The 112,194-nt window shown below is 64.2% G+C and carries 112 protein-coding genes and 1 tRNA gene (1 of these 113 running past the window's edge); 54 read left to right on the forward strand and 59 right to left on the reverse strand.

The genetic code is table 11. The annotated features are described in order from the left end of the window. The 4 genes from WDX12_RS05570 to WDX12_RS05585 all read left to right on the forward strand — a co-directional run. Positions 1–110: the final stretch of a queuosine precursor transporter gene (locus WDX12_RS05570; protein ID WP_434724204.1), read on the forward strand. It extends 577 nt beyond the left edge of the window; 110 of the gene's 687 nt are visible here — the last part of the coding sequence; the start codon falls outside the window, past its left edge; the stop codon is at positions 108–110. Between the two features lie 85 nt (positions 111–195). Beyond that, the gene (locus tag WDX12_RS05575; RefSeq protein WP_434724205.1) at positions 196–870 is read left to right on the forward strand and encodes a hypothetical protein; all 675 of its coding nucleotides are present in this window, start codon (positions 196–198) and stop codon (positions 868–870) included. Positions 871–952: 82 nt separating this feature from the next. After that, positions 953–2,728: a GtrA family protein gene (locus WDX12_RS05580; protein ID WP_434724206.1), complete on the forward strand. Its 1,776-nt coding sequence runs from the start codon at positions 953–955 to the stop codon at positions 2,726–2,728. A 223-nt stretch (positions 2,729–2,951) separates the two neighbouring features. After that, a complete protein-coding gene (locus WDX12_RS05585; RefSeq protein WP_434724207.1) occupies positions 2,952–3,761 on the forward strand; it encodes a hypothetical protein in 810 nt (269 codons plus the stop codon). 45 nt (positions 3,762–3,806) lie between these two features. Here the strand turns inward: WDX12_RS05585 and WDX12_RS05590 are convergent, their stop codons facing one another. The 4 genes from WDX12_RS05590 to WDX12_RS05605 form a co-directional block, all read right to left on the reverse strand. Further along, the gene (locus tag WDX12_RS05590) at positions 3,807–4,823 is read right to left on the reverse strand and encodes an esterase-like activity of phytase family protein (protein WP_434724208.1); all 1,017 of its coding nucleotides are present in this window, start codon (positions 4,821–4,823) and stop codon (positions 3,807–3,809) included. Beyond that, positions 4,820–6,718: a cobaltochelatase subunit CobT gene (gene cobT / locus WDX12_RS05595; protein WP_320296657.1), complete on the reverse strand. Its 1,899-nt coding sequence runs from the start codon at positions 6,716–6,718 to the stop codon at positions 4,820–4,822. The genes WDX12_RS05590 and cobT overlap by 4 nt, the downstream gene beginning before the upstream one ends. A gap of 54 nt (positions 6,719–6,772) precedes the next feature. Continuing rightward, positions 6,773–7,759 (reverse strand): cobaltochelatase subunit CobS, encoded by a 987-nt coding sequence (gene cobS / locus WDX12_RS05600; RefSeq protein WP_320296656.1) that lies wholly within the window; start codon positions 7,757–7,759, stop codon positions 6,773–6,775. Positions 7,760–7,883: 124 nt separating this feature from the next. Next, positions 7,884–8,507: a J domain-containing protein gene (locus WDX12_RS05605; RefSeq protein ID WP_320296655.1), complete on the reverse strand. Its 624-nt coding sequence runs from the start codon at positions 8,505–8,507 to the stop codon at positions 7,884–7,886. A gap of 136 nt (positions 8,508–8,643) precedes the next feature. Here WDX12_RS05605 and WDX12_RS05610 point away from each other — a divergent pair, with 136 nt between their 5' ends. After that, positions 8,644–8,946, forward strand: coding sequence for a BolA family protein (locus WDX12_RS05610; protein ID WP_320296654.1), 303 nt, complete (start codon positions 8,644–8,646; stop codon positions 8,944–8,946). Between the two features lie 4 nt (positions 8,947–8,950). Here WDX12_RS05610 and WDX12_RS05615 read toward each other — a convergent pair whose 3' ends face one another. Continuing rightward, positions 8,951–9,757 carry an alpha/beta hydrolase gene (locus WDX12_RS05615; RefSeq protein ID WP_434724209.1) on the reverse strand — a complete coding sequence of 269 codons (807 nt, stop codon included), beginning with the start codon at positions 9,755–9,757 and terminating at the stop codon, positions 8,951–8,953. 288 nt (positions 9,758–10,045) lie between these two features. Between WDX12_RS05615 and WDX12_RS05620 the strand changes: the two genes are divergently transcribed. Genes WDX12_RS05620 through WDX12_RS05630 form a run of 3 tightly spaced genes read left to right on the forward strand, consistent with a single transcriptional unit; the run spans position 10,046 to position 14,881 of the window. Continuing rightward, positions 10,046–11,995: a PrkA family serine protein kinase gene (locus WDX12_RS05620; RefSeq protein ID WP_320296652.1), complete on the forward strand. Its 1,950-nt coding sequence runs from the start codon at positions 10,046–10,048 to the stop codon at positions 11,993–11,995. Between the two features lie 19 nt (positions 11,996–12,014). Beyond that, the gene (locus WDX12_RS05625; protein WP_434724210.1) at positions 12,015–13,325 is read left to right on the forward strand and encodes a YeaH/YhbH family protein; all 1,311 of its coding nucleotides are present in this window, start codon (positions 12,015–12,017) and stop codon (positions 13,323–13,325) included. An 11-nt stretch (positions 13,326–13,336) separates the two neighbouring features. Then, entirely contained in the window at positions 13,337–14,881 is a 1,545-nt protein-coding gene (locus WDX12_RS05630) for a SpoVR family protein (RefSeq protein ID WP_320296650.1), read from the forward strand. 171 nt (positions 14,882–15,052) lie between these two features. Here WDX12_RS05630 and WDX12_RS05635 read toward each other — a convergent pair whose 3' ends face one another. Genes WDX12_RS05635 through WDX12_RS05645 form a run of 3 tightly spaced genes read right to left on the reverse strand, consistent with a single transcriptional unit; the run spans position 15,053 to position 17,717 of the window. Further along, positions 15,053–15,949: an HlyC/CorC family transporter gene (locus WDX12_RS05635; RefSeq protein ID WP_434724211.1), complete on the reverse strand. Its 897-nt coding sequence runs from the start codon at positions 15,947–15,949 to the stop codon at positions 15,053–15,055. Next, entirely contained in the window at positions 15,946–17,091 is a 1,146-nt protein-coding gene (gene aroB / locus WDX12_RS05640) for a 3-dehydroquinate synthase (RefSeq protein ID WP_434724212.1), read from the reverse strand. The genes WDX12_RS05635 and aroB overlap by 4 nt, the downstream gene beginning before the upstream one ends. Beyond that, positions 17,088–17,717, reverse strand: coding sequence for a shikimate kinase (locus WDX12_RS05645; protein ID WP_434724213.1), 630 nt, complete (start codon positions 17,715–17,717; stop codon positions 17,088–17,090). The genes aroB and WDX12_RS05645 overlap by 4 nt, the downstream gene beginning before the upstream one ends. 292 nt (positions 17,718–18,009) lie before the next feature. Here WDX12_RS05645 and WDX12_RS05650 point away from each other — a divergent pair, with 292 nt between their 5' ends. The 5 genes from WDX12_RS05650 (at position 18,010) to WDX12_RS05670 (ending at position 22,038) form a co-directional block, all read left to right on the forward strand. Next, on the forward strand, positions 18,010–18,162 hold the full coding sequence (locus tag WDX12_RS05650) for a hypothetical protein (protein WP_042643428.1): 153 nt from the start codon (positions 18,010–18,012) through the stop codon (positions 18,160–18,162). 10 nt (positions 18,163–18,172) lie between these two features. Continuing rightward, the gene (locus tag WDX12_RS05655; RefSeq protein ID WP_434724214.1) at positions 18,173–19,087 is read left to right on the forward strand and encodes a site-specific tyrosine recombinase XerD; all 915 of its coding nucleotides are present in this window, start codon (positions 18,173–18,175) and stop codon (positions 19,085–19,087) included. Between the two features lie 100 nt (positions 19,088–19,187). After that, positions 19,188–20,138, forward strand: a complete 951-nt coding sequence (locus WDX12_RS05660) for an acetyl-CoA carboxylase carboxyltransferase subunit alpha (protein WP_434724215.1) — start codon at positions 19,188–19,190, stop codon at positions 20,136–20,138. 359 nt (positions 20,139–20,497) lie between these two features. Continuing rightward, entirely contained in the window at positions 20,498–21,787 is a 1,290-nt protein-coding gene (locus WDX12_RS05665) for a L,D-transpeptidase family protein (protein WP_434724216.1), read from the forward strand. A gap of 11 nt (positions 21,788–21,798) precedes the next feature. Continuing rightward, a complete protein-coding gene (locus tag WDX12_RS05670) occupies positions 21,799–22,038 on the forward strand; it encodes a sulfurtransferase TusA family protein (RefSeq protein ID WP_434724217.1) in 240 nt (79 codons plus the stop codon). Positions 22,039–22,055: 17 nt separating this feature from the next. Here the strand turns inward: WDX12_RS05670 and WDX12_RS05675 are convergent, their stop codons facing one another. After that, positions 22,056–23,228 (reverse strand): CobW family GTP-binding protein, encoded by a 1,173-nt coding sequence (locus tag WDX12_RS05675; RefSeq protein WP_434724218.1) that lies wholly within the window; start codon positions 23,226–23,228, stop codon positions 22,056–22,058. A gap of 8 nt (positions 23,229–23,236) precedes the next feature. Beyond that, complete coding sequence (locus tag WDX12_RS05680; protein WP_434724219.1) at positions 23,237–24,403, reverse strand: D-alanyl-D-alanine carboxypeptidase family protein; 1,167 nt, start codon at positions 24,401–24,403, stop codon at positions 23,237–23,239. A 222-nt stretch (positions 24,404–24,625) separates the two neighbouring features. Between WDX12_RS05680 and WDX12_RS05685 the strand changes: the two genes are divergently transcribed. Together WDX12_RS05685 and WDX12_RS05690 are read left to right on the forward strand one after the other, a co-directional pair. Then, positions 24,626–25,789 (forward strand): M20 aminoacylase family protein, encoded by a 1,164-nt coding sequence (locus WDX12_RS05685; RefSeq protein ID WP_320296640.1) that lies wholly within the window; start codon positions 24,626–24,628, stop codon positions 25,787–25,789. A gap of 141 nt (positions 25,790–25,930) precedes the next feature. Next, a tRNA-Arg gene (locus tag WDX12_RS05690) sits at positions 25,931–26,007 on the forward strand. Between the two features lie 170 nt (positions 26,008–26,177). On the opposite strand, the gene WDX12_RS05695 is transcribed toward WDX12_RS05690, so the two are convergent. The 7 genes from WDX12_RS05695 to WDX12_RS05725 form a co-directional block, all read right to left on the reverse strand. Continuing rightward, positions 26,178–27,584 (reverse strand): NAD(P)-dependent oxidoreductase, encoded by a 1,407-nt coding sequence (locus WDX12_RS05695; RefSeq protein ID WP_434724220.1) that lies wholly within the window; start codon positions 27,582–27,584, stop codon positions 26,178–26,180. A gap of 331 nt (positions 27,585–27,915) precedes the next feature. Further along, positions 27,916–28,479, reverse strand: coding sequence for an FMN reductase (gene msuE, locus WDX12_RS05700; RefSeq protein ID WP_434724221.1), 564 nt, complete (start codon positions 28,477–28,479; stop codon positions 27,916–27,918). Positions 28,480–28,740: 261 nt separating this feature from the next. Further along, positions 28,741–29,421: an SGNH/GDSL hydrolase family protein gene (locus tag WDX12_RS05705; protein ID WP_434724222.1), complete on the reverse strand. Its 681-nt coding sequence runs from the start codon at positions 29,419–29,421 to the stop codon at positions 28,741–28,743. 56 nt (positions 29,422–29,477) lie between these two features. Beyond that, a complete protein-coding gene (locus WDX12_RS05710; protein WP_434725575.1) occupies positions 29,478–30,404 on the reverse strand; it encodes an ABC transporter permease in 927 nt (308 codons plus the stop codon). Between the two features lie 27 nt (positions 30,405–30,431). After that, entirely contained in the window at positions 30,432–31,394 is a 963-nt protein-coding gene (locus tag WDX12_RS05715; RefSeq protein ID WP_434724223.1) for an ABC transporter permease, read from the reverse strand. Continuing rightward, positions 31,391–32,920, reverse strand: a complete 1,530-nt coding sequence (locus WDX12_RS05720; protein WP_434724224.1) for a sugar ABC transporter ATP-binding protein — start codon at positions 32,918–32,920, stop codon at positions 31,391–31,393. Before WDX12_RS05720 ends, WDX12_RS05715 begins: the two co-directional genes overlap by 4 nt. A gap of 80 nt (positions 32,921–33,000) precedes the next feature. After that, positions 33,001–34,026: an ABC transporter substrate-binding protein gene (locus WDX12_RS05725; protein ID WP_434725576.1), complete on the reverse strand. Its 1,026-nt coding sequence runs from the start codon at positions 34,024–34,026 to the stop codon at positions 33,001–33,003. Positions 34,027–34,469: 443 nt separating this feature from the next. Here WDX12_RS05725 and WDX12_RS05730 point away from each other — a divergent pair, with 443 nt between their 5' ends. Next, a complete protein-coding gene (locus WDX12_RS05730) occupies positions 34,470–35,120 on the forward strand; it encodes an SGNH/GDSL hydrolase family protein (RefSeq protein ID WP_320296633.1) in 651 nt (216 codons plus the stop codon). 47 nt (positions 35,121–35,167) lie between these two features. Next, positions 35,168–36,271 (forward strand): ROK family transcriptional regulator, encoded by a 1,104-nt coding sequence (locus WDX12_RS05735; RefSeq protein WP_434724225.1) that lies wholly within the window; start codon positions 35,168–35,170, stop codon positions 36,269–36,271. 3 nt (positions 36,272–36,274) lie between these two features. Here WDX12_RS05735 and WDX12_RS05740 read toward each other — a convergent pair whose 3' ends face one another. From WDX12_RS05740 to WDX12_RS05750, 3 genes are all read right to left on the reverse strand, one after another. Next, complete coding sequence (locus tag WDX12_RS05740) at positions 36,275–37,117, reverse strand: DeoR/GlpR family DNA-binding transcription regulator (RefSeq protein ID WP_320296631.1); 843 nt, start codon at positions 37,115–37,117, stop codon at positions 36,275–36,277. Between the two features lie 98 nt (positions 37,118–37,215). Continuing rightward, the gene (locus WDX12_RS05745; protein ID WP_434724226.1) at positions 37,216–37,989 is read right to left on the reverse strand and encodes an SDR family NAD(P)-dependent oxidoreductase; all 774 of its coding nucleotides are present in this window, start codon (positions 37,987–37,989) and stop codon (positions 37,216–37,218) included. Between the two features lie 12 nt (positions 37,990–38,001). Further along, a complete protein-coding gene (locus tag WDX12_RS05750; RefSeq protein WP_434724227.1) occupies positions 38,002–39,270 on the reverse strand; it encodes an ADP-dependent glucokinase/phosphofructokinase in 1,269 nt (422 codons plus the stop codon). Between the two features lie 385 nt (positions 39,271–39,655). On the opposite strand from WDX12_RS05750, the gene WDX12_RS05755 reads away from it, so the two are divergent. The 6 genes from WDX12_RS05755 to WDX12_RS05780 all read left to right on the forward strand — a co-directional run bounded on the left by WDX12_RS05755 (position 39,656) and on the right by WDX12_RS05780 (position 45,831). Further along, positions 39,656–40,672 carry a hypothetical protein gene (locus tag WDX12_RS05755; RefSeq protein WP_434724228.1) on the forward strand — a complete coding sequence of 339 codons (1,017 nt, stop codon included), beginning with the start codon at positions 39,656–39,658 and terminating at the stop codon, positions 40,670–40,672. Between the two features lie 125 nt (positions 40,673–40,797). Beyond that, positions 40,798–42,084, forward strand: coding sequence for an ABC transporter substrate-binding protein (locus WDX12_RS05760; RefSeq protein WP_320296627.1), 1,287 nt, complete (start codon positions 40,798–40,800; stop codon positions 42,082–42,084). 100 nt (positions 42,085–42,184) lie between these two features. Then, the gene (locus tag WDX12_RS05765) at positions 42,185–43,126 is read left to right on the forward strand and encodes a carbohydrate ABC transporter permease (RefSeq protein WP_320296626.1); all 942 of its coding nucleotides are present in this window, start codon (positions 42,185–42,187) and stop codon (positions 43,124–43,126) included. Beyond that, the gene (locus WDX12_RS05770) at positions 43,126–43,959 is read left to right on the forward strand and encodes a carbohydrate ABC transporter permease (protein ID WP_434724229.1); all 834 of its coding nucleotides are present in this window, start codon (positions 43,126–43,128) and stop codon (positions 43,957–43,959) included. Before WDX12_RS05765 ends, WDX12_RS05770 begins: the two co-directional genes overlap by 1 nt. A 3-nt stretch (positions 43,960–43,962) precedes the next feature. After that, a complete protein-coding gene (locus WDX12_RS05775; RefSeq protein ID WP_320296624.1) occupies positions 43,963–45,069 on the forward strand; it encodes an ABC transporter ATP-binding protein in 1,107 nt (368 codons plus the stop codon). A 33-nt stretch (positions 45,070–45,102) separates the two neighbouring features. Beyond that, entirely contained in the window at positions 45,103–45,831 is a 729-nt protein-coding gene (locus WDX12_RS05780) for an SDR family oxidoreductase (protein WP_320296623.1), read from the forward strand. Positions 45,832–45,902: 71 nt separating this feature from the next. Here the strand turns inward: WDX12_RS05780 and WDX12_RS05785 are convergent, their stop codons facing one another. The 4 genes from WDX12_RS05785 to WDX12_RS05800 all read right to left on the reverse strand — a co-directional run bounded on the left by WDX12_RS05785 (position 45,903) and on the right by WDX12_RS05800 (position 48,116). After that, complete coding sequence (locus tag WDX12_RS05785) at positions 45,903–46,304, reverse strand: hypothetical protein (protein WP_320296622.1); 402 nt, start codon at positions 46,302–46,304, stop codon at positions 45,903–45,905. A 121-nt stretch (positions 46,305–46,425) separates the two neighbouring features. Next, positions 46,426–47,334, reverse strand: a complete 909-nt coding sequence (locus WDX12_RS05790) for an anti-sigma factor family protein (RefSeq protein WP_434724230.1) — start codon at positions 47,332–47,334, stop codon at positions 46,426–46,428. After that, a complete protein-coding gene (locus WDX12_RS05795; RefSeq protein WP_320296620.1) occupies positions 47,321–47,890 on the reverse strand; it encodes a sigma-70 family RNA polymerase sigma factor in 570 nt (189 codons plus the stop codon). The genes WDX12_RS05790 and WDX12_RS05795 overlap by 14 nt, the downstream gene beginning before the upstream one ends. A 16-nt stretch (positions 47,891–47,906) precedes the next feature. Next, positions 47,907–48,116, reverse strand: a complete 210-nt coding sequence (locus WDX12_RS05800; RefSeq protein WP_434724231.1) for a hypothetical protein — start codon at positions 48,114–48,116, stop codon at positions 47,907–47,909. 336 nt (positions 48,117–48,452) lie between these two features. Between WDX12_RS05800 and WDX12_RS05805 the strand changes: the two genes are divergently transcribed. Next, positions 48,453–49,565 carry a helix-turn-helix transcriptional regulator gene (locus WDX12_RS05805; RefSeq protein WP_434724232.1) on the forward strand — a complete coding sequence of 371 codons (1,113 nt, stop codon included), beginning with the start codon at positions 48,453–48,455 and terminating at the stop codon, positions 49,563–49,565. Here the strand turns inward: WDX12_RS05805 and WDX12_RS05810 are convergent. Beyond that, on the reverse strand, positions 49,559–49,996 hold the full coding sequence (locus WDX12_RS05810) for a hypothetical protein (protein ID WP_434724233.1): 438 nt from the start codon (positions 49,994–49,996) through the stop codon (positions 49,559–49,561). The genes WDX12_RS05805 and WDX12_RS05810 overlap by 7 nt on opposite strands. Before the next feature lie 153 nt (positions 49,997–50,149). Here WDX12_RS05810 and WDX12_RS05815 point away from each other — a divergent pair, with 153 nt between their 5' ends. After that, complete coding sequence (locus WDX12_RS05815) at positions 50,150–50,527, forward strand: hypothetical protein (RefSeq protein WP_434724234.1); 378 nt, start codon at positions 50,150–50,152, stop codon at positions 50,525–50,527. 34 nt (positions 50,528–50,561) lie between these two features. On the opposite strand, the gene chrA is transcribed toward WDX12_RS05815, so the two are convergent. The 3 genes from chrA to WDX12_RS05830 form a co-directional block, all read right to left on the reverse strand. Continuing rightward, positions 50,562–51,950 (reverse strand): chromate efflux transporter, encoded by a 1,389-nt coding sequence (chrA, locus tag WDX12_RS05820; protein ID WP_434724235.1) that lies wholly within the window; start codon positions 51,948–51,950, stop codon positions 50,562–50,564. Next, positions 51,947–52,765 (reverse strand): chromate resistance protein ChrB domain-containing protein, encoded by an 819-nt coding sequence (locus WDX12_RS05825; RefSeq protein ID WP_434724236.1) that lies wholly within the window; start codon positions 52,763–52,765, stop codon positions 51,947–51,949. The genes chrA and WDX12_RS05825 overlap by 4 nt, the downstream gene beginning before the upstream one ends. 178 nt (positions 52,766–52,943) lie before the next feature. Then, the gene (locus WDX12_RS05830; protein ID WP_434724237.1) at positions 52,944–53,732 is read right to left on the reverse strand and encodes a 3-hydroxybutyrate dehydrogenase; all 789 of its coding nucleotides are present in this window, start codon (positions 53,730–53,732) and stop codon (positions 52,944–52,946) included. Between the two features lie 249 nt (positions 53,733–53,981). On the opposite strand from WDX12_RS05830, the gene WDX12_RS05835 reads away from it, so the two are divergent. Continuing rightward, complete coding sequence (locus WDX12_RS05835) at positions 53,982–54,770, forward strand: acetoacetate decarboxylase (RefSeq protein ID WP_434724238.1); 789 nt, start codon at positions 53,982–53,984, stop codon at positions 54,768–54,770. Beyond that, a complete protein-coding gene (locus tag WDX12_RS05840) occupies positions 54,763–55,923 on the forward strand; it encodes a patatin-like phospholipase family protein (RefSeq protein WP_434724239.1) in 1,161 nt (386 codons plus the stop codon). Before WDX12_RS05835 ends, WDX12_RS05840 begins: the two co-directional genes overlap by 8 nt. 167 nt (positions 55,924–56,090) lie before the next feature. On the opposite strand, the gene WDX12_RS05845 is transcribed toward WDX12_RS05840, so the two are convergent. Continuing rightward, positions 56,091–57,701: an inorganic phosphate transporter gene (locus tag WDX12_RS05845; protein ID WP_434724240.1), complete on the reverse strand. Its 1,611-nt coding sequence runs from the start codon at positions 57,699–57,701 to the stop codon at positions 56,091–56,093. A 130-nt stretch (positions 57,702–57,831) separates the two neighbouring features. Continuing rightward, complete coding sequence (locus WDX12_RS05850; RefSeq protein WP_320296609.1) at positions 57,832–58,365, reverse strand: TetR/AcrR family transcriptional regulator; 534 nt, start codon at positions 58,363–58,365, stop codon at positions 57,832–57,834. Between the two features lie 141 nt (positions 58,366–58,506). Here WDX12_RS05850 and WDX12_RS05855 point away from each other — a divergent pair, with 141 nt between their 5' ends. After that, positions 58,507–59,790, forward strand: coding sequence for an efflux RND transporter periplasmic adaptor subunit (locus WDX12_RS05855; RefSeq protein WP_434724241.1), 1,284 nt, complete (start codon positions 58,507–58,509; stop codon positions 59,788–59,790). Further along, a complete protein-coding gene (locus tag WDX12_RS05860; RefSeq protein ID WP_320296607.1) occupies positions 59,787–62,870 on the forward strand; it encodes an efflux RND transporter permease subunit in 3,084 nt (1,027 codons plus the stop codon). The genes WDX12_RS05855 and WDX12_RS05860 overlap by 4 nt, the downstream gene beginning before the upstream one ends. A 206-nt stretch (positions 62,871–63,076) precedes the next feature. Here WDX12_RS05860 and WDX12_RS05865 read toward each other — a convergent pair whose 3' ends face one another. After that, positions 63,077–63,532 (reverse strand): L,D-transpeptidase, encoded by a 456-nt coding sequence (locus WDX12_RS05865; protein ID WP_434725577.1) that lies wholly within the window; start codon positions 63,530–63,532, stop codon positions 63,077–63,079. Between the two features lie 349 nt (positions 63,533–63,881). Here WDX12_RS05865 and WDX12_RS05870 point away from each other — a divergent pair, with 349 nt between their 5' ends. Continuing rightward, the gene (locus WDX12_RS05870; RefSeq protein ID WP_434724242.1) at positions 63,882–64,214 is read left to right on the forward strand and encodes a hypothetical protein; all 333 of its coding nucleotides are present in this window, start codon (positions 63,882–63,884) and stop codon (positions 64,212–64,214) included. Positions 64,215–64,247: 33 nt separating this feature from the next. Continuing rightward, positions 64,248–64,412 carry a hypothetical protein gene (locus tag WDX12_RS05875; RefSeq protein ID WP_434724243.1) on the forward strand — a complete coding sequence of 55 codons (165 nt, stop codon included), beginning with the start codon at positions 64,248–64,250 and terminating at the stop codon, positions 64,410–64,412. 57 nt (positions 64,413–64,469) lie between these two features. Here the strand turns inward: WDX12_RS05875 and WDX12_RS05880 are convergent, their stop codons facing one another. Further along, entirely contained in the window at positions 64,470–65,171 is a 702-nt protein-coding gene (locus WDX12_RS05880) for a winged helix-turn-helix domain-containing protein (protein WP_434724244.1), read from the reverse strand. Positions 65,172–65,216: 45 nt separating this feature from the next. Between WDX12_RS05880 and WDX12_RS05885 the strand changes: the two genes are divergently transcribed. Then, complete coding sequence (locus WDX12_RS05885) at positions 65,217–65,993, forward strand: response regulator transcription factor (protein ID WP_320296602.1); 777 nt, start codon at positions 65,217–65,219, stop codon at positions 65,991–65,993. 251 nt (positions 65,994–66,244) lie between these two features. Then, a complete protein-coding gene (locus WDX12_RS05890) occupies positions 66,245–68,347 on the forward strand; it encodes an ATP-binding protein (RefSeq protein ID WP_434724245.1) in 2,103 nt (700 codons plus the stop codon). Positions 68,348–68,582: 235 nt separating this feature from the next. On the opposite strand, the gene WDX12_RS05895 is transcribed toward WDX12_RS05890, so the two are convergent. Beyond that, positions 68,583–68,993: a hypothetical protein gene (locus WDX12_RS05895; RefSeq protein ID WP_434724246.1), complete on the reverse strand. Its 411-nt coding sequence runs from the start codon at positions 68,991–68,993 to the stop codon at positions 68,583–68,585. 178 nt (positions 68,994–69,171) lie between these two features. Between WDX12_RS05895 and WDX12_RS05900 the strand changes: the two genes are divergently transcribed. Continuing rightward, on the forward strand, positions 69,172–69,447 hold the full coding sequence (locus WDX12_RS05900; protein WP_320296599.1) for a hypothetical protein: 276 nt from the start codon (positions 69,172–69,174) through the stop codon (positions 69,445–69,447). Positions 69,448–69,474: 27 nt separating this feature from the next. Beyond that, a complete protein-coding gene (locus WDX12_RS05905; protein ID WP_320296598.1) occupies positions 69,475–70,677 on the forward strand; it encodes an aromatic ring-hydroxylating oxygenase subunit alpha in 1,203 nt (400 codons plus the stop codon). A gap of 42 nt (positions 70,678–70,719) precedes the next feature. Here WDX12_RS05905 and WDX12_RS05910 read toward each other — a convergent pair whose 3' ends face one another. Beyond that, complete coding sequence (locus WDX12_RS05910) at positions 70,720–72,138, reverse strand: aminotransferase (protein WP_434724247.1); 1,419 nt, start codon at positions 72,136–72,138, stop codon at positions 70,720–70,722. Here WDX12_RS05910 and WDX12_RS05915 point away from each other — a divergent pair. The 4 genes from WDX12_RS05915 to WDX12_RS05930 are packed head-to-tail and all read left to right on the forward strand — an operon-like array spanning position 72,127 to position 75,278. Next, positions 72,127–72,435: a hypothetical protein gene (locus tag WDX12_RS05915; protein ID WP_434724248.1), complete on the forward strand. Its 309-nt coding sequence runs from the start codon at positions 72,127–72,129 to the stop codon at positions 72,433–72,435. The genes WDX12_RS05910 and WDX12_RS05915 overlap by 12 nt on opposite strands. Continuing rightward, positions 72,432–73,349, forward strand: a complete 918-nt coding sequence (locus WDX12_RS05920; RefSeq protein ID WP_434724249.1) for an ABC transporter permease — start codon at positions 72,432–72,434, stop codon at positions 73,347–73,349. Before WDX12_RS05915 ends, WDX12_RS05920 begins: the two co-directional genes overlap by 4 nt. Beyond that, the gene (locus WDX12_RS05925) at positions 73,346–74,167 is read left to right on the forward strand and encodes an ABC transporter permease (protein ID WP_434724250.1); all 822 of its coding nucleotides are present in this window, start codon (positions 73,346–73,348) and stop codon (positions 74,165–74,167) included. Before WDX12_RS05920 ends, WDX12_RS05925 begins: the two co-directional genes overlap by 4 nt. A 37-nt stretch (positions 74,168–74,204) precedes the next feature. Further along, positions 74,205–75,278, forward strand: coding sequence for an ABC transporter ATP-binding protein (locus tag WDX12_RS05930; RefSeq protein WP_434725578.1), 1,074 nt, complete (start codon positions 74,205–74,207; stop codon positions 75,276–75,278). Here WDX12_RS05930 and WDX12_RS05935 read toward each other — a convergent pair. The 4 genes from WDX12_RS05935 to WDX12_RS05950 form a co-directional block, all read right to left on the reverse strand. Further along, a complete protein-coding gene (locus tag WDX12_RS05935; RefSeq protein WP_434724251.1) occupies positions 75,242–76,540 on the reverse strand; it encodes a flavin monoamine oxidase family protein in 1,299 nt (432 codons plus the stop codon). The genes WDX12_RS05930 and WDX12_RS05935 overlap by 37 nt on opposite strands. A gap of 195 nt (positions 76,541–76,735) precedes the next feature. Beyond that, entirely contained in the window at positions 76,736–77,818 is a 1,083-nt protein-coding gene (locus WDX12_RS05940; RefSeq protein WP_434724252.1) for an ABC transporter substrate-binding protein, read from the reverse strand. Positions 77,819–77,932: 114 nt separating this feature from the next. Next, entirely contained in the window at positions 77,933–78,619 is a 687-nt protein-coding gene (gene betI, locus WDX12_RS05945) for a transcriptional regulator BetI (protein WP_434724253.1), read from the reverse strand. 6 nt (positions 78,620–78,625) lie between these two features. Further along, entirely contained in the window at positions 78,626–79,420 is a 795-nt protein-coding gene (locus WDX12_RS05950) for a class I SAM-dependent methyltransferase (protein ID WP_434724254.1), read from the reverse strand. A 279-nt stretch (positions 79,421–79,699) separates the two neighbouring features. Here WDX12_RS05950 and WDX12_RS05955 point away from each other — a divergent pair, with 279 nt between their 5' ends. From WDX12_RS05955 to WDX12_RS05970, 4 genes are all read left to right on the forward strand, one after another. Next, a complete protein-coding gene (locus WDX12_RS05955) occupies positions 79,700–81,319 on the forward strand; it encodes a phytoene desaturase family protein (protein WP_434724255.1) in 1,620 nt (539 codons plus the stop codon). Further along, positions 81,306–82,880 carry a phytoene desaturase family protein gene (locus WDX12_RS05960; protein WP_434724256.1) on the forward strand — a complete coding sequence of 525 codons (1,575 nt, stop codon included), beginning with the start codon at positions 81,306–81,308 and terminating at the stop codon, positions 82,878–82,880. The genes WDX12_RS05955 and WDX12_RS05960 overlap by 14 nt, the downstream gene beginning before the upstream one ends. 211 nt (positions 82,881–83,091) lie before the next feature. After that, positions 83,092–84,336: an aminomethyltransferase family protein gene (locus tag WDX12_RS05965; RefSeq protein WP_434724257.1), complete on the forward strand. Its 1,245-nt coding sequence runs from the start codon at positions 83,092–83,094 to the stop codon at positions 84,334–84,336. A 1-nt stretch (position 84,337) separates the two neighbouring features. Then, the gene (locus tag WDX12_RS05970; protein ID WP_434724258.1) at positions 84,338–84,595 is read left to right on the forward strand and encodes a hypothetical protein; all 258 of its coding nucleotides are present in this window, start codon (positions 84,338–84,340) and stop codon (positions 84,593–84,595) included. Between the two features lie 6 nt (positions 84,596–84,601). Here WDX12_RS05970 and WDX12_RS05975 read toward each other — a convergent pair whose 3' ends face one another. From WDX12_RS05975 to WDX12_RS05990, 4 genes are all read right to left on the reverse strand, one after another. After that, positions 84,602–85,660 (reverse strand): dipeptidase, encoded by a 1,059-nt coding sequence (locus WDX12_RS05975; RefSeq protein WP_434724259.1) that lies wholly within the window; start codon positions 85,658–85,660, stop codon positions 84,602–84,604. A 262-nt stretch (positions 85,661–85,922) separates the two neighbouring features. Beyond that, complete coding sequence (locus WDX12_RS05980) at positions 85,923–86,222, reverse strand: GNAT family N-acetyltransferase (protein ID WP_027166574.1); 300 nt, start codon at positions 86,220–86,222, stop codon at positions 85,923–85,925. Beyond that, positions 86,215–86,850 carry an alpha/beta hydrolase gene (locus WDX12_RS05985; protein WP_434724260.1) on the reverse strand — a complete coding sequence of 212 codons (636 nt, stop codon included), beginning with the start codon at positions 86,848–86,850 and terminating at the stop codon, positions 86,215–86,217. The genes WDX12_RS05980 and WDX12_RS05985 overlap by 8 nt, the downstream gene beginning before the upstream one ends. 4 nt (positions 86,851–86,854) lie before the next feature. After that, positions 86,855–87,787: a VOC family protein gene (locus WDX12_RS05990; protein ID WP_434724261.1), complete on the reverse strand. Its 933-nt coding sequence runs from the start codon at positions 87,785–87,787 to the stop codon at positions 86,855–86,857. Positions 87,788–87,999: 212 nt separating this feature from the next. Between WDX12_RS05990 and WDX12_RS05995 the strand changes: the two genes are divergently transcribed. After that, complete coding sequence (locus tag WDX12_RS05995; RefSeq protein ID WP_434724262.1) at positions 88,000–89,553, forward strand: alkaline phosphatase family protein; 1,554 nt, start codon at positions 88,000–88,002, stop codon at positions 89,551–89,553. 179 nt (positions 89,554–89,732) lie between these two features. On the opposite strand, the gene WDX12_RS06000 is transcribed toward WDX12_RS05995, so the two are convergent. Continuing rightward, entirely contained in the window at positions 89,733–91,088 is a 1,356-nt protein-coding gene (locus WDX12_RS06000) for a PRC-barrel domain-containing protein (RefSeq protein WP_434724263.1), read from the reverse strand. Between the two features lie 236 nt (positions 91,089–91,324). On the opposite strand from WDX12_RS06000, the gene WDX12_RS06005 reads away from it, so the two are divergent. After that, positions 91,325–92,245, forward strand: a complete 921-nt coding sequence (locus tag WDX12_RS06005) for a diacylglycerol/lipid kinase family protein (RefSeq protein WP_434724264.1) — start codon at positions 91,325–91,327, stop codon at positions 92,243–92,245. An 8-nt stretch (positions 92,246–92,253) separates the two neighbouring features. On the opposite strand, the gene WDX12_RS06010 is transcribed toward WDX12_RS06005, so the two are convergent. The 4 genes from WDX12_RS06010 to WDX12_RS06025 form a co-directional block, all read right to left on the reverse strand. Further along, positions 92,254–92,457, reverse strand: coding sequence for a hypothetical protein (locus WDX12_RS06010; protein WP_434724265.1), 204 nt, complete (start codon positions 92,455–92,457; stop codon positions 92,254–92,256). 263 nt (positions 92,458–92,720) lie between these two features. Continuing rightward, positions 92,721–93,182, reverse strand: a complete 462-nt coding sequence (locus WDX12_RS06015; RefSeq protein WP_434724266.1) for a hypothetical protein — start codon at positions 93,180–93,182, stop codon at positions 92,721–92,723. A 6-nt stretch (positions 93,183–93,188) separates the two neighbouring features. Continuing rightward, complete coding sequence (locus WDX12_RS06020) at positions 93,189–93,515, reverse strand: DUF883 family protein (RefSeq protein WP_320296578.1); 327 nt, start codon at positions 93,513–93,515, stop codon at positions 93,189–93,191. 104 nt (positions 93,516–93,619) lie between these two features. Continuing rightward, on the reverse strand, positions 93,620–94,381 hold the full coding sequence (locus WDX12_RS06025) for a Crp/Fnr family transcriptional regulator (protein ID WP_320296577.1): 762 nt from the start codon (positions 94,379–94,381) through the stop codon (positions 93,620–93,622). A gap of 152 nt (positions 94,382–94,533) precedes the next feature. Between WDX12_RS06025 and WDX12_RS06030 the strand changes: the two genes are divergently transcribed. Then, positions 94,534–94,914, forward strand: a complete 381-nt coding sequence (locus WDX12_RS06030; RefSeq protein WP_320296576.1) for a response regulator — start codon at positions 94,534–94,536, stop codon at positions 94,912–94,914. Between the two features lie 137 nt (positions 94,915–95,051). On the opposite strand, the gene WDX12_RS06035 is transcribed toward WDX12_RS06030, so the two are convergent. After that, a complete protein-coding gene (locus WDX12_RS06035) occupies positions 95,052–95,603 on the reverse strand; it encodes an RNA polymerase sigma factor (RefSeq protein ID WP_040985057.1) in 552 nt (183 codons plus the stop codon). 3 nt (positions 95,604–95,606) lie between these two features. After that, complete coding sequence (locus WDX12_RS06040) at positions 95,607–95,810, reverse strand: NepR family anti-sigma factor (RefSeq protein WP_320296575.1); 204 nt, start codon at positions 95,808–95,810, stop codon at positions 95,607–95,609. A 217-nt stretch (positions 95,811–96,027) separates the two neighbouring features. Between WDX12_RS06040 and WDX12_RS06045 the strand changes: the two genes are divergently transcribed. The 7 genes from WDX12_RS06045 to WDX12_RS06075 all read left to right on the forward strand — a co-directional run bounded on the left by WDX12_RS06045 (position 96,028) and on the right by WDX12_RS06075 (position 99,658). Further along, positions 96,028–96,822, forward strand: coding sequence for a response regulator (locus tag WDX12_RS06045; protein ID WP_320296574.1), 795 nt, complete (start codon positions 96,028–96,030; stop codon positions 96,820–96,822). 170 nt (positions 96,823–96,992) lie between these two features. Continuing rightward, entirely contained in the window at positions 96,993–97,157 is a 165-nt protein-coding gene (locus WDX12_RS06050; RefSeq protein WP_018429836.1) for a DUF1328 domain-containing protein, read from the forward strand. Between the two features lie 231 nt (positions 97,158–97,388). Next, positions 97,389–98,360: a sensor histidine kinase gene (locus WDX12_RS06055; protein ID WP_320296774.1), complete on the forward strand. Its 972-nt coding sequence runs from the start codon at positions 97,389–97,391 to the stop codon at positions 98,358–98,360. 42 nt (positions 98,361–98,402) lie between these two features. Continuing rightward, positions 98,403–98,549, forward strand: coding sequence for a hypothetical protein (locus WDX12_RS06060; RefSeq protein ID WP_434724267.1), 147 nt, complete (start codon positions 98,403–98,405; stop codon positions 98,547–98,549). A gap of 77 nt (positions 98,550–98,626) precedes the next feature. After that, positions 98,627–98,797: a hypothetical protein gene (locus WDX12_RS06065; protein WP_434724268.1), complete on the forward strand. Its 171-nt coding sequence runs from the start codon at positions 98,627–98,629 to the stop codon at positions 98,795–98,797. 205 nt (positions 98,798–99,002) lie between these two features. Next, a complete protein-coding gene (locus WDX12_RS06070) occupies positions 99,003–99,329 on the forward strand; it encodes a hypothetical protein (RefSeq protein ID WP_434724269.1) in 327 nt (108 codons plus the stop codon). 83 nt (positions 99,330–99,412) lie between these two features. Then, entirely contained in the window at positions 99,413–99,658 is a 246-nt protein-coding gene (locus tag WDX12_RS06075; RefSeq protein WP_027166589.1) for a YMGG-like glycine zipper-containing protein, read from the forward strand. 40 nt (positions 99,659–99,698) lie between these two features. Here the strand turns inward: WDX12_RS06075 and WDX12_RS06080 are convergent, their stop codons facing one another. The 4 genes from WDX12_RS06080 to xylF form a co-directional block, all read right to left on the reverse strand. After that, on the reverse strand, positions 99,699–101,366 hold the full coding sequence (locus WDX12_RS06080) for a CHASE domain-containing protein (RefSeq protein ID WP_320296571.1): 1,668 nt from the start codon (positions 101,364–101,366) through the stop codon (positions 99,699–99,701). Between the two features lie 126 nt (positions 101,367–101,492). Then, positions 101,493–102,293, reverse strand: coding sequence for an ATP-binding cassette domain-containing protein (locus tag WDX12_RS06085; protein WP_320296570.1), 801 nt, complete (start codon positions 102,291–102,293; stop codon positions 101,493–101,495). An 11-nt stretch (positions 102,294–102,304) separates the two neighbouring features. Next, positions 102,305–103,657, reverse strand: coding sequence for a sugar ABC transporter permease (locus WDX12_RS06090; protein ID WP_434724270.1), 1,353 nt, complete (start codon positions 103,655–103,657; stop codon positions 102,305–102,307). Positions 103,658–103,910: 253 nt separating this feature from the next. After that, on the reverse strand, positions 103,911–104,951 hold the full coding sequence (gene xylF, locus WDX12_RS06095) for a D-xylose ABC transporter substrate-binding protein (RefSeq protein WP_320296568.1): 1,041 nt from the start codon (positions 104,949–104,951) through the stop codon (positions 103,911–103,913). Between the two features lie 366 nt (positions 104,952–105,317). On the opposite strand from xylF, the gene WDX12_RS06100 reads away from it, so the two are divergent. Beyond that, a complete protein-coding gene (locus WDX12_RS06100; RefSeq protein ID WP_434724271.1) occupies positions 105,318–106,559 on the forward strand; it encodes an ROK family protein in 1,242 nt (413 codons plus the stop codon). Positions 106,560–106,887: 328 nt separating this feature from the next. Here WDX12_RS06100 and phoB read toward each other — a convergent pair whose 3' ends face one another. The 6 genes from phoB to pstS form a co-directional block, all read right to left on the reverse strand. Next, a complete protein-coding gene (phoB, locus tag WDX12_RS06105) occupies positions 106,888–107,577 on the reverse strand; it encodes a phosphate regulon transcriptional regulator PhoB (protein WP_010911896.1) in 690 nt (229 codons plus the stop codon). Between the two features lie 16 nt (positions 107,578–107,593). Beyond that, complete coding sequence (phoU, locus tag WDX12_RS06110; protein ID WP_320296566.1) at positions 107,594–108,301, reverse strand: phosphate signaling complex protein PhoU; 708 nt, start codon at positions 108,299–108,301, stop codon at positions 107,594–107,596. A 20-nt stretch (positions 108,302–108,321) separates the two neighbouring features. After that, positions 108,322–109,125: a phosphate ABC transporter ATP-binding protein PstB gene (gene pstB, locus WDX12_RS06115; protein ID WP_320296565.1), complete on the reverse strand. Its 804-nt coding sequence runs from the start codon at positions 109,123–109,125 to the stop codon at positions 108,322–108,324. Next, positions 109,122–109,973 carry a phosphate ABC transporter permease PstA gene (gene pstA / locus WDX12_RS06120; RefSeq protein ID WP_320296564.1) on the reverse strand — a complete coding sequence of 284 codons (852 nt, stop codon included), beginning with the start codon at positions 109,971–109,973 and terminating at the stop codon, positions 109,122–109,124. Before pstA ends, pstB begins: the two co-directional genes overlap by 4 nt. A 3-nt stretch (positions 109,974–109,976) precedes the next feature. Next, complete coding sequence (gene pstC / locus WDX12_RS06125) at positions 109,977–110,963, reverse strand: phosphate ABC transporter permease subunit PstC (RefSeq protein ID WP_320296563.1); 987 nt, start codon at positions 110,961–110,963, stop codon at positions 109,977–109,979. Between the two features lie 66 nt (positions 110,964–111,029). After that, entirely contained in the window at positions 111,030–112,088 is a 1,059-nt protein-coding gene (pstS, locus tag WDX12_RS06130; RefSeq protein WP_320296562.1) for a phosphate ABC transporter substrate-binding protein PstS, read from the reverse strand. Positions 112,089–112,194 lie beyond the last annotated feature (106 nt).

Below are 112,194 nucleotides of genomic sequence, written 5' to 3' on the forward strand. Positions count from 1 at the left end.
GGGCGCTTGGCGACCTTTCGGTCAAGCTGATCATCGCCGTCGTGGCGCTGATCCCCTACCGGCTGCTCGCCGCCCGCTGGAGCCAGCCGGCCGTCGCGGTCGGAGCATGATCCCAAAAAGTGGAACCCGGTTTTTGGAAAAGATCATGCTCCAAACAAAAAGAGAGAGCATGATCCCAAAAAGTGGAATCAGGCCGTGATCCCCTGGATTCAGGTTGATTCCGCCCGCACGCCTGATGGCGGCCAGGAACTTCGCCTGAAGCGGCGCGGCGATGAATTCTCGATCATGCTCGGCACCAACGAGCTGATGAACAGCCGCCTCAGCGGCTCCGAGGAAGCGCTCGCCAGGTTTTCCTGCGAGCGGATCGCCGGGCGCAACCAGCCAGATATCCTCATCGGCGGGCTCGGCATGGGTTTCACCTTGCGCGCCGCCCTCGCCGCGCTTGACGAGGACGCAACCATCACCGTCGCCGAACTGGTTCCCGCAGTCGTCGCCTGGGCGCGCGGCCCGATGGCGAAAATCTTCGACGGCTGTCTCGACGATCCGCGCGTCACCATTCAGGAAGTCGATGTCGGTCAGTTGATAAGGGCGGAGAAGGCTATCTGGGACGCCATCCTGCTCGACGTCGACAACGGCCCCGAAGGCATCGTCTACAAGGGCAATGATACGCTCTATGACGCGGCCGGGCTGGCGGCCACCCATGCCGCCTTGAAGCCCGGTGGCGTTCTGGCGGTCTGGTCGCAGGGGCCGGACAGCCGCTTCACCCGGCGCCTGACGCAGGCCGGTTTCGCGGTCGAGGAGATCAACACGCGGGCCAACGGCAAGCGCGGCGCCCGTCACGTGATCTGGGTTGCAACCAGGACGCCGTAATCCGGATTGCCTCTGCCGCTTTACGCTTTGTTACGCCCGATGATGCAGGATCGCGAAAACTCTCCAGGGCATTGCGACCAGTATGACCGTGCAAGGCACCGGTTGGAAAAACAATCTCCTGCTTGCGTTGTGCGCCACGCTGGTGGTGCTGGCGATCAACGCGGTGTCCGGCTTCCCCACCCTTGCCAACTATGGCGCCGACAATGACAGCATGCTGCGGCTGGTCGAGGTCCGCGACCTGCTCGGCGGCCAAAGCTGGTTCGATCTCCATCAATACCGGATGGGCGCCTCGGGCGGCTTCGTCATGCATTGGTCGCGGCTGGTGGACACGCCGCTCGCGCTGATCATCATGGCCTTCGATGCGCTCGGCGCCGGCCCCGCGACCGCCGAACGTGCCGCGCAGATCATCTGGCCGACCTTGCTCTACGGGCTGACCATATTCGTGCTGATGCGCGCCTCGCAGCGTTTCGCCGGCGCGAATGTCGCGATGCCGGCGGTCATCCTGTCGACGGCAGGGCTTTTCTTCCTGGTGATCTACAGCCCGGGCGTGATCGACCACCACAATGTCCAGCTGTTGCTGACGGCGGCCAGCCTCTGGCTCTTGATGAAAGCGCCCTCCTGGCGGCCCGCTGCCCTTCTGTCGGGCATCTGCGCCGGCCTGACGCTGGCTGTCGGCATGGAGACCGCCCCCTATGTGGCGGTGCTCGGCATCTGTACCGCCGTCCTGTTCGTCCTCGACGACAGGGAGCGCATCACCGCACGAGGCTTCGGCCTCGGATTTGCCGGCATCGCCTTGCTGGTCTTCGTGGCGACCATCCGGCCGGCCGACTGGAGCGCGGCCCAATGCGACGCCTTCTCGTCCTTCCAGTTCGCGGTGGCGGCGCTGTCCGGCTTCGGCCTCGCGATCGCCGCTGCATTGGCTGCGTCGACCGCTCGGGCGCGGCTGGTTTCGATGCTGGCGCTGGCGGTGGTGGTCGCGGCCGCAGTGGTCGTGTTCTTCCCGCAATGCCTGGCATCGCCCTATGCGGGCATGGACGACCGCATCCGCACCTACTGGCTGGCCGACGTGGTCGAAGCGCAGCCCTTCTCGAGCGTCGCCATCCACCAGCCGAAGCTGATGGCGGCGCGCTATGTGACGCCCTTCATCGCGATCCTGCTGATCGGCTTTCAACTGCGAAGCCGCCGCCTGCGCCGCGAGGAAATTCTCGCCGCCATCCTGCTTGTCGTTGCCTTCGGCGTCAGCCTCTGGCAGGTGCGCGGCTCGACCTTCTCCGTCGCCTTCGCCGTATTGCCGCTGTCGGCCTGGATCGCGAAAATCCGGCTGCGGGCGGACGCCGCGCCCTCATGGCGCCTTTCCACCGGCATCGTCATGGCGTGGCTGGTCTCGCTCAACGCGACCTGGGCCGGGGTCGCGGTGGCGGCGCAGTCCGTGGTCCAGAAAGCGCCGCAGCGGATCAATTCCGATCCCGACCATGCCGTGACCTGCGGCAAGCCGGACGACTTCCGCGATCTTGCCGCCATGCCAGCAACGACGGTGCTTGCCTCGTCCAATCTCGGCTCGGGAATATTGATCTTCACCAACCACCGGGCGCTGGCCGGCCCTTACCATCGCAATATCGGCGGCAACCTCGCCATGCTCGACGCTTTCATGGGAACGCCGGACGCCGCCCGTGCTGTCATCGAGCGCGAGCATGTCGGGCTGATCGCGATCTGCCGCGGCAACACGGAAGAGATATCGCTGGGCCTGGACGCGCCGAACGGCCTTGCCGCGACGTTGCTGCGGGGCGACCTGCCGGAGTGGCTCGAGCTGGATCAGTCTACCGCGGGAAAACCGATCGAGATCTACAAGGTCCGTTGAATATCGGCCTGCGGCCATATCAGCATCGTCGGCCGCGCTCCTCGCAACGCGCTTGCTTTGCGCCGATGCAACGTTACTCCTTGATTTAAAGGACCGCGATCGAAATCGGCCTGGTGGATCGTTGCAATCCAGCCTGTGCTTTGGTTAGCATTCCGCGCGGTCAGCGATATATCTATTCAAGAAATTTGGATTCGGGGTTCTTTAGATTGGGGAAAGGGTATCCATGTCGGCCATAGGCGGCGCGGTGGCGCCAGCATCGGCGAAACAAACGCTGCAGCATGTTGTCTCCCACATGGTCGAGGCCGTGAACCGCGCCACGTTTGTGGAAAAGCCCTTCTGGCATCTTGAGATGACGGATGTCTTTCCGGCGGACCTCTACCTGCGCATGCGCGCCGCCATGCCCGAGGCGCGCGAATATCGCGCGCTCAAGGGACGCAACAACGTCAACATTCAAGCCGACGGCACCGCGACGCGGATCAAGATCGACCTCTACCCGGAATACATCCGTCACCTGCCAGACGAGAAACGGGCCGTCTGGTCTCTGGTCGGAAAGGCACTGCATGCGCCGCAACTGAAGGACGCGTTCATGCGCCGCCTTGCCCCGGGCCTGGAGCGCCGGTTCGGATCGGATTTCATGAAAGTCGGCATGTATCCGGTGCCGATGCTGACGCGCGACGTGGCGGGCTACAAGATCGGCTTCCACACCGACACGGAATGGAAGGGCATCACAGTCCAGTTCTACCTGCCGGAGGACGACTCGATCAACCACGTCGGCACCCGCTTCGCCGAGCGCAAGCCGGACGGGCGTTTCGAGAATTCGCACCGGATGTCGTTTTCCCCGAACACCGGCTATGCCTTTGCGGTCGGCACCGACACCTGGCACGCGGTCGACACCGTCGGGCCGGAGGTCCGCACCCGCGACAGCATTCTCCACACCTATTTCGTGGACAACACCGCGACACTCAAGATCCGCAACCGGAGCAAGCGCGCGGCCAATTTCGTGATGAACGAAGTCCGCCACGTCGGCCGGTAGTCTCTCGGCCGGCGGCGCAGCTGAAACCGTGCCGACCAGCCGTCTTCAGTCCTGGTGCAGGATGAATTCCAGATAAAGGTTGCGCTGCAGGATCGAATGGTTGTCGTCGGATATCAGCGACACCATCAGCGCGCCGTCGTCGCGGGTCCAGACGTCGAGCCCTTCCATATTGTCGATCTGGTAGCCCATGTCGGCCTCCATCAGCACCGGCCCGTCGGCGACCGCGCCCTTCTCGACGCTTTCGCCATAGATGCGCCGCAGCCGCATCTTCACCCCGCGCGCGAGCGAGAAGCTGCGCTCCAGGAGCAGCAGGTCGCCGTCCGGCAGGAAGGTGCCGTCGGTTGTGTCGAATTCGCCGTCGCGCCTGACGGTGAAGATGCCCTTGTGCGGCCCCTCGATGATGGCGGCGTAGACGTTGCCGGCCTCGTCGAGGCTCCTCTCCGAGACAACCACCAGGCCTCCCGCATGCTGCCCATAAGGGTTGGCGTGAGTGACGGTCTCGAAGCCGCGATTCTGGCGCAGCTCCTTGGCGGGAACCAGGTAGTCGAGCTGCCGTACAGGCGCTTTCATATTGCCGGGATCGATTTTGAACTGGGCGACACGCTGGTCGCGCTCGAAGCCGACGGTGGCGATGCCGTCCTTGACCGCGAGCCCTTCCGCGTCGACCTCCCACTTCCGGTCGATTGGCTGGCCCGAAGCATCGACCATCTGCTGCATGCGGAAATTGGAAACGCCCGACGGGCGCTTGTCGGCGCCATGCGTGATCGCGCCGAAGAACCAGAAGCCGGTGTCGGCGACGCCGATGAAGTCGCTGCCCGGCTTCAGGAAACGAAACGCCGACAGCGCGCCGAAATCGCGCGCCGGCGACGTCATCTCCAGTCCACCGACGAATTCGAGCGGCCCGAAGCGCGTCTCGTCGTGGCCGACATGGAACTGGCTGATCGGCCGCGCCGAAATCTCGACCGTCTCGACAGCAACTCCCGCGACAGCGATGGCAGGCGAGGCGCAGGCCAGCACGCAGGCGAAAAGCGTCCGCCGCGCGCGCCACCCCGAAAAAATCATCCGGCGCGCCGCAATCCACCGCGCCGCGTGTCGCGCGCGCTCTCCTCGCCGAACAGCGAGGCGAGCTGCTCGGTCATGGCGCCGGCCAGTTCCTCGGCATCGACGATGGTGACGGCGCGGCGATAATAGCGCGTGACGTCGTGGCCGATGCCGATCGCCAAAAGCTCGACCGGCGAGCGCGTCTCGATCAGCTCGATCACCGCCCGCAGATGCCGCTCCAGATAATTGCCCGGATTGACCGAGAGCGTGGAATCGTCGACCGGCGCGCCGTCCGAGATCATCATCAGGATCTTGCGCTGCTCGGGCCGGCCGATCAGGCGGCTATGTGCCCAAAGCAGTGCCTCGCCGTCGATATTTTCCTTGAGCAGGCCCTCGCGCATCATCAGCCCGAGATTGCGTCGCGCGCGCCGCCACGGATGGTCGGCGGACTTGTAGATGATGTGGCGCAGGTCGTTGAGCCGGCCGGGGTTAGGCGGCTTGCCGTCCTTCAGCCATTTCTCGCGCGCCTGCCCGCCTTTCCACGCCCGCGTCGTGAAGCCGAGGATTTCCACCGAAACGCCGCAACGCTCCAGCGTGCGCGCCAGGATGTCGGCGCAGGTCGCGGCAACGGTGATCGGCCGGCCGCGCATCGAGCCCGAATTGTCGAGCACCAGCGACACCACCGTGTCGCGGAACTTGGTGTCGCGCTCCTGCTTGAAGGACAGCGGCTGCATCGGATCGATGACGACGCGCACCAGCCGGGCCGGATCGAGATAGCCTTCCTCGAGGTCGAAATCCCAGGAGCGGTTCTGCTGCGCCATCAGCCGGCGCTGCAGCCGGTTGGCGAGCCGTCCGACGACGCCGGAAAGGTTGGCAAGCTGCTTGTCGAGGAAGGCGCGCAGCCGGTCGAGCTCCTCTTCCTCGCAAAGGTCCTCGGCGCCCACCGTCTCGTCGAAGGCGGTGGTGAACACCTTGTAGTCGATCTCTTTCGGCAGGTTGAGGAACGGATTGTCGTTGCGCTTGGCCTCGCCCGGCGTCTCGGCGTCGGAATCGTCCTCGTCGGAAAGGTCATCGGACGTGGCGTCGGTCGCTTCGGTCTCGGCCGACTCTTCGTCGTCGGCGGAAGCTTCGGCATCTTCCGACTGCGACTGCTCGGAGCCTGAATCCTCCTCGCCGCCCTCCTCGCTCTGGTCCTCGCCCTGCTGCTCGTTCTCTTCGTTTTCCTCCGAGTCGTCGGTTTCCTGGTCGTCGCCGAGCTCCTCGGCCATTTCCATGGAAACCAGCATGTCGCGCACGACGCGGGCAAAGGCCTGCTGGTCCTCGAGCTTGGCCGACAGACCGTCGAGGTCGCCGCTCGCCTTCTCCTCGACCCAGGGGCGCCATAGATCGACCAGCCGCTCGGCGCTCTTCGGGATCGCGCGGCCGGTGAGCTTCTCGCGCACGATCAGCGCGATCGCTTCCTCAAGCGGCGCGTCCGCCTTGTCCCTGACGTCGACAAGGTTGGCCTTGGTGTATTTGTCCTCGAGCATCGAGCCGATATTGTCGGCCACGCCCTGCATGGCGCGGCTGCCGATCGCTTCGACGCGCGCCTGCTCGACGGCATCGAAGATGGATCGCGCCAGCTTGCCTTCCGGCGCCAGCTTGTTGTGGATGCGCTGATCGTGGCAGGCGCGCTTCAGCGCCATCGAGTCGCCCAGGCCGCGCGTGATCGCGATGTCGTTGCGCGAGGCCTTTTTTGGCAGTTCCGGCAGGCGCGCGCGGTTGCCCGCCAGAGCCGGCCGGTCCTTGGCGAAACCGACCTCGAGGTCCTTGTCGCCGGCCACCGCGCGCATGCACACGGTGACGGCGCGCTTGAAGCTGTCGGCTTCAGAACCCGTCTTCGGCTTGTTGCGCGTGTTGTCGCCCGGACCCGCCATGATCATTCCCTGCGCGATTCATGCTGAAAGGCTGGAGGCCTTTCGGCTGCGCGCCTAGCCCAGCACCACGTTGGCGGCGCTCTCCGGCAGATCCTCGCCGAAGGCGCGCTGGTAGAACTCGGCCACCACCGAACGCTCCAGCTCGTCGCACTTGTTGAGGAAGGTCAGCCGGAACGCCATGCCGATATCGCCGAAGATCTCGGCGTTTTCGGCCCAGGTGATGACGGTACGCGGGCTCATCACGGTCGACAGGTCGCCATTGATGAAGGCCGAGCGCGTCATGTCGGCGACGCGCACCATCTTGTTGACGATGTCCTTGCCCTTGCTGTCGCGATAGTGCTTGGCCTTGGCGAGCACGATGTTCACTTCATTGTCGTGCGGCAGGTAGTTGAGCGTGGTGACGATCGACCAGCGATCCATCTGCGCCTGGTTGATCTGCTGCGTGCCGTGATAGAGGCCGGTGGTGTCGCCGAGGCCGACCGTGTTGGCGGTGGCGAACAGCCGGAACGCCGGATGCGGGCGGATGACGCGGCTCTGGTCGAGCAGCGTCAGCCGGCCCGATGATTCCAGCACGCGCTGGATGACGAACATTACGTCCGGGCGGCCGGCGTCATACTCGTCGAAGCAGAGCGCGACATTGTGCTGGTAGGCCCAGGGCAGGATGCCGTCGCGGAATTCGGTGATCTGCAGGCCTTCCTTGACGACGATGGCGTCCTTGCCGACGAGGTCGATACGACTGACATGGCTGTCGAGGTTGACGCGCACGCAGGGCCAGTTGAGCCGCGCCGCCACCTGCTCGATATGCGTCGACTTGCCGGTGCCGTGATAGCCCGACACCATGACGCGGCGGTTGTAGGCAAAGCCGGCGAGGATCGCCAATGTCGTCGCCTTGTCGAACAGATAATCCGGGTCGATGTCCGGCACATGCTCGGTCGCCGCCGAATAGGCGGGCACGATCATCTTGGAATCGAAACCGAATTTCTCCTTCACCGACACTGTCGTGTCGGGCAGGTTGGCGATGTCGCGATCGACCTTGTTCATCACTATCAACGTCTCCACGGGCGAAACGCCGCGTTTCGCCGGCAATCGATTTTGTCCGGGGGCGGTCTTAGAGCCTTTTCCAACCTTATGAAAGTTGGAAAACGACACGGGACCGTAGGGCTGCTCAGCACAATCCCGCTTGCTTGAGCACGCGATAGGCCTGCAGCACATCGCGGAACCGGTCTTCCGAACCTCTGTCGCCGCCATTCGCATCCGGATGGTGGCGCTTAACGAGTTCCTTATAACGCGCCTTGATGTCCTGACCAGTCGCCTTTGTATCAAGGCCAAGCGTTTCCAGCGCCTTGGCCTCAAGCGGCTTTGCCTTGCGCTCGCGCGGCTCGCGCGCTCCGGCGCCGAACAGGTTGAACGGATCGCGCATGCGGTTGTAGTAGCCGGCGCGCCCCGAACGCTGCTGCGCGAAATCCGGCGCCGAGCGCGTCCCGCCGCCATTGGCGCCCATGCGCCATGTCGGCCTGTGCCCGGTCAGCGCCTCTTTCTGGAAGCGGGCGATCTCGCTGTCCGTCACGCCTGAGAAATAGTTGAAGCCCTTGTTGTATTCGCGCACATGCTCGAAGCAGAAGTGGAAATATTCGCCTTCCTTGAGGCGCCCGACCGGCGCGCGATGCGTGCCGGCCTCGTTGCAGCCGTCCCACTGGCAAACCGGCGCGCGCGACTTCAGCTCCGCGTCCTTCTCCGGCCGGATACGAATTTTCTCGAAATATTTGGGATACGCTTTCATCTCACCCATTTATGGGCTGTTCGCACGTGCGAAACAAGAATTGACATTTCGCCGATGATCGCCCTAACCGCTGAATCGCGGCTTAAAAGCGGTCAAAAAGATGGATTTTGCAGCTGTGCCGCAGATGTGGTGAAGGGAAGCCAGGATGTCCATACAGTCGACGATGGAAAACAAGCTGAAAGCGGCGTTTTCGCCCGAAAGGCTCGCCGTCATCAACGAAAGCCACCTTCACGCCGGCCATCATCACGTCGAGTCCGGCCATCATGCGACGTTCGCCGGCACCGGCGAGACGCATTTCCGCGTCCGCATCGTTTCGCCGAACTTTGCCGGCATGGGCCGCATCGAGCGCCACCGCGCCGTCAACGAACTGCTCGCGGACGAATTGAAAGCCGGCGTTCATGCGCTGGCGATCGAGCCGGCGGCGCCTGGCGAGAAGACGCGCTGGTAAGCGTTCAGCCGACGGTCGCCTTGAGAAACGCCAGCGCCGCCGCGGTCAAGGCGTCTCCGTCCTTGCCGAAATCGCCATTGATCGACATGTGCGTATAGGCGCTGCCGTCGAACAGCGTGACCTTGGTGCCGGTGGCACGCAGGCGTTCCGCGAACGCTTTCGATTCTTCGCCTCGCCCGGATGCCCGCGAATAGGCGATGAAAGTCGGCGGATGTTTCTTGCCGTCGACATAGCTCGACGGCGACAGCGCCGCCCATTGCGCCGGGTCGGAGAAGACACGCGCATAGGCCCGAACCATGCCGCCATTCCTGGATAACGCCGCAAGATCATAGGCTCTGGTGTCGTCGAGGATCAGCGCGGCGACACCGGGCAGTCCGCCGCGCATGCCGGTCAGCGCAATCAGATGGCAGCCGGCCGAATGGCCCATGCCGACGATGCGATCCGGATCGCCGCCATGCCGCGCGATGTTGGCGCGCACGTAGGCGTAGGCCTTTTCGACGTCGCCGGCCTGGGTAGCGACATCGGCTTGCGGCAGCATGCGGTAATCGATCGAGACGAAGACGAAGCCATTGGCGAGCAGGAAGTCCGGCTTGGCGCCGACCTGGCTGCGCTTGCCGAACCGCCAGGCGCCGCCATGGACGAAAAACACCACCGGCAGCTTGTTCGCGCCGTCGACTGCATAGACATCGAGCTTGGCCGGACCGTAATCGAGGGTTTGCGGTTCCGCCTGGCCCGGACGCCCGGCGGCCGAAGCACCTGGCGGCAACAGTGCCGCCAGCGATGCCGCAATGAGGCTGCGTCGATCGATCATCGTCATCTCCGGCCAAGTTGCGGCGACAGCGCGCGGACGCTCGCCACGCAGCTCATTTACGGACCAAAAATGACAACTTTCGGTGCGAAAACAAATCCGCTCCTTGACGCTCCGCCAGCAATCACCACGTATCTTATCAGGTGAGCATTTTCGGCCGAATCGGGCGTCCCGAGGGCCGATGTCGGAGTGCGGTGCGCTCTCCCTTCACGAGAAGGGAACCACATTGCTTTCCGGCAGTTGATGGAGCGATGAGCCGATTGGCTGCCGGTCGGCTCCGAGGCAAGCATCATGCGCGAGAATCAATCAGACGTCTTCGACCTGTTTTCGGAGATTTATTCCAACGCGGCCCAGGAAGAGATCAGTCTCCAGCAATATCTGCTTGCCTGCCGCGAGGACAAATCCATGTATGCCTCGGCGCCCGAACGCATGGTTGCGGCAATCGGCGAGCCGAACCTGATTGACACCAGCAAGGACGAGCGGCTCGGCCGCATTTTCTCCAACCGCACCGTCAAGGTCTACCCCTCCTTTTCCGACTTCTACGGAATGGAGGACACGATCGAGCGCATCGCCGGATATTTCCGCTACGCCTCGCAGGGCCTCGAGGAGCGCAAGCAGATCCTCTATCTCCTGGGACCGGTCGGCGGCGGCAAGTCCTCGCTGGCCGAACGGCTGAAGAAGCTGATGGAGGAACGCCCGATCTACACGCTCAAGGTCGGCAACAAGATCAGCCCGGTCTTCGAATCGCCGCTTGGCCTTTTCCATCCCGACCGCATGAGCGATCTGCTGGAGGATAAATACGGCATCGCCCGCCGCCGCCTGAACGGGCTGATTTCGCCCTGGGCGGCCAAGCGCCTCGACGAACTGTCGGGCGACATCTCCAAATTCAGCGTCGTCAAGCTGATGCCGTCGCGGCTGCGCCAGATCGCCATCGCCAAGACCGAGCCCGGCGACGAGAACAATCAGGACGTCTCGGCGCTGGTCGGCAAGGTCGACATCAGGCAGTTGGAGCATTTCAGCCAATCCGACCCGGACGCCTACTCCTACAGCGGCGGCCTGAACCGGACCACGCAAGGGCTGCTCGAATTCGTCGAGATGTTCAAGGCGCCCATCAAGGTGCTGCACCCATTGCTGACGGCAACTCAGGAAGGCAGCTACAACGGCACCGAGAATTTCGGTGCCTTCCCCTATCAGGGCATCGTCGTTGCCCATTCGAATGAATCGGAATGGCAGCAATTCAAGAACAACAAGAACAATGAGGCCTTCCTCGACCGCATCCTCGTGGTCAAGGTTCCGTATTGCCTGCGCATCACCGAGGAAAGGCAGATCTACGAGAAGCTGGTGCGCGAAAGCGAACTGGCAAACAGCCCCTGCGCGCCGGAGGTGCTGGACATTCTCAGCCGCTTCACCGTCTCGACCCGCCTTGCCGAGCACGAGAACTCGCCGCTCTACACCAAGATGCGCGCCTATGACGGCGAGAACCTCAAGGAGGTCGACCCGAAGGCCAAGTCGGTCCAGGAATATCGCGATGCCGCCGGCGTCGACGAGGGTATGACCGGGGTCAGCACGCGCTTCGCCTTCAAGATCCTGTCGCAGACGTTCAACTACGACACCAAGGAGGTGGCGGCCGATCCCGTGCACCTGATGTACATCCTCGAAGAGGCGATCAAGCGCGAGCAATTCCCGAAGGAAACGGAGGCCGCCTATCTCGAATTCATCAAGTCGGAACTCGCGACGCGCTATGCCGAGTTCATCGGTCACGAGATCCAGAAGGCCTATCTGGAATCCTACAGCGAGTACGGTCAGAACCTCTTCGACCGCTACATCGCCTATGCCGATGCCTGGATCGAGGATCAGGACTACAAGGACCCCGACACCGGCCAGATCCTCAACCGCGAGGTCCTGGAGAAGGAGTTGTCGCAGGTGGAGAAGCCGGCCGGCATCGCCAACCCCAAGGACTTCCGCAACGAAGTGGTCAAATTCACCTTGCGTGCCCGGGCGCGCAACCATGGCCGCAACCCGTCCTGGACGAGCTACGAAAAGCTTCGCGAGGTCATCGAGAAGCGCATGTTCGGCCAGGTCGAGGACCTGCTGCCGGTGATCAGCTTCGGCTCCAAGCAGGACAGCGTCACGGAGAAGCGGCACAACGAATTCGTACAGCGAATGGTGGAACGCGGCTATACCCAGCGGCAGGTGCGCCGGCTGGTCGACTGGTATATGCGCGTGAACAAGGCGGGCTGAGCAAAGCCGGGACGGTTCCATGCCGATCTTCATCGACCGCCGCCTGAACCCGAAGGACAAGAGCCTTGGCAATCGCCAGCGCTTCCTCAGGCGCGCCCGCGAAGAGCTCAAGCGCAGCATCCGCGACAAGGTCCGCGCCGGCGGCATCGCCGAGCTCGACCGCGAGCATGCCGTGCCGATGCCGCGCAAGGGCATCGGCGAACCGACCTTCGGCGACGACAAGGAAAGCGGCCGGCGCCAGCACATCCTGCCCGGCAACCGGACGTTCAGCCCTGGCGATCTTATCGACAAGCCTGGCGGCGGCGGAGGCTTCGGCTCGGCTCCGGGAACCACGGAATCCGAGGACGACTTCCGCTTCATGCTGTCGCGCGAGGAAGTGCTCGACCTCTTCTTCGAGGACCTCGAACTGCCGGATCTGGTCAAGCTCAGTCTCAAGCAGATACTCAGCTTCAAGCCGAAGCGGGCGGGCTTCGCGGCAAGCGGCGCGCCGACCAACATCAATGTCGGGCGCACGATGCGAAACAGCCACGGGCGCCGCATCGCGCTCAGGCGTCCAAAGCAGGCTGACGTGGACGCCATCGCCGGGCAGATCGCCGAGCTGGAATCCAGGCCGCTGAATGCAAAGACGCGCGAACGCATCGAGGCTCTGCGCGAAGAGCTCGACCGGCTGGAGCGCCGGCGCAGGCGGATCGCCTATGTCGATCCGGTCGACATCCGCTTCAATCGCTTCGACCCTCAGCCGCGGCCGAATGCCAGTGCCGTCATGTTCTGCCTCATGGACGTCTCCGGATCGATGGGCGAGCGAGAGAAGGATCTGGCCAAACGCTTCTTCGTGCTGCTGCATCTGTTCCTGACGCGACGATACGAGCGCACCGAGATCGTCTTCATCCGCCACACCCACGAGGCCAAGGAGGTGGACGAGCACACGTTCTTCTACCACACCCAAAGCGGCGGCACCGTCGTTTCCACGGCGCTCGAGGAGATGCATCGCATCATCGAAGAGCGATATCCGGCCTCTGAATGGAACATCTACGCCGCCCAGGCCTCCGACGGCGACAATTTCGCCACCGACTCCGAGCGCTGCATAGAGCTGCTCGACCGCAAGCTGATGCGACTTTGCCAGTACTTCGCCTATGTGGAGATCATCGACGAGCGGGAAAGCCATATTTTCGGCTCGACCGAGAACGGCACATCGCTCTGGCGCGCCTACAACGCCGTCGACGGCAAATGGCCGAACTTCCAGATGAGGCGCATTGCCGCGCCGGCCGACATATACCCGGTCTTCCGCGAGCTCTTCGCCAGGCAGCCCAACCTGCGCAAGACCGCTTGAGGGCCTCGGCAATGGTCAGCCAGGCGCGCAAGTCCGAACTGCTGTTTTCTGGGTCCGACTGGGATTTCAACAAGCTGTCCCGGGTCTATGACGAGATCGAAGCCATCGGCCGCGAGGAGCTTCGCCTCGACATCTACCCGGTGCAGATGGAGATCATTTCCTCCGAGCAGATGCTCGACGCCTATTCGTCGATCGGCATGCCGCTGATGTACCGGCATTGGTCGTTCGGCAAACGTTTTCTCCACGACGAGCTTCTCTACCGCAAGGGCGCGCGGGGTTTGGCCTATGAGATTGTCATCAACTCCAACCCCTGCATCGTCTACCTCATGGAAGAAAACACCATGGCCCTGCAGGCCTTGGTGACGGCGCATGCCGCGCTTGGGCACAATCATTTCTTCAAGAACAATCATCTCTTCCGGCAATGGACGGATGCCGGCGGCATCCTGAGCTATCTGGACTTCGCCAAGAGCTACATAGCCCGATGCGAGGAACGGCATGGCCTGGCCGCCGTGGAGGCAATCCTGGATTCCGCGCACGCGCTGATGGAGCAAGGCGTGTTCCGCTACCGCCGGCCGCCGAAACTGTCATCGGAACAACAGCGCGAAGGGCTGCGCGAACGCCTTGAATACGAGGAACGCTCCTTCAACGATCTATGGCGAACGCTGCCGCCCTCGCCGGGCAAGAGCAAGCTGGAAGCAGGGGACGAAATCCTTGCCGAGCGGAAGAAATCGCTCAATCTGCCGGAGGAAAACCTGCTCTATTTCCTCGAGAAGAACAGCCTGGTGCTCGAGCCCTGGCAGCGCGAGATCGTCAGGATCGTGCGTGTCATCGCGCAATATTTCTACCCGCAACGGCAAACCCAGGTGATGAACGAAGGTTGCGCCACCTTCGTGCATTACACGCTCATGAACACGCTGTTCGACCGTGGCCGCATTGGCGAGGGCGCCATGCTCGAGATCCTGCGTAACCACTCGAACGTCATCTTCCAGCCGGCCTATGACGATCCGCGCTTTTCCGGCATCAATCCCTATGCGCTGGGTCTCGACATGATGCAGGACATCCAGCGCATTTCGACCGCGCCGACCGCCGAGGACCGCGACTGGTTTCCCGACATCGCCGGCCGCGGCGACTGGCGCGACACCCTGCTCGACGCCTGGGCCAACCACCGCGACGAATCCTTCATCCGCCAATATCTGAGCCCGACGCTGATCCGCAAATGGCGGCTCTTCGTGCTCGCCGACGGCGCCGACGAGCCGCACTATGAGGTGGCCTCGATCCACAATGAGCGCGGCTACGCCAGGATACGGTCGGCGCTCGCGCAAAGCTACGATATCGGCGCCAGCCGTCCCGACATCCAGGTGGTCGACGTCGACCTCCTGGGCGACCGGCATCTGCGGCTCCAGCACAAGGTCAAGGACGGCGTCATGCTAGAGGCCCAGGGCCGCGACGCGACCTTGCGCCATATCCGCAACCTTTGGGGCTACGACGTCAGCCTGGCGGCAATCGATGCCGGAACCGGCGCGATGCTCAGCGAGCGTTCGACCAAGGAACTGTGAGATCGCGAATGAGCACTGGAAGCGCAGGAAACCGCCGTTCGCGGGCCGGCATCACCTGAATATAGCACGCCTAGAGCAATTCCAGGAAAAGTGTGAGCGGTTTTCCGTCCGGAATTGCGTCAAAACAAGGAGATAGGGCGTTTCGCCGTTTCCATGAAACGGTGAAACGCACTAGCCCTCGCTGGCGGGCCGTATCCTCAACCGCGCAATGCGGTTCTTGTCGCGCTTCATGACCACGAAACGCTTGCCGTGGAAGGTGAAGGCCTGCTTCTCCTCCGGGATCGACTGCGTCTCATGGATGACGAGGCCGGCGATCGTCGTTGCCTCCTCGTCGGGCAGGTCCCAGTCGAGCGCGCGGTTCAGGTCGCGGATCGGCACCGTGCCGTCGACGACGACGGAGCCGTCGGCTTCCTTCTTCACGCCCTGCATGTCGACATCGTGCTCGTCGGCGATCTCGCCGACGATCTCCTCGATGATGTCTTCCAGCGTCACCAGCCCTTCGACCTCGCCATATTCGTCGACGACGATGGCGAAATGCGCCTTGCGGCGCAGGAAGGCGTTGAGCTGTTCCTGCAAGGTGGTGGTGTCCGGCACGAACCACGGCTTCGCGGCGATCTTCATGACGTCGATCCGCGAAAAATCGTTGCCGACCTCGTTGAGGGCCCTGAGCAGATCTTTCGCGTGCAGCACGCCGACGATGTTGTCGAGCGAGTCCTTCCACAACGGCATGCGGGTGTGCGGGCTCTGCAGGATCTCGCGCACCACCGCCTCCGGTGCATTGTCGGCATTGACCGAGCGCATATTGGTGCGGTGGACCATGATATCCGACACTTCGAGCTCTTCGAGGTCGAAGAGGCCCTCGAGCCGATTGCGCTCCGCGCGGACAGCATCGCCATCGCGGCGGAGATCGCCGTTGTCTTGATCCTTGCCGCTGCGCTCGGATCGCTGCGGCGGTTCGATCGGCCGCAGCGCGTAGCCGAAGGCGGCAAGCAACCGGGTGCGCAACAGAAGCGCCGAAAGCAGGATGACGGCGAGGACGGCGGCGACGATCCAGCCGGCGTCGGTCATCCGGAACGGCTCCTCTTGGACCGTTCGGGATGGCTCGTCTTGAGGAAGGAGAGCACTTCCGACGCCGGCACGTCCTTGGCGATGAAGGCCTGGCCGATGCCGCGCGTCAGGATGAAGGTCAGCGCGCCGCGCGAGACCTTCTTGTCCTGGGTGATGAAGCCGAGCAACGCTTCGGCATCCGGCAGCTCGCCCGGAATATCGGCCATGCGCCAGGGCAAGCCGACGGCGCGAAGATGCGCTTCGACACGGCTTGCATCGTCGGGGCTCGCCAGGTTGAGACGCGCCGAGAAGCGATGCGCCAGCGCCATGCCGATGGCCACACCCTCGCCATGGACAAGGCGCGCGCCGTCATAGCGCGTGGCGGCTTCCAGCGCATGGCCGAACGTGTGGCCGAGATTGAGCAGCGCGCGGTCGCCGGTCTCGAACTCGTCGCGGGCAACGACATCGGCCTTGGCGCGGCAGGCCTCGGCGATCGCGTCGACCCGCGCCGGGCCGCCGGCAAAGACTTGCCCCCAGTTCTGTTCAAGCCAGGCGAAGAAGGCCGGGCGGTCGATCAGCCCGTATTTGGCAAGCTCGGCATAGCCGGCGCGGAACTCGCGGATCGGCAGCGTGTCGAGCACCTGGGTGTCGGCAAGCACCAGCTTGGGCTGGTGGAAGACGCCGACGAGGTTCTTGCCACGCGTGCTGTTGATGCCGGTCTTGCCGCCGACGGAGGAATCGACCTGCGCCAGGAGCGAGGTCGGGACCTGCACGAAATTCATGCCGCGCCGCACGATGCCGGAAGCGAAGCCTGCCAGGTCGCCGATGACGCCGCCGCCGAGCGCGATGACCACGTCGCGGCGTTCGAGTTTCGCCGCGAGCACGCCATCGACCACCTCTTCGAGATGGGCAAAGCTCTTGGTCTTTTCGCCGGCGGGCAGCGTGATGACGGCGGACTGGATGCCGCCTTTGTCCAACCCCGCCTTCAGCGCGTCGAGATGCGCGGCGGCGACATTCTCGTCGGTGACGATGGCCGCGCGCGTGCCGGGAAGCCGGCGCGCGATCTCCTCGCCGGAGCGTGCCAGCAGCCCGGAGCCGATCAATATGTCATAGGCGCGGTCGCCGAGCCCGACCTCGACCTTCACCGGTTCGGCATCGCTCACGACTGCACCCCGTCGGTTGTGGCGCTTGTAGCGCCTGTCGCGATCGCATCGACGCCGAGATGGGCGCAGAGCGCCGCGACGACTTCGCCAGCGATGATCTCCTTGCGGTCGTCACGGGTCGGCACGGTCAGGTCCGCGGTGGCGTAGACCGGGTAACGCTCGCCCATCAGCCGCTCCAGCACGCCGCGCGGATCGGGATTCTTCAAGAGCGGCCGGTTCTGTTTCTTGGAGACCCGTTCCATCAAGAGGTCGAGGTCGGCTTCCAGCCAGACAGACACGCCATAAGCCGCGACCGCCTCGCGCGTCTGCGCGTTCATGAAGGCGCCGCCGCCGGTCGACAGCACCTGCGGTCCGTTCTCCAGCAGGCGCAGGATAACGCGCTGCTCCAGCGCGCGGAATTCCGGTTCGCCATAGCGCTCGAACAGCTCCGGCACCGTCATGCGCGAGACGCTCTCGATCTCCTGGTCGCTGTCCATGAAGGGCAGCGACAGCATCGCCGCCACCTTGCGGCCGATCGCGGTCTTGCCGGCGCCCATCAGCCCGACGAAGACGATTGAGCGGCTGCCGAGCGCTTCGATCAGCGCGGCGCGGCCTTCGTCCGTCGAATTTGGTGGCAGAGCGTTCATCGGGGCCTCTTTGCGCCGTATCGACATCAAAAGCCTGTTTGCGTCAAGCGCGGCCGGGCAAAGGCCCTAAGCAGGTTCCGCAAAAGTGTCCCACGGTTTTGCGAAGAGAACCTGCGAATAACAACAATCCCTAAGCAGGCATTCGTGGGGTTGCGCACGAATGCCTGCTTAGGAGCTTTTCCGGCAAAACCTGCATCGAGCCGAATCCTTCGTCCTTGAATTGGCCGGATTGGCGTCCCATAAGGGCACAGGGCTTTGGAAACGCAGAACAAGAAGACGGGCGAAAATTTGAATGCCGACTTTGTTTCGCTTCGTCGTGACGCTGGCGGTTCTTGCAGGCATTGCCTATGGCGCGATGTTCGCGCTGGCGATGTTCGTGGAGCCGAAAAAGGCGGAAATGAGCATTCGAATTCCTGCCGAGAAGCTCAATCCGAAGAAGAATTGATCCCGGCCAGATGAAGAGCGCGGCCCGCATCGAAGCCTTTCTGGAGATGATGAGCGCCGAACGCGGCGCGGCCGAGAATACGCTTTCCTCCTACCGCCGCGACCTGGAAGACGCCTCCGAAGCCATCAATGGCGGACTGGCGGGCGCGGGACCGGCCGACATCCGCGCCTATCTCGACGACGTTGCCGCGCGCGGCTTCGCGCCGACCTCACAGGCGCGCAAACTGTCGGCGATCCGCCAGTTCTTCAAATTCCTCTATGCCGAAGGCCTGCGCGGCGACGACCCGACCGGCACGCTGGACAGCCCGCGCAAGGGCCGGCCGCTGCCGAAGACGATGAGCGAGGCCGAGACCGGACGCCTGCTCGACCGCGCGGCCCTGGAAGCCGGTGAAGCCGGATCGGACGGCGACAGTCTGGCCGCGTTGCGCCTGCACGCGCTGGTCGAGGTGCTCTACGCCACGGGCCTGCGCGTGTCGGAGCTGGTCGGGCTGCCGGTCACGGTGGCGCTTCGCGACGACCGCTTCTTCATGGTGCGCGGCAAGGGCGACAAGGAGCGCATGGTGCCGCTCTCGACCAAGGCGCGCGCCGCCATGCGCGCCTGGCTCGCGGCAAGGGCCGAGCGGCCGGCCTTTGCCGAGAGCCCGTTCCTGTTTCCGGCCTCCTCCGACAGCGGTCATCTCTCCCGGCAGGTTTTCGCCCGCGATCTCAAGGGGTTGGCCGCGCGGTCGGGAATAGCCGCGGCAAAAATCTCGCCGCATGTGCTTCGCCATGCTTTTGCCAGCCATCTCCTGCAGAACGGCGCCGATCTCAGAGCCGTTCAGCAACTCCTTGGCCATGCCGACATCTCGACCACGCAGATCTACACCCATGTGCTGGAGGAGCGGCTGGTGCGGCTGGTCAACGATCATCATCCGCTTGCCGACTAGGCCTCATATCGCTATGTGAGGGCGACGTTCCACCGCCCGGGGCCGGCATTTCAGCGGTTCCGCCAGCCATTTGCCTTCCGACGGACCGGTCCACCCAAGCATGTACAACTACCTCGACTTCGAAAAGCCGGTGCAGGATCTGGAGCTCAAGATCCTTGAGCTGAAGAAGCTTGCCGAGAACGGCGAGGCGGTCGATGTCGCCGAAGAGATCAGCAGGCTGGAAAAGCGTTCGCGCGACGCATTGCGCGACCTCTACAAGGCGCTCACGCCCTGGCAGAAGGTACAGGTCGCGCGCCATCCCGACCGCCCGCATTGCGTCGATTACATCAAGACGCTGTTCACCGATTTCACGCCCTTGGCCGGCGACCGCAATTTCGGCGACGACCAGGCGATCGTCGGCGGCTTCGCCCGCTTCCGCGGCGAGCCGGTGGCAGTGATCGGCCAGGAAAAGGGCTCGGACACGGCAAGCCGCATCAAGCACAATTTCGGCTCGGTGCGGCCCGAGGGCTACCGCAAGGCGGTGCGCCTGATGGAATTGGCCGACCGTTTCAATATCCCGCTTTTGACGCTGGTCGACACCGCCGGCGCCTATCCCGGCGTCGGCGCCGAGGAGCGCGGCCAGGCCGAAGCGATCGCCCGTTCGACCTCGGCCTGCCTGGCACTGAAAGTGCCCTCGATCTCGGTTGTCATCGGCGAAGGCGGCTCCGGCGGCGCCATTGCGATTGCCACCGCCAACCGCGTCTACATGCTGGAACATGCCATCTATTCGGTGATCTCGCCCGAGGGTGCCGCCTCGATCCTGTGGCGCGACACCACCCGTTCCAAGGATGCGGCGACCAACATGAAGATCACCGCGCAGGATCTTCTCGAGATGAAGATCATCGACGCCATCATTCCCGAGCCGATGGGCGGCGCCCAGCGCGCGCCGGAAACGGTGATCGCCTCGACCGGCGACCTCATCGCCAGGACGATGAAGGACTTTGCCGGCGCCAACACCGATTTCCGCGAGCAGCGCCGCGAGAAGTACCTGTCGATGGGCCGCAGCCTCTAAGGCGGATGACCGATCATCCCGTGGTTGGCCTTGGGCCGCCATGGACATGGCAATAGTGGCGGCAATAACCAGGGTGGCAGCGTTATCTGGTTCCGTCAGAACCGGCCCCCTCAACGTGTGATCGTCCGGAATTGCCTTGGCCACCACACGGCAAAGTGGCGGCAGGGCACGATTCCGCCACAAAAATGCCGCCGCTTTCGGCTCAATGGAATTGTCGCGAGGGGTTGGCCCGGATTTGTGGCGAAGGCTTGCGGTAAGGAATTTTCAAGGTTAACGGGCTTACGGTCCACTGGTGTTCAGCCTGCGGGCCCGGCCATGCAGAGAGCCGTCGGCCCGAGAGAAGAGACGTAGCCATATCGATGTTTGCCAAGCTTGCCCGCACCGGAGTCCTGATCGCCGCCATCGGCGTCGCCGGCTGCAACGATTCCTCGATGAAGGATTTCGCGCCGGAGGCCAACAAGCCGCTGCCGGACAAGATCCTTGCCGACATGCGGGCCAAGGGCATGATCCGCACCTCCTCGGTGATGGCGCGCATCTTCAAGGAAGAAGGCAAGCTCGAGATCTGGAAGGCCAAGACCAATGGCCGCTACGATCTCGTCGCCAGCTACGACATCTGCAAATGGTCGGGCAAGCTCGGTCCCAAATACACCGAGGGCGACCGCCAGGCGCCGGAGGGCTTCTACACGGTACGTCCCTCGCAGATGAACCCGCGCTCGAACTACCATCTGTCCTTCAACATCGGCTTCCCCAATGCCTATGACCGCGCCAATGGCCGCACCGGCCAGAACCTGATGGTCCACGGCGCCTGCTCGTCTTCCGGCTGTTATTCGATGACCGATGCGCAGATCGAGCAGATCTATGCTTTCGGCCGCGATGCCTTCCAGGGCGGCCAGACCGAGTTTCAGATCCAGGCTTTCCCCTTCCGCATGACCGCCGCCAACATGGCGCGCTACCGCAACGACCCGAACTACGACTTCTGGAAGATGCTGAAGGTCGGCTACGACAATTTCGAGATCACCAAGGTGCCGCCGAAGGTCGACGTCTGCGAGAAACGCTACGTCTTCAACCAGGTCGCGCCTGAAGGCACCACCTTTGATCCGACCGGCCCCTGCCCCGCGACGACCCAGCCGGATTCGCTGAAGACGGCCTTCGCCAATTACGAGAAGAGCTACGACGCGGCCTTCAATTCGGCCGTGAACTCGAGCACGCCGCCGCCGAAGCCGACGATTGCCGGCGTCAAGGAAGCCAGCATCGTTTCGGACTGGTCGAAGCGCCGCGCCCGCGGCGAGCGCGTGCCGATCGACCCGCCGTCGATGAATTCCGACGGTTCGGTGACCGAAACGACCCGGATGGGCCGCATCGATTCCCCGCTTGGCCGCAAGATGGCCGCAGCCGACGCGGAAAAGGAAGCCAAGCGCAAGGCCGAGGAGCAACGCCTGGCGGCGATCGAGGCGGCCAAAGCCGCCAAGGAACAGGCAAAAGCCCAGGCGCTGGCCGAAAAGGAAGCCGCCAAGCAGGCGGCGCAGCAGCCGGTCGTCACCGCCGGCGTCGAGGCAGCGCCCGCGCAGGAAACGCAGCAGGCCGCCGACGCCGACCAAGGCACCGTGTCGAAGCTGAAGAAGAAGCTGCTCGGCATGTTCGGCGGCTGAGAGCCCTCAGCTTGGCAAAAAAGGCCGCCATCTACGACCTGAAAGGGCTGAATTGTCCGCTGCCGGTGCTGAAAGCCCGCAAGCGGCTGGCCACGATGCGGCCCGGCAGCCGGCTTTGGCTGGAAACCACCGATCCGCTCGCGGTCATCGATATCCCGGCCTTCTGCGCCGATGCCGGTCACCAATTGGTCGAGACGGCCGCGGTCACCGGCGGCCACCGCTTCCTGGTCGAGCGCGGCAACGCGGCCTGAGCCGGCGCCTTTTCGGCTTATAACCCGGCTATCGCCAGCGGATTGGCTTCCAGCGCCGCGCGGTCCGGCGTGTCGATCGACGGCTTGTTGGTGAGAGCGGCGAACAGCCGCCGAATATAATCCTCCGGCATGTCGAGCGTGATCAGCACCAGCCTGGTGCCGCGCTGGCCGTCGGGCCAGGCCGGCAGTCTTGCCGGCGGATGCAGGACCTTCTGCACGCCGTGGATGACCAGCGGCCGCGAGGGATCCTCGGCGAGCTCGATGACGCCCTTCATGCGCAAGAGTTTCTCGCCATGTGTCGAGCGCAGGAGGTCGAGGAACATCTCGATCGCCGAGAATGGCACCGGGCCGTCATGGACAAGCGAGTGCGAGCGCACGCGCGTATCATGGCGATGCGCATGGTGATGATGGCCATGATCATGGTCGCCGTCATGGTGATGATGGTCGTGGCGATGATCATGGCGATGATCCTGATCATGGTGATGATCCTGATCATGGTGATGATCTTGATCATGCGCCGCCTCTTCGCCAAGCCAGCGCCGCACGTCGGCGGACTTGGTCTGAGGATCATAGAGGCCGCAATTGAACAGCGCCGCGGCGCCCGTGCCGGCCTCATTGACATCGAGGACGACGGCGCCCGGATTGAGCTGCTTGAGCCTCGCCCGCAACGCCTTGATCCCGGCCGCGCCGGCAAGGTCCGTCTTGGTCAACACGATACGGTCGGCCACCGCGGCCTGTTTGACCGCCTCGACATGGGCATCGAGCGTCGCCTCGCCGTTGACGGCGTCGACCAGCGTGATGACGCCGTCGAGCCGGAAGGCCTGCACCAGCGCCGGATGCGCCATGATCGACTGCAGCACCGGTGCCGGATCGGCCAGGCCCGTCGTCTCGACGACGACGCGGGCCAATTTCGCGATCCGGCCGGTCTGCAGCCGGTCGACGAGATCGGCGAGCGTGTCGACCAGATCACCGCGCACCGTGCAGCAGAGGCAACCGTCGGAAAGCTGGATGATGCCGTCGGACGCCTGCTCGACCAAAAGATGGTCGATCGCCACCTCGCCGAACTCATTGATGATCACCGCCGTGTCGGCAAGCTCCGGATCCTTGAGCAGCCGGTTGAGCAGCGTCGTCTTGCCGGCGCCGAGAAAGCCGGTGAGCACGGATACGGGAAGGGGAAAGCCGCTACCCATAGCAGGGGTCAGTTCGCCGTCTTGGCCGGTTGGTCGCCCTGCGCCCCGGCAGCGGCGGTTGCCAGCGGTTCGGCGCCGGTCGGCGCCGGCCTGTCGGGCCGCCAGTTCGGCAGCGGCACATCGGCATAATTCTGATCGACCTGGTCGACGAAAGCCTTCGGCGCCGGACCGGTGGCGCCGCCGAGACCGACCGCAACCAGCGCGGGGTGGTCGAGCTTCACCTGGTAGGGCGATTTCGGCTTATCCTTGGCTGCGACCTCGGGGGCTGCCTCGGACTGCTCCTCCTTCGGCTTCTTCTTGCAGATCTCGTCATGCATGTCGTTGGGCGACAGCGTGTCGCCATAGGGCTTGAGTGCGGCCAGCGTGGTCGAACCCGCCGCCGGCATATCGAAACCCTGGTCGAGCAGCTTTGCCGCCGCTTCGGCGCGGCTGACTGCCGATTTCTCGCCGAGCACCACGGCGACCAGCGTGCGACCGTTGCGCGTCGCCGAGCCGATCATGTTGAATCCGGAAGAGCAGACGAAACCGGTCTTCATGCCGTCGGCCCCGGGATAGCGGCCGATCAGCAGATTATAGTTCGGAAGGGCCTTCTTGCCGACGGCAAGGCCCTCGATCGAGAACCAGGGCGCATATTGCGGAAAATCATTGCGCAGCGCCGCCACCAGAACGGCAAGGTCGCGCGCGGTCGTGTATTGTTCCGGCGAATAAAGCCCGTTCGGGTTGACGAAATGCGTTCCAACCATACCGAGCCGGGCCGCCTCGGCGTTCATGCGGTCGGCGAAGGCGGCCTGCGACCCTCCTATATTCTCGCCGACGGCCATGGCGATGTCGTTGGCCGACTTGACCAGCATCATCTTCAGCGCATTGTCGAGCCGCATCACCGAGCCCGGTTTGAAGCCCATCTTGCTCGGCGGCTCGCCGGCCGAATGCTTCGTCACCTTGATCGGCGAATCGAGCGCCACCTCGCCCGCCTGGATGGCGCGAAAGGTGACATAAGCCGTCATCAGCTTGCTGAGCGAGGCCGGATACCAGCGCTTGAACGCGTCCTGATGCTCCAGGATGGAGCCACTCTTCAGATCGAATAGGACCACCGGATTGGCGTGCGCAGCGCCGGCAAACACCGGAAGCGCCAGCGCGCTAGCCAGCAACAGGTTGAGGAAATGCCTTTGCCGCATGATCAAATCCGAAAATCGCCTCTTGCCGTAATCGCCGCTGGGTCCGTAAGATTTCGTTACCCATCGCCAGCACAAATTCGGCCCGACCCTCGATCCCGGACCGCATTGTTGCCGTGCTATTTACCCTATGTGACGCCAAAATGGCAAAGTGCCATACATTCACAATTGCTGAGCAGCGGCTCTGAACCGATTGCCGCCAGTCAACCAAGAGATGGAACGATCATGCCGATTCTGAACCGCGCCGCGCAAATGCAGGAAGAAGTTGCCGGCTGGCGACGACATCTGCACCAGACACCGGAGCTGAATTTCGACGTCTTCCAGACCGCCGGCTTCGTCACCGAAAAGCTGAAGGCCTTCGGCTGCGACGACGTGGTGACCGGTTTGGGCAAGACCGGCGTCGTCGGCATCATCCGCGGCCGCAACGGCGATGGCCCGACCATCGGGCTCCGGGCCGACATGGACGCGCTGCCGATCGACGAGATCACCGGCAAGCCATGGGCCTCGACCGTGCGCGGCAAGATGCACGCCTGCGGCCATGACGGCCATACCGCGATGCTTTTGGGCGCCGCCAAATATCTCGCCGAAACGCGCAATTTCGCCGGCACCGTGGCGGTGATCTTCCAGCCGGCCGAGGAAGGTGGCGGCGGCGGCAACGAAATGGTCAAGGACGGCATGATGGAGCGCTTCGGCATCGAGAAAGTGTTCGGCATGCACAACATGCCCGGCCTGCCGGTCGGCCAGTTCGCCATCAAGCCCGGTCCGATCATGGCCGCCACAGCCGAGTTCACCATCACCGTCAAGGGCCGCGGCGGCCATGCCGCGATGCCGCACGGCACGATCGACCCGATCGTCATCGCCAGCCAACTGGTCGGCGCGCTGCAGACCATCGCCTCGCGCAGCACCGATCCGGTCGAGGCCGTGGTGGTGTCGGTGACAAAGTTCCACGCCGGCGACGCCTATAACGTCATTCCCGAAAGCGCCGAGATCGCCGGCACAGTGCGCACGCTGAAGAAGGAAGTGGCCAAGAAATCGGAAGAGCGCATCCGCGCGCTCTGCGCCGGGCTCGCCTCCGCCTTCGGCGCCACCATCGAGGTCGACTACGACACCAACTACCCCGTCACCTTCAACCATGCTGAGGAAACCGTGTTTGCCGGCGATATCGCGGCCAACATCGCCGGCGACAGCCACGTCCACCGCGCCATCCAGCCGGTGATGGGCGGTGAGGATTTCTCCTATATGCTGGAAGCCCGCCCCGGCGCCTTTATCTTCATCGGCAATGGCGACACGGCCGGCCTGCATCACCCGGCCTACGACTTCAACGACGAGGTCATCCCGCACGGCATGAGCTATTGGGTGAAGCTGGCCGAGACCGCGCTGGCCGCTTGAGCGGCCGTGGCGAAGGCGGCGAGTGTCCCGCCGCCATACGGCTTGGCCGGCTCGGTCCGGCCGAGATAGGATATCCGGCTCATGGGAGGTCAGCATGCCCCTTGGCGAACCGGCCCGAAGCGTCTATGTGTCGGGCCGCGTGGTCCCGTAGCTCAGTAGGATAGAGCGGCAGATTCCTAATCTGTAGGTCACAGGTTCGATTCCTGTCGGGATCACCAAGTTTTTCAAAGGCTTGGCGAGCAGCTCGCCGCACTCTTTCTGAAATCTGATACGACGAGTTCCTGCGGATCCGACACGTCGATTTCACCGACGGCGCGGCGCGGACCGCTCCGTCGCCAGGATTTGCCGAGGCGATGCAAGCGTGCCAGCCCCCACACGATGGTGAGCGTCAGAGCGATCCTGAAGAGAACGGCCCGGAAAGGTGGTGCCTGCGTATAAGTGTGGAGAGACGGTTCGCGGCCTCGGCGAGTGCTTCGCCTCCGGAAGCGATCAGCGCCGGTCGTTCCTGCTCGGACGCGGCCAGGACGCGTTCCCAGAACGCGGCAACGAGAGCGCTTGAGCGGGCGAGGTCGGCGGCCGCGTCCCGATCGGCGGCCAGCGTCGCCAGATGCCGGAGATCGATGCCGCCGATACCCGGCGGGGTTTTCGCTCCCATGTCGACAAAACCCGAAGGCAGCGATCCTTTCAGATTGTGGACGCGATGCTCGACGATGGCGGCGTGGATCTGATCGACCGCTTGCTTGGCGCCCGCGACGCGGGAGGGATGATCGGTGTCGGCCGCGGCATGCGGCAGAAGCTCCAGATGCTGGCCATGGCGCTCGACCAGCTTGAGATAAGGCAGCATCGGCCCTGAAAGTGTGCCGCCGTCATTGAACAGGTCCGCGTCGATCGCCGCATGGGAAACGCGCCCTGACTCCAGTGCGCGCTCCAGCGCCGCAACGTCGACCAGTTCGCCGCGGTCGTAGTTGATGAGCACGGCGCCCGGGTTGAGGGCGGAGAGCAGCTCGTCTCCGATCAGTCCGGCGTTGGCGTATTTTTTCTGGCCGGCATCGAAGGCACCCAGGCCGAGATGGACCGAAAGCGCGTCCGCGCCACGCGCCGCGTCCTCCATGCTTGCGGCGTAGTCGAAGCCCTCAAGCTCGATCCATTTGCGGTGACGGGGCCGCGCATGGATTGTGACCCGCATGCCGAAGGCCTGGCCGAGCCTGGCGAACTCCCGACCGATGTTGCCATAGCCGATCACCGCCAGTCTTTTGCCTTCGAGCTTTTCGGTCGGGTAATGCCGCAGGTCTTTTCCCGTGTCGAACTGCCCGCCGGCGACCAGGGTGTTGAGCCTGTCCACGGGCAGATCCGGCCTGACTTTCAGCAGCGCCTTCATGGCCATTTGCGCGGTGGCGCGGCTGTTGATGCCCGGCGTGTTCATGAGCGGCGCTTCGCCGCCCTCTCCGCTGCCCCCACCCCACGAGGTAGAGCCCATATTGCCAGTGCCCGTTCCGATGCGCACGCCGCCGAGGCGGAACCTGGCCTCCGCCGGAATGAAGGTCGCGGCTGCGATAACGGCGTCGTAGCGGCCGTCGCCAGCCTCGGCCAACAATTCCTCCCGCGTGCTCAATTGCGGCAGGTAGAAGAAATGCAGCCTGCCTGGATCAAGAGGGCCGGCCCCACCGATACCTGTCTGATGGAATGCGCCGCCCTTGGCTTCGATATGAGCCTTGACCTCGCTGTGGTCTGGATTGCCGTCGGCGCCGAAGCGGAGGCCGACAAAGTCGCAAATCAGAATATTGGCTGATGTCATGGAACGTCTTTTCCCTGCAACTGTCTCCAGCTACACCAATCGGCAAATCGATGGCCAAGCGTGAAGCGGCATATCCAGGTCGCAAGCGAGAGATTTGCCCAGGGAGCTAGAACCTGTCGGCCCTGAATGGCGACAGGTCGACCATCGTCGGCAACCCGGCGGCAAACTCGACGACGAGCTTGCCGATGACCGACCCGCCGATCGCCCCTGATGTCCATGGCCGAATGCGTAGATGACGTTGCGCGCGCTTTGCGCGGTCGATGACGGGCCGGCGTCCCCGGCCGATGGCCCATCCTGATGCGTGCCGTCGAAATCTCGCGGGTTGCTTCGGCTATTCCGCCGCGATCCGGTGGCCGGCGGCGCGGCGCGAGAGCGCATAGCCTGCATCGTCGACCGCCTGCGCGACACGCTTGCGGATCGCTTCGGAAACCAGCACGCCGTCGGCGAAGTCCTTGTCCGTCGCATAGACTGCCGTCGGCAAGGCGAGAGCCTCGAAGAAACCGAACAGCGGCCGCAGTTGATGCTCGACGATCAGCGCATGCCGCTCACCGCCCCCGGTTGCAAGCAGCAGCACCGGCTTGCCCCTCAGCGAGGCCGGATCGAGCAGATCGAAGAAGTGCTTGAAGAGACCGGTATAGCTGCCCTTGTAGGTCGGCGATCCGACCACCAGCACATCGGCGTTGACGACCCTGTTGAGAATATCGAAGGCCTGCTGATCGAGATCGCGGGCCCATTTGGCGCTGCCGAGTGAAGGTCCAACGTCTTCGATGTCAAAGGTGCTCGCGGACAGGTTGTTGCGGGCCGCGATGTCCCTGACCACCAGCTCGACAAAGCCGCGCGTCTTCGACGGCCGGGTGAAATTTCCGGAGAAACCGACAACGGTTGGGTTGGGCATGCTGTGGCACTTCTCGGTAAGTCGACGCCAGATCTAATGTCTATAATTTTTATAGACTCTGGCCTGCCTTAGAAGGAACGATCCGCCTTTCGAAGGCGTCTCCCCGAACAATTTTTCCATGGATCGGACCGATCGTGGTTTCCATGGTCGGGACGAGGCCCGCTCGGCCCGCTTACCGAAATTGCGGGCCGGCGGTGCCGCGCCGGTCCCGCAATCGGCGCATCGATCTGGAGGGGGCCGATGCGCCGTCATACTTGAACCTCAGGCAACCTTGCGATCGGGCTGACGCGCGAAGATCTCCTGAACCTTGCCCGCTATCGCCTTGCCGAGATCGCGATTGTTCTCAGGCGTGAAGTGGATGCCGTCGCAGCCGTCGGTGGTGATGAAATCCCCGGCATTGAGGAAATCGACCTTCGCGAAATCGGCCATGGCGCGATATTCGGCCGCCAGCGCCGCCGTCTTCTCATGGCCGCCGGCGAACATGCCCTGGAAGAAGGGATGCGGCATCGGGGTCAACGGCGGCGGCGCGACCACCAGCGCCTGCGGCGCAGGATAGGGTGTGCCCACGCCGCCGGCGCTGGTGAGGATCTGGCCGACGAGCTTGGCCATGCCGTTGGCGATCTCATAGGGCGTGCGGCGGAAGAACGACTTGGTGTCATTGGTGCCGAGCATGACGATGACGAGGTCGAGCGGCAGGTGGCTGGCGATGGCCGAGGGCAGATAGGCGCTGCCGTTCAGTCGCGGATCGTTGGGATCGTCGAGGCTGGTGGTGCGGGCGCTCAAACCTTCCTCGATCACATGGTACCCGTCACCCAGATGCGAGGCCATCACGCCCGTCCAGCGGTCCTCATAGGCGTAGCGATGCGTCGGCGATCCCTCGATGACCGGAATCCAGCCCCAGGTCAGCGAATCTCCAAAACACAGGATCGATCTTTTGGTCATGTCTCCAATCCATTTCCCTATGCGATTAACTTGTTGGCAGTTCCGAACTTGCCGGCTCAGCTCGACCTGCCCGTGATGCCGTAGAAGATCGCCGCGAGCAGGATGATGAGGCCCTGCGCGATCAGCTTGCCGGGCTCGTCGACGCCGAAGGTCGTCATCACGACGAACAGCAGCGCAAACGACAGCACGCCGAAGAAAGGTCCCCAGACCCCGCCTTCCCCGCGCCCGAAGACGACGCCGCCGAGGATGGTTGCTGCGACCGCCATGATCGGCAGGTCGAGCCCGACCCTGACGCTGCCGACGGCGATCGACGCCGTCTGCACCAGCGCGGCAATCCCGGCGAACAGGCCCGCCAGCGTGTGTGCAAGCACCACGGTGCGGGCGACCGGAACGCCGGAGAAATGCGCCGCCTGCACGTTCTCGCCGACCGACATCACGTAGCGGCCGAAGACCGTGCGCGACAGGAACAGCGACAGCGCCGCCGAAACCGCCACCCAGAAGATCACCGGCGTCGGCGCCGGGCCGAGCTTGGTGTTGTAGATGTCGGCGAACATGCCGGGCACATCGCCGGGCGGCTTGCCGCTCGAAAGGTACTGCACGACCCCGACCAGAACGATGCCGACCGCGAGCGTGACGATGACGGCCGAGACCCGCCTCACCCCGACCATCAGGCCGTTGAAGAGTCCGACCGCGAGACCGATGCCCAGCGCCAGGGCAATGAAGAAAGCCATGGAGGCGCCGGGGAAGACGCCGGACGAGATCGCATAGTTGATGAGCAGGATGACGCCACCGCCCGACAGGTCGATGCTTCGCACCCGCATCACCAGAAGCTGGCCGAGCACCAATATGCCGAGTGGCACGACCTGGCGCACGAATATGCCCATGATGTTGAGATTGAGCATGTTCGGCCGCGCGATCCACAGGACCAGGAGCAGCACGGCAAAGACGTAGTAGGCCGGCGGGACGCGCAGCACGCGGCGCATGACGGGATTGGCGAGCGCAGCAGCCACTTACAACCCCATCTTCTTGCGCGACTGCAGGGCGACCACCAGAAGCAGGATCGCACCTTTGATGGTGGTCTGGATGAAGGGCGACACGTTCGTCAGGTTCATGCCGTTGGCGAGCAGCGCCATGACGAGCGCGCCGATGACGGTCCCGTGCAGGCTGCCGATGCCGCCGGAAAGCTGGGTGCCGCCGATGGCGACGGCCGTGATCGCGTCGAGCTCGAAGAGCAGTCCGACATTCGGGTCGCCCGAGACGATGCGCCCGGCGAGGAAAATGCCGGCAAGCGCCGCGAAGCAGGCGCAGATCACATAGGCCAGCACGATGTTGCGCCGGTCGGCGATACCGAAATTATGCGCCGCGTCCTCCACGCCGGACGACACGCCGCCGCCGATCGCGAAAAGATGCAGTCCGAAGCGGGAACCGTAGAGCAGCTTCCAGGCGACGAGGAGGGTGAATATCCCCCAGAATACCGGCATGGGTACTCCGAGGAAGGAGCCGGCCACGGCGCTGATGACGATATCCGGCACCGTGCCGCCCGAAACCGGCCGCAGCACCCGCGTGATCCCGAGCAGGATGTATTGCGTCGACAGCGTCGCGATGATCGGATGCACGTTGAAGCGGGTGATGATGAAGCCATTGCTGAAACCCACCAGCGCGGCCAGCACGAACACCGCCGGGATCAGCACCCAGGCGGGTCCGCCGAGGGCGAGCACTGCCGTCGTGAAGCTGATCATCGATCCGACCGAAAGGTCGAGCCCACCAAGCAGGATGACGAACATCTGGCCGACCGCCGTGATGACGAGCGGCATCGCCTGCGGCACCAGATTGAGCAGGTTCTCCCCGTTGAGGAACTGCGCCGTCTCGAGGCTGAGCCAAAGCGCGATGGCCAGCGCGATCAACAAGGGCAGCACCCACATGCCCTGCCGCGATCCTGTCGCGCCCGTCAGGCGTCTGCTGATGGCTGTCATCGGCGCTCACCTCCCGCCCCGTTGGCCTCCCCGTTGGCGCTGAGCGCGGCGTCGAGGATGTTGTGCTCCGTGGCGTCGACCGCCGGCATTTCCTTCACGATCGTGTCGTTGTGGACGACGCAGATGCGATCGCAGAGCCCGATCAGCTCGACCGTCTCGCGCGACAGCACCAGCACCGCGCCGCCTTTGCGCGCAAAGTCGCGCAGCAGCCGGTAGATCTCGGACTTTGCGCCGATGTCGACGCCGCGCGTCGGCTCTTCGACGAGCAGGATGTCGATGTCGGCGGCAAGGTAGCGGCCGAGCAGCACCTTCTGCTGGTTGCCGCCGGACAGCGTGCCGACGGCGGCGCTCGGGCCGCTCGCCTTCACCGCGAGGCTCGACATCGTGTCGGCGATCCGCCGCTGGTAGCCGGCGGCCAGCGCCAGTTCCGACCGTTTCGAATGGAGCGCGGCGGCAATGTTGTGCGCCACGGAAAGGCCGAGGAAGAGCCCGTCCTCCTTGCGATCCTCCGGAACGAAGCCGACGCCCATCGCCTGCAGCCGGCGCACGCCGCCGCCCGGCGGCACCGGCAAGGGCAGCGACTTGCCCTTGATCGTCACACGGCCGGCAAAGGGATGGTACTGACCGACCAGCGAGCGCAGGAAACGTTGCTGGCCCTGTCCTTCCAGGCCCGCCAGCGCGACGATCTCGCCGCGGCTGAGCTCCAGCGAAAACGGTTTGGAGCGCTCGGTGATGCGGAAATCCTCGACCGAAAGCATGGCGGGGCCAGGGGCATCGCCGCGCTGGGGAAAGAGATCGGCCAGCTCGCGGCCGACCATCATCGCGATCAGCGCGGCCGGCGCCATCTCGGCGAGCGGTCTGGTGCCGACGAGTTCGCCGTCCTTCAGAACCGTGACGGTGTCGCAGATGGCGAAAATCTCGTCCATGCGGTGCGAAATGTAGACCACCGCCTTGCCTTCATCCTTCAGCCTGCGGATGTGGTGGTTCAACACCTCGACATCCGCGGCATTGAGCGCCGCCGTCGGCTCGTCGAGGATGAACACGCTGGCATCGGTCATGATGCCGTGCGCGATCTCGACGAACTGTCGTTCGGCAATGCTGAGCTTCGAGACCAGCGTGCCGGGATCCAGCGTGAGGCCAAGCTCGGCAAGCGCGTTGCCCGCCTCGCGCCGCATGCGGCGATGGTCGACCCAACCGAAAGCGGTGGTCGGTTCGCGGCCGAGAAACATGTTCTCGGCGATCGTCAAATTGGGCAGCAGCGACAGTTCCTGGAACACGGTCGAGATGCCGGATTCCAGCGCATCCTTCGGCTTATGGAAGACGACCTGGCGCCCGTCGCGCAGGATGGCGCCGCTATCCGACTGGTGGACCCCGGCGAGTATCTTCATCAGCGTCGATTTGCCGGCGCCGTTCTCGCCCATCAGTGCATGGACCGAGCCTGATTGAAGCGCGATCGAGACGCCCTTCAGCGCCGCCGTCCCGGCGAAGGCCTTACGGATATCCGACATTTCGACAAGGGTCTTCACGAAACAAGCACCGCCGCTTTCAGGGGAATTCCGTGGCGCGGGCCAACGTCGTCGCCGCCCGCGCCATAATGGCGCCGCCTCTACTTCTTGGCGTAGAATTCCTTGAGCTTGTCTTCGGGCAGGTCCGACGGCCACCAGACATTGGCCGAGAGATCGTCGCGATAGTATTTCTTGACCTTCTCGATGTCCCAGCCGGCCGGGTTGTAGTCGTAGTGCTTCTTCAGTTCCTTGCCTTCCAGCAGGGCCACGGCGGCGCGGATGCCGGCCGCGCCCTGTGCCGGGCTGTATTCAGCCGAGATCGACTTGAAGCCGTCTGCGATCCACTGGCCGAAGAAGCCGTTGTTGCCCTCGCCGGTGATCGGCGGGATCTTGGCGCCGAACTGCTTGAAGACGTCGACGCAGGCGCGCGTCATGTCGGCGCCGGAAGACCAGATGCCGTCGACCTCCGGGTTGTTCAGGTAGAGCGTCTCGCAGAGCTTCTTGGCCTTGTCGTACTGCCAGTCGCCATGCTCCTCGGCGATGATCTTGACGTCGGTTCCCTTCAGCGCCTGCAGCAGGCCGTTGTAGCGGTTGGTGTCCTCTGGATGGCCGGCGAGCCCGCGCAGCACCCAGATGTTGCCCTTGCCACCAAGCTCCTTGACCAGGAAGTCACCCATCACCTTGCCGAAATGCTCGGCGCCGCCCTGGATTTCGGTGGTGAAGGCGTCGCTCTCGATGCGGCCGGTGTGCACGATGACCGGAATGCCCGCCGCCACGGCCTTGGCGATGCTGGCGTCCGCCGAGGTCGAGGTGACCGGCTGGACGATGATGGCGTCGACCTTCTGGGCGATCAGGTCCTCGATGTCGGCGACCTGCTTCTTCTGGTCGAAGCCGGCGTCGAGCAGGATGAATTTGCTGATGCGATTGTCCTTGGCGGCGGCAGCCTCGGCCTCATGCGCAACCTGCACCGTCCAGGTGTTCGCGTTGACGCCGAAATGGCTCATGCCGATGACCCAGGGCGGATCCTTCTTGAATTTCCCCGCTTCGACCGTCGGATTGTCGCCGCCTCGGGCGGTAACCCCGTCGAGCAGCGCTGCGTCGTCGGCGAACGAGGGTGCGCACCACATGGTGGTCGCGATCACTGCTGCTGCGATTGATTGGATAATCCGTCTCACTGAGCCATCCTCCTTCTCAAGCTCCACGAACCCTGGTGACCAGGGTCACGACTTCCCCATCGGCGTTCGGCCATGGCCAAACGCCGCACCTGCCGGGGCGGGCCCGGCACTGCTTCAGTTCATTGCTCAACCCGCGCGCATGGCCGCTGGAGACAAAGGTCCAGCGGTGCCGCCATGGATCCATGGCAGCCGGTCGGCGCAAAAGGTTCGGGGCATTCCTCCCAGGCTCAGTTCAACCATCGATCCGGCGAGCTGTCAATAATTATTCAGAGTGATGGATTATCTTTGCTGCTTGCGCTATCTTTCCCCCAGATGGCAGGGTCGCTGGACACGGACGGTCGACTCTCGTCCGATAATTTCTGCAAATCAGAACCTTGGCTGGATCGGGGAGGAGCATGCGATCGGTCTTGTGCTACGGCGACTCCAACACGCATGGACAAGTGCCTGGCGGCACACCGCTTGACCGCTACGGCCCGGCCGAGCGGTGGCCCGGTATCATGGCAAGCGAGCTGGGCGACGGCTGGCATGTCATCGAGGAAGGCCTCAGCGGCCGCACGACGGTGCGCGACGATCCCATCGAGGGCGCCCACAAGAACGGGCGTACCTATCTCAGGCCTTGCCTCCAGAGCCATGCCGTTCTCGATCTCGTCATCATCATGCTGGGCACCAACGACCTCAAGGCGCGCTTCAACCAGCCGGCCTCGGAAGTCGCCATGGCCATGGGCTGCCTCGTCTACGACATCAAGGAGCTGAAGCCCGGCCCGGGCGGCAGCGTGCCCGAGATCATGATCGTGTCTCCGCCGCCGATGCTGGACGACATCAAGGAATGGCGATCGATCTTCGCCGGCGCGCCGGAGAAGTCGCGGCAGCTGGCGCTTGAATTCGAGATCATCGCCGATTCGCTCGAAGTGCATTTCTTCGATGCGGGCTCGGTCGTGACCTGCGATCCGCTCGACGGATTCCACATCAACGGACAGGCGCATGCGTCGCTTGGCCGTGCTCTGGCCCGGGAAATCGAAGCAATCGGGTGGCCGGATGAGAGATAGACGCGACATACGGGTGTCCCCCGCGACCGATTGCGAGAGGACGCACCATGCCTGACATGCGCTTTGCGCCGCCCAACCCGCTGCGAATTGCGGACCGCGCGAGCGGCCTCAACGCCGTCAGCGTGCGCGGCTACAACGAGCGCCTCGTGCTGTCGCTGCTGCTCCAGAGCAAGGATATCACCCGTCTCGAGATCGGCGAGCGGACCGGCCTGTCGGCGCAGACGGTGTCCGTCATCGTCCGCTCGCTCGAACAGGAGGGGCTGATCGCCAAGGGCGAAGCCCAGCGCGGCCGCGTCGGGCCGCCCACAGTGCCGATCTCGCTCAACCCCGAGGGCGCCTATTCCGTCGGCATTAGCGTCGGCCACCGGCAGGTTGAGGTCGTGCTGGTCGACTTCGTGGGCTCGATCCGCTCCCATGCGGTGCTGCCGTTCTCGGCCGCCGCGCAGGACACCAACCATCCGCAATTCATGAGCGCCATCGCCAAGGCCCTCGCCGATCTGCCCCGGCATCTCCACCCGCGCATCGCCGGCATCGGCCTTGCCCTGCCGGGCGACGAGGTGGAGCTCGAGCTGACCCCCAAGGCGACCCGCGAGCGGTTCGACGCGCTACAGGAGGAGGTCGAACGGGAGATCGGTTACCCCGTCTACGTCCAGAACGACATCACCGCGGCGGCCGGGGGCGAAAGCATGTTCGGCGTGGCGAAGCACCTTTCGGACTATCTTTTCTTCTATCTCGGCGCACGCCTGCACAGCCGCCTGGTCCTCAACCATCAGATCTACAACGCAGCAGCCGCGGTAAGCTTCGACGTCGGCATCCTGCGGCTCGAACAAGAGATCACCAAACAAGGAAGGCAGACTTCCGAACTCTGGGAAAGAGGCGCGGACTGGCCGTCATTTGGCGAGGCCGAGATCGCATGGCAGCGCGAGCTGGTGAGCCAAATGAAGTCGTCGATCGCGGCGTTGAAGCAGTTCGTTCCGATCACCTCGGTCGTCCTGTCTTCCTACGCGCCCCAGGCGGTCTGCAAGGCGATTTGCCGCGAGCTCGAACAGGCCATGCCGGGCATAAGCGCCATGGCCGGCAACATCGAGCGCTCGCCCAAGGCGGTGGGAGCGGCGGGCCTTCCTTTCAGCTCGCGCTTCATGGTGGAGTGAGGCTTACAGCGGTCGCAGGCTGCCGAGCGGGCGAGGCGCTCCCGCCCCCACGCGCACCACCGTCACCTTGCGCTCCGCGGCGTAGAGCGATGACAGCGCATCCTGCGAGACGCCCTCGTCGGTGATCACTTCATCGATCTCGGAAATGTCCGAAAGCGTGCAGAAGCCAGGTGCGGTGAACTTCGAGGAGTCGACGAGCAGGATGGTCTTGCGCGCCGACGAAATCATGGCGCGCTTGAGCGAGGCCACTTCCAGCGACGTCTCGGTCAGCAGCGTGCCGGTGACGGCCGAGGCGCCGGTCATGCAGAGATCGGCGTGCAGCGTCTTGATGAAGCTCTCGCCTGGTTCGCCGGCGAGGTGCCGGTAGCCCGGACGCACCGTGCCGCCGGGCAGGATGATGCGCCAGGATTTGATCTCGGCGGCGAAGTCGGCGATTTCCAGGCTGTTGGTCACCACGGTGAGCGGCAGGTCGCGTTCGGCCGCCGCGCGCACCGCCTCCATGACGGTCGAGGAGCTGTCGAAGATGACGCTGTCGCGGGCGCTCAGCCGCCCGGCCGCCTCGCGGCCGATGGCAAGCTTTTCGGCATGCTGGAGCTCGGCGTTGACGGTGGTCTCACGCTCGAAGGTCGCGCGCATCGGCTGCAGGAGATGCGCACCGCCATGCGTGCGTTCGAGATAGCCCTTCTCCACCAGGTGCTCGAGGTCGCGCCGCACCGTCGACTGCGAGCCGCCGATCGTGTCGGCCAGTTCCTGGATCGAAGCCGCGCCGTTGACGCGCAGATGCTCCAGGATGAGCGCCTGCCGCTTTGCGGGAACCATTTCGACGCGTTTGCTTGGAGTATCCATGCTTTACTGCTCTGGCGGCCGACGGGCCAAATGGAGCAACTCCAGGAAAAGTATGAGCGGTTTTCCGTCGGGAATTGCGTTAAGACTAAAGAGACTCCCTACCAAATCGTATAGCCGCAATCCACAACCACCACCGCGCCGGTCATGGCGCTGGCCGCGTCGGAGGCGAGGAAGAGGATGGGTGCGGCGATCTCATCCGGCTGCGCGACGCGCCGCATCGGCGTCATGTCCATCCAGATCGGCATCAGCGTCTCGTCGCTGAAGCCGTCGCGCGACATCACCGTGTCGACATAGGTCGGCGCCACGCAATTGACCCGCACGCCGCGCGCGGCCCACTCCCCGGCCAGCGAGCGCGTCATATGATGCACGGCGGCCTTGGCCGCGTTGTAATGCGACTGGCGCTGCGGCTTGTTGGAGATCAAGCCCGACATCGAGCCCAGCGTCACGATCGCGCCGCGGCCGCGTTCGAGCATAGGCCTGGCGAACTCGCGGCAGGACCAGTAGGCGCCATTGAGGTCGACGTCGACCACCTTCAGCCATACCTCGTCGCTCATCTCCTCGCCGCCCGTGTCGGGCCAGGCGATGCCGGCATTGGCGATCAGGATGTCGATCGCGCCGTGGCGCTCGTTGGCGGCCCGCGCGGCGGCGGCGACCGCCTTGGAATCGGTGACGTCGAGCTCAACCGCCTCGACCGCATAGCCCTTCTGCTTCAGCTCACCGCGCCCGGCTGCCAATACGTTTGGATCGAGATCCGAGATGATGACTTTCGCGCCGGCCTCGGCCAGCGCCTCGGCCGTCGACAGGCCGATACCGCGGCCGCCGCCGGTGATGAAAGCGGTCTTGCCGTCGAGGCGGAAGCGTTCGAGAAACATCAAAATTGTCCTTCAGGCGTGTTGGAGGTTTTGGCCGGCATTGGCGTGGCGCGCTCGCCCCAGGATCAGCAGGCAGCCGGCGGTGAAACTGTCGCCGAGGCCGAGCGTTGCCGCTGGCTTGTCCAGATAGGGCGACGCGCAGGCGACGAAGGTCCAGCGCCCTTTGCGCACGGGCGCCTCGAACGGCAGCGGATGGAACTCGGCGGACGGTGAGACGGAAATGTCCCGCGCGGGCGCGCCGTTCGCCGCCCTGGCGCTGGCGATCGCGCAGCCCGCCATCAGCGCCAGCTCTTCTTCCCTTGGATCGTTGAGCGTCACGGCGGCCGCCCATGTATCGGCATGCACGCAGACGCGCTCGAGCCCGAGCCGTTCGCCGAGCGCGACAAGCGCCTCCATCGGATGATAGGCGGAGGGGTTCATGGCGAGCAGCTCGGAATGGCTCATGCCGAGCGAGGAGATCGCGCCGCGCGCATTGGAGAGAAGCTCGTCGACCGCCTGCTGCGAGGCATAGCCGGCGAGCTCGAAATGGATGGTGCGCAGGCCGGCGTCCTTCCAGTCGCGGCTGAGCGCGAAGACATGCCGGCTGGCGGCGCCGACATTTTCGGTCGCCTCGTCGTTGAGGCCGGAAAGCAGCCCGGCCGCGGCGGACGGCGCCAGTTGCCGCGACACGCTTTCGAATTCGGCGTCGTGCTGAATGCCGCGATCGCCGAAACGGATGATGACCCGCGAGGAGCGCGGCGGCACCACCGGACCGATCGCCCGGCCGGCGGTGAATTCGAAGATGAAGATTTCCGGGATATGCGGCCCGGCGGCCGGCACTTCGTCCACGGCTTTGAGTGTTCCGCTTTGCGCCAGGAGAACGCCCGGCGGTATCTGCCGCAGCATCAGGTCATGGCGATCTTCCAGCGCCACCAGCGAGCGGACGCCGAGTTGCCCGAGCACCCAGGCCGCCTGCGGTCCGGTTCCGCCCAGCGCATAGCGTGGCCGCAGGCGCTCGCGCAACCATGCCGGACCTTCCGGCCAGTCGAAGCGCACCTCGCCACCCACGCCACGCGCGGCGCGCGAAAGCAGCAGCGCCGCAAGCCGCGCCGCCTGCGTGTCGGCCGGCGCGTCCAGCAGCGGCTGGATGTCGTTCATCTCGACCCGCGCGTCGACGCATGCGCTGATGCCGCACAGGAAAAGCCCTGCCGACGACAACGCGTCAGCACCGAGTGAACCCGATCGCGGGTCGGTCAGGGCCGCATAGCGTTCCGCGAACGACCCGGTGGCGACATCGCTCATGCCGTGCCTTTCCTCCTCAATCGGCAGCCCCTCTTCAATCGGAAGCATTGTCAATTGCTATCATTATCTTCCAAATCGTCAACGCGATTTTTGCTTGCACACCGCAAACGAGGCTGTCTTGAGAGTGGCCGCGGGCTCCTGCATCAGCGGCTCGAACCTCACTTGAAAATGCGCCCAAAAGTGGTCACGGCAAATAAAATATAGCAAAATCAGATTCTTATTGGAAACTCTCCTTCCATCGACCTTTTTGCCCCGGAGTGTGCGTCCTCGCAGATTAGAGAGAGTTAGATAGCTATTGACAGATTATGAGAACTTTCGTCATAGTGAGGTACGCTTGGATCGCGACACCGCGGCGGGCGCACAGCAGATTTCACCGAGGAAGATCATGGTCACGAGACTGGACAGGAAATTGGCGAACATTCGAGCCGGCCGCTACACGCGGGCCGATTTCGTCATCGCCGATGCCAAGGACAGCGATGTCGGCGCCGGCGTGACCGCCACCGGCTTCGACTATTCGGTCAGGCCGCCGCGCCGCCGCAGCCGCCAGGAATTCATCGCCCAGATCGAGGAGATCATCAAACAGGACGTGGTCGACATCATGCTGGTGTCGCAGTCGAATCTCGAGCTTCTCGACGAGCGCGGCGCCTTCTTCGGCAGCGAGATGAAACCCGCCATCCGCGGCAACCTGGAAACGATGTGCTGGGGCGCCGTGCGCCACGGCACCTATGTGCAGACCCCATCGGTTCCTTTCCGCGACACCAACCTGGCGCGCGCCGTCGCCAATTATCCCGCGCACGGCACCGACCTCGCCCTCTACTCGGTTTCGTTCAGCAACGACGTCGCGCTCGACGTCCGTACCTTGAACGCCTTTGCCGAATTCCGCGCCGAGGCGGCCAGGGTCGGCTTCAAATATTTCTACGAGGTCTTCAATCCGAGCATCGATCTCGGTTTCAGCCGCGAGCAGGTCGGCGAATTCGTCAACGACAACATCATCAAGTCGCTGGCGAGCGTGCCTAAGGCCGAGCGTCCGCTGTTCCTGAAGACCGCCTACAACGGGCCGAAGGCATTGGAGGAGCTCGCCAGCTTCGACAGCGAACTGATCGTCGGCGTGCTCGGTGGCGGCGCCGGCACGACGCGCGACACGTTCGAGCTGGTCGCCCAGTCGGAGCGTTACGGCGCCCGCCTCGCGCTGTTCGGCCGCAAGATCAACCTCGCCGAGGCGCCGCTGCAGCTGATCGTCCTGATGCGCGCCGTGGCCGACGGCACGATCGCGCCGGAAGAAGCCGTGCGCGCCTATCACGGTGAATTGCAGAAGCTCGGGCTGACGCCGAACCGGTCGCTCGCCGACGACCGTGCGATCACGGAAGAAGTGCTGACCGCAGCGGCCGCCAAGGCGGCCTGACGCAACAAGAGTGGCGGCTTTGCCGCCATCCACGCGTGGCGGCTTTGCCGGCATCGCTTTCAGGCATCCGCGAGATGGAGGCTCGCGGCGCGCATTACATGGGAACCGAAAAAGGGAGGAATATGATGAGAAAGATGCTGCTTCTTGCGACGACGATGCTCGCCGCCGCGCTTTATTCCGCATCCGCCTATGCCGATCAGAAAGAGGTGACCGTCTGGTCCTGGTTCGTCCAGAGCACGATGGAAAAATCGATCGCCGCCTTCGAGAAGGCGCATCCGGACATCAAGGTCAAATACACCTATTACAACTATTCGCCCGAATACATCACCGCGCTCAAAGCCGCTGCCGCCTCGGGCAGCCTGCCCGACGTGATCGGCCTGCAGCCGGGCTCGCTCACCCAGCAATATCGCGAAAACCTCGAGGCAGTGAACGAACGCGCCGCCAAGCAGTGGGGCGACAAGTGGGCGGAGAAGATATTCCCCGTCAACCGCAAGCAGATGCTGATGGGCAATCCCAAGGGTGACGAGAACTATTACATCATCCCGCAGGAATCGCAGGTGCTTTGCATCTGGTACAACCGCAAGATCTTCGAGAAGCTCAACCTGTCCCCGCCGAAGACCTACGCCGACCTCAAGGCGGCGGCCAAGGCGCTGACCGAGGGCGGCTACATCCCGATGTTCCAGGGCGCGGCCGACGGCTGGCAGAACGAGAACGTCTTCCTGATGCTCGCCAACCAGTTCTCGCCCGGCATCGTCGACAAGGCGCAGGCTGGCGAGACGCCCTGGACGGCGCCGGAGCTGGTCGCCGCGATGAAGGCCTGGAAAGGCCTCTTCGACGACGGCGTCTTCCAGCAGGGCGCGCTGGGCGCCCACGCCTACCCGACCGGCGCGCAGCTCTTTGCCCAAGGCAAGGTCGGCATGATGGCGCTGGGCTCCTGGTGGATGCAGGAAAGCAAGTTCCCGCCGCCGCTGTCGGAATATGTCCAGAACATGGAGGGCTTCGATTTCTTCTACATGCCCCCGGTCAAGGACGGCAATTCCGCCAGCCCGCCAGTCGGCGGCATCGACATCGGCTACGGCCTGACCAAGAACGGCGGCAAGAACCCGGAAGCCTGGACCTTCCTTGCCGAGCTCACCAACGGCGTCGGCCTGCAGGAAGCGCTGAACGACCTCAACGACCTGCCGGCCTTTGACGGCAATGCGCCGAAGGGGGACATCACCGACCATGTGAAGGAGATGTCGGCGCGCTTCATGGCCGACCTGCCCAAGGCCGAGAACCAGCGCTTCGCCTCGCCCGCGGTCGCCGAGGCGCTCGACAATGCGTTGGCCGGCGTCGCCGCCGGCAGCACCGAGCCGGAAGCGGCCCTGGCCACCGTCCAGGCGGCGAGCGAGAAAGCCCTCGCGGCGAAATAACCCAAGACCGACCGCCGGGCGCTAAGACGCGCCCGGCCCATTTTTCAATGCCGACCCTTTTTCGGTGCCGGCCCTTTTTCAGTGTAAGATGGCGAGCATCATGAGCGCAGAGGCCATGCGAGCCGGAGCCGCCGTCCAAGCGGCGAAGCGGCGATCGGCGTCGAGAGCTTCGACGCTCTATCTCTTTGCCTTGCCGGCCACCCTGCTCTTTGTCGTCTTCATTGCCTATCCGATCCTGTGGGTCGCGGGCCAAAGCTTTTACACCGGCACGGCGGACGGCCGCGCCGTCTTTGCCGGCTTCGCCAACTACACGACCATCCTCGGCGATCCGACCTTCTGGACCGTCGTGCGCAACATGGTGCTGTGGGGCGCCATCACGATACCCGTGCAGATGCTGATCGGCGGGCTGCTTGCCTATTTCATCGAGCGCCACACCCATGCCCTGCGCGGCTTCTTCCGCACCATGTTCTTCCTGCCGGTGGTGACTTCGGTCTCGGTCATCAGCCTGGTCTGGGTGCAGATCTACGCGCCCTATTACGGCATCGCCCAGGAATATCTGAAACATGTCGGCATCGTCATGATGACGTCGCCGATCGGCGATCCGAAGACCGCGATCTACGCGTTGATCGCCGTCAACATCTGGCAATGGACCGGCTTCTCGATGCTGATGTACATCGCCGGCATCGCCAACCTGCCGAGCGAGGTGCTCGACGCTGCCCGCATCGACGGCGCGCGCGGCTGGCGGCTTGCCGTGCACGTCATCGTGCCGATGCTGTCGCCGGCGACCAAGTCGTTGCTGCTGCTCGGCGTCATCGGCACATTGCAGACCTTCCCGATCGTGCATCTGATGACCGGCGGCGGCCCGAACCGCGCCAGCGAGGTTTTTGGCACCTTCATCTTCAAGCAGAGCTTCGTGCTCGGCGACACCGCCAGCGGCGCCGCGCTTTCCGTCATCGTGCTGGTCATCGCGCTGGTGCTGTCGCTGGTCCAGATCGCGCTGCTCGGCGCCCGCCTGTCGCCCGCCGGGAAGGATCAGCCATGATGGCGCCGCTTTCCCGGAACCGCGTCCGCGGCCTAGTCATCCATGCGGTGCTCTTCATCGTGCTCGGCTTCTGGATGGTGCCGCAGGTCTATATGCTCTCGATCGGCCTGCGCACGCCGGCGCAGGCCTTCGATGCCGCTCTGTTCACCTGGCCGGTGACCTTCGACAATTTCGTCACCGTCATCCGCGACAATCCGCTGGGCGGCATTTTCCTCAACAGCCTGATCATCACCGTCGCGACCGTGGCGATCGTCGTCGCGGTCTCCTCGCTCTTTGCCTTCGCCTGCGCGATTCTCAGGCTAAAGGGCTCGATGCTGCTCTACACGACGCTGCTGACGACGCTGATGGTGCCGCTCGCCTCCATGGTCCTGCCCCTGGCGATCCTGCTCAAGACCTTCGGCTGGGTGAACACCTATATCGGACTCATTCTGCCCTATGCGGCGCTCGGCGTGCCCTTCGCCATGGTCATCCTCAAGGCCTTCATGGAGGACGCGCCGCGCGAGCTGTTCGAGGCAGCGCGGGTCGACGGCTGCAACGCCTGGCAGACCTACTGGCACGTCGCTTTGCCGCTGGTGCGGCCGGCGCTTGTCTTCGTCACCATCTGGCAGTTCATCGTCACCTGGAACGAGTTCTTCCTCGCCTTGATCGTGCTGACCAGGAGCGAGATGAAGACACTCACCATCGTGCCGATGCAGTATTCCGGCCTCTACATGGCCAATCCCGGCGCGCTCTTCGCGATCCTGACGCTGATCGCGCTCCCCTTGATCCTGCTTTACGTGCTGGTGCAGCGCGCCTTCGTGCGCGGCCTGCTGGCCGGCGCGGTGAAAGGTTAGGCCATGGCCGCACTGACCATCGACAAGATCACCAAGGCCTTCGGCCACACCACCGTCATCCCCGAGCTGTCGCTGACCATCGAGGACGGCGAGTTCTGCGTGCTGGTCGGGCCGTCGGGCTGCGGCAAGTCCACGCTGCTTCGGATCATCGCCGGGCTGGAGCCGATCAGCTCCGGCCGCATCCTGGTCGACGGCGCCGACATGAGCGACGCCGAGCCGCCGGAACGCGGCGTCGCGATGGTCTTCCAGTCCTACGCGCTCTATCCGCATATGGATGTCGGCCGCAACATCGGCTTCGGCCTCAAGATTGCCCGCACGCCCGTCGCCGAGATCGCCGAGCGCGTCGGCCGCGCCGCCGAGAAATTGCGGCTCGGCTCCTATCTCAAGCGCAAGCCGCGCGAGCTTTCCGGCGGCCAACGCCAGCGCGTCGCCATCGGCCGCGCCATGACGCGCAAGCCGAAGCTGTTCCTGCTCGACGAACCGCTCTCCAATCTCGACGCGGCGCTACGCGTCGGCATGCGCGTCGAGATCGCGCGGCTGAAGGCTGAGCTTGCCTCCACCATGGTCTATGTCACGCATGACCAGGTCGAGGCGATGACGCTCGCCGACCGCATCGTCGTCATGAATGGCGGCCGCATCGAACAGGTCGGCGCGCCGCTCGACCTCTACCACCGGCCGGCAAACCTGTTCGTCGCCGGCTTCATCGGGTCGCCGGCGATGAATTTTCTGAAGGGCCGCGTCGCCTCGGTTGAGGGCAATCAGGCCACGATCAGCCTGGACGTGGGGTTTTCGCTCCGGATGCCCGTTTCAACGCCGCCCCAGCTGGGCGCCGAAGTGACCGTCGGCATCCGGCCGGAACACATCGCGCTTGCTGTCGAAGGACAGGCCGACGCGATCGTCCTGAAGGCCAGCGTGGTCGAGCTACTGGGCAGCGACACTTTCATTCACGTGCGTGACGGCGAGGAGAGCCTAGTCATCCGCGACAGCGGCGGCCGCGTGGCGCGCGCCGGCGATCGCATTGCGATCTCCTTGCCGCCCAACGCCTGCCATCTCTTCGACAAGGCAGGCCAAAGGATTTCCGGCGCGGCGGCCACCACCGAGCCCGCCTGACACGAACTCGATAGACATCGCAAAGAGGGAACCATGACGGATTTTCAAGGCAGGAACATTCTGGTGACGGGCGGCAGCGGCGGCATTGGCGGCACCACCGTGCGGCATCTGGTCAAGGCCAACGCCAATGTGATCGCCGCTGGCCGCTCGCAGGAGGCGCTCGCTGCAATCGCCAGGGAAACCGGCTGCCGGACAGTCACCTTCGACCTCGCTTCCGAGGACGAGATCCGCGACGCTCTAGAAGGGCTCGACCTCTGGGGCGTGGTCAATTGCGGCGGCTTCGGCGGCGAGATCGCGACACCGATGGACACCGACATCGCCATCTTCGACAAGGTCATCACCGTCAATGCGCGCGGCGCGCTGCTGGTCACCAAATACGCCACGCGGCAGATGGTGGCGATCGGCAAGGGCGGCGCGATCGTCAACGTCTCCAGCCAGGCGGCGCTGGTCGCGCTCGACGGGCATATTTCCTACGGCTCGTCCAAGGCGGCGCTCGAAAACATCACCCGCTGCTCGGCGCTGGAGCTGGGCAAATACAACATCCGCGTCAACAGCGTGAACCCGACCGTGGTGATGACGCCGATCTCGTCCGGCCACTGGAGCCAGCCGCATGTCGCCGAGCCGTTCCTGAAGCAGATGCCGCTCGGACGCTGGGCGACCGAGGACGAGGTCGCCGGCCCGATCGTCTTCCTGCTCAGCGACGCTGCCTCGATGATCACCGGCATCCATCTGCCGATCGACGGCGGCTACACCTGCCGGTGAGGACCGGCGTGCAGCAAACGCTGGATCCAGCCCCCCCTGCGGCAGCGGGACAATCAGATGGCCCGGCCGGGTCAGCTTGAGGTAATTTCGTAGCGAAGGACCTGGGCGTCGCCGAGGGACGATCTGCGCCCTGGCGAGATGACGCCGGAGCCGAAGAGGAGAATATCTTCGCGGCGCACGAATACTTCATGGCCGGGTCCCATCGACACGAATGTGCCCGACGAGCTTCGCTCGATGAACCGGGCCTTGCCGTTCGAAATGGTGAAAGTCGCGTGGCGCCTGGACAGGCTGAGCACGTCATCGCCCTTCGAGTGGATGAAGTCACCGCCGTGCTGGGCGACGATCTCGCGTATCGCGTCGAGACAATCCGAGACCTGCTGCAGGGCGGCATCGTCCCCCATGCGCTCATAGAGCGGCACGCTGCCCACGAGATCAGTCAGGAGGACTGCTGCCAGAAGTCTTTCCTGATCCATCGACTCGTATCCGCCCCGAGAACGCGGCTTGTATAACATACCAAAGTCGACCGTGACTTATCACTTGTACGCCAGGGGGCCGGCGCAGGTACTTCGGCGCGATTAAAGACGTTTGCTTTCCCTAGCCCGGACTTCCCGCCGCCGGATTGGCGATGATCGCGGCCCGGAAGCGGGCGACGAAATCGTCGAGCGCCGGGCGCTCGGCGTCCGAGATCGCCCAATAGGAAAAGGCGTCGTCGGTCCAGTGGACGAGCAGGAAGCCGCCCGCCGAGAGATCGTCCGCCACCGGCATCGACTTGGCTTCGTTCTGCCGCGGCGCCGCCACCAGCGTGATCAGATGCTCGTGGTGGCGGTAGACCAGCGCCGGCATCGGCCTGTCGCCGATCACTTCGACGCGGCCGCCGAGCAGCGCGTAGCCGTCCTTGGCCATGTCGGGCGCCGCCGGCGACACGCCGATGCGGCCGTCGAGCCATGGCTTCACCGTATGGCGGTCGGACGAGACGATGTCGACCGGCGTCGCCGCGAGCAGGCTGCGGCGATGGCCGTTGGCGACGGCCACGGCGAAGCTGTCGGAGCCATTGTCCGCCGTCGTCATCCATTGCGTCGCGCCGCTGGCGAGAACAGCCGTCAGCGCGATCGAGGCCGCCATCTGGCGCCAGTCGAAGGAGTTGAACCAGCGTGCCGCGCGCGGCCGCATCGCGATCACATTGCCTTGCTGCTGTTGCGGCTCCGCCGTCGCGGGCTGGACAGCCACGGTATCCCCGGCATCCTTGACCTCGGCGATAGCCGCAATGCGCGCCAGGAAATCGTCGCTGACGCTCGGCCGCGGCAGGTTGGCAACAGCGCCGCGCAACGCCACCAGGCGCGCATGTTCGGCGGCAAGCTCCGGATCGGCGGCCATGCGCCGCTCGACCGCCAAAGCGGCCGCGGCATCGAGCTCGCCATCGACAAGGGCGTGGATCATCAGCTTCATATCCTGCGGGTCTTGCGGCAATCCATCCTCGCGCGGGCTAGTTTCATGCGGGCTCATGGCGCCCTCCAAGTTCGGTCATCAAGAGGCCGCGGGCCCGCGCCAGCCGCGACATCACCGTACCTTGCGGCACGCCGAGCATGGCGGCGATCTCGCGGTAGCTGAGCCCGTTGATGTCGCGCAGCACCACTGTTTCGCGGAAGGCTTGCGGCAGCCTGGCGATCGCCGCTTCCACCGCCGCCGAATTCGCCTTGGCGATCAGCGCGGCTTCCGGGCTGTCGGCATCGTTGTCCGGCGGCGGCGAGACGTCGTCGAGATCGGCGAGGTCGCCGACCGCAACCACGCTACGCGGACGGTTGCGCGCCATCCAGGTATAAGAGGCGTTGCGCACGATGGTGAGCAGCCACGCGCGGGGGTTTCCCCCAGCGAACCCGGCGATACCCGCATGCGCCTTGAGGCAAGCCTCCTGCACCACATCCTCGGCATCGGCCTGATTGCCGGTCAGCCAGCGGGCGAGCGACAGCGCATCGCCAAGATGCGGCAGCACCACTTCGGTAAAACGCGCGGCCAGCATCTTTTCGCTCAACACCGTTCCGCCGTCGGGCGCTCCCGCCATGGGTCTGCCGCCGCCGTCAGTGGGAGGCGATGATCTGTCCCTGCTCGTGCGGGTGAAGATCGCGACCGCAGGCGATGGCGCCTGCTTCGAGGGAGGAGAAGGCATTGGTGTCACCGGAGTCAAGTGTCTCGGAAGCAAGGGGCGCCTCGGAAGGGGACGGCGCATCGCTGGCTGCAATGAGATGCTCGCCGTCATGGTCGTGGGTCTCGATGGTTGCGATCGGCACGGATCAGGGCCGGCGGCGGGGCGGTATCGCCCAGAACAGATGCGCCCAGCTCCAACGCTCCAAGGGCCGGGAGCGGCTGATGCCTTCGCCGTCTTCGGTCCTCGTGCTTTTGTCTTCACGCCGCCTCATGGTGGTCTCCTGCCGTTGCGCACACGCGGTGCATGCCCTGAAGACCGGCTAACCCGTCGGTTTATTCCCGATCTCGATCACATAAGCGTGAGCAGCAGTGCAGGCGCAGCGGCAGCGACGCCGGCTCCCTCGACCTGAGCCCGGCGTTTCATTAGCTTCCACCGACGGAATTCGAGCGAAGGCTGACAATCCCCGGGGGTGAGGTGGATGACTGGCTTTGCCGGCCACGACGTCTTGGAAGCGGCTGCCGCGCCCGGTGGCTGGGCGGCGGCAATGGATTTGCTCAGGCGCGGGTTCAATGCCCACCACACCATGATCGCCACCAATGGCGCGAGCCGGACCAGCATGCCGTTCGTGGTCATCGCCGGCCTTGACGACAGCGCGGCCGCCCGATTCTCGTCGCAGCGCGCCAACGAGCTGTCGGTCCCCTGGCAGATGGCGCTGACACCCGGCCGGGCTGAGGCCTCGCACGACATCCTGACCGACCGCGCGTTCGAACGGCTCGACTTCTACAATGAGATCATTCGGCCGACCGGCTGCTTCTATGGCGCCGTGATCCAGATGAAGGCCGGCGATCTTTCCTTTCACGTCAATGTCTGCCGGGAGCGGTCAGCCGGGCTCTATCACGCCGGCGAACTGGACCACCTGCAGGAAACCACGCACAGGCTGAACTCGATCCTCTCCTGGCAGTGGCGGCTGCAGGAACTCTCGGTTCATGTCGAAACGCTGGAACAGGCAATCGATGGACTGTCCGATGCCGTTTTCCTCTTCGATGCGTGGCGCCGGCCTATGTATTTGAACAACGCGGCCCAGGCACTCACCGCCCTTGACGGACCCTTCCGACTGGGTTCCGACGGGCTGGTCCTAAAAACCGCGAGCGCCACCCGGTCGCTCGCCCGGATGATGACGTTCGCGCTGGACGAGGCGGCTGCCCCGACTTCATCGACCTTGCGCGTGGCCCAACAGGGCGGCGCGCCCGATATGCTGGTCACCGTCTCCCGCGGCCCGCTGCCGGGATATACACCCAGAGGCGTGCGCGCCGCGCGCGTCGCCGTCGTCATCCAGCAGGCTGACGCGCTCGCGCCGATTACGGAGGCCGAGATCGCCGGTCGCTTCGGCTTGACCGGCCGCGAAGCGCGCATCGCGGTTGAACTTGCGGTGGGAAAAAGCCTCGCCGAGATCGCGCCCAGCCTCAACATAGGCATGGGCACGATCCGCAGCCACCTCAAGGGTATTTTCGGCAAGACCGGCGTCAACAGCCAGGCCTCGCTGGTCTCGCTGCTGCTCGATGGCGGCCGGCGAATTCGCCGTTCTCAGTAAGCTTTGACCTTTGCCTTGCTGATGAAGAAGCCGTGGCCCTGCTGGTTCTCACAGGTCAGCCCCGAGGCCGTCGAATCGCAGGTGAACGGCCCGCTCTGCCACTCGCGGCCGTAAGGCAATTCATTGTAGCCGCCGCAGCACCATTGGTCTCCGACATCACGCAGGATCGTGGCCTTTCCACGCGCCGGCAGGATGAAGCGAAGATAGACGGGAGCCAGGCGGTCGCAGGCAAGCTCGGGGGCGCCTGATCCATCGCTGCCGCTCTCCGAAAGGCCGCAGGCGATGTTGTCGGACGGCGTATGGAACTCGATGGCCCCGTTGGGATCGCGCGGAATCTCGATCCGGTCGAAATCGCCGGCAAGCGTCGCCGTCGGCGCCCCCGCGACAACCCAGGGGACTAACGACACCGCGAGGAAAATCAGTGGTCGCATAGCATGGCTCCACGCTGACCTGGCCCGGTATCGATGCCAGTCGATCCGATTTTAGGGCGGATCGACTTGGGCACGCCTCCCCCAAACAGGAGAGGCGTGCCTCACCCCGCAAGGCTAGCATCGACGATCGAAACTGCGTTTCAGGAGCGTTCGATGCGCAAGCTCTTTCTGGCGGCCCTTGCCGCGACCGGTCTGATGCTGCTGCTGGTGCCCGGCCCTCGGGCCGCGCTGGCGTGGCCGCCAAGTGGGTGCCCGTCAGGACAATATGGCATCGTCGGAGCAGGTGGAGCGACGAAGGGCCAACCCATACCCTATGCCTGCACGCCGAAGTGCCACAACGGCTGGCACGTCGAACAGGGCTATTGCGTCAAAACCGCGTCCGCGCCGCCACCGCCGGCGTCTGCGTCAACCGAGGGCGGCGGCGCCGCGAAATGCCATGGCGGTCCTGCGCCCTACAAGAAGCAGACGCATAGCACCGCCAACGCTTCGACGGGGCAGTACAATTCGGCGTCGAAACCGCAGAAATGCTGAACTGAAGATATAGCGCGACGAAACCGGCGCCGCCTCACAACGACAGCAGCGCAAGTCCCGCCAGCGCCGATCCCGCCAGCGTCGGCAGCATGCCGAGTTTCAGTCTGAACATGGCGACCATCGCCGCCGCCGACAACAGCGCGGCGCGCCAGTCGAGCGAGGACGGGACCGGCACTTCCACGCCCCAGCCGACGCTTGCGACCTTGCCGAAGACGACATGCAGCGCAAACCACAGCGCGAGGTTCATGATGACGCCGACCACCGCCGCGGTGATCGCGCCGAGAGCTGCCGCCAGCGCCTTGTTCCGCCGCAATTGCTCGATGTAGGGCGCGCCGAGGAATATCCAGAAGAAGCAGGGAACGAAGGTGACCCAAAGCGTCAGCACCGAACCGAGCGATCCAGCCAGCAGCGGGTTGGCAAAGCCGGCATGACGATAGGCAGCAGTGAAGCCGACGAATTGCAGCACCAGGATCAATGGCCCCGGCGTCGTTTCGGCAAGCCCGAGCCCATCGACCATCTGTCCAGGCGAAAGCCAGCCGAACGAGGTCACCGCTGCCTGCGCGACATAGGCCAGAACGGCATAGGCGCCGCCGAAGGTGACGACGGCCATCAGGCTGAAGAAGCCGCCGATCTGCGCCCACACGCTCCCCGGGCCCGCCAGCACGGCGATCAGCGCCACCGGACCGAGCCAGAGCGGCAACCAGATGGCGACGGTGCGGAGAGCATGCCCTCGCTTCGGCATGGCGTGGCCGAGCTCGCCGCGTTCGAACATCAGGTCGACCGCGCCCCTGGTCTCGGTGCCGGCAGCAGTCTTGCCATGCGCCGAGCCGGAAAACAGTGCCGGCGCGAAGCGGTTGCCGGCCCAGCCGATAACCCCGGCCGCGAGCACGATCAGCGGGAACGGCACCCTGGCGACATAGATGGCCAGGAAGGCCGCCACGGCGATCGCCACCATCGCGCGGTTCTTCAGCGCCCGTTTGCCGATGCGGATCACCGCCTCGACGACGACGGCCAGCACCGCCGCCTTGATGCCGAAGAACAGCGCCTCGACGATCGGCGCGTCATTGTAGAGCATGTAGAAGCTGCTGAGACCCAGCATGACCAGCGCGCCGGGCAGCACGAACAATGTGCCGGCGACGAGGCCGCCGGCCGTCCGGTGCAGCAGCCAGCCGATATAGACGGCGAGCTGCTGCGCCTCCGGGCCCGGCAGGAGCATGCAGTAGTTGAGCGCATGCAGGAAGCGTTCCTCGCCGATCCAGCGGCGCTCCTCGACCAGTTCCTTGTGCATCAGCGCGATCTGCCCCGCCGGCCCGCCGAAGGAGAGCAGGCCGATCTTTGCCCACAGCCGCGTCGCTTCGCGGAAGCTCGGCACGGCCGGGGCCTCCACCGGCCGTTTGGCGCCGTCCTTGGCGAGCGCCGTCATTGCGCCTTGCCTCCGACGGGCCAGTTGTGCGTCTCGTCCGCTGCGTCGCGGCACCAGCGGAAGAAAGCATCGTAGAGCAGCATGCCGGCTTCAAGCTGCTCGAGATCGTCGCGGAACATGCGCGACAGGCCGAGCGACGCGGCGAGGAACCCGGCCGCCTGCGGCACGAGGTCGAGCCGCGCCGTATCGGCGGCGCGCACGATCAGCGCCAGGCGGTCGAGCGCATCGACTCGCAAGCCGAATTCCGCGATCATCGTGTCGAAGCTGCAGCGATCGCCGCGATGGCTCCAGAACACGCCTTCGATGTCGAAGGGAACCGCGGCGAAGCGATCCGCGACCAGCGGCACCTCGGCCGGATCGACGAACAGGAACACGGCGTCGGGATCGACGAAGCGGCGGATCAGCCAGGGACAGGCGATACGGTCGACCTTTGGCCGGGACCGCGTGACCCATAGGGTGCGGCCCCTCTCGTCGCGGGGCGGGATCGCGCCGGCCGCGACCAACGGCGCCCTGGCGTCGGCCCAGGCCTCGAAGCCGCCTTCAAGCGATTCCGCCGGAATGCCTTCGTGGCGCAGCCAGGCGGCAACGCCTTGCGAGAGTTTCTGCCCCCTCTGGCAGATGACGACGACCCTGCGTCCGGAAAATTCCGACGCCCAGGTCGAGACCGTCCTGAAATCGCGCCGGCATGAGGCCGGCAACAGGCGCGGATCGGCTTCATAATCCTCGTCGATGCGCACATCGACCAGGCAAGGCGCATCGGGCAGGCCGACGAGACGGGAAAGCTGAGGAACGGTAATTGCGGTTGTTGATGGCATGGCGTCCACCTCCTGAACAAAGAGAGTCTGGACGCGATCGTTGGGCTGACGCCTCACGGGGTCGTCGCGGGGAACCCCTTGCCAGGAATGCTGGAACGCTCCCCCACGATTGTCAAGAATTCAATTGCCAAGGAGGACGGGAGCTCCGCCCCGCCCTTCCCTGAAACGGCCCTTGCCCTTACTGCGCCGTCCAGCCGCCATCCATCGGCAGCGTCGTGCCGGTGATCTGCCTGGCGGCGTTCGAGCAGAGGAACAGGGTCAGCGCCGCAAGTTCCTCGACGGTGGCGAACTCCTTGGTCGGCTGCGCTGCGAGCAGCACGTCGTGCTTGACCTGCTCCTCGGTCATGCCGCGCGCCTTCATCGTATCGGGGATCTGCTTTTCGACCAGCGGCGTCCAGACATAGCCGGGCGCGATCGCATTCACGGTGATGCCGTCCTGCGCCACTTCCAGCGCCACGGTCTTGGTCAGGCCGGCAATGCCGTGCTTGGCCGAGACATAGGCCGACTTGAACGGCGAGGCGACCAGCGCATGCGCCGAAGCCGTGTTGATGATGCGGCCCCATTTGCGGCTCTTCATGCCGGGCACCACCGCCTTGATGGCGTAGAAGGCGGCCAAAAGGTTGATGCGGATGATGGCTTCCCATTTGTCGTCGGGAAATTCCTCGATCGGCGCGACATGCTGGATGCCGGCATTGTTGACCAGGATGTCCAGGCTGCCGAACGCCGCCTCGGCCTCATGGACCATGGCGGTAACGGCGGCGCCGTCCATCATGTTGGCGCCCGAGTAGCGGCACTTGACGCCGAAATCCTTTTCGATGCCGGCCAGCTCCTGCTCGATCGCCGCGGCGTCGCCCAGGCCGTTGATGGTGACGTTGGCGCCCTCGGCGGCGAAGGCACGGGCGATTGCGAGGCCGATGCCGCTGGTCGAGCCGGTGACGAGCGCATTCTTCGAAGACAGGGAACCCATGGGAGATCTCGCAAGAGGAGGACAGGAGGGAAGAGTATGGAGACAGACAGCCGGGAAGGCACATGATTTGTGCGCCGCAGCATCACAATGCCACACCCATATGTCGGCGCTATTACAGCTGCGGCGCGGCGTTTTGCCGGCTCCCGGAAGCGCCGTCTTGGCGCTGACACGGCACTGTCACGCTGCCGTGCAACATATTTGCCAGCGCATTCGCGCGGGGTCATTTCAAACCTGTTTGGGGCACCAGCCATGGAAATCGCCGACGTCGTGAAGCGCGCCTATGCCATGCCGCTCACCAACCCGTCCTTCCCGCCCGGCCCTTATCGCTTCTTCGACCGCGAATACATCATCATCACCTACCGCACGACGCGCGAGGCACTGGAAGCGGTCGTGCCGGCGCCGCTCGAGATCGACGAGCCGCTGGTCAAATACGAATTCATCCGCATGCCCGACTCCACCGGCTTCGGCGACTATACCGAGACCGGCCAGGTCATCCCGGTGCGCTACAAGGGCCAGCATGGCGGCTATGTCCATTCCATGTATCTCGACGACGACGCGCCGATCGCCGGCGGCCGCGAGCTCTGGGGTTTCCCTAAGAAGCTCGCCAGCCCCAAGATCGTCCACGAAGGCGAAGTGGTGGTCGGCACGCTGCATTATGGCAGCGTTCTGTGCGCCACCGGCACCATGGGCTACAAGCACCGCGAGGCCGACCACGACCAGGTGCTCGCCTCGCTCGCCGCGCCCAATTTCCTGATCAAGATCATCCCGCATGTCGACGGCAACCCGCGCATCTGCGAGCTGGTCCGCTACTACCTCACCGACATCACGCTGAAGGAAGCCTGGACGGCGCCCGCCGCGCTCGACCTTCGCCCGCATGTCATGGCCGACGTCGCCAAGCTGCCGGTGCTCGACATCGTCTCGGCCGTTCACTTCACCGCCGATCTGACGCTCGGCCTGGGCGAAGTCGTGCATGATTACCTCGCGGACCACGGCCGATCGGCTGCCGGCGCGAAGGAACTGGAGAAGACCGGTGCTTGAGCGTAACCGCAGCAAGGCAGCTGCCGCCACCATCCAGGAAATCACGGCGCAATATGACCGCATCGCTCTGGTCTTCCAGGGCGGCGGCGCGCTCGGCGCCTATCAGGCGGGGGTCTATCAGGCACTTGCCGATGCCGGCTGCGAGCCGACCTGGCTGTCAGGCGTGTCGATCGGCGCCATCAACGCCTCGATCATCGCCGGCAACGAGCCGAGCCGCCGCCTGCACCGGCTGGAGCAGTTCTGGCAGACGATCTCGGGCCGCAAGATCTGGGCCTACACGCCCGAAGGCGACCTCTATCGCGACATCCGCAACCAGACCTCGTCATTGATGACCATGACCATGGGCCAGCCCGGCTTCTTCAAGCCGCGCAGTCCCAACCCCTGGTTCCACCTGGCGGGAGCCGAAGGCGCCACCAGCTTCTACGACACCGCCGAGCTCAAGGACACGCTGGAAAGCCTGATCGACTTCGACGTGCTGAACGACGGCAAGAAGCGCTTGAGCGTCGGCGCGGTCAATGTCCGGACCGGCAACTTCGTCTATTTCGACACCGACAAGGTGCGCATCGAGCCGGAGCACATCATGGCGAGCGGCGCGCTGCCGCCGGCCTTCCCCTCCATCCGCATCGAGGGCGAGTACTATTGGGATGGCGGCATCGTCTCCAACACGCCGCTGCAATATCTGCTCGATCAGGAAGAAGACCGCTCCTCGCTGGTGTTCCAGGTCGATCTGTTTAGCGCGCGCGGCGTGCTGCCGCGCGGCATGGCCGACGTTCTGTCGCGCCACAAGGACATCATGTATTCCAGCCGCACGCGCCAGAACACCGACAACTTCCAGCGCATCCATGCGCTCAAGATGAAGCTGCTCGATGCGCTGAAGCGCGTGCCGCCGGAACAGCTCAAGGACGGCGAGAAGGAACTGATTGCCGACTATTCCGACGCCGGCGTGGTCAACATCGTCCACCTGATCTACCAGCACAAAGGCTATGAAGGCCACGCCAAGGACTACGAGTTTTCCGGCACCTCGATGCGCGAGCACTGGGAGATGGGCCTGGAAGACACCGAACGCACGCTGCGCCACAAGAAGTGGCTGATGCTGCCCGACAATGCCGACGGCGTCACCATCCACGACCTGCACCGCGAAGATCCGACTTGACTTTCTGATACCCTGCCCCAACGAAGCCTGCTGCCGCCGCCCCAGGGCGGCGGCTCTTTTTGCATTGCCAAAGCTCGCTATCGGCTGAACACGGCGCGAAAAGAAGACGGCGCCGTGAGCGGCGCCGTCTCGTCAGTCGGGCAGTTGGGCCAATCCGTCCCGGCCGCTCAGAAAACCTGGCGGAAGATTACGAACAGCACGAAGGCCAGCGCGATCGAGCAGGGCAGCGTCAGCACCCAGGCCAGCAGAAGGTTGCGCACGGTCGACCATTGCAGGCCGGATCCGTTGGCTGCCATCGTGCCGGCGACGCCGGACGACAGCACATGGGTGGTCGACACCGGCAGGCCGAGACGGTCGGCCATGCCGATGGTGATCATCGCCACCAGCTCGGCGGCGGCGCCCTGGCCATAGGTCAGGTGGCTCTTGCCGATCTTCTCGCCGACGGTGACGACGATGCGCTTCCAGCCGACCATGGTGCCGAGGCCAAGCGCCAGCGCGACCGCGACCTTCACCCAGAGCGGGATGAACTTCGTCGCATTGTCGACCGCCTTGTGATAGTCGGTGACCGCCTTGAGGTCGGCAGCCTGCATCGACAGCAGCTGCTTCTTGTCGATCAGCTTCAGCGCTTCGCCGATCAGGTAGATGTCGTTGCGCGCGTTGCTGACCAGATCGGTCGGCACCTTGTCGACCGTCGCATAGGGCTGCAGCTCGGCGGTCGTGTTGTGGATGTAGGTCTGCAGCGCGAGCGTAGTCTGGTCGGTCCAGCTCTTGCTGCGCACGGCTTCCTGAACGGCCGCCTTGGCAGCATTGGCATCGGCAACGGTGACGCCGGGCTTGACGTATTTGCCCAGCGCCGTCTCGACGCTGACGGAGGCCGCCTTGTAGGCGTCGAGATAGTTGATGTCGGGCGTGCGGTTGAGCGCATAGGCGGTCGGCACGACGCCGATCAGGATCAGCATGATCAGGCCCATGCCCTTCTGGCCGTCATTGGAGCCATGCGCGAAGCTGACGCCGGTGCAGGTGAAGATCAGCAGCGCGCGAATCCACCATGGCGGCGGCGCGTTGCCCTTTGGCGCCTCATAGAGCGCCGGGTTGCGCACCAGCAGCTTCATCACATAGAGCAGGATGGCGGCGGCGAAGAAGCCGACGATCGGCGAAACCAGCAAGGTGGTGCCGACATTGGTCGCCTGGCCCCAGTCGACGCCGCTGGTAGCGCTGCCGGCCGGAGCCATGAACTGGTTGGCGAGGCCGACGCCGATGATCGAGCCGACCATCGTGTGCGAGCTCGATGCCGGCAGACCGAGGAACCAGGTGCCCAGGTTCCACAGGATGGCGGCGACCAGCAGGGCAAACACCATGGCGAAACCGGACGACGACCCGACCTGCAGGATGAGCTCGACCGGCAGCAGCGACAGGATGCCGAAGGCCACCGCGCCGCTCGAGGTCAAGACGCCGAGGAAGTTGAAGACGCCCGACCACATGACGGCGAATTCGGCCGGCAGCGACCGCGTGTAGATGACGGTGGCGACCGCGTTGGCGGTGTCGTGGAAGCCGTTGACGAATTCGAAGCCCAGCGCAATCAGAAGGGCGATGCCGAGCAGGATCCAGGGCACCGTCTTGGCGATGGCCAGATCCTGGCTGAGCGCATAGCCGACATAAATGATGCCGACGAGCACCAGCACGCCGAAAGCCGGCAGGAACCATTTGGCACCGCCCGATTGATCCAGGGGATGATCCGGTCTCGGGATCCCCGCCTCACTGGAAACTACGTCCACCATTGTCCCACTCCTTTTGCATTGCAGCAAAGAACCGGGAGGGACGCTATGTCCCCAGGATGAAGCTGGTGTGACGCCCTTAACCGTTTGGTCACCACCAAACCGTTTGGTCACTACCAAAGCCTTTGGTGACCTATCCGGCTATCTTCAGGAGCGAGGACACCAGAAGCTTGCGCTCGTCTTCGGACAGCACGTCTGAATCGAACAGATTCATGCTGCGCATCCCCTCGATGGCGAGAAAGCAGACCAGCAGCGAGCCGAGGTCGTCCGTCTCCGCCTTCAGCCGTTCGAGCAGCTGGTGCTTGAAGGCCTTTATCGGCGTCAGGAAATCAGGATCTTCGGCGATCGCCGAGAACATCCAGGTCGCCGAGGGTTTCGGCCGCCCGCAGTCGTCGGCCGACAGTTTGATATAGGCCGAAAGCACGCTTTCGTGGCCGGCCTCGGCGGCGCGTGCCTCCAGCGCCTTCTGGAAGTCGCTGAGATAGCTTTCGACCAGCCCCTGCATCAGCTTGGCCTTGGTCGGGAAGTTGTAGAGCAGGCCGCCTTTCGACACTCCGGCGCGGCTGGCGACCGCCTCGAGCGACAGGCTTCCAGGACCGGCCTCGCGCGCCACGTCGGCGGCGGCGGCAAGTATCTTCTCGCGTGAGTTTGCCCTGCGTGGTCTCATCGCGCTTCCCCCTACATTAGCTTAGGCGGAATTGACAAGACCGTCCAGCCGGTACAGTAAGCCATTTGAAATCGGGACTTATCGTCGATATGTGTCCCGCAATCGATTGTTTTGCCGGTTGCCGGCTCGAGGGGACCATCCGTGAAGCGCTTTTTTATCATCGCCGGATTCTTGCTGCTGCTCGCCTTGGTGTGCGTCGGCATCGTTGGTTTCAACTTCATGCGCGATGCCGGCATCAAACAATTCTTTGCCACCATGAAACCGCCGGCCGCGACGGTCTCGACCGTGATCGTCAAGCCGGCCGAATGGACGCCCGGCGTAGAGGCGATCGGCACCGTCAATGCCGTGCGCGGTGTCGACCTTACCGTCGAAACGAGCGGCATCGTCAAGGACATCCTCTTCCACGCCAACCAGAAGGTTGCCGCCGACGCGGTGCTCTTGCAGCTGGATGATGCGGTCGAGAAGGCCGATCTGGTGGCCCAGAAGGCGCAGGCCGCCTCGGACCAGGCGGCGCTGACCCGCGCGATCGAATTGCAGCGGCGCGGCGTCGGCACGGACGCGACGCTCGATGCCGCGCGTGCCGCGGCGGACGCCTCGGCCGCGCAGGTCAACAAGATGCAGGCCGTGCTCGACCAGAAGCAATTGTCCGCGCCCTTCGGCGGCACTGTCGGCATTCCGAAGATCGACGTCGGTCAGTACCTGGCCCCGGGCAACTCGGTCGTGACGATCCAGGATCTCGACACGATGCGGGTCGACTTTACCGTTCCCGAGCAGCAGCTGCCGCTGCTCAAGATCGGCCAGACCGTCAAGCTCGGCAGCAACCTCGTCGACATGACCTTTGCCGGCTCCATTCGTGGCATCGACCCCAAGATCGACCCGGCAAGCCGGCTGGTCTCGATACGTGGCGAGGTCGCCAATCCGGAAGGCAAGCTGACGCCTGGCCAGTTCGTGCAGGTCCGTGTCGAGCTGCCGCAGGAAAACAATGTCATTTCCGTGCCGCAGACGGCGGTGACGACCAGCCTTTATGGCGATTATGTCTTCGTGGTCGAGCCGGCGAAGCCTGCCGAGGGTGCCGCTGCCGCGCCGGCGAAGCCGGATGAGCAGAAGGCCGACGCCGCCAAGCCTGCGGACAACGCAGCAAAGTCGGCGGACACGAAGCCGGCAGACAAGGCGGCCGGCGACGCCGCCAAGCCAGCCGACGCCGCCAAGCCGGCCGAGGCCGCGCAGCAGCCTGCGCTCACCATCTCGCAGGTGTTCGTGAAGCTCGGCCGCCGCAACAACGGCATGGTCGAGATTGCCGAAGGCCTCAAGGAAGGCGACCAGGTCGTCACGGCCGGCCAGAACCGGCTCTTCAACGGCATGTCGGTTGCCGTCGACAACACCATCGATCCCAGCAAATCGGCGAACAAGCAGGTTCAGCAATGAGCTTTTCCGACCTCTTCATTCGCCGGCCGGTGCTCTCGACGGTGCTGGCCTGCATGATCCTGCTTCTGGGCTTCCAGGGCATCTTCGGCCTGTCGATCCGCCAGTATCCCAAGGTGGACGAGACGGCGATCACCGTCACCACGGCCTATCCCGGGGCCAGCGCCGACCTGATCCAGGGCTTCATATCGGCCCCGATCGCGCGCGCCGTCGCCTCTACCGAAAACATCGACTACGTGACCTCGTCCAGCCGTCCGTCCTCGAGCACGGTGACGGTGCAGATGAAGCTGGGCTCCAATCCTGACGTGGCGCTGGCCGAGGTGTTGTCCAAGGTCCAGGGCGTGCGCGGCACCTTGCCGACCGCCTCGAAGGATCCGGTGATCGTCAAGGGCACCGGGCAGCAGTTCGCGATGATGTACATCTCGATGCAGAACCCGAACATGACGAAGGAGCAGCTCACCGAATATATCGAGCGCGTCATCCGGCCTCGCATCTCGACCGTGGAAGGTGTCGCCGACGTTCAGATCTTCGGCGCCCAGGAATATTCCATGCGCATCTGGATCGATCCGATCCGGCTTGCCGCCCGTGGCGCAACGGCCGTGGACGTGCTGACCGCGATCAACAACTCGAACTTCCTGTCGGCGCCCGGCAACACCCAGAACGAGTATGTGGTCTCCTCGATCGCCGTGCATTCGACCCTACAGACGCCCGAGGCCTTCGCCCAGTTGCCGATCCGCTCGACGGACGGGCAGGTGGTGCGCCTGCGCGATGTCGCGCGTGTCGAGCTCGGCGCGGCCAACACCGACACCAGGGTGAGCTTCAACGGCAAGCCAGGCACCTTCCTTGCCATCTTCCCGACGCCTGCCGCTAACCCGCTGACGACCGCGGCCGCGGTCACCAAGCTCGTGCCGGTGATCCAGGAAACGCTGCCGAAAGGCATGACGATCGAGGTCGTCTACGACGCCACCGGCCAGATAAGCGCCTCCATCGAGGAGGTGTTCAAGACCATCGGCGAGGCCGTCGCCATCGTCATCGTGGTCATCCTTCTGTTCCTGGGCTCGTTCCGCTCGGTGATGATGCCGATCGTCACCATCCCACTGTCACTGATCGGTGTCTGTTTCATTCTGTTTTCGGTCGGCTACTCGATCAACCTTCTGTCGCTGCTGGCCATGGTGCTGGCGATCGGCCTTGTCGTCGACGACGCCATCGTGGTGGTGGAGAACATCCACCGCCACATGGAGGAAGATCACATGTCGCCGATGCAGGCGGCCTTCAACGGCATGCGCGAGATCGCGACGGCCATCGTGGCGATGACCATCACGCTCGCCGCCGTGTTCGCCCCGCTTGCCTTCACCGGCGGCCTGACCGGCGCGCTGTTTCGCGAATTCGCGGTGACGCTGGCCGGCTCCGTGGTGCTGTCGGGCCTGATCGCCATGACGATCACGCCGATGATGTCGGCGCGTTTGCTGAAGGCGGGCCAGCACGGCCGCTTCCAGCGCATCGTCGATGGGACCTTCAGCCGCGTCGAGCGCGTCTATGAACGGGCCGTCACCGCTTCGCTCAGGAACCGGCCGGTGACGCTGATCATCGTCGTCGCGCTTGTCGCCCTCACCGGCTTCATGTTCACCAAGACTTCGACCGAACTCGCGCCGGAAGAAGACCAGGGCTTCCTCCTCTCGATCGTGACCGCGCCGCGCTATGCGACGTCGGATTACACCGAGACCTATGTCAACCAGATCCTCGGCCTCGTGAAGGATATTCCCGAGACCAGGGCGCAGTTCTCGGCCGTTGCCTTCGGCGGCGCCACCAACAGCGCCTTTGTCGGTTTCGCCTTCAAGGATTGGGCGGACCGCAAGCGCAATTCGAAGGAACTACAGGCCGACATCACCGCACGGCTCGCCAAGGTCGCCGGCGTTCAGGCCTTCGTCTTCGCGCCGCCGACGCTGCCCGGTTCCGGCGGCGGCCTGCCGATTTCCATGGTCGTGCGCTCCACCGGCGACCCCTCGGAAGTGTTCGAGCAGGCCGAGAAGATCAAGAGCAAGGCGCAGGCCTCGGGCCGCTTCATCGTCGTGCAGAACTCGATGGCTTACGATGCGCCGCAGGTGACCGTCACCATCGACCGCGAGCGCGCGGCGGCGTTGAACCTGCCGATTGCCGATATCGGCAACACCTTGACGCTGCTTGTCGGCGGTGCCGAGGTGGCGCAGTTCGACCGCGATTCCAACAGCTACGACATCATCCCGCAGGTGCCGCAGGAGTTCCGCGACAATCCCGCAAAGCTCGGCGAATATTTCGTTCGCAGCGTCGACGGCAAGATGGTGCCGCTGTCGGCGGTCGTGAAGATCTCGACCAACGCCTCGCCGGCGGCCATCGAGCAGTTCAACCAGCTGAACTCCTCGACGATTTCGGCCCTGCCGCTGCCGGGTGTAACCACCGGCGACGGCTTGCAGGTGCTGGAGAACCTCGCCAAGGAGACCCTGCCCGACACCTTCTTCATCGATTATTCCGGCCAGTCGCGACAGGAGAAGGAACAGGGCAACACCATCCTGATCGCCTTCGCGGCGGCGGTGGTCGTGATCTACCTGGTGCTGGCGGCCCAGTTCGAGAGCTTCCGCGATCCGCTGATCATCATGATGGCGGTGCCGCTGTCGATCTTCGGCGCGATCGTGCCGCTCAACATCGGCCTGGGAACGCTCAACATCTACACCCAGGTCGGCCTGATCACGCTGATCGGCCTGATCACCAAGCACGGCATCCTTTTGGTGGAATTCGCCAACCAGCAGCGTGAAATGCACGGCATGCGGCGCCGCGACGCCATCATCGCTTCGGCCAAGGTGCGCCTGCGGCCGATCCTGATGACGACGGCCGCCATGGCGCTCGGCGTCGTGCCGCTGATCGTCTCCAGCGGCGCGGGTGCTGCCGCGCGCTATTCGATGGGCCTGGTCATCTTCACCGGCATCCTGGTCGGCACCATGTTCACGCTCTTCGTCGTGCCGATGTTCTACACCTTCATCGCCAGCAAGGACCTGCCGCATCTCGCCGAGAAGCCAGATCCGAAGCTGATGCCGGCGCTGCCGAGCTGAAGCAATAGCGAGTAGCGAATAGGGAGTAGCGAATAGGAGAGAATGGCGTTGGTGCGACGGCGCGTCTCCTACTCGCTATTCGCTACTCCCTACTCGCTCCGGAACGAAAAGAGGCCGGAAATTCCGGCCTCTTTTTTTGGCGGTTGCCCCACGGCTTCGGCGCTATTTCCGAAGGCGGCAGCCCGCCTGCTACTTTGCCCAGCCCGTTACTTGACGATCACGATGCTGGTGTTGGCGGGGCCGAAGGCCTCGACCAACTGATAGAAATCCGCCGCCGCATCGGGATGCAGCCGCACGCAGCCATGCGAGGCGGGACGGCCGAGACGGCTGATGGCGTAGGTGGCGTGAACGGCGTAGCCGCCACTGAAGAACACCGAATGCGGCATCGGCGCGTTGTCGTATTTCTTCGAGTACCACATCTCATGCAGGCGGGTCGGCTTGAACGAGCCGGTTGGCGTGATGTGCCCCCTGGCGCCGGTCGACACCTTCCAGGTGTAGGTCGGGCGGCCGTCGACCGTGACTTCCATGATCTGCTGCGACAGCGAGACCTTGGCGACGATCTGGTTGGCATGCGCGGCATTGCCGGCGCCGAAGAGCAGCGCAGCACCCGTGAGCGCGGCGGCGGTGATGTTGATGAGCTTGGCGGAAATGGCGGTGTGCATGACGGTCCCTCTGTTTTTTGCCATTGTGTCCGGCTTCAATTTCGATGGGCCCTTATCGTGCCCGACCGTTTCAGACCTATTTCGCTTGATGCTCGTTTCTGTTTCGAATTCGTTTCCAAAAATTAACAGGACGTCCCGTCGGCGGATTCTGCCAGACCTTTCCAAGAGTAAGCGATCCAGCGCCGGACAATCGGCTCAGACTGGAAACGAAAGTTCATTTCACATGTATATGAAAGAGGCGGAGCCATTTTCGAAACCAATCTGCAACAAAGTGCAGCCACGGCGGCATGATCTGGATACAGGCCGGCGTCAGATTTGACGCAACGGGAACAGACATCTGCAAACGAAAATGGACAGGAAATCGAAACTCCGCTCCTGGCTCCTCAGGATCAGCGTCGCGGCGATCGTGCTCGGCGGCGCCGGCTCGGTGGCCGGCAACCCGGCGACGACGCTGGCGGCGATGAGCTCCGGCGAGGTTTCGACACTGCACATGGCTCTGTTCATCGCCACGGTCTGGATTGTTTCCAGCCTGCGCGTCCACCGGTTGAAGGCCCTCTGGCGGGTCGGCCTTCGGCTGATGAGGACACGCGGCCCCTCCGGCTACTTGCTGCCGAGAGGACCGAAGGCCCGCGCCGCAGCGGGGGGCTCCGTCAGCGGCGCGGGCGCTTCGGGAGTTTCCTGAAGCACCACAATTTCGAGTTAGGGGATTATCGAGATGAAGACGAAATTTGCCGCTTCCGTGCTTTCCGCGCTGCTCTACGCGCAGGGTCTGCTCGGCTTCGCCGCGCTGGCGACGGTGCTGCTCAAGGAGCGCGCCAGGGCCGAGATAACCGCCAGCGCCGACCTTCCAACCGGACCCTCGGTTATCGTGGTGCGCTGAGCGCCAGGCGTCGGACCCAGAATGACCATCGCTTTGGGAAATCCGATGCTCGAAAGCCTACTCGTTGCGCGGAACCGGCGGATCGAAGCGATAGCCGGCGCCCCTGATGGTGGTGATGGTCTCGGTGTCGAGCTTGCGCCGCAGCCGCACGATGCGCGAGTCGATCGAACGGTCGAAAGCGTCGGCATTCTCGGCCGGAGCCGCGGCAATGATGTCGTCGCGCGTCAGCACCTTGCGCGGGCTTGCCAGGAACAGCTTGAGCAGCGCCACCTGCCCCGGAGAAAGCTGATCCTCGGCACCCGAACGATGCATCACCATGGCCGATCGCAGGTCGACGGTGGCGTTTTCCAGCACGATCAGTTCCCCAGGGGCCCTGCCGCGTCTCATCAGCAGGCCGCCGATGCGCGCGGCGAGCTCGCGCACGTTGAGCGGGCTTTCGATGACGTCGGAGGCACCGAGCTCGAGCGCCAGGACCTTGTCGACGAGGTCGCCCGGCCGGCAGATCAGGATGAAGTCGGGGCCGTCCTCGCCGCCACCGCCTTGGCCGCTATAACGCTTGAGCAGTTCGCGGCTCTCGGCCTGGGTGACGCCGTCGCCGACGATCACGACATCGATACCGCCGGCCGAGAGCAGCGTCTCCGCCTCCCAGGGTTGGCGCGCCTGGCGCACGTCGTGACCGCGCCGGTCGAGATGATTGGCGAGAGCGCCCGCCACCACCTCGGCGACGGACACAAGCGCGATGACGGATCGTGCGGCCATTTTCTTCACCCCGCCACAGACAACTCGAGATGAGTGCTGGACATCATGTTTATACCCAATCTACTTTCCGCTGAAAGCGGGAGCGAGCGCGTCGTGAAGGCACGCATCATCGTCGTCGAGGACGAGCCGGATCTGAGGGAGGCGGTGGCCGAGTATCTCGGCGCCAGCGGCTATGACGTCGTCACGGCCGAGAATGCCGTGGCGGCACGCGCGCTATTCGAGGCGCAGTCCTTCCACCTCGCCATCCTCGACATCGCCATGCCCGGCGAGGACGGGCTGTCGCTCGGCCGCTGGCTGCGCTCGAAAACGCAGATCGGCATCATCTACGCCACCGCCGCCGGCACCGCGCTCGACCGCATCGTCGGGCTGGAGCTCGGCGCCGACGATTACATCGTCAAGCCATACGAATTGCGCGAGGTGCTGGCGCGGGTGCGCAGCGTGCTGCGCCGCGTGCCGCAGCCGGCCGAGCCGCAGGCCCAGAAGGCCGAAACCGGCAACCGCCGCTTCATGAATTTCGGCGGCTTCCAGGCCGATTTCGACGGCCGACTGGTCATCGGCGCCAACGGCGCGGTCATCGAGATGGCCAAGAGCGAGTTCGACGTGCTCGAGGTTTTCCTCACCCGCGCCAACCGGCTTCTGACGCGAGCGGCGATTTCGGAAGCCATCGGCTTCGTCGAGGATCCGGAATCCTCGCGCGCGGTCGACATCCGCATCATGCGATTGCGAAAGAAGATCGAGGCTGATCCCGCCAATCCGAAATTCCTGCGCACGGTGCGCGGCGAAGGCTATATCTTCTCGCTGCCGAGCGGCGACGCCAAATAGAGCAATTCCAGGAAAAGTGTGGGCGGTTTTCCGTCCGGAATTGCGTCAAAACAAAGAGATAGGGCGTTTCGCCGTTTCCGTGAAACGGTGAAAAGCACGAGAGCAAGTCCAGGAAAAGTGGGGCGGTAGGCTCGGCACTTCGCCGTAGCCTTCCGTCCGGAATTGCGTCAAAACAAAGCGATAGAGCGGTTGGCCGTTTCCATGGGACGGAGGGACGCCCTGAACGACCGACATCCGGGCCTGGAATGACCATGACTGCTGATGCAGCACGCACCGATATGCATGGCTCGCGTCCGGGCGGCGCCGCGATGGCGGCTGTCCATGTCGTGCGCCGCCTGCGCGAGGCAGGCGACTGGCAGCGCGAGATGGACGATATATTGGGAACGATGTGCCGCAAGATGGAATGCCAGCGCGGCATTCTCTTCCGCCTGCGTGAATTGCCGGGCGAAGGCTTCGCCCAGTCCGTCGCCGCCTACTGGATCGACCCGAACTTCGGCGGCGAGCTGGCATCGCCCACGGTGATCATGCAGTCGATCATCAACTCGGACTCGCTGCTGGAGCAGTTGCAGGAGGATGAGCGGCAAGGCAAGATTTTCTCCGGCCACACGCGCGACCTCGACGGGTTCCTGCGGGCCGATTTCGACAAGCAGAATATCAAGTCGTTCCTCTCTGTTTCAGTCTTCGCGCATGGCCATCTCTGGGGCACGCTGGCCGTCAACGACTGCGTCGCCGAGCGCGAATGGACGGATGAGGAAGAAGCGACCCTGCACATCATCGCCTTGGCGATCGGCGATGCCATCGAGCGCTCGCCGTCCGAGGCGCATGCCAGCGAAGTGATCCGCCGCACCATGCTGCAGGCCTCGCTCGACGCCATCATCGTCATCGACGAGACGGGTTCGATCATCGAGTTCAATCCGGCCGCCGAGAAGATGTTCGGCTTCCAGCGCAGCGCCATCCTTGGCAAGGACCTGCTCGATACCATCGTTCCGATATACTACCGCAAGGGCTATGCCTCGGGCGCCGAATACATGGCCGGCCGCGGCGCGCCGATGGTCGGCCAGCGGCTGGAGACCGTCACCCAGAACGCCGCCGGCGAGATTTTCCCGATCGAACTGACGGCGACCGAGATGCGCGTCGCCGACCGCCGCCTGATCTTCGGCTCGATCCGCGATCTGCGCGAGAAGTTGCAGGCCGAGGAGGAGATCAACCGCCAGCGCGAGAAGCTGCACCAGAACGAGAAGATGGCGGCGATGGGCTCGCTGCTTGCCGGCGTCTCGCATGAGCTCAACAACCCGCTGGCGGTGGTGGTGGCGCAGTCGACGCTGCTGCACGAATTCGCCAGCGATCCGCAGACCAAGGTGCGTGCCGAAAAGGTGCGCGCCGCCGCCGAGCGCTGCGGCCGCATCGTCAAGAGCTTCCTGTCGATGGTCAGGCTGCACCCGACCGAGCAGGCCGAGACCGATCTCAACCAGGTGATGCGCTCGGCGCTCGAAGTCACTGCCTATGGCGCGCGCTCCAGCGGCATCATCATCGACACCGACTTCGCCAGCGGACCGCTGCTTGCCATGGCCGACGCCGACCACATCACGCAGGTGGCGGCGAACTTCCTCATCAACAGCCAGCATGCGCTGGCCGGCGTCACCGGCGAGCGGACCATCAAGGTGCGGACGTTCCGCAACGAGCACGGCAATCCGGGCTTTTCCGTCGAGGACAACGGCCCGGGCATTCCCGAGGCGATCCGCGCGCGCATCTTCGAATCCTATTTCACCACCAAGCCGGTCGGCGTCGGCACCGGCATCGGCCTGTCCATCTCGAAATCGATCGTCGAGCGCCACCACGGCAATATCTGGTTCGAGGAAGTCGAGCCGCACGGCGCGCGCTTCGTCGTGCAGTTGCCGGCGATCGCCGGTGAGGCGGCAAAGGCCGGGGAGAGTGCCGTACGCTCGAGCGGACTGCGCCATGCCTTGATCATCGACGACGAACCAGACGTCGCCGGTTCGCTTTCGGATATATTGGAACTGATGGGCCTGAAGTCGCGCATTGTGGCAAGCTGGACGTCCGCCGCCGACGTGCTGAACGGCTATATGCCGCCCGACATCGTCTTTTCCGACCTGCGCATGCCGGGCACCAGCGGCATGTCGATCTATCGCGAACTGCTGGCCGAGAAGCCGGTGCTGGCGAAGCGCTTTGTGCTCGTGACCGGCGATCTGATCGGCGCCAAGGCGGAGATCGAAGCGCTGCCGCCGCAGCAGCGCCCGCAAATCCTGGAGAAGCCGTTTTCGACGCTCGACGTCCGCGGCATCCTCTCGACCGTTGCCGACGAAGCCGCCGCCGACAACGGCGCGCATATCTGAGCCGAACCGCACCGCCGCAGGATCTGGCGAGATTCAGGTCAAGCCGAGCCGAGAGTGATGGTTTCCGAGAACCGGAGCGGAGCGTACTTATAGTACGTGAGCACCGGAAGCGTAGGAAGCCGCCACTCGCAGGCCGGCTTCACCTGAATATCGCCGGATCCGAAAAAAAGAGGCTCCCGACCGACGTAGCGGCGGGAGCCTGACTCGAGCGCGGAGGGTGCGCTCAGGGGAGGTCTTAAAAAACGTTCGGCGTGTTGGTGAGCGGCGCGGCGTTGGCGATCATGCGCACCGCGCGCTCCCTGTGCTGGCCCGACTGCTCGGCGATGGCGCGCAGGCAGTCGATGCTCTCGGCGCCCCAATTTTGGCCCTTGCAGGCAAAATCTATCGAAGGTTCCGGCAGGCGGGCGGTCTTGAGCGTGGTCTGGGCGCCCTCGACGACATTGGCGGGCGGATTGATCGAGGCGAAAGCCGGACCTGAGGCAGGTGCGGCCAGCATGCCGACAAAGGCGCAGGCACCGATCAGCATGAACATCGCCATCGGATGGTCGCTGGCGCGCTGGCGCAGCGCAAGCTTCGGCCTGCGGTCATTGCGTTCCGGCCCATCCAGGCGACGATTGGCATCGGCGGCACGAGCATTCGCAAACATCGTTGTTCCCTTCGTTATCTTTCTTTTTGCTATGAAACGAACATAATCGCACCAGGTAACGGCCGGATGATCGGCGGTGATTGCCTGTGTAACAGGATTGAAACAGGCGCCGGACGCGGCGGCATTCCCAATCCGCGGCAACCATTCGACCGGACATCGAAGCTGGTCGGGCTAAAATATGCGCCTGCCGCGCCCGGCGGACTGTAAACAGCCTCACACAAAAATGCCTGAAATCGAGCGCCCCGCCGCTATCTGCAGCACGCTCGAGATCAATCGAGACATGCCCTCTCCGAGGCAGGTGTCGGCGCTCGCAAACCGCTGTTCCGCTTCCTCGATTAACACCCGGATTTTCCGGGATTTTTCCGGCTCCGGCGGAGACGAACTTGCCGTCACGGAATTTCCGAATTTCCGCAAGCCATTGCATTTCAAAGAAAAATATGCTTATGTTGAATGAGTATTCAACAAAAAGAAGAGCATTCCCATGAACCCGCACCTCCGTGACGTGGCGATCCCCAACGGTTGGGACCGGCGGGGTTTGCCGGGGTGGAGTTACCATTCCAACGCCCTTCTCGAGCTCGAGAAGGAACACGTCTTCCGCAATCACTGGCAGATCGCCGGCCATGTCTCCGACGTGCCCAATTCCGGTGACTATCTAACCATGGACGTCATCGGCGAGCGCGCGCTGATCGTGCGCGGCAGGGACGGCGTCGTGCGCGCCTTCAACAACATGTGCCGCCATCGCGGCAGCCGCGTCGTCGCCGACAGCCAGGGCACCTGCAAGAACGCGCTGGTGTGCCCGTTCCATGGCTGGGTCTACAATCTCGACGGCACGCTACGAGGTGCCGCCCGTCCGCGCTCCTTCCCCGAGCTCGACAAGACCGAATTCGGGCTGATGCCGCTCGACCTCGAAATCTGGATGGGCTTCATCTTCATTCGCTTCCGCAAAGGCGGCCCGCAGCCTTCGGTGGCCGAGCTCTTGAAGCCGATCGAAGCCGAGATGGCGCATTACAATATCGCCGACATGGTGCCGTCCTGGGGCATCTGGACCCAGAAATCGCCGGTCAACTGGAAGTCGGTACGCGACGTCGACAATGAAGGCTATCACGTCGCCATGGCGCATCCGGCGCTGCAGGACCTCTATGGCGCGACCTATTTCGACGAGCCTTTCATCAACGGCGTGTCGCGCTCCTTCGCGACCTACAATCCACATGCCGGTCGGCGCTGGAGTGTCAACCAGTACATCAAGCTCTCGCCCGAGCCGACGCATCTGCCGGAGCATCTGCGCAAGGCCTGGATCTATTACGGCATCTTCCCCAACAACGCGCTGTCGATCATGCCGGAATCCGTCCAGTTCTATCAGGAGTTCCCGCTGTCGACCGGCGAGACGCTGCTGCGCGGCGCCATCTACCGATACAGGGACGAGACGCGCGAGCAGGCGGCGGCGCGCTACCTCGCCTACCGTATCGACCGCGACACGATGAGCGAGGACGTCCAGCTTTCCGTCTGGTCGAACGAATCCATGCTGTCGGAAGCTTTCGAGGGTTTTTATCTCTCCGACCTCGAATATGGCGTGCGCACCCACCACGACCATCTGCGCAAGCAGGTCCCGGTGCTGAACCTCGAGACGGCGCCCGAGGAAAAGGACATGTGGGGATTGAACGACGCGCTGCGGTCGAGGGGGTAGCCCTCTTCCTTCTCCCCGTGGAACGGGGAGAAGGCAAGGCGCTCACCCCCGCCAGACCCCTTCCTTCCGCAAATCATCCATGGTGCGCGAAATGCCTTCGCGCAGGATCGCCACCATGTCGTCGACCTGTTCTTTGGTGATGATCAGCGGCGGCGACATCACGCACATGTTGATCAGCGGCCGCACCAGAAGGCCGAGCTCGTGGCAATGCGCGTCGATGCGTTTGCCGACATTCTTGTCGAGCTGCAGCGGATCCTTGCTTTCGCGATCGGCGACGCATTCGACGCAAGCCATCAGCCCGACGCCGCGCACCTCGCCGACCAGCGGCAGCTCCTCCAGCGTCTTCAGTTGCGCCTGGAAATAGGGCGCGATCTCGCGCGTATGGGCAAGCACGCCCTCTTCCAGCAGGTCGAGATTCTTCAGCGCCACCGCGCAGCCGATCGGATGGCTGGTGTAGGTGAGGCCATGGCCGAACAGCGCATCCGGGTGGTTGGAGCGGCGCAGCTCTTCGAGCAACCGCTCAGAGATGATGACGCCGCCGAGCGGGAAATAGCCCGATGTGACGCCCTTGGCGAAGGTGATCATGTCCGGGTCGATGCCGAACACGTCGCCCGAGGCAAAGACGTGGCCGAGCCGCCCGAAGCCGGTCACCACCTCGTCCGAGACATAGAGGATATCGTTGTCCCGGCATATCTCGCGGATGCGCTTCAGATACCCGTCCGGCGGCACGACGACGCCTCCGGAAGCCTGCACCGGCTCGCCGACAAAGGCGCCGATGCGTTCCGCGCCGACGCGCGCGACGGTGTCGCGGAACTGATCGACCAGGAAATCGCTGAAGGCGGCGATGCTCATGCCTTTCGGCCGCCGGAACGGATCGGGCGAGGACAGCTTCACCACCAGCTCGTCGACGCCGTCCATCCAGTCGCGGTCGCGCGGACGCCCGTTGAGCGAGGCCGACAGATAGGTCGAGCCGTGATAGGCGCCGCCGCGGCTGAGGATAAGCTTCTTCTCCGGCCGTCCGCGCACATTGTTGTAGAACTGCATGAAGCGCAGCGCCGTCTCCACCGCCGAAGAGCCGCCGGTTGTGAAGAAGGTGTGGCTGAGGTCGCCGGGTGCGGCATCGGTGATGCGCCGGGCAAGCTCGGCCGAGGGCGCGTTCATCGTGTACCAGGGCGTGTTGTAGGAGAGCGCCATCGCCTGGTCGTACATCACCTTGGCCAGCTCCTCGCGGCGATGGCCGACATTGATGCACCACATGCCGGCCGGGCCGTCGATCAGGCGCTTGCCGGAACCGTCGGTGATGTAGATGCCGTCGCCCTCGCCGATCAGCGCGCGCGCCTCGTTGCCGACCGAGCCGGCATAGGGCCAGGGCTGCACGAGATGGCGCTTGGCGAGCTCGACCACATCGCTATCGCCGGGCTCGATGAGTTCGCCTGCCTTGATCTTGCTTTGAGCCGCCATCTTCGCCTCGCATTGCCAGGATTGCTGAATTTTCGCCGGGTATCAAACGACGTGGAAAACCGTGGAAATTCGGCTTTTCATCACTTCATTTTGAATATCCGTTCAATCAATATTGCAGAAATAGCGCTTGATTTCAATCAGCGGATGCGCTCTTCATTAAAGAAAGCCGGCAAGCCTAAGGAGCCACGCGCTCCACGCATAAAATGGGAACGGGCAGTCGGCGTGAGCGAATGGGAAGGCCGCATGGCGGGACAGTCCGAGCCAGCTACTGAGATCACGCCCGGAGCGCTGCAATGACGGCGGCGGCGGAAGGGTCGCCCCCGCTGCGCGTGGCGGGAATGAGACGAAGTCCCCTTCTGCAATCGGAAGCCGTCCAGGGCTTTGCGCTGATCAGCCCTACCTTCGTTTATGCCCTTATTCTTCTCGTCCTGCCGATCCTGGTCGTCATCGCGCATTCCTTCTGGACGCAGAACTATCTCACCATCGACCACACATTCACGCTGGAGAACTACCGGATCGCGCTGACCGAGCCGATCTACCGCGACCTGCTCTGGCGCTCGCTCTACATCTCGCTGACGGTCAGCCTGCTGACCGTGGCGCTTGCCTACCCGATCGCCTATTTCATCTCCTTCCATGGCGGCCGCCACAAGAGCCTGTGGCTGTTCCTCATCACCATCCCGTTCTGGACCAGCTATCTGCTGCGCGTGATGTCGTGGAAGGTGATCCTCGGCTACAACGGCGTGCTCAATTCCGGACTGATGGGCCTCGGCATCATCGACGAGCCGTCGACGGCTCTGCTTTACAATTCCACCGCCGTCATCATCACGCTGACCCATGCCTGGGCGACCTTCGCCATCCTGCCGATCTTCGTTTCGCTGGAGAAGGTCGACCGTACCCTGGTCGAGGCGGCGACCGATCTAGGCGACGGGCCGCTGCGCTCCTTCCTGCGCGTCACCCTGCCGCTGTCGGCGCCCGGCGTCATCTCGGCAGCGCTCATCGTCATGATCCCGACGGTCGGCGACTATGTCACGCCCAAGCTTGTCGGCGGCAAGGATGGCGTCATGATCGCCAACGCCATCCAGGCGCAGTTCGGCAAGGCGTCGAACTGGCCGCTGGGTGCCGCGCTCTCCGTCACCACCATGATCATCGTCTCGCTGATGGCCGGCGCCACTGTGCTGGTCTTCCGCGCCCTGCAGAGGCTGGCACGATGACGGCGATAAGACGTTTCCTGCCCGGCTGGCTGTCGAGTTACGCCGTCCTCTATCTGCTCTTCCTCTATCTGCCGGTGATCTTCCTGCCGATCTTCTCGATCAATACGGCAGCGACGCCGAAATTCCCGCTCTCGGGCGTCACGCTGCACTGGTATGAGGACCTGCCGCGCACGCCGGCGCTGATCGACGCCACCTGGAACAGCCTGGTCGTCGGCGTCTCCGCCTCGATCCTGTCGACGGTGCTGGGCATCCTCGCCGCCCGCTCCATCACCCGCTACCGTTACCCGGGACGCCGCGCCATCAATGGACTGATCATGGCGCCGCTGGTACTGCCGGAGGTGATCGTCGCCATCTCGATGCTGCTGGTCATGCTGCAGCTCGGCCTCAGCCTGTCGTTGTTCACCGTTGTGCTCGGCCATGTGCTGGTCTGCATTCCCTATTCGATGACCGTGCTGACCTCCGGTTTCGAAGGTTTCGATCGCAGCCTGGAGGAGGCCTCCGCCGATCTCGGCGAGAGCGCCTTCGGCACCTTCCGGCGGGTTACGCTGCCGATGGTGGCGCCGGCGATCATCTCCAGCCTGCTCGTCTGCTTCACCATCTCGCTCGATGAATTCATCATCGCCTTCTTCCTCACCGGTACCGAGGCGACACTGCCGATCTACATCTGGGGCCAGCTGCGCTTCGCGGCCAAGCTTCCCGGCGTGCTGGCGCTCGGCACCTTGCTGTTGTTCGCGTCCTTCCTGCTGATGACGATTGCCGAAATCCTGCGCCGCCGCGCAGCGAGACGCACCCAGAACGAGGGAGCCCTCTATGCTTGAGCGGGTCCAATCCGAGCGCACGCAATCGGACCGCACCATGATCGAGATCCGCGACGTCACGCGCAGCTACGGATCGTTCAAAGCGCTGGACAATGCCTCGCTGGCGATCAGGGAGGGCGAATTCTTCTCGCTGCTCGGGCCTTCCGGTTGCGGCAAGACCACACTTTTGCGCATGATCGCCGGCTTCGACACGCCGACCAGCGGCTCCATCGCCGTCGACGGCCAGCCGATGGACGGCATCCCCGCCAACCGCCGGCCGACCAACATGGTCTTCCAGAGCTACGCGATCTTCCCGCATCTCGATGTCGAGCAGAATGTCGCCTATGGGCTGAAGCGACTGAAGCTCGGCGCCGGCGAGGAGAAGCGCCGCGTCGAGGAAGCGCTGGCGCAAGTGTCGCTGACCGGCCTCGGCAAGCGTCGCGCCACCGAGCTTTCCGGCGGCCAGCGCCAGCGCGTGGCTTTGGCCCGCGCGCTGGTCATGCGGCCCAAGGTGCTGCTGCTGGACGAGCCGCTTTCGGCGCTGGACAAGAAGCTGCGCGAGCAGATGCAGGTCGAACTGCGCCGCCTGCAGCAGGCGGTCGGCATCACCTTCGTGCTGGTCACACACGACCAGTACGAGGCCTTGGCGATGTCCGACCGCATCGCCGTCATGTTCGGCGGCCGCATCGCGCAGGTCGCTTCGCCCAAGGAAATCTACCAGCGCCCGGTCAACCGCCAGGTGGCCGATTTCCTCGGCGGCATGAACTTCGTCAAGGCTGAGATCGTCGAGGAGAACGGCGCTTCCCTGGTGCTCGACACGCTGGGCTTCGGCCGCGTCAGGACCGACAAGCCGAGGGCTTTCGTGCGCAATGGCGGCGCGGCCACGCTTGGCATACGGCCGGAGCGGCTGCGCGTTTTGTGGGACAACGCCTCGGCGAAGTTCGAGGTCGCGGGCAAGGTTGTCGAGCGTCACTATTTCGGTGAGATCACGCATCTGATCGTCGAGATCCCCGGACTGGAAAAGCCGCTTTCGGTGACCGAGACCAACGATTTCGGCGCCGACGACATTCCGGTCGGCGCGCCGATCCGCCTCGCCTACGATCCCGAGGCGCTGGTCGCGATGGCCGACTGAATCTTCGCAGCCGCGATGCGGCCGGCGACGATCGCGCCCTCGACATAGCCCGGGAAGGACGGCGAGACTTCCGAAGCAGCGAAATAGACCGGCGGCGCGCCGGCGAGGATGACGCGCTCGGCATTGCGTGCCGTCACGTCGACGATAAGGTCGCTATAGGCACCGCCGCTCCAACGATCATGCGTCCAGTCGCGCGCGCTGAAATCGACGGCGTCGGCCGCCTGCGGGCCGAGCGCCTGAACAAGCCTGGCAGTGATTTCCGCCTGCAACGCCGCCTCATCGAGCGGATGCCAGCGCAGCGCCAGCGGCCCGCCGACAAAGACGACAAGCGCGGCATGGTCGGCATCCTTGCTGCCGTCGCAGGCGAACAGCCCCGGCAGGTCGCGCCACATCACCATGCCGCACAGGCCTTGCTCGCGCCAGAACGGCTTGGCGTAGCGCACCAGGATCTTGATCACCGCGCCGCTTTCCCAGACGCCGAGCGCGCCTGCGAGCTCCGCCGGCAGGGCAGGCGCGAAATCGAGGTTCGCGGCCGTCGCCGGCGGCAGCGCGACCAGGACGTCGCGCGCTTCGATCATACCGGCAACAGTGCTGATGCGGACGCCTTGCGGCCCGCGCTCGACACGCGTCACCGCTTCGTTCAGCCGCAGCCGGTCGCCGAGTTCGCCGGCTAGGTCCTCGGCCAGCGATTGCATGGTGTCGCCCAGAAAATACTGCAGCTCGAACACCTCGTTGGTGATGCGGCGATCATTGTCGATCAGGTACCAGAGCGGCACCTTGTCCGCCGCCAGGCACCACAGGCCCTCGACCAGCGAACGGAAAGCGGCCTTGGCATCGGGCTCATCGTCCTGGCGCCCCAGCCAATCGGCAACGGTCAGCCCGGCAATGGCCGGGTCGTCCGGATCGATCCGGTTCATACGCTCGCGGATGGCCATCGAGACATGGTAGGTGCGCTCCGCCCGCGCCGGCGTCAACGACGGATGGGTGATGAATTCGCCGTCGACATAGGTCTCGACGAAGGCCTTGCCGTGGGCCTTGGCCAGCGCCATCACTTCGGGCATGTCCACGCACAGGAACTGGCCGCCGCTGTCGATACGCTCGCCGAGCCCGTTGCGGACGGCCTCCACCCTGCCGCCGACGCGGTCGCGCGCCTCCAGCAAGAGGAAATCGATGCCGGCGCGCTGAAGATCGAGCGCGGCCGACAGTCCTGTGAAGCCGGCGCCGACGATGACGACGTCGGTTCTTTCGATGATGCTGCTCAATAGCCGGCCTTGGTCTTCACGAATACTGGCGGAAGGTAGGAGGATTCAAAGCCGTTGGCGAGCCCGACTCGAAGTCACATGGCTGAACTCGGCACCGACTCTCCCTGTCGCGAACACGGGAAGAGGATGCATGCAGGCGGGTCACGGGCAACTCCGCCTCTGGAACGATACCCTGGCCAACCGCCAACACAAGGCTCAATAGCCGGCTTTGATCTTCTCGAACTCGGCGATCATCTTCAGTTTGAGCTCCGAGGGCAGCGGCTGCTGGAACAGTGTCTTGTCGACCCACTTTTCCACGTTGTCGTAGCCCTTTTCCTTCAGGATCGCCGGGTCGACGCCGGCCATGCCTTTCGCATTGGCCTGGCCGTAGCCCCAATCCTTGACCAGCGTCTTGGCGACTTCGGGGTCGTTGACCGCGTTGAGATAGTCATAGGCCTTGTCGATATTGCCCGGCGCGTCCTTGAACAGCACGTAACCGCATACCCAGGTCGACATGCCCTCCTCGGTGTCCTTCTTGGACTTGATCGGCACGCCGGCCTTGACCGACTGCACCGTCGCGTCGTTCCAGGCCCAGGCGAGATCGACCTCGCCGCCGGAGAGCAACTGCACGATGTCGGTGGTATCGGTCCAGTAGGAGCGCACATTCTTGTGCACCTGGCGCAGGAAGTCGGACGCCTGCTTGAACTGTTCGTCCGTCATCTTGGTCCAGTCCTTCAGCCCGATGGCGAGGCTGGCCAGCGCATAGGCGTCATCGACATTGTCGCCGATCGACACCCTGCCCTTATATTTCGGATCGGCGAACACCTTCAGCGACTGCACGTCCTTTTCGGCAATGTTGTCGGAATTGTAGGTGAGCTGGGTATCGCCCCAGTCCCACGGCATGAACCAGGCCTTGCCGTCGGGCGTCGTGGCGAGATCCTTCATCGCCATGATGCCGGGGTTGAGGTCCTTCCAGCCGGCGATCTTCGACGTGTCGAGCGGCTGCAGTAACCCGGCCTCGCGCCATTTCACCACGCTCTGCGAACAAGGATGGCCGAGATCGGACTTGAAGCCGGAGCGGATCTTCTCGAACGCCTCGTCCTCGTCGCCGAAGAAGGCGAAGGTCGGCGAGGCGCCGTTCTTCTCGACATATTTGCCATGGAAGCTCGGATCCTCATAACCGGACCAGTCGAACACGATCAGGTCCTTGTCGGCAGCGACGGCGAACGCTGCTGCCGAAGCCGCGATCGCGCTCCCAAGCGCCAATGTCAGTGTCAGGCGTCGGCTGAGTTTCTTCATTCTGTTCCATCCTCTTTTGGTTTTTGCCGGTCTTGTTTGGCCGGCTGTTGCTAACCCCGGCTTTTGCTAGCCCCATCTTTTGCTAGCCCCATCTTTTGCTAGCCCCATCTTTTGCTAGCCATAGTGTTTCGGAAAGGCGGCGGCCAAGAATGCGTTGGCCGACTGCAGGGCTGTTTCGCGGGTCGTGTCCTCCGTTCCCATCATCAGCCGCAGCCACAGGCCTTCGAGCATGGCGCTGAGCGCCAGGGCGATGACCTGGGGGTCGTAGGCGTAGCCGCCGCTCTGTTTGAGCGTCGTGCAGAGGTCGATGAAGACCTGCTGGTAATAGGCGTCGCGCGAGCTGCTCAGCGCCTGGTAGGTCGGCCGTGACTTGGCCTCGCCCCAGAAGGCAAGCCATGCGGCGAGCTTGCGCTTGTTGCAGATCGAGCGGTCGAAATCCGCCCACACCAGATGCTGCAGCTGCCGTGCCGGATCGTCGCCCGCCTTCTGCAAGGCTGTGCGCCAATGCGCCGAATACTCGTCATACATGTGCTGCAGCGTGGCGATCAGCAGCTTTTCCTTGCTCTCGAAATGGAAGTTGACGATGCCGCGCGACAGGCCCGCGCCGTCGGCCACGTCCGCCATCGTCGTTTCGGCATAGCCGCGCTTGGCCAGTGAATCGATCGTCGCCTCGATCAGCTGCAGCTGCCTGACCTCTTTCGAGGCCTTGCGGCCGCGCTTTTCGGCGTCGCCTTTTCGTCCCGATTCAGCGACGTTGTCGGTGGCATCTGCTGTCTTCATAAGGGTGACGGTCTCCAGCATCGCCGGCTATCCAACCGGCTTCCAACCGCGCAGATGAGTGGGGCGGTGCTCGCCACTGTCAAGCACCTTCTGCATCGCCTCCCAGGTCTTGATGTTCTTGTCGACATAGGCCGCGCCGACCGCTGCCGCGGCCTGCGCGTAAAGCGGTCCCTTGAGGCGGGCGAGCTCTTCTCGCGCGACCTCACGGTACCAGGGATTGCGGTCGCGCACCGTGATCTCGGTGAAGCCGGCGCGGCGCATGGCTTCGGCATAGCGCGCCGGCGAGGCCATGGCGAAGGAGAGACCTTCGGCCGCGACATAGGCCTTCATCTGAGGCGACGGTTCGCCGTCATGCCCGATCATCCAGTTCGACGCCGCGAACACCCCGCCGGGCTTCAGCACCCGAAAGATCTCGGCGAACAGCGCGTCCTTGTCCGGCACATGCAGCAGCGCGTCCTTGGAGAAGACGACGTCGAAGGACGCGTCCGCGAAGGGCAGCGGCCCCGGCGGCGCCTGGACGAAGCTGACGCGATTCTCGAGACCTTGCCGGACCGCCCCCCGCCTCGCCGCCTCGATCACCGGCCTCTCGACGTCGAAGCCAGTGGCCCTGGCCGCACCATGCCGCGCGGCCAGATGCAGCGTGATGCCGCCGGCGCCGCAGCCGATATCGAGGATCGTCTTGCCCTTGAGCGAGAGGCCTTCGACCACCCGGTCGACCTCGTCCGGACCGCCCGGCGACAGGTAGCCCTCGCCCCACAGCGCTTCGAGGAAGCGGATGGCGGTGTCGTCATATTCCGGCTCGGCGTCAGCCGTCCCGATCATCGGATCCTCAACCCCAAATGCCGATGTGGATCAGTCAGAATGCCGGCAAAGCCTAGCGCATCAACGGGAAAACGCAACACCATTTGTTGAACATTCATTCAATATGACTGGACAAAAAACTGTGATCCGTGCCAAATTCGCGCAATCGGGGAACAAAAAGCACCGAGCAATCCCAGGAAAAAGCGTGAAGCGGTTAGGTTCGGCCACTTCGCCGTAACTTTCCGTCCGGAATTGCGTGGAAACAAGACGATAGGGCAACCGGATGGAGGTTCGGCGCGCATGAAGGCATGGGACGCGATCGTCATCGGCGGCGGCCATAACGGCCTGGTCAACGCCTGCTATCTGCAGCGCGCCGGCCTGGATGTGCTGGTGGTCGAGAAGAATGACTGGGTCGGCGGCGCGGCCACCAGTCGCGAGTTGACGCCGGGCTTCCTCTATTCGAACTGCTCCTATGTCTGCTCGCTGTTCCGGCCCGAGATCATGCGCGACCTGGAACTGCCGCGCTTCGGCCTGCAGGTGATCTCCTATGAAGGCGGCGCGGTGTTCACGCGCGACGGCGACTACCTCGCCAACTACCGCGACCACGACGCGCACCGCCGCGAGTTCGCGCGCTTCTCGAAGCGCGACGGCGAAGCCTATGACCGCTATTCGCGCGACGTCACCAGACAGTGCCGCTTCATCCAGCCGCTGTTGATGCGCACGGCGCCCGACCCGACCAGCCTCAAGCCGCGCGACCTCGGCGAGCTGCTCTATCTCGGCAGGAAATTCGCCGGCTTAACCGCCGGGGAGATGGCGCTGACCCTGCGCTTCTGGACGATGTCGATCGCCGACTTCCTCGACGAGTATTTCGAGACCGAAATCATCAAGGCGAATTTCGCGCTTTCCGGCATCATCGGCACGGCGCTTGGGCCGATGTCGCCCGGCACAGCCTATGTGCTGCTGCACCATTATATGGGCGAGGTCGATGGCTCGGTCGGCGCCTGGGGTTATGCGCGCGGCGGCATGGGCGCCGTCACCAGGGCGCTTGCCGCCTCCTTCAAGGCTAGCGGTGGCACCATCCGCACCGGCGCCGAGGTCGACCATGTGCTGATCAGGAACGGCAAGGCCAAGGGCGTCGTGCTTGCCGGCGGCGAGGAGATCTCCAGCAAGCTCGTCATCTCCAATGCCGACGTCAAGCGCACCTTCCTGAAGTTGGTCGAGGAAAAGGAATTGCCCGACATCTTCCTGCGCCGTGTCCGCAATTTCAAAATCCGCGGCTCCTCCGGCAAGGTCAACATTGCGCTGGATTCTCTGCCCGAGTTCCCGGCTCTGCCCAAGGATTCGCCAGTCTACCGCGCCGACATGCACTTCACCGATTCCATCGAGCGCATGGAGCGCGCCTATGACGACTGGAAGGCCGGGCGCTGGTCGGCCGACCCCTTCCTCGACATGGTGATCCCGACCACGCTCGACCCGACCATGGCGCCGCCGGGCAAGCATTTCATGAGCTGCTTCGTGCAATATGCGCCGCCAAAGATAGATGGCCGCGACTGGACCGACGCCGACCGCGACGGCTTCGCCGAAAGCGTGATTTCCCAGATCGCGCAATATTCGCCCGGTTTCCGCGACCGCATCGTCCACATGGAAGTGCGCACGCCGCGCGAGATCGAGGCCGAGGTGGGCCTCACCGAAGGCAACATCTTCCAGGGTGAGCTCACCTTCGACCAGTTGCTCTTCAACCGCCCGGTGCCGGGCTACGCGCAATACCGCTCGCCGGTCGGCGGCCTCTATATGTGCGGCTCCTCCACCCATCCGGGCGGCGGCGTCATGGGCGCGCCCGGACGCAACGCCGCCGCCGAAATCCTGCGCGACCTCGCCAAGCCAACCCTGCATATGAGCCCGGCCCATGACGTCATCTGATTTGAACTGGGACGCCATCGTCATCGGCGGCGGCCATAACGGCCTCGTCGCCGCCGCCACGCTGGCGAAGTCGGGTCGCAAGGTGCTGCTGCTCGAAGCCGGCAACGAGGTGGGCGGCGCCGGGCGCACCGAGGAATTCGCGCCGGGCTTTCGCGTCTCCGCGGTTGCGCATCTGCTCAATCGCCTGCATCCCGATGTGGTGAAGACGCTGGAGCTGGAGCGGCACGGGCTAACGGTCGAGCGCGGCGATTTCGTGCGGTCGGTCGCGCTGTCGAAGGACGGTCCGCTCGTGCTGCATGGCGCCTATGGCGAGGTGCTGACCGGTGCCACGCCTTCCGAGCAAACCGCCTGGAAAGACCTGCGCGCGCAATTGCTCCGCTATGCCGGCGTGCTGAAGCCTTTCCTGTCGCGCCGGCCGCCGGACCTCGGCAACATGTCGCTCGCCGAGATGACCGGGCTCGGCCAGACCGCGCTGGCCCTGAAGCGGCTCGGCAAGGAAGACATGCGCGACTTCCTGCGCGTGCTTCTGATGAATGTCTACGACTTGCTCGACGAGCAGCTTTCGGACGACCGGCTGAAGGGCCTGCTTGCGTTCGACGCGACGCTGGGCTCGCATCTGGGACCGCGCTCGCCGACCTCGCTGCTCGGCCTCTACTATCGGCTTGCCGGTGAGATCGGGGGGCTGGCCGGCGCGCAGATCCAACCCAAAGGCGGCATGGGCGCCGTCGTCGCCGCCATCCGCGCGGCGGCCGAGAAAGCGGGCGTTTCGATCCGCCAGGCTTCGCCGGTCGCCAAGGTCATCGTCGAGAAAGGCCGCGCCGTCGGCGTCGTTACGCAGAGCGGCGAGACGCCGCGCGCCAGGACGGTCGTTTCCGCCATCAATCCGGCGACCACGATCCTCGATCTGGTCGGCCCGCGCGAGGTCGATACCGGCTTCGTGCGCAAGATGAAGAACATCCGCATGAAGGGTGACGCAGCAAAACTCCATCTGGCGCTGGACCGGCCGCCGCAATTCACTGACGTCGATGCCGCCGGCCACAAGGGGCGCCTCGTCATTGCGCCATCGCCCGACCATGTCGAGCGCGCCTTCAACCCGTCGAAATATGGTGAGTTCTCGTCCGAGCCGGTGATGGAGATCACGCTGCCCAGCCTCGTCGACCCATCGCTTGCGCCTACCGGCACCTGCGTGCTGTCGGCAGTGGTGCAATACGCGCCCTACGGGCTGAGAGAGGGCTGGGCCACTGGCAAGCCGCAATTCCTCAAGGCAATCATGGCGCAGCTCGAAACCCATGCGCCAGGCATCGGCGCGACGGTCCGCCACGCCGAGCTTTTGACGCCGGCCGACATCGAGGCGCGCTACCGCATGCCCGGCGGCCACTGGCACCATGGCGAATTGCAGGCCGACCAGATGCTGATGTCGCGACCGGTCTCCGGCTGGTCGGGCTACGACACGCCGCTCGAAGGGCTTTTCCTTGCCGGCGCCGGCTCGCATCCCGGCGGCGGCATTTCCGGCGCGCCCGGCCTAAACGCTGCGCGCCGCATCATCGCGATGAGGGCCTAGGGATGTTTTTGCAGATCGCTGAAGCCGCGCTCTACGGCGCCCCTCTCTGCCCTGCCGGGCATCTCCCCCTCTTGGGGGGAGATCAGCTGTCCGCGCGCCCGGCTCACCTCCTGCAACGTTGGCGATTGGCGAAAGCCGAGGCGACGGCCAATCTCCCCCCTAGAGGGGGAGATGTCCGGCAGGACAGAGAGGGGCGCGAAGGAACGCCGTCATGAATCGTCATGTGAAAATCGACGCAGCCCGCACCCTCGCGCAATCCCACTTCCGCACGCTGCGGCTCGGCACGCCGTTCCAGCCGCGCATCGACGCGCTGGGCCTGAAGCAGGACTGGTACAGCTGGGCCGGCTACCGCGCGCCGCATTCGCTGTGGGACGAGGAGCTCGAATATTTCGCCATCCGCAGCCAGGCGGCGCTGTTCGACATCTCGCCAATGACCAAATACCGGATCGAGGGCCCGGACGCCGAAGCCTATCTCGACCGCGTCACACTGCGCGACGTGACAAAGCTAGAGCCCGGCCGCGTCCATTACACCGCCTGGTGCGACGACGACGGTTTCGTACTCGACGACGGCACGCTGTTCCGGCTCTCGCCGACGCGCTTCCGCCTGTGCTCGCAGGAGCGGCATCTGCCCTGGCTGCTTGACAGCGCGATCGGCTATGAGGTGAGCATCGAGGACGAGACCGAAGCGATCGCCGGACTGGCGCTGCAAGGCCCGACCTCCTTCGCCATCCTGCGCGACGCGGGCTTTGCCGGCGTCGAGCGGCTGAAAATCTTCGACCTTGCCGAATTCGCGCTTGACGGCGCTCCCCAAGGAACTGGCAAAGTCACCATCTCGCGCACCGGCTTCACCGGCGATCTCGGCTACGAACTGTTCGTGCCAGCGGACAAGGCGCTGAGCCTGTGGGACCGGCTGATGGCGGCGGGTGAGCTGCGCGGCGTCCGCGCCATCGGCTACACGGCATTGAACCGGGCGCGGCTCGAAGCTGGCCTGATCGTAGCCAATGCCGACTTCACTGCTGCCGAGCACGCCATCCGCACCGACCGCCTGCGCATGCCGGACGAGATCGGCCTCGGTTTCATGATCGACCCGGACAAAGGGCATTTCAACGGCCGCCGCGCGATCCTCGAAGCCCGCTCGAAGAAGAGGCTGCGCCACGTGCTGGTCGGGCTGGAGATCGAAGGCAACATCCCGGCGGAGCATGCCATCGTTTATTATCGCAAGAGCCAAGAGGTCGGATTGGTCAGCGCGGCGATGTGGTCGCCCATGGCCAAGCGCAACATCGCGCTCGCCTCGCTGCAGCGGCCCTATGGCGACACGATCGTCGACGACCTCTGGGTCGAGATTTACGCTATGCGCGAGCTGCAGTACCAGAAGCTGATGAAGAAGGCGAAGGTGGTGCCGCGGCCCTTCATCAAGCTCGACCGCCGCACCGCCAACCCGCCGGCGGATTTCTGACATGGCAAGCGAAGCGGAAGACCCTGAAACGGAAGCCGCCGAGCAGTGGCAGCTCGTCAACACGCCGCTCGGCGAGATGTGGTCCGGCCGCACCCGCTACGCGGCGGCGATGTATTTCTTCAAGCGCGGCGAGATGAATGCCGAGACGCTGGAGGTCTACCGCATCTGCGCCCGGCTCGACGCGGAAAATCCCTTGCCGATCATCCGCGACCGCGGCATCGGCAAGGAATGGCTGAAGCGCATGGGCTATGGCCAGTAGTCGCGCTTAACCTATCGTGCGTTCAAGCACGCTCAACCAATTCCGATAAGCGATCTTCTCGATCAGCGCGCGTCCGAAACCGCGCGCCGCTAGCGCGTCGATGAGCTTCGGCAGGCCGGCGACGTCGCCGATGGGGGCCGGGATCATGGCGCCGTCGAAATCGGAGCCGAGACCCACGCCGTCCTCGCCCAGAGCCTGCAGCAGCGAATCGATGTGGCGCACCATGATGTCGATGCTGGTGTCGGCATTCATGCGGCCGTCCTCGCGCAGGAAGCCGGTGGCGAAGTTGAGGCCGACCACGCCGCCCGACTCGCGGATCGCACCAAGCTGCCAGTCGGTCAGGTTGCGCGAATGGCCGCAGATCGCATGCACGTTGGAATGGGTGGCGACCAGCGGCGCATCGCTGAGCTCGGCCACATCGCGAAAACCCTTCTCGTTGAGATGCGAGAGGTCGATCATGATCCTGAGCTGGTTGCACGCCTTGACCAGCGCCTTGCCGGCATCGGTGAGGCCAGGCCCGGTGTCGGGCGACGACGGAAAGCGGAACGGCACACCATTGCCGAAGGCGTTCGGACGGCTCCAGACGATGCCCAGCGAACGCAGCCCGGCGGCATAAAGCACGTCGAGCATGGCAAGCCCGGGATCGATCGCCTCGACACCTTCGATGTGGAACACGGCCGCGATCGAGCCCTTGGCCATCGCGTTCCGCACATCGCCTGCGCTGCGGCAGACGGTGAGTGCACCCGCGCGCTCCAGCCGGAACAGGATCGAGGCCATGCCGATGGTCGAGGTGATCGCCTCGGCCTGCGGCAGTTCCGGCGGCAGCGGCTCGTTGTCGCTCGGCGCCGGCGGCACCGCGCTGCGCTTCGACTTTTCGACCGGCGGCGGAAAGATCGCGAACATGCCGCCCGCAAAGCCGCCCTTCCTGGCGCGCGGCAGGTCGATATGGCCGCCCGGCGTCCCCTCGATGAACAGCTTTTCGACGTCGGCTTCCTTCGACTGGTAAAGTCGAAGCAGCGTGTCGTTATGTCCGTCGAAAACGGGGATCAGGTCGGTATCGGTCATCAGGGAAGCCATTCAAATCGGTGACAGGCGGGACGACAGGTTTCGTCCGAGCGAACTGTCAACTTAGGCAAGATGGCCGGGCGGTGCAAATGTCAGAGGCGCGCTTTTCCTTCTCCCCTTGTGGGAGAAGGTGTCGCCGAAGGCGACGGATGAGGGGTGTTCCAGGGAAAGCCGGCGTCTCACTCCGCTGGAGCACCCCTCAACCGTCTTGGCGCTGCGCGCCAATCCACCTTCTCCCGCAAGGGGAGAAGGGAGCGCTGCGCTACTGCTTCAGCACATCCGCCCATTCCGGATGACGCCGGAACTGGGCGTTGGCGAAGGGGCAGAGTGGGATGATCTTCTTGCCGGCGGCGCGCGCATCCTCGACCGCGCGGGTGACGAGCCGAAGCCCGGCGCCCTGGCCGCGAAAGACATCCGGCACCTCGGTGTGATCGATGATGAGCTGGTGCTCGCCGATCTTGGTGAAGGTCATCTCAGCCTCGGCGCCGCCAGGTCCGCGCAGCACGTAGCGCCCTTTGGAGCCGCGGTCTTCAAGTTCGATCTCGGGCAGTTGGTCAGCCATTGTTCTTGCCTCCTTCAGCGGGCGCGAGCGCGAACAGCCGCCGCGTCGCTTCGATTTCATTCGGCCGAACCTCATGCCCGCCGTCGTGCCATTCCACAGTGACATCGGCGCCGTCGGCGCGCAAATAAGCCTCTAGCCGCGACGTCAAATTGGGCGGACAGATCGGGTCGCGCCTGCCGGCCGTGATCAGGATATGGCGGCCGGCAAGGCTGCCCTGGACGCGGGGTTCGAACGGGATCAGCGGATGCATCAGCGCCGCGGCATCGAACAGGCTGGGCTCGGCAAACACCACCGAAGCCAGGATGTTGGCGCCGTTGGAATAGCCGAGGCCGAGCACCGCCGAAGGCTTCGCCGCCTCGACATGCGCCTTGACGAAGCCCGCCATCTTCGATGTCGCGCGCGCCAGGTCATCCATGTCGTAGACGCCCTCGCCGGTGCGGCGGAAGAAACGGGCAGCACCTTGCTCCGAGACATCGCCGCGCGGCGAGATGATCGTCGCCGAAGGCACAAGCTCGCGGCCGAAACCGAGAAGCTGGTTCTCATCCGCGCCGGTGCCGTGGAAGACGAAGAGCAGCGGGCTGCCCGGCGAACCGGGCAGCACCTTGTGGATGTAAGCGTCCTTGCTCATGGCTTCAGCCTTCCAGCTTCTGCAGGTGCTCTTCGAGGTAAGGCCTCAGATGCTGATGCTGCATCGGCAGCTTCAGCGCCTCGCCGAGATGCGCGGTGTCTTCGTCGCGGTCGAAGCCCGGCTCGTTGGTGGCCACCTCGAACAGCACGCCGCCCGGCGTGCGGAAATAGATCGCCCAGAAGTAATCACGATCGATGACCGGCGTCACGCCGTAACCCGTGTCGACCAGCGCCTTGCGCACCTCGAGCTGCTTTGCACGATCCTCGACCGCGAAAGCGACATGGTGCACCGAGCCGGCGCCGAGATTGGCAAAGCCGGCGCCCGGCAGCGATTCGATATCGACGACATCGGCGCCATTGCCGTTCTTGATCGCCATCCGGCGGATGTTGCCGGACTTGTCGACCTCCTCATAGCCCATGAACTTCAACAGCTCCTCGGTGGCGCCTCCGTCCTTCAGCCGGAGCGAGACCGAATGAAAGCCGCGGATCGCCTCGTCGCCTGGAACCCCGCCCTTGACCCAGGGCGCTCTCTTGTCGGCCTTGTCCTCGACCAGCGCGAAACTGTCGCCGTCGGGACCGGTGAAGGTGAGCCGCTTCTCGCCAAAGCTATCCGTGCGGGCGACATTGCCCACGCCGTCGTCGGCGAAGCGCTTTTCCCAATAGGCCAGCGTGCCTTCCGGTACCGAGAACACCGTGGTGCCGACCTCGCCGACGCCATGCCGGCCCTTGCCGATATCGGGGAACGGAAAATAGGTCATCACCGAACCCGGCGTGCCGACCTCGTCGGCATAGTAGAGATGGTAGACGTCCGGCGCGTCGAAATTGACGGTCTTCTTCACCCGGCGCAGGCCGAGCTTCTTCGTGAAGAACTCATTGTTGCGGCGTGCGTCGCTCGCCATAGAGGTGACGTGATGCAGGCCCTTGATCTGATCGAGCATGATGTTGCTCCTTCCTTGTCCTTGTGCGGCCCTCGCCGCTGTCCACGCCAATATGAGGATAGGCGGGCCCGCGGCAAAGCGGCCAAACACAGAATGGACTGTGTCATAAAAGTGAACGACTGTTCAAAATTTGTTCACCAATCCATCACAGGCATCGACTTGCAACGCCGGTGATTTCCGTTCCATCTGGGCGCTTCCACAAGGAAACGATCTTGGACAATCCGACGAGCCGCCCGAATGTTCTCCTCATCACCTGCGACCAGTGGCGTGGCGACTGCCTGTCGGCGGCCGGCCATCCGCTGGTGCAGACGCCGAATGTGGACGCTTTAGCCGCCGAAGGCGTGCTTTTCCGGCGTCACTATGGCGGGGCAGCACCCTGTTCTCCCGCCCGCGCGAGCCTCTATACCGGGCTCTATCAGATGAACAACCGCGTCTGCGGCAATGGCACGCCGCTCGATGCGCGCCATGGCAACATCGCGCTTTCGGCACGCGCGGCGGGCTACGATCCCACCCTGTTCGGCTACACCGATGTCTCGCTCGATCCGCGCCAGCTTGTGGCCGAGGATCCGCGCCTGCGCAGCTACGAGGGCGTGTTGCCGGGCTTCACCGTTAGGCAGGCCCTGCCCGAGCATCAGAAGCAATGGCTGTCATGGCTCAAGGCACAGGACATCGACACCGGCGCCGGCAGCCCCGGCATCCATCGCCCGGCCAAGGGACAGACGGAAGGGGACGTGACCAACGCGCCGCCGGTCTATTCGAAGGAGCAGACGCCGACCGCCTTCCTCGCTGGCGAATTCATCCGCTGGCTCGGCGAGCAGGAGAAAGGCGCGCCGTGGTTCGCGCATATCTCCTTCATCAGCCCGCACCCGCCCTTCATCGTGCCGGAACCCTACAACACCATGTATGATCCAGGCGACGGTCCGGCCTTCCGGCGCGCTGCAAGCTGGCAGACCGAAGCGGAAAGCCACCCCTATGTCGCCTATGATCTCGACCGGCAGAAGCGCACAAAATTCGTTCCCGGCATCGAAGGCAACGTGCCGGACTGGAGCGAGGAGAACTTCCGCTTAATCCGCGCGATCTATTACGGCATGATCTCCGAGGTCGACGCGCAGCTTGGCCGCATCTGGCAGGCGATCAAATCAGCGGGCGCCTGGGACGACACCGTGATCGTGTTGACCTCCGACCACGCCGAGATGATGGGCGATCATTTCATGCTCGGCAAGGGCGGCTTCTTCGACGCCAGCTATCATATCCCACTGATCATCCGCGATCCGCGCCGCAGTGCCGCGGCTGGCGCGGCCGTGGACCGCTTCACCGAGGCTGTCGACATCTTCCCGACCTTGCTCGACCTGATCGGCGCCGCGCCGCAGCGCCATCTCGACGGCCGTTCGCTCGCGCCCTGGATCGAGGGCAAGATACCGGAGACCTGGCGCGAGGCCGCGCATTGGGAGTTTGATTTCCGCACGGTCGCCAAAGGCGAAGCCGAACGCCATTTCGGTATCGGATCGAGCGCCTGCAACCTCGCCGTCATCCGCACGGCGGACTTCAAATATGTCCATTTCGGCGGCGGCCTGCCGTCGCTCCTCTTCGACCTGTCGAAGGACCCGGGAGAGCTGAACAACGTGGCGAACGACCCGGCCTATCTGCCGACGCGGCTCGAATTCGCCGAGAACATGCTCGCCTGGCGCGCCGCGCATCTCGATCGGTCGCTGGCATTGGCGGAGCTGACGGAAGATGGCGTGGTCGGATACGTGAGTAGGCAGTAGGCAGTAGGCAGTAGGCAGTAGGCAGTAGGCAGTAGGCAGTAGGCAGTAGGCAGTAGGCAGTAGGCAGTAGGCAGTAGGCAGTAGGCAGTAGGCAGAGAATATCCCAACGCCCAGGCGCTTTGCCAACTCCCTTTCGCCTACTGCCTACTGCCTACTGCCTACTGCCTAATCCCTAATCCCTATTTCAAAATCATCCTCTGCTGGTCGCGCTTCTCGGCGTAGCTGCCTTTGTCATAGGCCGTCTGCGCCTGCAGCTGTTCCTTGGTGAAGTTGGTGTAGAGATATTTCTTGCCGTTCTTGTCGGTCATGAATTTGAGCTTATCCATGCCGAGCGCCACTTCCTTGGCGCCGATCCCGAGGAAGCCGCCGACATCGATGATCACCGCATCCGGCTTGTTGTCCTTCAGCACCACGTCCCCGATCTCGCCGATCTTGGCGTCATTCGCGCCATAGACGGTTGCGCCCTTCAAATCGTCGCCGCGAATATCGCCCATCGGCATCTCGGTCAGCGTCGACTTGTCGATGGAGGCGGTCTTGGTCTGGTCGGTGGCGCTGGTGTCGGCTGGCTTGTTTTCAGCCGTGGCCGTAGCCGGCGCCGCAGGCTTGGTCTCGGCCGTCGACTTGGCGGGCTCTGCCGGCTTCGCTCCCTTATCGGAGGTCGTATCCGAAGACACCACCGCGGGCGTGGTCGCCGCGGGGGCGTTGTTCGCGGCCGTCGTCGAGCCCGGCGCTGGATCATAGGCCTTGCGGTTGAACTCGGGCTGGGCCTGCAACTGCTCCTTCGTCGTCTCGGCCACCAGCCAGCGGTCGCCGTTCTTCTCCGCCCACTTGGCCTTGGCGAAGTCGTAGGCGACGTTCTTCGTGCCGATGCCGAGGAAGCCGCCGACGCCGATCACCAGCGACTCGGCCTTGCCGTCCTTGGCGAGCACGATATCCTTCACGTCGCCGATCTTCTGGGCGTCGTCAGCGGTGCCGTTATAGACCGACTCGCCCATGATGTTGCTGGCGAGGTTGCCATCCGCCTTCTTCACCGGTGCGGCCGCCGGGGCCGCCGCCGGGGCCTGGGTTGTCGTCGTGTTGTTGGCGGGCTGCGTAGCGTCGGCCGACTGCGCCGGTGCCGGATCATACGGCTTGCGGTCGAATGCCGGCAAAGCGCTCAACTCGTCTTTGGTCGACTTGGCGACCAGCCAGCGGTCGCCGTTCTTCTCGGCCCATTCCAGCTTGCTGTAATCGAAGGCGACGTCCTTCTTGCCGACGCCAAGGAACCCGCCGACCCCGATTATGGCCGACTTGGCCTTGCCGCCGGCATCGAAGACGACATCATCGACCTTACCGATGTTCTGGGCGTCGTCGCCGGTGCCGTTGTAGACGGACTCGCCGATGATGTTGGTCATGAGCGCGCCGTCCGAGCGCATGACCGGAGCCGGATTTTCGGCTGCCGGGGCCTGTTGAGCCGGAGCGGGCGTCGTCTGTGCAAAAGCGCCGGTCGCGAGCAGCGTCGCGATCGCGGTCGTTGCAAAAAGAGTGCGGATCATCATGGTCTCTCCTCGTGCCTGATCTGTGTGCATGACGCTCCCTCGGCCGGCCTCTGATCGGCGGGTCGGGAGCGGCAGTGTCGACAGGTTCACAACGTTGTGACCGGGGTGTTGTTCCAACCACGACGCGTTCACGAGCGCCTGGTTTGCTAGACCCTGTGGTGGAACCATTGCGGCGGCATCTTCGTTCCGGCTTGCGGCTGGCTCAACCGGCCCAAGGTAATATGGAGTGGCGTATGCGGTTTGCTGCGGTGCTGAACCAGGACGGCGGCACGCTCCGCACCATCGACGTTGAGGCATTTTCCGAACAGCTTCGTCAGACGCTCGAAGCGGCGGGACATTCGGTCGAGGTCGATATCGTTGCCGGCCGCGACATCGCCGCGGCGCTGGAAAAGGCCATCGCCAGGCGAAACATCGATGTCGTTCTTGCCGGAGGCGGCGACGGCACCATTTCCACCGCGGCGTCCCTCCTGATGAACAAGAAGAAGGCCCTGGCCATCTTGCCCGCCGGTACGATGAACCTTTTCGCGCGGGGCCTGGGCATTCCGCAGACACTCGAGGCGGCGCTGCAGTCCTTCGCCGATGGCGAGGTCATCGCCGTCGATATGGCCAGCGCCAACGGCCGGCCCTTCGTGCATCAGTTCTCCGTCGGTATGCATGCCAAGATGGTTCAGTTGCGCGAGAAAATGGATTTCGGCTCGCGCCTTGGGAAGATGCAGGCATCCGTGCGCGCGGCATGGGCGGCGATCAAGAACCCGCCGGCGTTGAAGGTAAGCCTCAGCGTCGGAGAGGCCGAGATCGTCACCCGCACGACCGGCATCGGCATCTCCAATAATCTGTTCGGCGAAGGCCACCTGCCCTATGCCGACGATCCGGCCGGCGGCGTGCTCGGCATCTATGTCAGTGTCGCGCGCCGGCGTCATCATCTGGCGAAGCTGCTCCTGGATATGCTGCGCGGCAGGCTGCGCCAGAGCGCGCATGTCGAAGTTCATCAAGCTGGCAGGGTCGTGCTGAAAATCCGTTCGCCCACCAGGAAATTCAGCGCGGTGCTGGATGGCGAACTGATCAGGCTGGAGCGCGAAACCACGATCGAGATTCACCCCGGCGCGCTGAAGGTGCTCGTCCCGTCAAGCAATGCGCAGGCAAAGGCGGCGTGATGCGGAAATCAACCGCCCTGGACGGATTTCTGCGCCGCGGGCGGCGCTTGCGGTACGGACTGCTGCGTCGTCGGCGATTTGATCAGCTCGCCGTAAATCTCGACCGCCCCCCACGCGATGAAGGCGAGCAGGAGCCCGGCGATGAGGATCCTGAGCGCATGCCAGCCCCAATGTCCCTGGCGTGCTTTGTCTTCGGGTACGATCTTGGTCACGATAGGCCTCCATGCTGCACGGCGGCGGGCTTCAGCTGCGACATGGCGGTAACGGGCCCTGTTCGGGAAGGTTCCGCGTCGGGGGAGCACGTTCAAGCAGCATGCGGCGATCGTGCTTTGGCTCTATCCCGAACCACCGCCCCGCCGAGGTCATCGACCGCGATGTAGGCCACGAATTCTCCCATCCCGGCGGCGTCTTCGCCGGGATGTCGGTGCCGCTGGAGCCGTCCTTGACGTGGACGGTCCGTGCGTGACCGAACCGCTTACGGCATCTCCTCCGGGTCCGGCTTTGGTGGCCTGGTGTTCTCGCGATAGATGGCGTAGGCGACGACCGCCAGGGCGGGCGCGATGACGGCGGCGCCCAACCCGCCCTTGCTCTTGGCGAGCGCCGGTAGCAGGGCAAGCGCCGCGGTAACGCCCAGCGCGGTCATGTCGGCCTGCCGCCGCCGCGCGCGCCGCCTGCTGCGCATGCTGGTCGTCAGCTTGTGAATGACAAGGACGAGCCCGGCAAGCACCAGGAAGCCGATGCCGAAGCCAAGACTGGTCGCCAGCGGTCCATAACGCGCCGCCAGCCAGATATAGGCGGCGCCGATGAGGAAGCCGACACCGCACAGGGCAAAAACGGCGGCAAGTCCGTAAAGGATTGCCGTCGTCCGAGCCCTGTGCACAGCGGCCATGGCCTCGCCGGAGACGAGGGCCGAGATCAGCGAGACAAGCGCCCCCATCTGCGGCTAGCGGCGCGAAAGCAGGGCGAAGAGGAAGCCGACGCCGGCCGCGATCGCCAGCGACGTCACCGGCTTCTCGCGCACTTTGGCTATCAACTGCGCTTCGATGTCCTCGGCACTTCCGCGCATGCTCTCGAACGCGGCTTCGCCCTGCGCGCGCAATTGCTCGACGCCGTCCTGCGCGGCGCGACGGGCTGCGCCATAGCCGTGCTGACCGGTCCTGGCGAGTTGCTCGGTGAGTTTCTGGATGTCCGCCTTCAGCTGCTCGATATCGGCTTCGAGATCGGCGGTGGTTGCTTGGTCCGTTGCGGATTTGCCTGCGGCGGTTGCCATTCTCTAACTCCTTGCGTTTGCGTTGGTTTCAACGCCCGTTCAGCGCCATGGTTCCGGGCCTGGCCGCCCAAGCACTGTAGAGGATGTTGGGATTCAGGTCAGGCCTAGATCAGCGGTCGGCGTTCTTCACCAAGCCCCTCCCATCGGGCAAGCTTCTTCAGTCCGTCATAGTCGATCACCTCGCAGCCGCCATCCCGCCACATGACAAGCTTGCGATCCATCAGCTTGCGGATCGTCTTGTTGGTATGGACCAGCGAAAGGCCGAGCGTGTCGGCGATGTGCTGTTGCGTGATCGGGATCTGCACCGGCGTCTTGCCGTTGAGGCCGGCGCTGCGCGCGCGGCTGGCGATGAAGGCGATGAGATAGGCCGCTCGTTCGAGCGCGGTGCGGCGGCCGATGCTGAGCAGGTTCTCGTCCAGCATGCGTTCCTCGCGCGATGCGATCCAGGTGATGTCATAGGCAAGGCCGGGATGGTTGCGATAGAGCTCCTGCAACTGGTCGCGTTCAAAGACGCATAGCAGCATCGGCGACAAGGCCTCGACCGAATGCTGCATCTCACCCATCAGGCTTCCCTGCAGGCCAATGAGGTCGCCAGGCATGGAAAAATTGAGGATCTGCCGGCGTCCGTCGGACAAAAGCTTGTAGCGGAACGCCCAGCCCGACAGCACGGTGTAGAGATGCGCGCTGTGGCTGCCTTCGACGAGGACTGTCGCGCCTTTGTCGACGGCGAGCTCGCCACGCTTGAAGGTGCTGATAAATGACAACTCCTGCTTGTCGAACTCGCGAAAGGCAGGCAACGGCCGCAGCGGGCACTTCTCGCAAGGATACTGACGACTGGCAGCCGGACGTGCGCTTTGGCTGGACATTTCGACCCCTCTTCGAAATCCCTGCCCTTATGGGCGCATGGAAACGTTCGAGAGAGGCAGGGGTTCCGCGGAGCGTCACGCCCATGTCTTTTTTAAATGACATCGTGATGGATTCCGCGCATCAGTGCGCCCCTGCCAAGGAGACATCGATAGTGACAGCATTGCTTGACGGATTGCGCATTCTCGTCCTCGAAGACGAGTTCCTGATCGCGATGGATGTCGAGCAGCTTTGCCGCGACCACGGCGCCGCGGATGTGACGATCATGCGCGAGCTCGGCGAGATCGATGGGCAGGCGCTGCCTGCGAACTTCGACGCGGCGGTGGTCGATCTGATGCTCGGTGGCGTCTCGACCCTGGATTTCGCCGCGCGGCTGCGCAGCGAGGGCGTGCCGTTCGTGTTCGCCTCGGGCTATTCGGATTCGGACGAGATCAAGGGCTCGTTCCCGGACATCCGGCTGGTCACCAAGCCCTACTCGGGCGACGATCTGATCGAAGCCGTGGCGATCGCCTGCGGCCGCGTCGCCCCGGCCTGAGGCCATCCTTGCAATCGGTAGCGTTGGCGATCGGCTTAGAGCAGTTCAGCGTTTGATAGAATCGCTGAACTGCTCTCACTCCTTGTTTTTGCGCAATTCTGGACAGAAAACCGCTGCGCACTTTTCTTGGAATTGCTCTAGGCTGCGTTCGAACCTGTCACCTGCGCAGAGATCGCGTCGGGGCCGAACTCGTCCTCTCCGGAAATCTTGAGGATCTCCTGCAGCCTGGCGCGCGCCCGGCTGACGCGGCTCTTGATCGTGCCGACCGCGCAGCCGCAGATCTCGGCGGCTTCTTCATAGGAGAAGCCGGACGCGCCGATCAGGATGATGGCCTCGCGCTGATCCTCGGGCAGTTGCTCGAGCGCGCCGCGGAAATCCTTGAGGTCGAGCTGGCCATGCTGAGCCGGATGAACGGCAAGCCTGGCCGTCATGATGCCGTCGCTGTCCTGCACCTCGCGGCCGCGCTTGCGCATCTGCGAATAGAATTCGTTGCGCAGGATGGTGAACAGCCAGGCCTTCAGATTGGTGCCTGGCTGGAAGCTTTCATGCTTGTCCCACGCCTTGACCAGCGTTTCCTGGACGAGATCGTCGGCCCGGTCGGCATTCTGCGTCAGCGACACGGCAAAGGCCCGCAGGCTCGGGATCGCACCGAGCAGCTCGGTCTTGAAGCTCTGGGATACCGCCGCCATGCCTCAGTCCTTTTTCTGGGCAGGTTCGGTCTGTTCCAGTTGGCTGAGCAACTGAGCGAAACGGTCCGGGACATGGTCCGAGACCAACTCGTCATAATACTGCTTGAGCTTGCGGGCTATCTCGGAGTTTGCCCCCAGCGGATTGCCGTCCCCGTTCCAATGCCTGCTTGCGGCATCAGCCATCTGTTTCTTTGTCATTTCTTTCATAGTAGCCCTAGTTTCCAGCGCCTGAACCGCTCTTCGACTTCAAACCACAACGCAAGCGGAACCTTCGTCTGGTTGCCCATCCCGACCCCCGAAACGCCCGCCTGCTAATTTAGTTCCACAGCCGGCGGAACTTTTTCCGAAAGCCGGCGTTTGATTTCCGGGGCTTGCAATCAGTGCGGCCTTGAACGTGCAACGTCATCTGAGGGAGACGTCAACAATGGGTTTGTCCGCTACCATCGCTCCGCATCTTCCGTTCCTGCGCCGCTTCTCGCGGGCGGTATCGGGATCGCAGGAGAGCGGTGACGCGCTGGTCGCCGCGATGCTGGAAGCCATCATCGCCGACACCAATATCTTCCCCGAAGCCTCGAGCGACCGCATCGCGCTTTACAAGGTTTTCGCCAGGCTGTTCACGTCCGTGGCCATCCGCGTGCCGCAGGAACAGGCGCAGACAGCCTGGGAGCAGCGGGCCGCGGCCAATCTTAACGCGCTCGCGCCCTTGCCGAGGCAGGCTTTCCTTCTGGTTGCCGTCGAGGGCTTCAGCGAGGACGAGGCGGCGGAGATCCTCGATGTCGACGAGGATGAGTTCTCCGAGCTGCTTGCCCAGGCGAGCAACGAGATTTCCCGGCAGGTCGCGACCGACGTGCTGATCATCGAGGACGAGCCGCTGATCGCCATGGACATCGAGGAGATGGTCGAAAGCCTCGGCCACCGCGTGGTCGGCACGGCGCGCACGCATGCCGAGGCCGTGGCCGTGTTCGGCAAGACGCGGCCGAAAATGGTTCTTGCCGACATCCAGCTCGCCGACGGCAGCTCGGGCATCGAAGCCGTCAACGAGATCTTGTCCTCGACGCCGGTACCGGTGATCTTCATCACCGCCTTCCCGGAACGCCTGCTGACCGGCGAACGGCCCGAGCCGGCCTTCCTGGTCACCAAGCCGTTCAATCCCGACATGGTCAAGGCTCTGATCAGCCAGGCCCTGTTCTTCGATCGTCAGGCCAAAGCCGCCGCCTGATCCCTTCCGAAGCTTGGGACTTCGAGCGTCATGCTAGGCCTTCGCGCCGCGCGTGACGCTTGGCCGTTTGCGGACTGAAAAGCCCATCGAGGGGATCGTCTTTTTCAGCAAATGGTGGAACAAACGACACCGAACCACGTTCTTTTCCCGACGTAAGAAGGAGACGCATCATGCTGTACTGGGCGCTCGTATTTCTCGTAGTTGCGATCATCGCCGGCGCGCTTGGGTTCGGCGGCATTGCCGGCACATCGGCGGGCATCGCGCAGATCCTGTTCTTCATCTTCCTCGCCTTCCTGGTGATTTCGCTCATCGCAGGCCTCTTCCGGAGAGCCTGACCGCAACACTGGAAGCCGCACCCCTCAAACGGTTTCCAGCCACCGCCGGGCGGAGCTTCAAAAGAGCACCGTCCGGCGGACCGTTTTTGGAGAGCCCTGCAATCGGGGTGGTGACCATGCGGAACCAGTTGCGGATTGAGCCGTTCAAGGACCGAGTGGGGGATGTTTCCAATGCCTTCCAAGGGTCCCACGAAGGACAGGGTTGAGAAGGAGAACAGTGAAGTGATCGCGATGCATCCTTCCGAAAGCGGGATGCAGGTCGGGCGTGCCTTGCTTCACGCCCTGCACAATGCCGGGATTTCGGTTCTCTACCAGGATCGGCAGATGAAGACGGTCTGGGCGCGCAACATGAACGCGCCCTGGGCGGCCGAAACCGCCGACGGCAAGGACTTGCTCTCGCCGGCGCAGGCCGAACGCATAAGGGCCGCCAAACTCAAGGTAATCGAATCCGGCAACGCGGACCAGCTTGAGCTCAGCATTCCGGGAAGCCAGGGCGTGCGCTGGTTCCAGCTTTGGATCGATGCCGACCGTGGCGACGCCGGCGACGTCCTCGGCGTCGTCACGACGATGGTGGAAACGACGGAGCAGAAACGCCGCGAGCAGACGCTTAAGGCATTGCTGCGCGAAGTCAGCCATCGATCGAAAAATCTCCTCGCCATCATCCAGAGCATCGCCACCCAGACCGGACGCTATACGGAGACGCTCAGTGAGTTCCTGGCGCGATTTCGCGGCCGGCTGCAATCGCTCGCGTCCTCGCAGGATCTGGTCACATCCTCCAACTGGCGAGGAGCGGCGCTGCAGGAGCTCGTATCCGGCCAGGTCGGCCGCTACAGCAGCGATCTGGCCCAGAGCCTGCGGTTCGCGGGCGAAAATCCTTATCTCAACCCCAATGCCGCCCTGCATATCGGCCTGGCGATGCATGAGCTGGCCGTGAATTCCGTGAGCTATGGCGCGCTGTCCCGGCCGGATGGCCATGTCGAGGTTCGCGCCAGGCTCGAGGCCGAAAACGGAATCGCGCCCAACCTTTTGCTGACCTGGACGGAGGTGGTCGGCGCCGCGCCGCGCAATGAGAAGCGCTTCGGCAGCGTGGCGCTGGAACGCGTCGTGCCGATGTCGCTGAACGGCTCCGCGACGCTGGAGATCGGCAAGGACCGCATGGAATACCGCCTCACGGTCCCGCATGGGAATTTCGAGACGGATTGATGGCGCCGCCGACGGCGCGAGAGCAGCTCCCAGGAAAGGCGCTTGGCGATCAGGCTCGGCGGCTTCGCCGTAGCCAGGCTCGGCGGCTTCGCCGTAGCCAGGCTCGGCGGCTTCGCCGTAGCTATCCGCCCGGAATTGCGCCGAAACGGAGCCTTGCCGGCCAAGGTCTTAACCGGCTGTTCACCATAAAGTCCGATCCTGTGTATCCGGCTAACGATGTGCCGGAAACCCATCCGCGCCCCCGGCGCGCGATCTGGGAGAGTGGAATGATGGTTGCCGACATGAACAGGCTGGAGCAGGCCGCCCGCGTCTCGATGAGCGGCTTCCAGGACGTCGAGCCGCCGCCGGCGCCACGGTCATCCCTTCTTCTTCTCCGCCTTGGCGCGATCGCGCTTCTGGCCGCCGTGGCCTTGACCGCGGCCTGGCAATTGTTCTGACCCGCATGCGGCTTTGACGCCCAGGCTTTAAAGCATGTCTCCCGAAAGTGGGCCGGTTTCGGGACAAAGACATGCTTAAAATCAAAAACTAAAGCAGGTCGCGTGAATCTTTTTTTACGCGACCGGCTTTGGGAGCGCTTCAGGCTCGGGCCCCGGAACTTTTGTCCGCCGAGAATCGTTGTTTGCGGCGAGAGGTTTGGAGCCCATGGAACACATCGCCGCATTGCTCTTCGTCGTCGGCTGTTCCAGCTCGATGACCGACTGCCGCGAACTCCAGGTGCCGGTCAGCGTCTTCGAGACCGAGCAGGCCTGTACGGCCGAAAGGCCTTTCGCCCTCGGCGACCTGCAGGGCCAGGCTCCCCGCATCATCGGCAAATGCCTCGCCGTCGATCCGGCGCGGGAGGATGATTACGACCAGATCGTCTGGAACGTGAAACCCGACGGCACGCTGGTCGCATCCCTGGAGGTTTCCGGCATGCTTGTCGCGTCGAACCGTGAGCGCCCCGAAGAAGACTATGTTAGGCAACAGTAAAATCGGACAGGCAAAGCCCGGTTTTTCATGCTAAATGATTGCCGGCACTGCCAAAAGTGAGGACAAAAGTGAGGAGCAATTCTATGCGGAAGATGATCATTGCCATGGTTGCCGTGGTTGCTGTCAGCGGCTGCACCACGACCGAGCAGGATGTCGTCGGTGGCGGCCTGATCGGCGCCGGCGTGGGCGGCCTGGTCGGTGGCGGCAAGGGTGCGCTGATCGGCGCGGCCGTCGGCGCCGGGTCTGGCCTCCTGGTTCGCAACCTGCGCAACGGCTATTGCCAGTATCGCGATCATCGCGGCCGGATCTACACGGCTCGCTGTAACTAATACCGGAAGAGAACCGGAGGCCGGCAACCGGCCTCCGGTTTCAAACCGCTGGTTGGCTCGCCATCGGGGACATTTTGGCCGCTGACGCGGTCAGCGGAATTTTGATTTCCACCTTCAATCCTTCGGCCTGATAGTCGCGCGCGATCGTTCCGCGCAACTCGCGCGTGACGTTGAGATCGATCAGCTTGGTGCCGAAGCCGGTCTTGGCCGGCGCTTCCAGTTTCTTCTGACCCGCCTCGCGCCAGTTCAGGACCAGCGTCCGCTCCCGGCCGCGACCTTCGTCGACGCTCCAGTCGACCTTGAGGGCGCCGACGGAACTGCCGGCTTCGCCATATTTCAGCGCGTTGGTGGCGAGTTCGTGGAAGGTCAGCCCGAGCGCCTGCGTCGTCGTCTCGTCGAGCAGCACTTCCGGGCCTGACAAGACACCTGCGGGAAGGTCCTTGCCGAACACCTGCCCGAGCTCGATGCGCAGCAGGTCGCCGAGATCGGCTTTCTGCCAGCGCGAGCGGGTGAGCATGTCTTGCGAAGCCGCCATGGCCTGGAGGCGCGCCGAGAACGATGCCGAAAACTCCTTGACGTCGGTGGCCTGCGAGGCCGTCTGCCGCGCGATCGCCAGCACGCGGGTGATCGAATTCTTGATGCGGTGCTTCATCTCCTGCAGGATCAGATCCTTCTCCAGCAGGCTCTTTTCGGTCGCCTCGTGCAGCGCCGATTTCGCGTCATAGGCACGTTCCTGATAGCGCGCCACCAACGCGATAGCGCCGGCAGCCAGAAGGCCGAACAACCCGAGCATCACCGGAATGGCGCGTGAGGACGGCGGCTCGAAGGCGCTTGTCGGCCTGAACAGCACGGTCCAGGGCCGGCCCGCGACGACGATATCGCGACGCGCCAGAAGTTTCGCGCCGATGCGTTCCGCCGGCGGTGCTTCAGAACGGAAAAGCAGATTGCCGCCCTCCGGCTTGCCGTCAAAGACCTCGACATTGACCGGCAGCAGCGGCGAGCGGCTGAGCGCGACCTGGAACAGGTCCTGGGCTCGGAACGCCGCGTAGAGGAAGCCGGCGGTCGAAGAGCGGCTTGCATTGATGACCTCGGGCGCGGTTTCGACGTTCAGCCGCACGAAGACCAGGAAGCCCGTGAAGGTCTGCGCCACGCCGGCGCCCTGTCCGAGCTGGACCACGCCGCTCGCATGCTGCCGGTCGTCGGCCATCGCCTTTTCGATCGCCGCGCGCCGCACCGGCTCGGTGAACATGTCGAAGCCGATGATCGACTGGTTGGACGTATCGAGCGGCTCGAACAGCACGATGGGCGTGCGCCATTGCTCGGTCGTTGCGGGATAGACCGGATGCGCCGTCCCGAGGTCGTGCAGGATGTCGCGTTCGACCGCCGCCTCGTCGCCGGTCTTGGCGAGCCTCAGGAAGCCGATCCCGCGCAGCCCCGCGAAATTGTCGCTTATGTCGAGCGCGGTGAAGAAGGCTTTGAATTCGCCGCGCGTGATGTCGCCGTTGCGGGCATCGAACAGTGCCTGCGTCGAACGCAGCAGCGACAGATGCAGGTCGATGCGGCTTTCGATGCGGTTGAGCGCGTCGTCGGCGGTCCCCTCGAACTTGATCCGCGCCGCCTCCTGCGTCGCGAAATAAGCGAACCCCGCCATCGTCAGGCTGATCAGCGCGACGGCGACGAAGGCAACGATCGGAAAGAGCTTCTTCAAATCAGCGATGCGGCCCGTGGACGGTCGACGACCTTTATGGGCAAGTCTCCGCGCCAACACAATGGCGCGGCCAAATCATCACAGGGGCTGGTACATCACGCAGCCGTTAATTAGCCGGCTATCCGTTCATGCCGCGATCTTCAGCGCGCCTGGACCCGGGATGGCGCCTGGCGGGCATTTGCCCAGGATGATCATGCCGAGCACCTCGTCCTGGGTGACGTCGGTCGTGCGCGCGGTGCCGACCACCTGGCCGTTCTTCATCACGCAGACCCGGTCGGCGAGTTCGAACACGTCGTGGATGTCGTGGCTGATCAGGAAGATGCCGATGCCGTCGGCCTTGAGCTGCTTGACCAGTTCGCCGACCTGCGCCGTCTCTTGCGGGCCGAGCGCCGCCGTCGGCTCGTCCATGATCAGGATGCGGGCGTTGAACAGGATCGCGCGCGCGATCGCCACCGACTGCCGCTGTCCGCCCGACAGCTTGATGACAGGCTCCTTGAAGCGCTGGAAGCGTGGATTGAGCCGGCCCATCACCTTGCGCGCCTCGGCTTCCATGGCGACGTCGTCCAGCGTGCCCCAACCCGTCATCAGCTCGCGGCCGAGGAACAGATTGGCGGCGGCATCGACATTGTCGGCCAGCGCCAGCGTCTGGTAGATCGTCTCGACGCCGTATTTCTTGGCGTCGCGCGGATTGGAGATCGAAGCCTCCTCGCCATTGATGAAGATCTGCCCGCTGTCGCGCTTGTAGGCGCCGGACAGGATCTTGATCAGCGTCGATTTGCCCGCGCCATTGTGGCCGAGCAGCGCCATCACTTCGCCGGGGAAAAGATCGACCGAGGCGTCGTCGACGGCGCGGATGCCGCCGAAGGCGATCGAGATGTTGCGCATGTCGACCAGCGGAACGCCGGCGGGAGCGGATTTTTCAGCCATGCTCGTTCTCCTCAGACCCGCTTGCGATAGATGGTGTCGAGCCACACCGCGACGACCAGCACGGCGCCCACGACGATGCTCTGCAGCGGCGAATCGACGCCGAGCAGCACCATGCCGGACTGCAGCGACTGCATCAGAAGCGCGCCGAGCATCGCGCCGAGCACGGTTCCGGAGCCGCCGGCGAGCGAGGTGCCGCCGATGACCGCCGCGGCGATGACCAGGAGTTCGTCCAGCGTTCCGAGCACGTTTGTCGAGGAGTTCTGCCTGGCCGACGAGATCGCCGCCGCGATCGTCGCCAGCACGCCCATGATCATGAACACCTTCATGGTGATCCAGCGCGTGTTGATGCCGGCGAGGTTGGCTGCTTCTGGATTGCCGCCGATGGCAAAGACATAGCGGCCGAAGCGCGTGCGCTTGGTGACGAAGGTCATGATCAGGCCGACGGCGACGGCCATTAGCACCGGAATGGCGATGCCATGCGCGATGAACAGCCCGCCTTCGGGAACGGTGATGTTGTTGGCGGCGGCGTAGCGGTTCACGATGCCGACCGGCCAGGGATAGGAATTGGCGAGCCACACTGCGCCCAGGATGACCGCGCAGGTGACGGTGGCGAGCAGCGTCTCGGCCCAGACCGGACGCAGCGGGAAGCGGAAGCGCTTGCGCTGCACGCGGCCGTTGAAATGCATGAAGATGACCGCCAGGCAGGCGACGATGCCGACGGCCCAGCTCCATTTGGCGCCGATCGAGCCCGCCGGGCCGCCGCCCATCAGCTGGAAGGTTGCGTCGAGCGGCGCCACCGTCTGGCCGCTGGTGACCCACCAGGCAGCACCGCGCCAGACCAGCAGCCCGCCCAGCGTGACGATGAAGGCCGGCACTTCGAGATAGGCGATGATGAAGCCCTGGAAGGCGCCGATGATGAGGCCGAGCGCCAGGCCGATCAGCAATGCCAGGACCCAGATCCAGGGATTGCCCAATTCAAGCCCGACGAAGCGAACCAGGAAATGCACTTGGGCAAAGCCCATGACCATGCCGATCACCCCTTCGGCCGATCCGACCGACAGGTCGATGTTGCGCATGACGATGACCAGCACCATGCCTGAGGCCATGATCGCCACGGCCGAAGTCTGAACCGACAGGTTCCACAGATTGCGCGGCGTCAGGAAGGTGCGGCTGTCGAAGTCGAGCGGATTGACGCCGAGGCGCAGGCTGGAAATCACGTGCAGCCCGACCCAGATCAGCAGCAGCGCGCCTATCATGCCGAGCATGCGGGTATCGATCTCGGTTGCCTTCAGGAACCTGGCGACAGCGCCAAGTTCCGACGCGCGCGCGGTGTCCGCCGATTGGGTAGACGTCGTATCGGTCATGATTTCCTCCCGCCGGCCTGCCCGTCTGACGCGGATGCCTGGCCAAGCCTAGAAGCTATCCGCCAGAGGCGGAAACACAAATCTTTTTGAGAAAACGCCGCGGCTTCAAAGCAATCCCAGGAAAAGTGCGTGGCGGTTGGGATCGGCGACTTCGCCGTAGCTTCCCGTCCGGGATTGCGGCAACAAGGAACTGGAGCGGTTCATCGAACCGCTCCAGGCCGCGGCGCAGGATTTTGATCGAGAGCCGGCAAACTTAGTTGCAGACCTTGACGCTGCCGGCGGCAACGCCAGCGCAAACTTCGTCCTTCTTGATCCAGCCGGCGTCGATGACGACGTTGAGATTGTCCTTGGTGATCGCGATCGGGGTCAGGAACAGCGACTTGACGGTGTTGCCGCCAGGCGTCGTGAAGTCCTTGGCGCCGGCGATGTCGCCCATCTTCTTGCCGTTGGCGAGCTGCGAGGCGATCTCGGCGGCGTTCTTGCCAAGCTCGCGCGCGTCCTTCCACACCGACACGGTCTGCGTGCCGAGCGCGATGCGGTTGAGCGCCGCGTGATCGCCGTCCTGACCCGAGACCGGAACGGTGCCGGCCAGGCCTTGCGCCGTCAGCGCCGCTACGACGCCGCCGGCGGTGCCGTCATTGGCCGCCACGACCGCGTCGACCTTGTTGTCGTTGGCGGTCAGGAACTGCTCCATGTTCTTCTGCGCGTTGGCCGGCAGCCAGCCGTCGGTATAGGCCTCGCCGACATTCTTGATCTTGCCGCTGTCGATCGCCGCCTTGAGCACTTCCATGGAGCCCGAGAACAGGAAGTCGGCGTTCGGATCGGAACCCGAGCCCTTGATGAAGACGTAGTTGCCTTCCGGCTTGGCCTTGAACACCTCGCGGGCCTGCATGCGGCCGACTTCCTTGTTGTCGAAGGTCAGGTAGAAGACGTCCTTGTTCTCGATCAGGCGGTCATAGCCGACGACCGGAATGCCTTCGTCGAGCGCCTTCTGCACCGCCGGACCGATGGCCGAGGCATCCTGAGCCAGGATGATCAGCGAATTGGCGCCCTGCGAGATCAGGCTTTCGACATCGGTCAGCTGCTTGCCCGGATTGGACTGCGCGTCGGCCGAAATATACTTGTCGCCGGCGGCCTCGATGGCTGCCTTCATCGCCGCTTCGTCGGTCTTCCAGCGCTCTTCCTGGAAATTCGACCAAGAGACGCCGATCACCTTGTCCTTCGCCTCGGCGACCGACGCCAACGTCAGCGACATGGCAACGCCCGCCAGGATGGCGGCTGCGAATTTCTTCATGATATCCTCCCTGCGCTCTGTGCGGCGCGACCCAGACTGGCCCGAAGGCCGGTACAGAGGCTTTTTTTCGAGCCTCAAAAAAATAGTGATCCAGCAAAACGACGCTGTCAACCGCGATTCTGATGGGTTTTGATGGGTCCGAACATTTTTTTCGACACCCGCAATAAATAATGACATGGACCTTGGCTTCTGCCAGTATCCAGAAGCAATTCCAGGAAAAGTGCGCAGCGGTTTTCCGCCCGGAATTGCGTCAGAACAAAAGACAGACGGTTCGCCGTTTCCGCAAATGGTGAACCGTCTGGCGTGTCAACGCTAGGCCATGGCATCATCACAAGGCCGCGATGACCGGGGAGGACGTGCGAAGACATGTCGGTCGGAATCCGTCACGACGATTTGCGCCGGCGCAACCGCGCCATGGTGATTTCGGCCGTGCGCCGCGCCGGCCAGCCTTCGCGCACGGAGATTGCCGCCACCACCGGGCTCAGCCACTCGACCATTTCGGCGATCTCCGCCGATCTGATCCAGGAAGGCATTCTCACCGAGAGCAAGGCCAGCGAGCCGACGGCGCTGAAACGCGGCCGGCCGCAGATCGGCCTGGCGCTGAACCCTGAAGCCGCCGCGGTGCTGACCGTGGTCTTGTCGCTGAACTTCCTGTCGGTCGCCGTGATCGATTATGCCGGCCAGGTGGTCGCCGAGGAGCAGCAGCGCTTGGACACGCTTGTCATGCCCCGCGACGACTTGATCGGCGAATGCGTGGCGATCGTCCGGCGCCGGCTGCAGGATCCCGACCTCGACGTGAGCAGCGTCGCCCGCATCGCCATGGGCATCCAGGGCATCACCGATTCCCACGCACGGGCCATGCTGTGGTCGCCGATAACGCCGCTGACCGACATTCCTTTCGCCGACATCCTCGAGCAGGAATTCGGCATCCCCGCCACCATGGAGAACGACTGCAACATGATGGCGGTGGCGCTGCAATGGCGCGACCCCGAGCGCTATCGCGACGACTTCATCGCCATCCTCCTGTCGCACGGCATCGGCATGGGTCTGGTGCTGAAGGGCGCGCTGTTCACCGGCACGCATTCCTCGGGCGGCGAATTCGGCCACATGATCCACCGCCCGGGCGGCGCGCTTTGCCGCTGCGGCCGGCGCGGCTGCGTCGAGGCCTATGCCGGCAATTACGCGATCTGGCGCAGCGCCATGAAAATGAGCGAGGACGCCGAGCCGGTCGACGTCGGCGACGCCGACATGCGAGCCCTGGCCGCCAAGGCGCGCGAGAAGGACGGCCCCGAGCGGGAGGCTTACCGTCGGGCAGGCGAGGCGCTTGGTTTCGGTCTCGGCAGCCTGTTCGCCCTCATCGACCCGGCGCCCGTGGCCATGGTCGGCGTCAGCGCGGCCGCCTTCGACCTGATCGAGCCGGCGCTAAGGGAGGCGATCGCCCAGACCGCGGGCGGCCAGCACTCGGAATCGATCTCCTTCGACACCGAGCCTAACGAGCTGCCGCTGATCCGCGAAGGCTGCGCCATGCGCGCGCTGACCTTCGTCGACCAGGAGATTTTCGCGCCGGGCATGCAGGCAAGAGCGGGCAGCGGAAAAAACGTGGCCTGAGCGGCTTTGAAGTGACCGCTGGTCGCTGAGGACAGCAGCAGACGCTTGAGATTAGCGATGGCCCCGCAGCTTCGTCATTCCAGGGCGAAACAGGAGCGAAGCGACGCAGCGCAGACCCTGGAATCCATGCCGTTACTTCGATCGTAGGCGCAGCGGAGCAGAATTCTGCACCGCCCCGGCGCGTCGAAGTCACGGAATGGATCCTCGGGTCTGCGCTGCGTCGCTACGCTCCTTGCTCCGCCCGTGGATGACGACGCTAGAAGCGTCTCGGCTAATCACCATCGCAGATGCCGGGAGCGGAGCCCGTCAGCGCTTCCGCGCCCTATCCCTAATCCTCCCTGATCGCGTAACCCGCCCCGCGAATGGTTCGGATGACGTCGGGCATGCGGCCGTTGTTGACCGCCTTGCGCAGGCGGCCGACATGGACGTCCACCGTGCGCTCGTCGATATAGATCGTCTCGCCCCAGACATTGTCGAGCAGTTGGCTGCGCGAGAACACGCGGCCAGGATGCCGCATCATGAATTCGAGCAGGCGGAACTCGGTCGGGCCGAGCCTTATCTCGCTCTTCTTGCGGTAGACGCGATGCGACTCGCGGTCGAGCACGATGTCGCCGACCTTGAGCACGCTGGACAGCACCTCCGGCTTGGCGCGGCGCAGCAGCGCCTTGACGCGCGCCATGAATTCCGGCGTCGAGAACGGCTTGACCAGGTAGTCGTCGGCGCCGGTCGAGAGCCCGCGCACGCGGTCGCTTTCCTCGCCCCGCGCCGTCAGCATGATGATCGGCAGCCGCTCGGTCTCGGGCCGCATCCTGAGGCGCCGGCAGAGCTCGATGCCGGAAACCGCCGGCACCATCCAGTCGAGCACGAGCAGGTCGGGAACGTTTTCCTGAAGGCGGATTTCGGCCTCGTCGCCGCGGGTCACCACTTCCACCTGGTAACCCTCGGATTCGAGATTGTAGCGGAGCAGCACCCCCAGCGGCTCCTCATCCTCCACCACCATGATGCGTGGCGCGATCATCGGGGTAACCTTCTCGTCAGGCCGCCGGCGCCGACATTGCCGTCTCGTCCTGCTTGGGACGGTTGGCGGGCAATTGCGTACCGGTGAGCACATAATAGGCGTTCTCGGCGATGTTGGTCACATGGTCGCCGATGCGCTCGAGATTCTTGGCGCAGAACAGAAGATGCGTGCAAGCGGTGATGTTGCGCGGATCTTCCATCATGTAGGTCAACAGCTCGCGGAAGACGGACGTGTATTTGACGTCGATGCGCTCGTCGTCGTTGCGCAGCTTGGCCAGCGCAGTGGCGTCGCCCACCATATATTCCTGGGTCACGGCCTGGACCTGGATCAGCACCAGCTGCGCCATGGAATCGATCGAATGCGTGAGGTCGCGCGGCGCGGTGCTGACGCCGACCGCGCCAACGCGCTTGGCGATGTTCTTGGCAAGATCGCCGATGCGTTCGAGATCGCCCGCCATGCGGATCGAGCCGACAACGTTGCGCAGGTCGTCCGCCATCGGCTGCCGCTTGGCGATCAGCGTGATGGCGCGGTCGTCAAGCTCGCGCTGGCGCGCGTCCATGATGGCGTCGTCGGAGACGACGCGCTGCGCCAGCGCATTGTCGGTTTCGAGCAGGGCCCTGGTCGCGCCGCCGACCATGGAGCCGGCCAGATCGCCCATGTCGTTGATAAGCCGGCTGATCTGCCTCAGATCCTCGTCGAAGGAGGCGACGGTATGTTCGGCCATGATGATGTCCTCGTATGAACTCAGCCGAAGCGGCCGGTGATGTAGTCCTGCGTGCGCTTTTCGCGGGGCGAGGTGAAGATCTTCTCGGTCCGGTCGAACTCCACCAGCTCGCCCAGATACATGAACGCCGTCTGCCTCGACACGCGCGCCGCCTGCTGCATGTTGTGGGTGACGATGACGATCGTATAGTCGGCCTGCAACTCGTCGATCAGTTCCTCGATCTTGGCGGTCGACAGCGGATCGAGCGCCGAGGCCGGCTCGTCGAGCAGGATGACCTCGGGCTTCACCGCCACGGTGCGGGCGATGCACAGGCGCTGCTGTTGGCCGCCGGAAAGGCTGAGGCCGCTGGCGTTGAGCTTGTCCTTGACCTCGTTCCACAGCGCGGCGCGCTTCAGCGCCGACTCGACGCGGCTGTCCATCTCGGCCTTGCTGATCTTCTCATACAGCCTGACGCCGAAGGCGATGTTCTCGTAGATCGACATCGGGAACGGCGTCGGCTTCTGGAACACCATGCCGATCTTGGTGCGCAGAAGGTTGAGGTCCTGCGAGCGGTCGAGGATGTTCTTGCCGTCGAGCAGTACCTGGCCCTCGGCGCTCTGCTTCGGATAGAGCTCGTAGATGCGGTTGAGCACGCGCAGCAGCGTCGACTTCCCGCAGCCCGACGGGCCGATGAAGGCGGTCACGCTGCGCTCCGGCAAGGACAGGTTGATGTCCTTCAGCGCCTTCGATTGGCCATAGTAGAAATTGAGGTTCTTGACCTCGATCTTGGCCTTCTCGACGGTCGTGTCGGCTACGTTCAGGTCGGTGGACAACATCGGTTTCATCTGTCCTCTCTGCGTCCGGTCAGGCTGCGGGCGATAATGCTCAGCCCGAGAACCGTAAGGGTGATTATGAGTGCGCCCGTCCAGGCCAGCTGCTGCCATTCCTCGTAAGGGCTGAGGGCGAACTGGAAGATGGTCACCGGCAGGCTGGCCATCGGGGCATTGAGATTGCTCGACCAGAACTGGTTGTTGAGCGCGGTGAAGAGAAGCGGCGCGGTTTCGCCGGAGATGCGGGCGATCGCCAGCAGGATGCCGGTCACGATGCCGGACAGGGCCGCGCGGTAGGCGACCGAGCGGATCACCACCCAGCGTGGCGCGCCGATGGCGGTGCCCGCTTCGCGCAGCGCGTTGGGCACGAGGTTCAGCATGTCCTCTGTGGTGCGCACCACGACGGGGATCACCAGGATCGACAGGGCGACGGCGCCGGCAATCGCCGAGAAGTGCCCCATCGGCCGTACCATCAGCTCATAGACGAACAGGCCGATGATGATCGATGGCGCCGACAGCAGGATGTCGTTGATGAAGCGCACGATCGTCGTGAGCTTCGAGAAGCGCCCGTACTCGGCCATGTAGGTACCGGCCAGCACGCCGATCGGCGTGCCGACGATGATGCCGATGATCGTCATGACGATGCTGCCGTAGATGGCGTTGAGCAGGCCGCCGGCGTCGCCGGGCGGCGGCGTCATCTGCGTGAACACGGCCAGGTTCACCCCGGAGAGCCCCTTATAGAGCAGCGCCCCGAGGATCAACGCCAGCCAGGCGAGGCCGATGCCCGCCGCGACGACGCACAGCGCCATCATCACGGCGTTCTTGCGTTTGCGGCTTTGGTGAAGCGATGCGGCAGTCGACATCGGTCAGGCTCCCGTGCGGCTATCGATGCGCAACAGCATGTAGCGTGCGAGCGCGAGGATGATGAAGGTGATGATGAACAGGATCAGGCCGAGCGATACCAGCGAGGACGTATAGAGATCGCCGTCGGCCTCGGTGAATTCGTTGGCGATGGTCGCCGAGATCGTCGTGCCCGGCGCAAACAGCGAGGCGCTGATGCGGTGGGCGTTGCCGATGACGAAGGTGACGGCCATCGTCTCGCCGAGCGCGCGGCCGAGGCCGAGCATGACGCCGCCCATGATGCCGACGCGGGTATAGGGGATGGTCACGCGCCGGGTCACTTCCCAGGTCGTGCAGCCGATGCCGTAGGCCGATTCCTTCAGCACCGCCGGCACCGTGTCGAACACGTCCTTGGTGATCGAGGTGATGAAGGGCAGCACCATGATGGCGAGGATCAGCGACGAGGTCAGCAGGCCGATGCCGTAGGGCGGGCCGGCAAACAGGCTGGAGAGCCCCGGTATGCCGTGGAAAATATAGATGATGAAGGGCTGCACCGTCGTCTGCAGGAACGGCGCGAAGACGAACAGGCCCCAGATGCCGTAGATGATCGAGGGAATGCCGGCAAGCAGCTCGACCGCAATGCCGATCGGGCGCCGTAGCGGGCGCGGGCAAAGCTCGGTCAGGAAGACGGCGATGCCGATGCCGATCGGCACGGCGATGAGGATGGCGATGGCCGAGGTGACGATGGTGCCGTAGATGGGCGCCAGCGCGCCGAAATTCTCGGTGACCGGGTTCCAGGATTCGGTGGTGAGGAAGGAGAAGCCGAACTTCGACAGCGCCTCCCACGAGCCGGCGACCAGCGAGATCGCGACGCCGCCGAGCAGAACCAGCACGAGGATGGCGGAAAGGCGGGTGGCCGTCCGGAAGGCCATGTCGGTGAAGGCGAAGCGGCGCACTGTCGCTTCTCTGGTCCGCAGGGCGGACGATGTCGCGGCTTCGGAAACGGCTGTCATTTACCCCCTCGCATTTCGAAAGAGACAGGAGGGCGCCCAAAGGCGCCCTCCTTTATTCGCTAGGAATTACATGCCGGAGTAGAGCGGCTTGCCGTTCGCGTCGACGATGTCCTTGCCCCACATCGCCTCGACACTCTTCACGACGGCGTCGGGCATCGGAACATAGTCCAGGCTGGCGGCCAGCTCGTCGCCCTTGGCGTAGGACCAGGCGAAGAACTTGAGCGCTTCGGTCGTGGCCGCGGCGTCGTCGGGCTTCTTGTAGACGAGGATCCAGGTGGCCGACGTCATCGGCCAGGATTCAGCGCCGGCCTGGTTGGCCAGGATGACGCCGTAGCCCGGCTGCGAGCTCCAGTCGGCATTGGCCGCGGCGGCCGAGAAGGCAGCGGCGGTCGGCTCGACCTTCTTGCCGTCCTTGTTGATCAGGTCGGTGTAGGTCAGCTTGTTCTGCTTGGCATAGGCGTATTCGACGTAGCCGATCGCGCCGCCGGTCTGCGAGACGTTGTTGGCGACGCCTTCGTTGCCCTTGGCGCCGATGCCCACCGGCCATTCGAGCGCGGTGTTGACGCCGACCTTCGACTTCCAGTCGGCGCTGACGTCGGCCAGGTAGTAGCTGAAGTTGAACGTGGTGCCCGAGCCGTCCGAGCGGTGCACGACGGCGATCGCCTGGTCGGGCAGCTTGGCGTCGGGGTTGAGCTTCTTGATCGCTTCGTCGTTCCAGTTGGTGATCTTGCCGGAGAAGATGTCGGCCAGCGTCGGACCGTCGAGAACCAGTTCGCCCGGCTTGATGCCCTCGAGGTTGACGACCGGAACGATGCCGCCCATCACCATCGGGAACTGCGCCAGCCCGGTGGAGTTGAGATCCTCGCCCTTCAGCGGCGCGTCGGAAGCGCCGAAGGTCACGGTCTTGGCCTTGATCTGCTTGATGCCGCCGCCGGAGCCGATCGACTGGTAGTTGAGACCGATGCCGGTCTCCTTCTTGTAGGCGTCAGCCCACTTCGCATAGATCGGATAGGGGAAGGTGGCGCCGGCGCCGGAAATGTCGGCTGCCATCGCGGCGGAGATGCTAAGGGTTGATGCCGCAGCCATTGCAATCGCAACGGCCGCCGAGCGGATGAAATGTCTCATGTGGCCTGCTCCTGTTCGGAAGATGGTCTCTCGGCACCCGTTGTATCGGCGCCCGGTGAGGGCAATAGCTCTCGATTATTACAGTCGCATGACAGTTTCGTGTCAG

This window comes from Mesorhizobium sp. RIZ17 (genome assembly GCF_051127865.1).
Lineage (GTDB): Bacteria > Pseudomonadota > Alphaproteobacteria > Rhizobiales > Rhizobiaceae > Mesorhizobium > Mesorhizobium humile.

Bases quoted from the DNA above. Each gene is read 5' to 3' on its own strand.
- cobS (WP_320296656.1), bottom strand. From the start codon at position 7,759: ATGAACAAGGTCGATCGCGACATCGCCAACCTGCCCGACACGACAGTG.
- WDX12_RS05865 (WP_434725577.1), bottom strand. From the start codon at position 63,532: ATGCACACCGCCATTTCCGCCAAGCTCATCAACATCACCGCCGCCGCG.
- WDX12_RS05895 (WP_434724246.1), bottom strand. From the start codon at position 68,993: ATGTTTGCGAATGCTCGTGCCGCCGATGCCAATCGTCGCCTGGATGGG.
- WDX12_RS05705 (WP_434724222.1), bottom strand. From the start codon at position 29,421: ATGACCAAAAGATCGATCCTGTGTTTTGGAGATTCGCTGACCTGGGGC.
- WDX12_RS05965 (WP_434724257.1), top strand. From the start codon at position 83,092: ATGAATCGTCATGTGAAAATCGACGCAGCCCGCACCCTCGCGCAATCC.
- pstB (WP_320296565.1), bottom strand. From the start codon at position 109,125: ATGAAACCGATGTTGTCCACCGACCTGAACGTAGCCGACACGACCGTC.
- WDX12_RS05660 (WP_434724215.1), top strand. From the start codon at position 19,188: ATGTACAACTACCTCGACTTCGAAAAGCCGGTGCAGGATCTGGAGCTC.
- cobT (WP_320296657.1), bottom strand. From the start codon at position 6,718: ATGGCGGGTCCGGGCGACAACACGCGCAACAAGCCGAAGACGGGTTCT.
- WDX12_RS05605 (WP_320296655.1), bottom strand. From the start codon at position 8,507: ATGGGTGAGATGAAAGCGTATCCCAAATATTTCGAGAAAATTCGTATC.
- WDX12_RS06085 (WP_320296570.1), bottom strand. From the start codon at position 102,293: ATGGCTGAAAAATCCGCTCCCGCCGGCGTTCCGCTGGTCGACATGCGC.
- WDX12_RS05875 (WP_434724243.1), top strand. From the start codon at position 64,248: ATGAAGACGAAATTTGCCGCTTCCGTGCTTTCCGCGCTGCTCTACGCG.
- WDX12_RS05590 (WP_434724208.1), bottom strand. From the start codon at position 4,823: ATGATTTTTTCGGGGTGGCGCGCGCGGCGGACGCTTTTCGCCTGCGTG.
- WDX12_RS05685 (WP_320296640.1), top strand. From the start codon at position 24,626: ATGCCGATTCTGAACCGCGCCGCGCAAATGCAGGAAGAAGTTGCCGGC.
- WDX12_RS05850 (WP_320296609.1), bottom strand. From the start codon at position 58,365: ATGAGACCACGCAGGGCAAACTCACGCGAGAAGATACTTGCCGCCGCC.
- WDX12_RS06025 (WP_320296577.1), bottom strand. From the start codon at position 94,381: ATGTCCAGCCAAAGCGCACGTCCGGCTGCCAGTCGTCAGTATCCTTGC.
- WDX12_RS05750 (WP_434724227.1), bottom strand. From the start codon at position 39,270: ATGAGCGATGTCGCCACCGGGTCGTTCGCGGAACGCTATGCGGCCCTG.
- xylF (WP_320296568.1), bottom strand. From the start codon at position 104,951: ATGAAGAAATTCGCAGCCGCCATCCTGGCGGGCGTTGCCATGTCGCTG.
- WDX12_RS05900 (WP_320296599.1), top strand. From the start codon at position 69,172: ATGCGCCTGCCGCGCCCGGCGGACTGTAAACAGCCTCACACAAAAATG.
- WDX12_RS05805 (WP_434724232.1), top strand. From the start codon at position 48,453: ATGACTGGCTTTGCCGGCCACGACGTCTTGGAAGCGGCTGCCGCGCCC.
- WDX12_RS05860 (WP_320296607.1), top strand. From the start codon at position 59,787: ATGAGCTTTTCCGACCTCTTCATTCGCCGGCCGGTGCTCTCGACGGTG.
- WDX12_RS05765 (WP_320296626.1), top strand. From the start codon at position 42,185: ATGAGCGCAGAGGCCATGCGAGCCGGAGCCGCCGTCCAAGCGGCGAAG.
- WDX12_RS05975 (WP_434724259.1), bottom strand. From the start codon at position 85,660: ATGACCGATACCGACCTGATCCCCGTTTTCGACGGACATAACGACACG.
- WDX12_RS05990 (WP_434724261.1), bottom strand. From the start codon at position 87,787: ATGCTCGATCAGATCAAGGGCCTGCATCACGTCACCTCTATGGCGAGC.
- WDX12_RS05585 (WP_434724207.1), top strand. From the start codon at position 2,952: ATGTCGGCCATAGGCGGCGCGGTGGCGCCAGCATCGGCGAAACAAACG.
- WDX12_RS05905 (WP_320296598.1), top strand. From the start codon at position 69,475: ATGAACCCGCACCTCCGTGACGTGGCGATCCCCAACGGTTGGGACCGG.
- WDX12_RS05910 (WP_434724247.1), bottom strand. From the start codon at position 72,138: ATGGCGGCTCAAAGCAAGATCAAGGCAGGCGAACTCATCGAGCCCGGC.
- WDX12_RS06075 (WP_027166589.1), top strand. From the start codon at position 99,413: ATGCGGAAGATGATCATTGCCATGGTTGCCGTGGTTGCTGTCAGCGGC.
- WDX12_RS05985 (WP_434724260.1), bottom strand. From the start codon at position 86,850: ATGAGCAAGGACGCTTACATCCACAAGGTGCTGCCCGGTTCGCCGGGC.
- WDX12_RS05695 (WP_434724220.1), bottom strand. From the start codon at position 27,584: ATGACATCAGCCAATATTCTGATTTGCGACTTTGTCGGCCTCCGCTTC.
- WDX12_RS05845 (WP_434724240.1), bottom strand. From the start codon at position 57,701: ATGGTGGACGTAGTTTCCAGTGAGGCGGGGATCCCGAGACCGGATCAT.
- WDX12_RS05830 (WP_434724237.1), bottom strand. From the start codon at position 53,732: ATGGGTTCCCTGTCTTCGAAGAATGCGCTCGTCACCGGCTCGACCAGC.
- WDX12_RS05715 (WP_434724223.1), bottom strand. From the start codon at position 31,394: ATGACAGCCATCAGCAGACGCCTGACGGGCGCGACAGGATCGCGGCAG.
- WDX12_RS05675 (WP_434724218.1), bottom strand. From the start codon at position 23,228: ATGGGTAGCGGCTTTCCCCTTCCCGTATCCGTGCTCACCGGCTTTCTC.
- WDX12_RS05665 (WP_434724216.1), top strand. From the start codon at position 20,498: ATGTTTGCCAAGCTTGCCCGCACCGGAGTCCTGATCGCCGCCATCGGC.
- WDX12_RS05755 (WP_434724228.1), top strand. From the start codon at position 39,656: ATGGTCACGAGACTGGACAGGAAATTGGCGAACATTCGAGCCGGCCGC.
- pstA (WP_320296564.1), bottom strand. From the start codon at position 109,973: ATGTCGACTGCCGCATCGCTTCACCAAAGCCGCAAACGCAAGAACGCC.
- WDX12_RS05645 (WP_434724213.1), bottom strand. From the start codon at position 17,717: ATGAACGCTCTGCCACCAAATTCGACGGACGAAGGCCGCGCCGCGCTG.
- WDX12_RS06070 (WP_434724269.1), top strand. From the start codon at position 99,003: ATGGAACACATCGCCGCATTGCTCTTCGTCGTCGGCTGTTCCAGCTCG.
- WDX12_RS05630 (WP_320296650.1), top strand. From the start codon at position 13,337: ATGGTCAGCCAGGCGCGCAAGTCCGAACTGCTGTTTTCTGGGTCCGAC.
- WDX12_RS06020 (WP_320296578.1), bottom strand. From the start codon at position 93,515: ATGGCAACCGCCGCAGGCAAATCCGCAACGGACCAAGCAACCACCGCC.
- WDX12_RS05930 (WP_434725578.1), top strand. From the start codon at position 74,205: ATGATCGAGATCCGCGACGTCACGCGCAGCTACGGATCGTTCAAAGCG.
- WDX12_RS06045 (WP_320296574.1), top strand. From the start codon at position 96,028: ATGGGTTTGTCCGCTACCATCGCTCCGCATCTTCCGTTCCTGCGCCGC.
- WDX12_RS05870 (WP_434724242.1), top strand. From the start codon at position 63,882: ATGGACAGGAAATCGAAACTCCGCTCCTGGCTCCTCAGGATCAGCGTC.
- WDX12_RS05825 (WP_434724236.1), bottom strand. From the start codon at position 52,765: ATGCCATCAACAACCGCAATTACCGTTCCTCAGCTTTCCCGTCTCGTC.
- WDX12_RS05775 (WP_320296624.1), top strand. From the start codon at position 43,963: ATGGCCGCACTGACCATCGACAAGATCACCAAGGCCTTCGGCCACACC.
- WDX12_RS06100 (WP_434724271.1), top strand. From the start codon at position 105,318: ATGTCGGTCGGAATCCGTCACGACGATTTGCGCCGGCGCAACCGCGCC.
- WDX12_RS05795 (WP_320296620.1), bottom strand. From the start codon at position 47,890: ATGGCGGGAGCGCCCGACGGCGGAACGGTGTTGAGCGAAAAGATGCTG.
- WDX12_RS06065 (WP_434724268.1), top strand. From the start codon at position 98,627: ATGATGGTTGCCGACATGAACAGGCTGGAGCAGGCCGCCCGCGTCTCG.
- WDX12_RS06015 (WP_434724266.1), bottom strand. From the start codon at position 93,182: ATGGGGGCGCTTGTCTCGCTGATCTCGGCCCTCGTCTCCGGCGAGGCC.
- WDX12_RS06090 (WP_434724270.1), bottom strand. From the start codon at position 103,657: ATGACCGATACGACGTCTACCCAATCGGCGGACACCGCGCGCGCGTCG.
- WDX12_RS05960 (WP_434724256.1), top strand. From the start codon at position 81,306: ATGACGTCATCTGATTTGAACTGGGACGCCATCGTCATCGGCGGCGGC.
- WDX12_RS05725 (WP_434725576.1), bottom strand. From the start codon at position 34,026: ATGTGGTGCGCACCCTCGTTCGCCGACGACGCAGCGCTGCTCGACGGG.
- WDX12_RS05925 (WP_434724250.1), top strand. From the start codon at position 73,346: ATGACGGCGATAAGACGTTTCCTGCCCGGCTGGCTGTCGAGTTACGCC.
- WDX12_RS05950 (WP_434724254.1), bottom strand. From the start codon at position 79,420: ATGATCGGGACGGCTGACGCCGAGCCGGAATATGACGACACCGCCATC.
- WDX12_RS06005 (WP_434724264.1), top strand. From the start codon at position 91,325: ATGCGGTTTGCTGCGGTGCTGAACCAGGACGGCGGCACGCTCCGCACC.
- WDX12_RS05885 (WP_320296602.1), top strand. From the start codon at position 65,217: ATGTTTATACCCAATCTACTTTCCGCTGAAAGCGGGAGCGAGCGCGTC.
- WDX12_RS05790 (WP_434724230.1), bottom strand. From the start codon at position 47,334: ATGAGCCCGCATGAAACTAGCCCGCGCGAGGATGGATTGCCGCAAGAC.
- WDX12_RS05810 (WP_434724233.1), bottom strand. From the start codon at position 49,996: ATGCGACCACTGATTTTCCTCGCGGTGTCGTTAGTCCCCTGGGTTGTC.
- WDX12_RS05970 (WP_434724258.1), top strand. From the start codon at position 84,338: ATGGCAAGCGAAGCGGAAGACCCTGAAACGGAAGCCGCCGAGCAGTGG.
- WDX12_RS05610 (WP_320296654.1), top strand. From the start codon at position 8,644: ATGTCCATACAGTCGACGATGGAAAACAAGCTGAAAGCGGCGTTTTCG.
- WDX12_RS05760 (WP_320296627.1), top strand. From the start codon at position 40,798: ATGAGAAAGATGCTGCTTCTTGCGACGACGATGCTCGCCGCCGCGCTT.
- WDX12_RS05680 (WP_434724219.1), bottom strand. From the start codon at position 24,403: ATGCGGCAAAGGCATTTCCTCAACCTGTTGCTGGCTAGCGCGCTGGCG.
- WDX12_RS05770 (WP_434724229.1), top strand. From the start codon at position 43,126: ATGGCGCCGCTTTCCCGGAACCGCGTCCGCGGCCTAGTCATCCATGCG.
- WDX12_RS05730 (WP_320296633.1), top strand. From the start codon at position 34,470: ATGCGATCGGTCTTGTGCTACGGCGACTCCAACACGCATGGACAAGTG.
- WDX12_RS05655 (WP_434724214.1), top strand. From the start codon at position 18,173: ATGAAGAGCGCGGCCCGCATCGAAGCCTTTCTGGAGATGATGAGCGCC.
- phoU (WP_320296566.1), bottom strand. From the start codon at position 108,301: ATGGCCGAACATACCGTCGCCTCCTTCGACGAGGATCTGAGGCAGATC.
- WDX12_RS05620 (WP_320296652.1), top strand. From the start codon at position 10,046: ATGCGCGAGAATCAATCAGACGTCTTCGACCTGTTTTCGGAGATTTAT.
- WDX12_RS05635 (WP_434724211.1), bottom strand. From the start codon at position 15,949: ATGACCGACGCCGGCTGGATCGTCGCCGCCGTCCTCGCCGTCATCCTG.
- WDX12_RS06000 (WP_434724263.1), bottom strand. From the start codon at position 91,088: ATGATCCGCACTCTTTTTGCAACGACCGCGATCGCGACGCTGCTCGCG.
- pstS (WP_320296562.1), bottom strand. From the start codon at position 112,088: ATGAGACATTTCATCCGCTCGGCGGCCGTTGCGATTGCAATGGCTGCG.
- phoB (WP_010911896.1), bottom strand. From the start codon at position 107,577: ATGATCGCGCCACGCATCATGGTGGTGGAGGATGAGGAGCCGCTGGGG.
- pstC (WP_320296563.1), bottom strand. From the start codon at position 110,963: ATGACAGCCGTTTCCGAAGCCGCGACATCGTCCGCCCTGCGGACCAGA.
- WDX12_RS06050 (WP_018429836.1), top strand. From the start codon at position 96,993: ATGCTGTACTGGGCGCTCGTATTTCTCGTAGTTGCGATCATCGCCGGC.
- WDX12_RS05920 (WP_434724249.1), top strand. From the start codon at position 72,432: ATGACGGCGGCGGCGGAAGGGTCGCCCCCGCTGCGCGTGGCGGGAATG.
- WDX12_RS05785 (WP_320296622.1), bottom strand. From the start codon at position 46,304: ATGGATCAGGAAAGACTTCTGGCAGCAGTCCTCCTGACTGATCTCGTG.
- WDX12_RS06055 (WP_320296774.1), top strand. From the start codon at position 97,389: ATGCATCCTTCCGAAAGCGGGATGCAGGTCGGGCGTGCCTTGCTTCAC.
- WDX12_RS05650 (WP_042643428.1), top strand. From the start codon at position 18,010: ATGCCGACTTTGTTTCGCTTCGTCGTGACGCTGGCGGTTCTTGCAGGC.
- WDX12_RS05980 (WP_027166574.1), bottom strand. From the start codon at position 86,222: ATGGCTGACCAACTGCCCGAGATCGAACTTGAAGACCGCGGCTCCAAA.
- WDX12_RS05745 (WP_434724226.1), bottom strand. From the start codon at position 37,989: ATGTTTCTCGAACGCTTCCGCCTCGACGGCAAGACCGCTTTCATCACC.
- WDX12_RS05955 (WP_434724255.1), top strand. From the start codon at position 79,700: ATGAAGGCATGGGACGCGATCGTCATCGGCGGCGGCCATAACGGCCTG.
- WDX12_RS05835 (WP_434724238.1), top strand. From the start codon at position 53,982: ATGGAAATCGCCGACGTCGTGAAGCGCGCCTATGCCATGCCGCTCACC.
- WDX12_RS05580 (WP_434724206.1), top strand. From the start codon at position 953: ATGACCGTGCAAGGCACCGGTTGGAAAAACAATCTCCTGCTTGCGTTG.
- WDX12_RS05815 (WP_434724234.1), top strand. From the start codon at position 50,150: ATGCGCAAGCTCTTTCTGGCGGCCCTTGCCGCGACCGGTCTGATGCTG.
- WDX12_RS05735 (WP_434724225.1), top strand. From the start codon at position 35,168: ATGCCTGACATGCGCTTTGCGCCGCCCAACCCGCTGCGAATTGCGGAC.
- WDX12_RS05710 (WP_434725575.1), bottom strand. From the start codon at position 30,404: ATGCGCCGCGTGCTGCGCGTCCCGCCGGCCTACTACGTCTTTGCCGTG.
- msuE (WP_434724221.1), bottom strand. From the start codon at position 28,479: ATGCCCAACCCAACCGTTGTCGGTTTCTCCGGAAATTTCACCCGGCCG.
- WDX12_RS05890 (WP_434724245.1), top strand. From the start codon at position 66,245: ATGACTGCTGATGCAGCACGCACCGATATGCATGGCTCGCGTCCGGGC.
- WDX12_RS06040 (WP_320296575.1), bottom strand. From the start codon at position 95,810: ATGAAAGAAATGACAAAGAAACAGATGGCTGATGCCGCAAGCAGGCAT.
- WDX12_RS06035 (WP_040985057.1), bottom strand. From the start codon at position 95,603: ATGGCGGCGGTATCCCAGAGCTTCAAGACCGAGCTGCTCGGTGCGATC.
- WDX12_RS05740 (WP_320296631.1), bottom strand. From the start codon at position 37,117: ATGGATACTCCAAGCAAACGCGTCGAAATGGTTCCCGCAAAGCGGCAG.
- chrA (WP_434724235.1), bottom strand. From the start codon at position 51,950: ATGACGGCGCTCGCCAAGGACGGCGCCAAACGGCCGGTGGAGGCCCCG.
- WDX12_RS05780 (WP_320296623.1), top strand. From the start codon at position 45,103: ATGACGGATTTTCAAGGCAGGAACATTCTGGTGACGGGCGGCAGCGGC.
- WDX12_RS05880 (WP_434724244.1), bottom strand. From the start codon at position 65,171: ATGGCCGCACGATCCGTCATCGCGCTTGTGTCCGTCGCCGAGGTGGTG.
- WDX12_RS05625 (WP_434724210.1), top strand. From the start codon at position 12,015: ATGCCGATCTTCATCGACCGCCGCCTGAACCCGAAGGACAAGAGCCTT.
- WDX12_RS05615 (WP_434724209.1), bottom strand. From the start codon at position 9,757: ATGATCGATCGACGCAGCCTCATTGCGGCATCGCTGGCGGCACTGTTG.
- betI (WP_434724253.1), bottom strand. From the start codon at position 78,619: ATGCTGGAGACCGTCACCCTTATGAAGACAGCAGATGCCACCGACAAC.
- WDX12_RS05940 (WP_434724252.1), bottom strand. From the start codon at position 77,818: ATGAAGAAACTCAGCCGACGCCTGACACTGACATTGGCGCTTGGGAGC.